At 71.1% G+C, this 113,385-nt stretch carries 103 protein-coding genes (1 of these 103 cut by a window edge); 43 read left to right on the forward strand and 60 right to left on the reverse strand.

Translation table 11 applies throughout. The annotated features are described in order from the left end of the window. Positions 1 to 118, reverse strand: partial view of an argininosuccinate synthase gene (locus ACWGDX_RS05850; RefSeq protein ID WP_363083661.1) — the 5' end (the start) only. It extends 1,079 nt beyond the left edge of the window; the window shows 118 of its 1,197 coding nt (coding positions 1-118); it begins with the start codon at positions 116 to 118; its stop codon lies beyond the left edge, outside the window. 140 nt (positions 119 to 258) lie between these two features. Further along, positions 259 to 669, reverse strand: a complete 411-nt coding sequence (locus ACWGDX_RS05855) for a DUF488 domain-containing protein (protein WP_453622621.1) — start codon at positions 667 to 669, stop codon at positions 259 to 261. Positions 670 to 751: 82 nt separating this feature from the next. On the opposite strand from ACWGDX_RS05855, the gene ACWGDX_RS05860 reads away from it, so the two are divergent. The 5 genes from ACWGDX_RS05860 (at position 752) to ACWGDX_RS05880 (ending at position 5,155) form a co-directional block, all read left to right on the forward strand. Further along, the gene (locus ACWGDX_RS05860) at positions 752 to 1,333 is read left to right on the forward strand and encodes a pyridoxamine 5'-phosphate oxidase family protein (RefSeq protein WP_453622623.1); all 582 of its coding nucleotides are present in this window, start codon (positions 752 to 754) and stop codon (positions 1,331 to 1,333) included. A 119-nt stretch (positions 1,334 to 1,452) separates the two neighbouring features. After that, positions 1,453 to 2,205, forward strand: a complete 753-nt coding sequence (locus ACWGDX_RS05865; protein WP_453622625.1) for a L,D-transpeptidase family protein — start codon at positions 1,453 to 1,455, stop codon at positions 2,203 to 2,205. Between the two features lie 220 nt (positions 2,206 to 2,425). Then, positions 2,426 to 3,793: a ferredoxin reductase family protein gene (locus ACWGDX_RS05870; protein ID WP_453622804.1), complete on the forward strand. Its 1,368-nt coding sequence runs from the start codon at positions 2,426 to 2,428 to the stop codon at positions 3,791 to 3,793. A gap of 13 nt (positions 3,794 to 3,806) precedes the next feature. Beyond that, a complete protein-coding gene (locus ACWGDX_RS05875; protein ID WP_453622627.1) occupies positions 3,807 to 4,367 on the forward strand; it encodes an FMN-binding protein in 561 nt (186 codons plus the stop codon). After that, complete coding sequence (locus ACWGDX_RS05880) at positions 4,367 to 5,155, forward strand: FAD:protein FMN transferase (RefSeq protein ID WP_453622629.1); 789 nt, start codon at positions 4,367 to 4,369, stop codon at positions 5,153 to 5,155. Before ACWGDX_RS05875 ends, ACWGDX_RS05880 begins: the two co-directional genes overlap by 1 nt. 60 nt (positions 5,156 to 5,215) lie before the next feature. On the opposite strand, the gene ACWGDX_RS05885 is transcribed toward ACWGDX_RS05880, so the two are convergent. From ACWGDX_RS05885 to argC, 5 genes are read right to left on the reverse strand one after another with little or no spacing between them, the layout of a single operon-like run. Further along, positions 5,216 to 5,752, reverse strand: coding sequence for an arginine repressor (locus tag ACWGDX_RS05885; protein WP_363085169.1), 537 nt, complete (start codon positions 5,750 to 5,752; stop codon positions 5,216 to 5,218). Positions 5,753 to 5,759: 7 nt separating this feature from the next. Next, on the reverse strand, positions 5,760 to 6,959 hold the full coding sequence (locus ACWGDX_RS05890) for an acetylornithine transaminase (protein ID WP_453622631.1): 1,200 nt from the start codon (positions 6,957 to 6,959) through the stop codon (positions 5,760 to 5,762). Beyond that, complete coding sequence (gene argB / locus ACWGDX_RS05895) at positions 6,956 to 7,939, reverse strand: acetylglutamate kinase (protein ID WP_453622633.1); 984 nt, start codon at positions 7,937 to 7,939, stop codon at positions 6,956 to 6,958. The genes ACWGDX_RS05890 and argB overlap by 4 nt, the downstream gene beginning before the upstream one ends. Beyond that, entirely contained in the window at positions 7,936 to 9,186 is a 1,251-nt protein-coding gene (locus tag ACWGDX_RS05900) for a bifunctional glutamate N-acetyltransferase/amino-acid acetyltransferase (RefSeq protein ID WP_453622635.1), read from the reverse strand. Before ACWGDX_RS05900 ends, argB begins: the two co-directional genes overlap by 4 nt. After that, positions 9,183 to 10,211: an N-acetyl-gamma-glutamyl-phosphate reductase gene (gene argC, locus ACWGDX_RS05905; RefSeq protein WP_453622637.1), complete on the reverse strand. Its 1,029-nt coding sequence runs from the start codon at positions 10,209 to 10,211 to the stop codon at positions 9,183 to 9,185. Before argC ends, ACWGDX_RS05900 begins: the two co-directional genes overlap by 4 nt. A 245-nt stretch (positions 10,212 to 10,456) precedes the next feature. Between argC and ACWGDX_RS05910 the strand changes: the two genes are divergently transcribed. Further along, complete coding sequence (locus ACWGDX_RS05910) at positions 10,457 to 11,215, forward strand: hypothetical protein (protein WP_453622638.1); 759 nt, start codon at positions 10,457 to 10,459, stop codon at positions 11,213 to 11,215. 85 nt (positions 11,216 to 11,300) lie between these two features. Here the strand turns inward: ACWGDX_RS05910 and ACWGDX_RS05915 are convergent, their stop codons facing one another. From ACWGDX_RS05915 to ACWGDX_RS05940, 6 genes are all read right to left on the reverse strand, one after another. Beyond that, positions 11,301 to 13,214 carry a TniQ family protein gene (locus ACWGDX_RS05915; RefSeq protein WP_453622640.1) on the reverse strand — a complete coding sequence of 638 codons (1,914 nt, stop codon included), beginning with the start codon at positions 13,212 to 13,214 and terminating at the stop codon, positions 11,301 to 11,303. A gap of 2 nt (positions 13,215 to 13,216) precedes the next feature. Beyond that, positions 13,217 to 14,296, reverse strand: a complete 1,080-nt coding sequence (locus tag ACWGDX_RS05920; RefSeq protein WP_453622642.1) for a TniB family NTP-binding protein — start codon at positions 14,294 to 14,296, stop codon at positions 13,217 to 13,219. 167 nt (positions 14,297 to 14,463) lie between these two features. Beyond that, positions 14,464 to 14,784, reverse strand: a complete 321-nt coding sequence (locus ACWGDX_RS05925) for a hypothetical protein (RefSeq protein ID WP_453622644.1) — start codon at positions 14,782 to 14,784, stop codon at positions 14,464 to 14,466. Between the two features lie 62 nt (positions 14,785 to 14,846). Beyond that, positions 14,847 to 15,350 carry a hypothetical protein gene (locus ACWGDX_RS05930; RefSeq protein WP_453622645.1) on the reverse strand — a complete coding sequence of 168 codons (504 nt, stop codon included), beginning with the start codon at positions 15,348 to 15,350 and terminating at the stop codon, positions 14,847 to 14,849. Positions 15,351 to 15,362: 12 nt separating this feature from the next. Beyond that, the gene (locus ACWGDX_RS05935) at positions 15,363 to 16,529 is read right to left on the reverse strand and encodes a hypothetical protein (protein ID WP_453622647.1); all 1,167 of its coding nucleotides are present in this window, start codon (positions 16,527 to 16,529) and stop codon (positions 15,363 to 15,365) included. Further along, complete coding sequence (locus ACWGDX_RS05940; RefSeq protein ID WP_453622649.1) at positions 16,522 to 17,697, reverse strand: TnsA-like heteromeric transposase endonuclease subunit; 1,176 nt, start codon at positions 17,695 to 17,697, stop codon at positions 16,522 to 16,524. Before ACWGDX_RS05940 ends, ACWGDX_RS05935 begins: the two co-directional genes overlap by 8 nt. A gap of 72 nt (positions 17,698 to 17,769) precedes the next feature. Here ACWGDX_RS05940 and ACWGDX_RS05945 point away from each other — a divergent pair, with 72 nt between their 5' ends. From ACWGDX_RS05945 to ACWGDX_RS05955, 3 genes are all read left to right on the forward strand, one after another. After that, positions 17,770 to 19,029 carry an AAA family ATPase gene (locus tag ACWGDX_RS05945; protein ID WP_453622651.1) on the forward strand — a complete coding sequence of 420 codons (1,260 nt, stop codon included), beginning with the start codon at positions 17,770 to 17,772 and terminating at the stop codon, positions 19,027 to 19,029. Between the two features lie 18 nt (positions 19,030 to 19,047). Next, positions 19,048 to 19,776 (forward strand): HNH endonuclease signature motif containing protein, encoded by a 729-nt coding sequence (locus ACWGDX_RS05950; protein ID WP_453622653.1) that lies wholly within the window; start codon positions 19,048 to 19,050, stop codon positions 19,774 to 19,776. A gap of 297 nt (positions 19,777 to 20,073) precedes the next feature. Next, entirely contained in the window at positions 20,074 to 20,688 is a 615-nt protein-coding gene (locus tag ACWGDX_RS05955; RefSeq protein ID WP_453622655.1) for a hypothetical protein, read from the forward strand. A 150-nt stretch (positions 20,689 to 20,838) separates the two neighbouring features. Here the strand turns inward: ACWGDX_RS05955 and ACWGDX_RS05960 are convergent, their stop codons facing one another. The 4 genes from ACWGDX_RS05960 to ACWGDX_RS05975 all read right to left on the reverse strand — a co-directional run bounded on the left by ACWGDX_RS05960 (position 20,839) and on the right by ACWGDX_RS05975 (position 24,016). Then, a complete protein-coding gene (locus ACWGDX_RS05960) occupies positions 20,839 to 21,162 on the reverse strand; it encodes a hypothetical protein (protein ID WP_453622657.1) in 324 nt (107 codons plus the stop codon). A gap of 578 nt (positions 21,163 to 21,740) precedes the next feature. Continuing rightward, positions 21,741 to 21,869, reverse strand: coding sequence for a hypothetical protein (locus ACWGDX_RS05965; RefSeq protein ID WP_453622821.1), 129 nt, complete (start codon positions 21,867 to 21,869; stop codon positions 21,741 to 21,743). Positions 21,870 to 22,187: 318 nt separating this feature from the next. Next, entirely contained in the window at positions 22,188 to 22,583 is a 396-nt protein-coding gene (locus ACWGDX_RS05970) for a peptidase inhibitor family I36 protein (RefSeq protein ID WP_453622658.1), read from the reverse strand. Positions 22,584 to 22,840: 257 nt separating this feature from the next. Continuing rightward, the gene (locus ACWGDX_RS05975) at positions 22,841 to 24,016 is read right to left on the reverse strand and encodes a Cmx/CmrA family chloramphenicol efflux MFS transporter (protein ID WP_453622660.1); all 1,176 of its coding nucleotides are present in this window, start codon (positions 24,014 to 24,016) and stop codon (positions 22,841 to 22,843) included. A gap of 413 nt (positions 24,017 to 24,429) precedes the next feature. On the opposite strand from ACWGDX_RS05975, the gene ACWGDX_RS05980 reads away from it, so the two are divergent. Further along, positions 24,430 to 24,786, forward strand: a complete 357-nt coding sequence (locus ACWGDX_RS05980; RefSeq protein WP_453622662.1) for a YciI family protein — start codon at positions 24,430 to 24,432, stop codon at positions 24,784 to 24,786. A 48-nt stretch (positions 24,787 to 24,834) separates the two neighbouring features. Beyond that, entirely contained in the window at positions 24,835 to 26,094 is a 1,260-nt protein-coding gene (locus ACWGDX_RS05985; RefSeq protein ID WP_453622664.1) for an RNA polymerase sigma factor, read from the forward strand. Positions 26,095 to 26,144: 50 nt separating this feature from the next. Here the strand turns inward: ACWGDX_RS05985 and ACWGDX_RS05990 are convergent, their stop codons facing one another. From ACWGDX_RS05990 to ACWGDX_RS06005, 4 genes are all read right to left on the reverse strand, one after another. Continuing rightward, entirely contained in the window at positions 26,145 to 26,822 is a 678-nt protein-coding gene (locus tag ACWGDX_RS05990) for a response regulator (protein ID WP_453622666.1), read from the reverse strand. 2 nt (positions 26,823 to 26,824) lie between these two features. Continuing rightward, positions 26,825 to 28,273 (reverse strand): sensor histidine kinase, encoded by a 1,449-nt coding sequence (locus ACWGDX_RS05995; protein ID WP_453622806.1) that lies wholly within the window; start codon positions 28,271 to 28,273, stop codon positions 26,825 to 26,827. A 97-nt stretch (positions 28,274 to 28,370) separates the two neighbouring features. Beyond that, positions 28,371 to 29,645 carry an acyltransferase family protein gene (locus tag ACWGDX_RS06000; RefSeq protein ID WP_453622668.1) on the reverse strand — a complete coding sequence of 425 codons (1,275 nt, stop codon included), beginning with the start codon at positions 29,643 to 29,645 and terminating at the stop codon, positions 28,371 to 28,373. Then, positions 29,638 to 30,669: an alpha/beta hydrolase gene (locus ACWGDX_RS06005; RefSeq protein WP_453622670.1), complete on the reverse strand. Its 1,032-nt coding sequence runs from the start codon at positions 30,667 to 30,669 to the stop codon at positions 29,638 to 29,640. Before ACWGDX_RS06005 ends, ACWGDX_RS06000 begins: the two co-directional genes overlap by 8 nt. Before the next feature lie 442 nt (positions 30,670 to 31,111). Between ACWGDX_RS06005 and ACWGDX_RS06010 the strand changes: the two genes are divergently transcribed. Beyond that, a complete protein-coding gene (locus tag ACWGDX_RS06010) occupies positions 31,112 to 32,071 on the forward strand; it encodes an SDR family NAD(P)-dependent oxidoreductase (protein WP_453622672.1) in 960 nt (319 codons plus the stop codon). A 61-nt stretch (positions 32,072 to 32,132) separates the two neighbouring features. Here ACWGDX_RS06010 and ACWGDX_RS06015 read toward each other — a convergent pair whose 3' ends face one another. Beyond that, positions 32,133 to 32,723, reverse strand: coding sequence for a helix-turn-helix domain-containing protein (locus tag ACWGDX_RS06015; RefSeq protein ID WP_453622674.1), 591 nt, complete (start codon positions 32,721 to 32,723; stop codon positions 32,133 to 32,135). Positions 32,724 to 32,838: 115 nt separating this feature from the next. On the opposite strand from ACWGDX_RS06015, the gene ACWGDX_RS06020 reads away from it, so the two are divergent. Next, positions 32,839 to 33,543 (forward strand): class I SAM-dependent methyltransferase, encoded by a 705-nt coding sequence (locus ACWGDX_RS06020; RefSeq protein ID WP_453622676.1) that lies wholly within the window; start codon positions 32,839 to 32,841, stop codon positions 33,541 to 33,543. A 136-nt stretch (positions 33,544 to 33,679) separates the two neighbouring features. Here ACWGDX_RS06020 and ACWGDX_RS06025 read toward each other — a convergent pair whose 3' ends face one another. Next, entirely contained in the window at positions 33,680 to 34,453 is a 774-nt protein-coding gene (locus ACWGDX_RS06025) for a VOC family protein (RefSeq protein WP_453622678.1), read from the reverse strand. Between the two features lie 201 nt (positions 34,454 to 34,654). Here ACWGDX_RS06025 and recQ point away from each other — a divergent pair, with 201 nt between their 5' ends. Further along, positions 34,655 to 36,583: a DNA helicase RecQ gene (gene recQ / locus ACWGDX_RS06030; protein ID WP_453622680.1), complete on the forward strand. Its 1,929-nt coding sequence runs from the start codon at positions 34,655 to 34,657 to the stop codon at positions 36,581 to 36,583. Between the two features lie 144 nt (positions 36,584 to 36,727). Continuing rightward, entirely contained in the window at positions 36,728 to 37,552 is an 825-nt protein-coding gene (locus tag ACWGDX_RS06035; RefSeq protein ID WP_453622682.1) for a hypothetical protein, read from the forward strand. An 80-nt stretch (positions 37,553 to 37,632) separates the two neighbouring features. Here the strand turns inward: ACWGDX_RS06035 and ACWGDX_RS06040 are convergent, their stop codons facing one another. Beyond that, entirely contained in the window at positions 37,633 to 38,208 is a 576-nt protein-coding gene (locus ACWGDX_RS06040; protein ID WP_363083499.1) for a histidine phosphatase family protein, read from the reverse strand. Positions 38,209 to 38,363: 155 nt separating this feature from the next. Continuing rightward, positions 38,364 to 39,827 (reverse strand): aminotransferase-like domain-containing protein, encoded by a 1,464-nt coding sequence (locus tag ACWGDX_RS06045; RefSeq protein WP_453622684.1) that lies wholly within the window; start codon positions 39,825 to 39,827, stop codon positions 38,364 to 38,366. Here ACWGDX_RS06045 and ACWGDX_RS06050 point away from each other — a divergent pair. Beyond that, positions 39,826 to 40,722: a DMT family transporter gene (locus ACWGDX_RS06050; RefSeq protein WP_453622686.1), complete on the forward strand. Its 897-nt coding sequence runs from the start codon at positions 39,826 to 39,828 to the stop codon at positions 40,720 to 40,722. The genes ACWGDX_RS06045 and ACWGDX_RS06050 overlap by 2 nt on opposite strands. A gap of 132 nt (positions 40,723 to 40,854) precedes the next feature. On the opposite strand, the gene ACWGDX_RS06055 is transcribed toward ACWGDX_RS06050, so the two are convergent. Next, on the reverse strand, positions 40,855 to 42,216 hold the full coding sequence (locus ACWGDX_RS06055) for a glycoside hydrolase family 10 protein (RefSeq protein WP_453622688.1): 1,362 nt from the start codon (positions 42,214 to 42,216) through the stop codon (positions 40,855 to 40,857). Positions 42,217 to 42,492: 276 nt separating this feature from the next. Between ACWGDX_RS06055 and ACWGDX_RS06060 the strand changes: the two genes are divergently transcribed. Then, positions 42,493 to 43,353 carry a 3-hydroxybutyryl-CoA dehydrogenase gene (locus tag ACWGDX_RS06060; protein WP_453622808.1) on the forward strand — a complete coding sequence of 287 codons (861 nt, stop codon included), beginning with the start codon at positions 42,493 to 42,495 and terminating at the stop codon, positions 43,351 to 43,353. Positions 43,354 to 43,557: 204 nt separating this feature from the next. Here the strand turns inward: ACWGDX_RS06060 and ACWGDX_RS06065 are convergent, their stop codons facing one another. The 10 genes from ACWGDX_RS06065 to infC form a co-directional block, all read right to left on the reverse strand. Beyond that, entirely contained in the window at positions 43,558 to 44,088 is a 531-nt protein-coding gene (locus ACWGDX_RS06065; protein ID WP_453622690.1) for an NUDIX hydrolase, read from the reverse strand. Between the two features lie 86 nt (positions 44,089 to 44,174). After that, complete coding sequence (locus tag ACWGDX_RS06070; RefSeq protein WP_453622692.1) at positions 44,175 to 45,515, reverse strand: transcriptional regulator; 1,341 nt, start codon at positions 45,513 to 45,515, stop codon at positions 44,175 to 44,177. 317 nt (positions 45,516 to 45,832) lie between these two features. Continuing rightward, positions 45,833 to 47,680 (reverse strand): SpoIIE family protein phosphatase, encoded by a 1,848-nt coding sequence (locus ACWGDX_RS06075; RefSeq protein ID WP_453622694.1) that lies wholly within the window; start codon positions 47,678 to 47,680, stop codon positions 45,833 to 45,835. A 216-nt stretch (positions 47,681 to 47,896) separates the two neighbouring features. Next, entirely contained in the window at positions 47,897 to 50,425 is a 2,529-nt protein-coding gene (gene pheT / locus ACWGDX_RS06080) for a phenylalanine--tRNA ligase subunit beta (protein WP_453622696.1), read from the reverse strand. Further along, positions 50,425 to 51,603 carry a phenylalanine--tRNA ligase subunit alpha gene (gene pheS / locus ACWGDX_RS06085; RefSeq protein WP_453622698.1) on the reverse strand — a complete coding sequence of 393 codons (1,179 nt, stop codon included), beginning with the start codon at positions 51,601 to 51,603 and terminating at the stop codon, positions 50,425 to 50,427. The genes pheT and pheS overlap by 1 nt, the downstream gene beginning before the upstream one ends. A 168-nt stretch (positions 51,604 to 51,771) precedes the next feature. Continuing rightward, entirely contained in the window at positions 51,772 to 53,109 is a 1,338-nt protein-coding gene (locus ACWGDX_RS06090) for an ATP-binding protein (protein ID WP_453622700.1), read from the reverse strand. 82 nt (positions 53,110 to 53,191) lie between these two features. Further along, positions 53,192 to 54,031: a TrmH family RNA methyltransferase gene (locus ACWGDX_RS06095; RefSeq protein ID WP_453622702.1), complete on the reverse strand. Its 840-nt coding sequence runs from the start codon at positions 54,029 to 54,031 to the stop codon at positions 53,192 to 53,194. A 208-nt stretch (positions 54,032 to 54,239) separates the two neighbouring features. After that, the gene (gene rplT / locus ACWGDX_RS06100; RefSeq protein WP_066950970.1) at positions 54,240 to 54,626 is read right to left on the reverse strand and encodes a 50S ribosomal protein L20; all 387 of its coding nucleotides are present in this window, start codon (positions 54,624 to 54,626) and stop codon (positions 54,240 to 54,242) included. 102 nt (positions 54,627 to 54,728) lie between these two features. Next, the gene (gene rpmI, locus ACWGDX_RS06105; RefSeq protein ID WP_046504486.1) at positions 54,729 to 54,923 is read right to left on the reverse strand and encodes a 50S ribosomal protein L35; all 195 of its coding nucleotides are present in this window, start codon (positions 54,921 to 54,923) and stop codon (positions 54,729 to 54,731) included. A 126-nt stretch (positions 54,924 to 55,049) separates the two neighbouring features. Beyond that, positions 55,050 to 55,712, reverse strand: coding sequence for a translation initiation factor IF-3 (gene infC / locus ACWGDX_RS06110; RefSeq protein WP_453622705.1), 663 nt, complete (start codon positions 55,710 to 55,712; stop codon positions 55,050 to 55,052). Between the two features lie 484 nt (positions 55,713 to 56,196). On the opposite strand from infC, the gene ACWGDX_RS06115 reads away from it, so the two are divergent. Further along, the gene (locus ACWGDX_RS06115; RefSeq protein ID WP_388552265.1) at positions 56,197 to 56,559 is read left to right on the forward strand and encodes a DUF1844 domain-containing protein; all 363 of its coding nucleotides are present in this window, start codon (positions 56,197 to 56,199) and stop codon (positions 56,557 to 56,559) included. Between the two features lie 43 nt (positions 56,560 to 56,602). Here the strand turns inward: ACWGDX_RS06115 and ACWGDX_RS06120 are convergent, their stop codons facing one another. Further along, positions 56,603 to 57,334 carry an SseB family protein gene (locus tag ACWGDX_RS06120; protein ID WP_453622707.1) on the reverse strand — a complete coding sequence of 244 codons (732 nt, stop codon included), beginning with the start codon at positions 57,332 to 57,334 and terminating at the stop codon, positions 56,603 to 56,605. Between the two features lie 134 nt (positions 57,335 to 57,468). On the opposite strand from ACWGDX_RS06120, the gene ACWGDX_RS06125 reads away from it, so the two are divergent. Then, the gene (locus tag ACWGDX_RS06125) at positions 57,469 to 58,113 is read left to right on the forward strand and encodes a serine hydrolase (protein WP_453622709.1); all 645 of its coding nucleotides are present in this window, start codon (positions 57,469 to 57,471) and stop codon (positions 58,111 to 58,113) included. Here ACWGDX_RS06125 and mycP read toward each other — a convergent pair. Together mycP and ACWGDX_RS06135 are read right to left on the reverse strand one after the other, a co-directional pair. After that, on the reverse strand, positions 58,079 to 59,320 hold the full coding sequence (mycP, locus tag ACWGDX_RS06130) for a type VII secretion-associated serine protease mycosin (protein WP_453622711.1): 1,242 nt from the start codon (positions 59,318 to 59,320) through the stop codon (positions 58,079 to 58,081). The two genes, ACWGDX_RS06125 and mycP, sit on opposite strands and share 35 nt — an antisense overlap. Continuing rightward, on the reverse strand, positions 59,320 to 60,108 hold the full coding sequence (locus tag ACWGDX_RS06135; protein WP_453622713.1) for a hypothetical protein: 789 nt from the start codon (positions 60,106 to 60,108) through the stop codon (positions 59,320 to 59,322). Before ACWGDX_RS06135 ends, mycP begins: the two co-directional genes overlap by 1 nt. A gap of 862 nt (positions 60,109 to 60,970) precedes the next feature. On the opposite strand from ACWGDX_RS06135, the gene ACWGDX_RS06140 reads away from it, so the two are divergent. Continuing rightward, positions 60,971 to 62,173 carry an amino acid deaminase/aldolase gene (locus ACWGDX_RS06140; protein WP_453622714.1) on the forward strand — a complete coding sequence of 401 codons (1,203 nt, stop codon included), beginning with the start codon at positions 60,971 to 60,973 and terminating at the stop codon, positions 62,171 to 62,173. 131 nt (positions 62,174 to 62,304) lie between these two features. Here the strand turns inward: ACWGDX_RS06140 and ACWGDX_RS06145 are convergent, their stop codons facing one another. The 3 genes from ACWGDX_RS06145 to ACWGDX_RS06155 are packed head-to-tail and all read right to left on the reverse strand — an operon-like array spanning position 62,305 to position 65,852. Next, the gene (locus tag ACWGDX_RS06145; protein ID WP_363080695.1) at positions 62,305 to 63,096 is read right to left on the reverse strand and encodes a 3-oxoacyl-ACP reductase; all 792 of its coding nucleotides are present in this window, start codon (positions 63,094 to 63,096) and stop codon (positions 62,305 to 62,307) included. A 6-nt stretch (positions 63,097 to 63,102) separates the two neighbouring features. Beyond that, positions 63,103 to 64,479, reverse strand: a complete 1,377-nt coding sequence (locus ACWGDX_RS06150; RefSeq protein ID WP_453622716.1) for an aldehyde dehydrogenase family protein — start codon at positions 64,477 to 64,479, stop codon at positions 63,103 to 63,105. A gap of 8 nt (positions 64,480 to 64,487) precedes the next feature. Next, on the reverse strand, positions 64,488 to 65,852 hold the full coding sequence (locus tag ACWGDX_RS06155) for a glutamine synthetase family protein (RefSeq protein ID WP_363080693.1): 1,365 nt from the start codon (positions 65,850 to 65,852) through the stop codon (positions 64,488 to 64,490). A gap of 99 nt (positions 65,853 to 65,951) precedes the next feature. On the opposite strand from ACWGDX_RS06155, the gene ACWGDX_RS06160 reads away from it, so the two are divergent. The 3 genes from ACWGDX_RS06160 to ACWGDX_RS06170 all read left to right on the forward strand — a co-directional run bounded on the left by ACWGDX_RS06160 (position 65,952) and on the right by ACWGDX_RS06170 (position 69,120). Next, on the forward strand, positions 65,952 to 66,668 hold the full coding sequence (locus ACWGDX_RS06160) for a FadR/GntR family transcriptional regulator (protein ID WP_453622810.1): 717 nt from the start codon (positions 65,952 to 65,954) through the stop codon (positions 66,666 to 66,668). Between the two features lie 171 nt (positions 66,669 to 66,839). After that, entirely contained in the window at positions 66,840 to 68,315 is a 1,476-nt protein-coding gene (gene eat, locus ACWGDX_RS06165; RefSeq protein WP_453622718.1) for an ethanolamine permease, read from the forward strand. A gap of 112 nt (positions 68,316 to 68,427) precedes the next feature. Continuing rightward, entirely contained in the window at positions 68,428 to 69,120 is a 693-nt protein-coding gene (locus ACWGDX_RS06170; protein ID WP_453622720.1) for a gamma-glutamyl-gamma-aminobutyrate hydrolase family protein, read from the forward strand. Positions 69,121 to 69,236: 116 nt separating this feature from the next. Here ACWGDX_RS06170 and ACWGDX_RS06175 read toward each other — a convergent pair whose 3' ends face one another. Then, complete coding sequence (locus ACWGDX_RS06175; RefSeq protein WP_453622722.1) at positions 69,237 to 70,208, reverse strand: LysR family transcriptional regulator; 972 nt, start codon at positions 70,206 to 70,208, stop codon at positions 69,237 to 69,239. Positions 70,209 to 70,278: 70 nt separating this feature from the next. Here ACWGDX_RS06175 and ACWGDX_RS06180 point away from each other — a divergent pair, with 70 nt between their 5' ends. Then, positions 70,279 to 71,487: a TDT family transporter gene (locus ACWGDX_RS06180; protein ID WP_453622724.1), complete on the forward strand. Its 1,209-nt coding sequence runs from the start codon at positions 70,279 to 70,281 to the stop codon at positions 71,485 to 71,487. On the opposite strand, the gene ACWGDX_RS06185 is transcribed toward ACWGDX_RS06180, so the two are convergent. Together ACWGDX_RS06185 and ACWGDX_RS06190 are read right to left on the reverse strand one after the other, a co-directional pair. After that, the gene (locus ACWGDX_RS06185) at positions 71,426 to 72,145 is read right to left on the reverse strand and encodes a helical backbone metal receptor (RefSeq protein WP_453622726.1); all 720 of its coding nucleotides are present in this window, start codon (positions 72,143 to 72,145) and stop codon (positions 71,426 to 71,428) included. The genes ACWGDX_RS06180 and ACWGDX_RS06185 overlap by 62 nt on opposite strands. Positions 72,146 to 72,158: 13 nt before the next feature. Continuing rightward, entirely contained in the window at positions 72,159 to 72,707 is a 549-nt protein-coding gene (locus tag ACWGDX_RS06190) for a helix-turn-helix domain-containing protein (RefSeq protein WP_453622728.1), read from the reverse strand. A 380-nt stretch (positions 72,708 to 73,087) separates the two neighbouring features. Here ACWGDX_RS06190 and ACWGDX_RS06195 point away from each other — a divergent pair, with 380 nt between their 5' ends. The 9 genes from ACWGDX_RS06195 (at position 73,088) to ACWGDX_RS06235 (ending at position 83,620) form a co-directional block, all read left to right on the forward strand. After that, entirely contained in the window at positions 73,088 to 73,993 is a 906-nt protein-coding gene (locus ACWGDX_RS06195) for a 5'-3' exonuclease (protein WP_453622812.1), read from the forward strand. A gap of 79 nt (positions 73,994 to 74,072) precedes the next feature. Further along, positions 74,073 to 74,912 (forward strand): siderophore-interacting protein, encoded by an 840-nt coding sequence (locus ACWGDX_RS06200; protein ID WP_453622730.1) that lies wholly within the window; start codon positions 74,073 to 74,075, stop codon positions 74,910 to 74,912. A gap of 232 nt (positions 74,913 to 75,144) precedes the next feature. Then, the gene (locus ACWGDX_RS06205) at positions 75,145 to 75,729 is read left to right on the forward strand and encodes a sigma-70 family RNA polymerase sigma factor (RefSeq protein WP_453622732.1); all 585 of its coding nucleotides are present in this window, start codon (positions 75,145 to 75,147) and stop codon (positions 75,727 to 75,729) included. Continuing rightward, a complete protein-coding gene (locus ACWGDX_RS06210; RefSeq protein ID WP_453622734.1) occupies positions 75,726 to 76,499 on the forward strand; it encodes an anti-sigma factor in 774 nt (257 codons plus the stop codon). Before ACWGDX_RS06205 ends, ACWGDX_RS06210 begins: the two co-directional genes overlap by 4 nt. 122 nt (positions 76,500 to 76,621) lie before the next feature. Then, positions 76,622 to 77,995 carry a cryptochrome/photolyase family protein gene (locus tag ACWGDX_RS06215; RefSeq protein ID WP_453622736.1) on the forward strand — a complete coding sequence of 458 codons (1,374 nt, stop codon included), beginning with the start codon at positions 76,622 to 76,624 and terminating at the stop codon, positions 77,993 to 77,995. 123 nt (positions 77,996 to 78,118) lie between these two features. Beyond that, positions 78,119 to 79,705: a molybdopterin-dependent oxidoreductase gene (locus ACWGDX_RS06220; RefSeq protein WP_453622813.1), complete on the forward strand. Its 1,587-nt coding sequence runs from the start codon at positions 78,119 to 78,121 to the stop codon at positions 79,703 to 79,705. A gap of 115 nt (positions 79,706 to 79,820) precedes the next feature. Continuing rightward, positions 79,821 to 80,468: a fasciclin domain-containing protein gene (locus tag ACWGDX_RS06225; protein WP_453622815.1), complete on the forward strand. Its 648-nt coding sequence runs from the start codon at positions 79,821 to 79,823 to the stop codon at positions 80,466 to 80,468. A gap of 170 nt (positions 80,469 to 80,638) precedes the next feature. Further along, positions 80,639 to 82,267, forward strand: a complete 1,629-nt coding sequence (locus tag ACWGDX_RS06230; protein WP_453622738.1) for an amino acid permease — start codon at positions 80,639 to 80,641, stop codon at positions 82,265 to 82,267. Positions 82,268 to 82,423: 156 nt separating this feature from the next. Beyond that, positions 82,424 to 83,620 carry an MFS transporter gene (locus ACWGDX_RS06235; protein WP_453622740.1) on the forward strand — a complete coding sequence of 399 codons (1,197 nt, stop codon included), beginning with the start codon at positions 82,424 to 82,426 and terminating at the stop codon, positions 83,618 to 83,620. Positions 83,621 to 83,771: 151 nt separating this feature from the next. Here ACWGDX_RS06235 and ACWGDX_RS06240 read toward each other — a convergent pair whose 3' ends face one another. Next, positions 83,772 to 84,221: a MarR family winged helix-turn-helix transcriptional regulator gene (locus ACWGDX_RS06240; RefSeq protein ID WP_453622742.1), complete on the reverse strand. Its 450-nt coding sequence runs from the start codon at positions 84,219 to 84,221 to the stop codon at positions 83,772 to 83,774. Positions 84,222 to 84,277: 56 nt separating this feature from the next. Here ACWGDX_RS06240 and ACWGDX_RS06245 point away from each other — a divergent pair, with 56 nt between their 5' ends. The 5 genes from ACWGDX_RS06245 to ACWGDX_RS06265 all read left to right on the forward strand — a co-directional run bounded on the left by ACWGDX_RS06245 (position 84,278) and on the right by ACWGDX_RS06265 (position 90,976). After that, positions 84,278 to 85,147, forward strand: coding sequence for an SDR family NAD(P)-dependent oxidoreductase (locus tag ACWGDX_RS06245; RefSeq protein WP_453622744.1), 870 nt, complete (start codon positions 84,278 to 84,280; stop codon positions 85,145 to 85,147). A gap of 241 nt (positions 85,148 to 85,388) precedes the next feature. Beyond that, complete coding sequence (locus tag ACWGDX_RS06250; protein WP_453622817.1) at positions 85,389 to 87,620, forward strand: MMPL family transporter; 2,232 nt, start codon at positions 85,389 to 85,391, stop codon at positions 87,618 to 87,620. A gap of 184 nt (positions 87,621 to 87,804) precedes the next feature. Beyond that, positions 87,805 to 89,127, forward strand: a complete 1,323-nt coding sequence (locus tag ACWGDX_RS06255) for a sensor histidine kinase (protein ID WP_453622746.1) — start codon at positions 87,805 to 87,807, stop codon at positions 89,125 to 89,127. Continuing rightward, the gene (locus tag ACWGDX_RS06260) at positions 89,124 to 89,813 is read left to right on the forward strand and encodes a response regulator (RefSeq protein ID WP_453622747.1); all 690 of its coding nucleotides are present in this window, start codon (positions 89,124 to 89,126) and stop codon (positions 89,811 to 89,813) included. The genes ACWGDX_RS06255 and ACWGDX_RS06260 overlap by 4 nt, the downstream gene beginning before the upstream one ends. Positions 89,814 to 90,031: 218 nt before the next feature. Then, positions 90,032 to 90,976 carry an ADP-ribosylglycohydrolase family protein gene (locus ACWGDX_RS06265; protein WP_453622819.1) on the forward strand — a complete coding sequence of 315 codons (945 nt, stop codon included), beginning with the start codon at positions 90,032 to 90,034 and terminating at the stop codon, positions 90,974 to 90,976. A 19-nt stretch (positions 90,977 to 90,995) separates the two neighbouring features. On the opposite strand, the gene ACWGDX_RS06270 is transcribed toward ACWGDX_RS06265, so the two are convergent. After that, on the reverse strand, positions 90,996 to 91,673 hold the full coding sequence (locus tag ACWGDX_RS06270; protein ID WP_453622749.1) for a TetR/AcrR family transcriptional regulator: 678 nt from the start codon (positions 91,671 to 91,673) through the stop codon (positions 90,996 to 90,998). A 261-nt stretch (positions 91,674 to 91,934) separates the two neighbouring features. Between ACWGDX_RS06270 and ACWGDX_RS06275 the strand changes: the two genes are divergently transcribed. Genes ACWGDX_RS06275 through ACWGDX_RS06290 form a run of 4 tightly spaced genes read left to right on the forward strand, consistent with a single transcriptional unit; the run spans position 91,935 to position 99,048 of the window. Then, entirely contained in the window at positions 91,935 to 92,762 is an 828-nt protein-coding gene (locus ACWGDX_RS06275) for an urea amidolyase associated protein UAAP1 (protein ID WP_453622751.1), read from the forward strand. Then, complete coding sequence (locus ACWGDX_RS06280; RefSeq protein WP_453622753.1) at positions 92,759 to 93,508, forward strand: urea amidolyase associated protein UAAP2; 750 nt, start codon at positions 92,759 to 92,761, stop codon at positions 93,506 to 93,508. Before ACWGDX_RS06275 ends, ACWGDX_RS06280 begins: the two co-directional genes overlap by 4 nt. After that, the gene (gene uca / locus ACWGDX_RS06285; protein ID WP_453622755.1) at positions 93,505 to 97,230 is read left to right on the forward strand and encodes an urea carboxylase; all 3,726 of its coding nucleotides are present in this window, start codon (positions 93,505 to 93,507) and stop codon (positions 97,228 to 97,230) included. The genes ACWGDX_RS06280 and uca overlap by 4 nt, the downstream gene beginning before the upstream one ends. Before the next feature lie 15 nt (positions 97,231 to 97,245). After that, positions 97,246 to 99,048, forward strand: coding sequence for an allophanate hydrolase (locus tag ACWGDX_RS06290; RefSeq protein WP_453622756.1), 1,803 nt, complete (start codon positions 97,246 to 97,248; stop codon positions 99,046 to 99,048). A 122-nt stretch (positions 99,049 to 99,170) separates the two neighbouring features. Here the strand turns inward: ACWGDX_RS06290 and ACWGDX_RS06295 are convergent, their stop codons facing one another. The 11 genes from ACWGDX_RS06295 to ACWGDX_RS06345 form a co-directional block, all read right to left on the reverse strand. Continuing rightward, a complete protein-coding gene (locus ACWGDX_RS06295) occupies positions 99,171 to 101,999 on the reverse strand; it encodes a DEAD/DEAH box helicase (RefSeq protein ID WP_453622757.1) in 2,829 nt (942 codons plus the stop codon). 101 nt (positions 102,000 to 102,100) lie between these two features. Beyond that, positions 102,101 to 103,042: a twin-arginine translocase subunit TatC gene (tatC, locus tag ACWGDX_RS06300; protein WP_453622759.1), complete on the reverse strand. Its 942-nt coding sequence runs from the start codon at positions 103,040 to 103,042 to the stop codon at positions 102,101 to 102,103. Between the two features lie 45 nt (positions 103,043 to 103,087). Beyond that, the gene (gene tatA / locus ACWGDX_RS06305; protein WP_453622760.1) at positions 103,088 to 103,387 is read right to left on the reverse strand and encodes a Sec-independent protein translocase subunit TatA; all 300 of its coding nucleotides are present in this window, start codon (positions 103,385 to 103,387) and stop codon (positions 103,088 to 103,090) included. 256 nt (positions 103,388 to 103,643) lie between these two features. Continuing rightward, a complete protein-coding gene (locus ACWGDX_RS06310; protein ID WP_453622762.1) occupies positions 103,644 to 103,841 on the reverse strand; it encodes a hypothetical protein in 198 nt (65 codons plus the stop codon). Positions 103,842 to 103,900: 59 nt separating this feature from the next. Then, positions 103,901 to 104,152, reverse strand: a complete 252-nt coding sequence (locus ACWGDX_RS06315) for a hypothetical protein (protein ID WP_237540103.1) — start codon at positions 104,150 to 104,152, stop codon at positions 103,901 to 103,903. A gap of 45 nt (positions 104,153 to 104,197) precedes the next feature. Continuing rightward, positions 104,198 to 105,154, reverse strand: a complete 957-nt coding sequence (locus tag ACWGDX_RS06320) for a helix-turn-helix transcriptional regulator (protein ID WP_453622764.1) — start codon at positions 105,152 to 105,154, stop codon at positions 104,198 to 104,200. Positions 105,155 to 105,171: 17 nt separating this feature from the next. Continuing rightward, positions 105,172 to 106,128, reverse strand: a complete 957-nt coding sequence (locus ACWGDX_RS06325; RefSeq protein WP_453622766.1) for a helix-turn-helix transcriptional regulator — start codon at positions 106,126 to 106,128, stop codon at positions 105,172 to 105,174. A gap of 126 nt (positions 106,129 to 106,254) precedes the next feature. Then, positions 106,255 to 106,629 carry an FKBP-type peptidyl-prolyl cis-trans isomerase gene (locus tag ACWGDX_RS06330; RefSeq protein WP_046498814.1) on the reverse strand — a complete coding sequence of 125 codons (375 nt, stop codon included), beginning with the start codon at positions 106,627 to 106,629 and terminating at the stop codon, positions 106,255 to 106,257. A gap of 43 nt (positions 106,630 to 106,672) precedes the next feature. Then, positions 106,673 to 107,608 (reverse strand): FKBP-type peptidyl-prolyl cis-trans isomerase, encoded by a 936-nt coding sequence (locus ACWGDX_RS06335; RefSeq protein WP_453622768.1) that lies wholly within the window; start codon positions 107,606 to 107,608, stop codon positions 106,673 to 106,675. Between the two features lie 152 nt (positions 107,609 to 107,760). Then, positions 107,761 to 109,122: a Pup--protein ligase gene (gene pafA / locus ACWGDX_RS06340; protein WP_363084303.1), complete on the reverse strand. Its 1,362-nt coding sequence runs from the start codon at positions 109,120 to 109,122 to the stop codon at positions 107,761 to 107,763. A 9-nt stretch (positions 109,123 to 109,131) separates the two neighbouring features. Next, a complete protein-coding gene (locus ACWGDX_RS06345) occupies positions 109,132 to 110,391 on the reverse strand; it encodes an MFS transporter (RefSeq protein WP_453622770.1) in 1,260 nt (419 codons plus the stop codon). Between the two features lie 143 nt (positions 110,392 to 110,534). On the opposite strand from ACWGDX_RS06345, the gene ACWGDX_RS06350 reads away from it, so the two are divergent. Then, positions 110,535 to 111,554, forward strand: a complete 1,020-nt coding sequence (locus ACWGDX_RS06350) for a LacI family DNA-binding transcriptional regulator (RefSeq protein ID WP_453622772.1) — start codon at positions 110,535 to 110,537, stop codon at positions 111,552 to 111,554. Between the two features lie 77 nt (positions 111,555 to 111,631). On the opposite strand, the gene prcA is transcribed toward ACWGDX_RS06350, so the two are convergent. Beyond that, positions 111,632 to 112,465, reverse strand: coding sequence for a proteasome subunit alpha (prcA, locus tag ACWGDX_RS06355; protein WP_453622774.1), 834 nt, complete (start codon positions 112,463 to 112,465; stop codon positions 111,632 to 111,634). A gap of 52 nt (positions 112,466 to 112,517) precedes the next feature. Further along, positions 112,518 to 113,363 (reverse strand): proteasome subunit beta, encoded by an 846-nt coding sequence (prcB, locus tag ACWGDX_RS06360; RefSeq protein WP_363084299.1) that lies wholly within the window; start codon positions 113,361 to 113,363, stop codon positions 112,518 to 112,520. Positions 113,364 to 113,385 lie beyond the last annotated feature (22 nt).

The raw sequence follows: 113,385 nt of genomic DNA on the forward strand, positions 1-113,385 counted from the left end.
CCTGGCCGACATCCACGGCGACGGCGATGACCTCGGCGCCCGTCTCCTCGGCGATCCATCCGATGGCGACGGAGGTGTCCAGGCCGCCCGAGTAGGCGAGTACGACGCGCTCGGTCACGGGTATCTCCTTACGGTGCATTCACTGATGGGTATAACTATGCGCTGCACCGTATTGTTTTGTCAACGCGCTCCCCGGCCGCCTCAGCGGTGTCCTCCTCGTTCCCGGGGTGTCGGGTGTCCGTTCCCGGGGTGGCTCCTTCAGTGGCCCTCGGCGGTGGGCTCCTCCCGGCGTACCTCCGCCGCCAGCAGCGGCGCGTGGCTGTACCGCAGGTCCTTGGTGGCGGTGAGCAGGGTGAGGGTGTCCTCGGCGGCCAGCTCGCGGAGCCGGTCGAGCGCCTCCGCGTGGTCCGGTGCGGCCAGCTCCGCGCCGTACCGCCCGGCGAACTCCTCGAACCGCCCGGGATCGTGCCCGTACCAGGTGCGCAGTTCCGCCGAGGGCGCGGCGGCCTTCAGCCACTCGTCCAGCGCGGCGGCCTCCTTCGCCAGGCCGCGCGGCCAGAGCCGGTCGACCAGGACGCGGGTCCCGTCCGCCGGTTCCGGTGCCTCGTAGACCCTGCGCACCCGGACCTCGTGGTCCCGCCTCACGTCGTGTTCCCGCTTCTTCGTCATCGCTCCATGGTCGGTCCGGCGCGGCCGTCCCACGAGCCGAAACCCCCTCCCCGTCCGAGCGCGGAGGCGGATAATCGACGGCATGGGAAAGCGCTACGAACGGATCGACGGCCGGATACGCACTTTCATCGAGGAACAGCCAGTCTTCTTCACCGCCACCGCGCCCCTGGCGGACGACGGCCATATCAATCTCTCGCCCAAGGGGCGGGCCGGCACCCTCGTCGTGATCGACGAGCTGACGCTGGCGTATCTCGACTTCGGCGGCAGCGGCGCCGAGACCATCGCGCATCTCCGGGAGAACGGGCGTATCACGCTGATGTGGTGCGCGTTCACCGGACCGCCCAAGGTGCTGCGGGTGCACGGCCGGGGCGAGCCGGTCTTCCGTGACGACCCGCGCTGGGCCGAGTACATCACGTACTTCAAGGAAGCCGACGGGCCCGCCGCCCGCGCGATCATCGTGATCCACGCCGTACGCATCGGTGACGCGTGCGGTTTCGCGGTGCCTTTCATGGACTACCGGGAGGAGCGGACGCAGCACGCCGAGCACTTCGGCCGGAAGTCCGACGAGGAGTTCGCCGCGTACTGCGCCAAGAAGGACCATGTCGCGGTGAGCCTGGACGGACTGCCCGCGCTGCCGCTGCCCCTGCCCGCGCGGACGGACTGAGACCGCGTCGCGGCACCGCCGTACGGAGTGACACCGCCGTACGGGGGACACGGCCGTACGGAGTAACACGGCGGCGGCCCGGGAGGCCGCGCCACGACGGGCGGCATACGGTCCGAACCATGCGTACCGCTCTTGTGCCCGCCGCCGCACTGCTCGCCGCCGTCGTCTCCGCCCCCGCCGCCGCTCCGGCCTCCGCGTCCGTCCCGGGCTCCGTCCCGGCCTCGTACGCCTCCGCCGGGCTGACGCTCCCCGAACGGATGACGGACACCGGCGGCGGCAGCCAGCTCATCACCGCGCAGGCTCCCCGTACCGGAGCGACCGAGGGCCGGGTGACCTGGTGGGACCGGCGTCATGGGCGCTGGGTGAAGGCCGGGTCCGCCGCCGCGCGCTTCGGGGCCGGCGGTCTGGTGGACGGCGGCAAGCGGAAACAGGGCACGTCGACCACCCCGACCGGGCTCTACGACCTGCCGTACGCGTTCGGGACCTCCCCGGCGCCCAGGGGGACGAGGACGGGGTACCGCCGGGTGACCAGCGCCTCCTGGTGGTGCCAGGACAATGACTCGCGTGCCTACAACCGCTGGGTGGAGGGGCTGCCCTCGGACTGCCGGGCGGACGAGTCCGAGCGGATGGCCTCCTATCGGAAGCAGTACGGCCACGGCCTGGTGATCGGTTACAACTACGACCGGCCGGTGCGCGGCCGGGGCGCCGGGATCTTCCTCCACGTCAACGGCAAGGGCCCGACGGCGGGCTGTGTGTCCGTACCGTCCGGGGCGATGAGGCGCATCCTGGTCTGGGCGGATCCGCGCCGCGCGCCGCATATCGCGATCGGCACCCGGTCCGGCCCGACCGCCATCACCGCCGTGACCCCGTAGCCGGTAGCCGGTAGGCCCTTGTAGCCCGGAGTCCGGAGCCCGTGGGGCCTCGTAACCCGTAGGTTCTCCGTACGTCCGTGGGCCTTTTGGGCCCTTGGGTCCGGTCCGGCCGAAGGCCCACGACCGAACTCGCCACCGTCTCACGCCACTTCGTTGAACCCTCCGTCGCTCAAATCCGTATCGGCGGGCACAACGGTAGGTGAGGAGCAGTCCCGTGGCGATGATGCACAACGGCCGGGCCGCCAGACGGCAGACCATGCGGGCGATCCGCCCGCGGCGGTCGGGCGCGCTGCCGCTGCTCGTGCTGTGCTGGGCGGGCGCGGCGGCGGTCATGGCGCTGTGGTGGCAGAACACCCCGGTCGTCCATGTGGACCTGGCCGAGTGGCTGCTCGGGGCGGGCCGGCTGACCGGGCTGCTCGGCGGTTACGCGATCGCGCTCGTGGTGGTGCTGATGGCGCGGGTTCCCGCGCTGGAGCGGCGGGTGGGATCCGACCGGGTGACACGCTGGCACTCGATGGGCGGACGGTACGCGGTCGGTCTGGTGATCGCCCATGTCCCGCTGACCGTCGGGGGCTACGCGGTCCAGGCGGACTCCGGAGCGGTGGCCCAGGCGGTCACGATCGTCACCGAGTTCCCCCGGATGATCGAGGCGGCGGCGGGCACCGTGCTCCTGCTGGTGATCGGCTTCGTCTCGGCCGGGGCGGTGCGGCGCAGAACGCGCTACGAGACCTGGTACTACCTGCATCTGCTCACCTACCTCGCGGTCTATCTCTCCTTCTGGCATCAACTCGCCACCGGCGCCGAGTTCGTCGGCGACCCGGCGGCCCGCACCGCCTGGTACACGCTGTACGGCGCGGCCGGCGCCCTGCTCGTCCGGTACCGCGTACTGGATCCGATCCTGCTCAACAGGCGCCATCGGATGCGGGTCGAGAGGACCGTGTACGAGGCGCCCGGTGTCGTCTCCGTACTGATCACCGGGCGGCGGCTGCACCGGCTGGGCGCCCAGCCCGGCCAGTTCTTCCGCTGGCGGTTCCTCACCGACGGGCTGCGCTGGAGCTCCAATCCGTACTCGCTGTCCGCCCCGCCGCGACCGGATCTGCTGCGGATCACCGTGAAGGCGAACGGCGAGCACAGCGAGGCCCTCGCCCGGCTGGAACCGGGCACCCGGGTCTGGGCGGAGGGTCCGTACGGCGCGCTGACGGCGGCCCGGCGCAGCCAGGAGAAGGTGCTGATGATCGCCGGTGGCGCCGGGATCACACCGATGCGGGCCCTGTTCGAGACGCTGCCCGGCGGGCCGGGCGATCTGACCCTGCTCTACCGGGCGAGCAAGACCGAGGATCTGGCGCTCTGGGCGGAGTTGCGGGCGATCGCGTCCGCGCGCGGCGCCCGCCTGCTGTACGCGGTCAACGGGCCGGACGGCGTCCGGCCCGAGATCACCCCGCGGCGGCTGCGGGAGCTGCTTCCCGACATCGACGACCACGATGTCTTTGTCTGCGGACCGGCCGGACTGGCCCGTCAGTCGTACGAGGCACTGCGCGAGGCGGGCGTCCCCACCCGTCGTATCCATCACGAGTCCTTCGAAATGTGAGGCGAGGCAGCCGGTGAAGAGGAAACATCCGCTCCGGCGGATCATGATCGGTGTCGCGGCGACCGCGTCGGGTGTTGTTCTGCTGCTCGCGCTGAAGCAGCCGGGCGGCTCGTCGGTGGCGGGTACGACGGCCCCGGTCAGGGCCGGGGGTGGCGTGTCCGCCTCGGCGGGCGCGACCGGGACGCCGGGCGCGGACGCGGCGCCGGGAGCGGACGCGGATGCGCAGGCGCCAGCGGGGACGGGGACGGGCGCGGATTCCGGTACGGGCGCCGGTACGGGAGGTGCCGGCTCGGGATCGGGCGCGGGCGCGGCGGCGCGGACCGTGCTCGGGGACGCTGTGGACACCCAGTACGGCCCGGTCCAGGTACAGATCACCCTCAGCGGCGACAGGATCACCAAGGCCGAGGCGGTCCAGAGCCCCGGCGGATCCATTTCCGCGAACGCCGTGCCCCGCCTCAACGAAGCCGCCGTCGCCGCGCGCGACGGACGGATCGACGCCGTGTCCGGGGCCAGTTACACCAGCCAGGGGTACCAGGACTCGCTTCAGAGCGCCCTCGACAAGGCGGGTGTCTGATGCGGTCGGAGGGCGGACGGCTGCGCCATGTCGAGGAGTCGATGGGCACGGTCTTCTCGTTCGACATCCGCGGGGTGCGGGACGGGGACGAGGAAGCCGTCCAGGCCGGGCTGCGGGCGGCCGTGGCCTCGCTCCACCGCGTCGACGAGATCTTCTCGACATTCCGCGCGGACAGTCAGATCAGCCGGCTGGGCCGTGGGGAGCTGGCGCTGTCCGAGTGCGCGGGCGAGGTCCGCGAGGTGCTGGAGCTGTGCGCGCAGGCGGAGCGGGAGAGCGGGGGGTGGTTCACGGCGCGGTACGCCGGCGGTCTCGATCCCACGGGGCTGGTGAAGGGCTGGGCGGTGGAGCGGGCGGCCCGGATGCTCGTCTCGGCCGGCGCCTCCGCCGTATGCCTCAACGGCGGCGGCGACATCCAGCTGGTCGGCGGCCCCTGGCGGCTGGGGATCACCGACCCGCTGCGGCCCGGCGGACTGGCCACGGTGATCGAGTGCCGGGGCACCCTGGGTGTGGCCACCTCGGGACCGGCGGAGCGCGGCTGCCATGTGCTCGATCCCCGTACGGGCCGGCCGCCGGTGCACGGACCCGCCTCGGTCACCGTGGTCTGCCCCGGAGGACTGACCGTGGCCGACAGCCGGGCGACGGCCGCGTACGCCATGGGCAGACGGGCGCGGGACTGGCTGGAGGAACTGGCGAACACCGAGGGCTTTGGTGTCACGGCCGACGGTGGCCGGTGGATGACCAGCGGCTTCCACCGTTACATCGACTCGGCCGCCGAGGTGAATGCCTGACCCGGCGCGGGCCGGGGCCGAGGCCGGGGCCCCGCTTCCCGGCGCCGAACCGCCCCGCCCTCAGCGGTCGTTCTGGGCCAGCTTCAGCAGATGGTCCGCCAGTGCCTGGCCCCCCGCCGGATCGCGGCTGATCAGCATCAGGGTGTCGTCGCCCGCGATGGTGCCGAGGATGTCGCTCAACTCGGCCTGGTCGATGGCCGAGGCCAGGAACTGGGCCGCGCCCGGAGGTGTGCGCAGGACGACGAGATTGGCCGAGGCCTCGGCGGAGATGAGGAGTTCACCGGCGAGCCGGCGCATCCGTTCCTCCTTCGCCGACTCGCCGAGCGGGGCGTGCGGGGTGCGGAAGCCGCCCTCGCTGGGGACCGCGTAGATCAGTTCGCCACCGGTGTTGCGGATCTTCACGGCGCCCAGTTCGTCCAGGTCGCGGGAGAGCGTCGCCTGTGTGACGCTCAGCCCGTCGTCCCCGAGCAGTTTCGCCAACTGGCTCTGGGAGCGCACCGGCTGCCGGTTCAGGATGTCAATGATCCGGCGGTGGCGGGCGGTTCTGGTCTGCGGCACGGACTGCCCGCCGTGCTCGGTCCCCTGGGCCTCGGTCATCGTCGTCTCATTCTCCGGATCGTCCGTCCCCGTAAGCGCTGTCGAGGATGCCGGGCAGCGCCCGCAGGAACATGTCCACCTCGGCGTCGCCGATGATCAGCGGGGGCATCAGCCGTACGACATCGGGGGCGGGCACGTTCACCAGGAATCCGGCATCCTGAGCCGCCTGCCGCGCCCGGGGCGCGTGCGGCTCGGTGAGCACGATACCCAGGAGCAGTCCGGAGCCACGGACGTGGGAGACCAGCGGATGGCCGAGCGACTCGATTCCGTTGCGCAGCTTCTCGCCCAGCCGCTTCACCTCGTCGAGGAGACCGTCGGCCGCGAGTGTGTCCAGCACGGCGAGTCCGGCGGCGCAGGCGACCGGATTGCCACCGAACGTCGTGCCGTGGTGGCCCGGCTTGAGCAGGTCGGCCGCGGCGCCGAAGGCGATCGTCGCGCCGAGCGGCAGACCTCCGCCGAGTCCCTTGGCGAGGGTGACGACATCGGGTTCGACGCCCTGGTGGGCCTGGTACTCGAACCAGTGGCCCGTCCGGCCCACACCCGTCTGCACCTCGTCCAGGACGAGCAGTGTGCCGGTGGCGCGGGTGATCTCGCGGGCCGCCTCCAGATAGCCCTTCGGCGGGACGACCACACCGTTCTCGCCCTGGATCGGCTCGATGATCACGAACGCCGTCTCCTCGGTGACCGCGGCGCGGAGCGCGTCGACGTCTCCGTAGGGAACGTGTGTCACCTCACCGGGCAGCGGCAGGAAGGGCCGCTGCTTGGGGGGCTGACCGGTGAGGGCCAGCGCACCCATGGTGCGGCCGTGGAAGCCGCCGTCGGTGGCGACCATGTGCTGACGGCCCGTCAGCCGACCGATCTTGAAGGCCGCTTCGTTCGCCTCGGCGCCGGAGTTGCAGAAGAACACCCGGCCGGGGCGGCCGAAGAGCTGGACCAGCCGCTCGGCGAGGGCCACGGGCTGCTCGGCGACGAAGAGGTTGGAGACATGGCCGAGGGAGGCGATCTGACGGGAGACGGCCTCGACGACGGCGGGATGCGCGTGGCCCAGCGCGTTGACGGCGATACCGCCGACGAAGTCGGTGTACCCGGTGCCGTCGGCGTCCCAGACGCGGGCCCCCTCACCTCGTACGAGAGACAGCTTCGGCGTGCCGTAGTTGTCCGTCATGACGCTCTGCCAGCGCTGTGAAAGCTCCTGGTTGCCGGTCACTTCGCTCCCTCTTCCCTTCCGTTGACTGCGCTTTCGCCGACCGCGCTTCCGTCGACCGCGCTCGCGTTGCCCGCGCTTCCGTCGGGTGCGTCGGGTGCGTCGGGCACGACCATCGTGCCGATGCCCGAGTCGGTGAAGATCTCCAGCAGGATCGAGTGCGGGACCCGGCCGTCGAGCACCCGCGCGGTCCTGACACCGTTGCGTACGGCGTACAGACAGCCCTCCATCTTCGGCACCATGCCGCTGGACAGCTCGGGCAGCAGCTTCTCCAGCTCGGTGGCGGTGAGCCGGCTGATCACGTCGTCGCTGTTGGGCCAGTCCTCGTACAGTCCCTCGACATCGGTGAGGACCATCAGCGTCTCGGCGCCCAGCGCGGCCGCGAGCGCGGCGGCGGCGGTGTCGGCGTTGACGTTGTAGACATGTCCGTCGTCGACGCTGCGCGCGATGGAGGAGATGACCGGGATCCGGCCGTCGCCGAGCAGAGCCTCGATGGCTCCGGTGTCGATCGCGGTGATCTCGCCGACGCGGCCGATGTCGACCAGTTCGCCGTCGATCCGCGGCCGGTGGCGGGTCGCGGAGATGGTGTGCGCGTCCTCGCCGGTCATACCGACGGCGAGCGGGCCGTGCTGGTTGAGCAGTCCGACCAGTTCGCGCTGGACCTGTCCGGCCAGCACCATCCGTACGACGTCCATCGCCTCCGGTGTGGTGACCCGCAGACCCGCCTTGAACTCGCTGACCAGGCCGTGCCGGTCGAGCTGGGCGCTGATCTGGGGGCCGCCGCCGTGCACGACGACGGGCTTGAGGCCCGCCTGCCGCAGGAAGACGACGTCCTGGGCGAAGGCGGCCTTGAGATCCTCGTCGACCATGGCGTTGCCGCCGAACTTGATGACGACGGTCCTGCCGTTGTGGCGGGTGAGCCAGGGCAGCGCCTCGATCAGGATCTGCGCCTTGGGCAGCACGGTGTGCTTACGGGCGGTCACGAGCTGTACGCGCTGTTCTCGTGGACGTACTCGGCGGTGAGGTCGTTGGCCCAGATGACCGCGGAGTCCGCGCCGGCGGCGAGATCGGCGGTGATCCGTACCTCGCGGTAGCGCATGTCGACCAGATCGCGGTCCTGGCCGACGGCGCCGTTGCGGCAGACCCACACACCGTTGATGGCGACATTGAGCTCGTCGGGCTCGAAGGCGGCGCCGGTGGTGCCGATGGCGGAGAGGACCCGGCCCCAGTTGGGGTCCTCGCCGTGGATGGCGCACTTGAGGAGGTTGTTACGGGCGATGGAGCGGCCCACCTCGACGGCGTCGTCCTCGGTCGCGGCGTTGATGACCTCGATCCGGATGTCCTTGGAGGCGCCCTCGGCATCCCCGATGAGCTGGCGGGCCAGATCGGCGCAGACCGTACGGACGGCCTCGGCGAACTCCTCGTACGCGGGGGCCACGGCGGACGCGCCCGACGCGAGCAGCAGCACGGTGTCGTTGGTGGACATGCAGCCGTCGGAGTCGACGCGGTCGAAGGTGGTGCGGGTGGCCGCGCGCAGGGCGGTGTCCAGGGCGGGTGCCTCGACATCGGCGTCGGTGGTGAGGACGACGAGCATGGTGGCGAGACCGGGTGCGAGCATGCCCGCGCCCTTGGCCATGCCGCCCACGGTCCAGCCGTCGCCGCCCACGACGGCGGTCTTGTGGATGGTGTCGGTGGTCTTGATGGCGATGGCGGCCTTCTCGCCGCCGTGCTCGGACAGCTCGGCGGCGGCCTTCTCGATCCCGGGCAGCAGCTTGTCCATGGGGAGCGGCAGACCGATGAGACCGGTGGAGGCGACGGCGATCTCTCCGGCGCTGTGGTCGCTGTGGTCCCCGTGGCCGTCGCGGTCCCCGTGGTCGGTACGGTCGCTTCCGCCGGGCGTGCCGGGCGTGCCGGGCGCCCCGATCCGGCTCAGCCCGTTGAGGACCTCGGCGGCCTTCTCCGCGGTGGCGTGGGTGTCCTGGAACCCCTTCGGTCCCGTACAGGCGTTGGCGCCGCCGGAGTTGAGGACGACGGCGCCGACCTCGCCGCCCTTGAGGACCTGCTCCGACCAGAGGACGGGGGCGGCCTTGACGCGGTTGGAGGTGAAGACACCCGCGGCGGCGCGGCGCGGACCGTTGTTGACCACGAGGGCCAGGTCCGGATTGCCGTTCTCCTTGATCCCGGCGGCGATGCCCGCCGCCGTGAATCCCTTCGCTGCGGTGACGCTCAAGGTGCCACTCCGATCGTGGAAAGTCCGGTGTCCTCGGGGAGTCCGAGGGCGATGTTCATGCTCTGCACCGCGCCACCGGCGGTGCCCTTGGTGAGGTTGTCGATGGCGCTGATCGCGATGATGCGGCCCGCGGATTCGTCGTGGGCGACCTGGATCTGTACGGCGTTGGAACCGTAGACGGACGCCGTGGCCGGCCACTGCCCCTCGGGGAGCAGATGGACGAAGGGCTCGTCGGCGAAGGCCTTCTCGTAGGCGTCCCGTACGTCCTGGGGCGTCGTGCCCGGCTTCGCCTTGACGGAGCAGGTGGCGAGGATGCCGCGGGGCATCGGGGCGAGGGTGGGGGTGAAGGAGACGGTGACCCGCTCCCCTGCGGCCTCGCTGAGGTTCTGGATCATCTCGGGGGTGTGCCGGTGCCCGCCGCCGACACCGTACGGGCTCATGGAGCCCATCACCTCGGAGCCGATCAGATGGGGCTTGGCCGTACGGCCGGCGCCGGAGGTGCCGGAGGCGGCGGTGATCACGGCCTCGGGCTCGGCCAGACCCGCCGTATACGCGGGGAAGAGCGCGAGCGAGACGGCGGTGGGATAGCAGCCGGGCACCGCGACACGCCTGGACCCCTCCAGCGCGGCGCGGGCGCCCGGCAGTTCGGGAAGCCCGTAGGGCCAGGTCCCGGCGTGGGCGGAACCGTAGAACCGCTCCCAGTCGGCGGCGTCCTTCAACCGGAAGTCGGCGCCCATGTCGATGACGAGGACCTCGTCACCGAGCTGCTCGGCGACAGCGGCCGACTGCCCGTGCGGCAGCGCGAGAAACACGACGTCGTGCCCGGCGAGCACCTCGGCGGAGGTCGCCTCCAGCACCCGGTCCCCGAGCGGCACCAGATGCGGCTGAAGCCCCCCGAGCCGCTGTCCCGCATTGGAGTTCCCGGTGAGGGCCCCGATCTCCACCCCGGGGTGACCGAGCAGCAGCCGCAGCAGTTCCCCGCCCGCGTATCCACTCGCTCCCGCCACTGCCGCGCGTACAGCCATCGAAAATCCTCCTCAGCGATGGCATGACTATACGTTCCTCCGCAGCCTTATGCAATGACGTGTACTCCGCGACCGCTCAGTCGGTATGACTGAGCGCTTCAGGTGGCGGGTGAGCGCTTGAGTTGGCGGGGTTGTGCATCGGAGCTGGCGGACAGGATAGCGATGGTCGCCCCGAGCTGGGCCTTTCGCCTGTCCGAGGCTCTCGGTACAGATGTCGCCGATTACCTCGGTTACGGTGTCCGGCCATGACCATCACGCAGCCCGACCCCGCGCCGTACGGGATCGAGTCCATACGGATCGTCGCCGCGCACGAGGGTGGCTTCGCACAGGTCGCCCACCTCTCCTGGGCGCAACCACCGAAGAGTCGTGAGGACGACGCCAGCCTCTACATCCGGCCCTTCGTCGGCGACGGCTGGACCGCGTACGGATCAGTCGACTACGGCGTGGCCCCAAACAGCACCACAGAGGTGCAGGCCGACCGGCACCGGAACGCGAAGTTCGACGAGTTGAAGATGTCCCTGCACGGCAGCGGGCAGACCCACGTTTACGTCGGCCCACACCACCGCAAGTACCGGCTGCCTCCCGTGACGGGCCGTGAACTCCATGACCCGGCGGGCGGGCACATTGCCACGATCACCTCCTTTGACCTGACCGGACTGCCGCTTCTCGCTCGCCCGCTGAGCGCGACCCCGCCGGACATCGATTTTGTCGTCCCTGGCCCGGGAGAAGGCACTGCCCACCTCAAGGTGGTCTTGTACGTCGGCACTGACGAGAGCGCTATGCGCAAGCGATTCCCGTTCCTGGTAAACGCTCCTCTGATCAGGTTCGATCGGCCCGGCCTGCCCGCCCCTGTGTTTTTCGGTATGCATTGCCCCCACGTTCCTGGGCCGAGAAAGAACACCCCTGGCGTCAACGTTGTGGGCGGCTGGGGCCCAGGCGCCGAGCAGGATCAGCCGATCTCTGTCGTTTCGATCTGGACGACCCCCGATGAGGGCACAACCTGACTGATCCCTGGTGGGTGCTCTACAGCCCTCTGGCCGGGATCTGTTCCCCGTCGACGACCGATGGCTTCGGATTCCGCCACAGAGATCACAGGTCGCGCGGATGGGCGATGAAACTGAGCGCTTCAGGGGGCGGGTGAGCGGGTAAGCGGCCGAGTTGGCGGGGCCGAGTGTGCCAATTGGCGGGAAGCGCGTCGGCGTCGATTTTCTCTGCCAGGCTGTCGGCGTACTCGCCGAGGAGTCGCCGGAGGGTCGCGTAGTGCGGGCCGGGGTCTGATCGGCCGGCGAGCTGGTGCCAGGTGGTGGGGCGGCGTGCGGCCCAGGCCCGCCGGATGTGCTGAGGCTGGTCATGTTCGAGGGGGCGGGGAGCAAAGAGGTGTTCGCCGCCGGTGACACGGGTCCAGATGAAGATGGATGCGACCTGGCGCTTACGGTCGTCGAGGACGGGCTGTTTGCCGATGGTCCGGGGGAGCTGGGCGGTCACTTCCCGCCAGTCATTTTGAGGAAGGACCCAGTTGCGCAGGGAGTCCCGCCGCCGTTGGTAGTCGGGCAGCCGGTAGCGATGCTCGCCTACGTGCAGGCCGAGTTCGGTCATGGCGATGCGGAAGTCGGTGGGGGCGTCCCTGGCGCCGATCCAGAAGCGCTCGTCGTCGATGCCAGCGGGGATTTTGTCAATGGGGATGCCCAGGAGGAGGGCTGCCTCGTGGGTGTCGCAGTGGGCGGCCCGGCGAACGAGTTGGATGGCCGCGTAACGGCGGACGAGCCGTTGATCAAGGGGGATGCCAGCGGGCCGGATGAAGCGGTCGTGCCAGTCCTGTTCCAGGAACGCCGGAATGTGGTGGGGTGCGAACCCTGGGCCGCGAGGGACGAACCGGTCAACAGTGGCCGGAGTGGCGTTAACCAGCGGCTTCAGGATCTCGCGCAGCTGCTGCGAGCAGGTGCCTTGGTGTCGGGCGAAGAAGCGGAACCAGGACATGCGGCTGTCGTGGGTGTCGAAGGAGACCTCGAACAGACTCATGATCCGCTGCTCGGAGTTCGTGGCGAACAGCAGAGAGTCGGCAACGCCGATCAGTGCCCCGCAGACCGCGGCGTCTGCTGGTGCCGTGTTCATCAGGCTCACCCGGTTGTGCCTGTCGGCGGGAGAGTTCTTGCCCGCCCGGAAGTACGCGTTCACGGAGTCCAGAAGGTCGGACTCCAGCAAGTAGCGGGACCGGGGCCATGAGGCGGCGATGAAGCCCATGACCATCCGCAGGTCGGTCAGGCTCTCGGTGGTGGATGCTCCGGGCAGAGCGGGGTCGAGTGTGCCCAGGAGGTCGCGCTGGAGGGCAAGGAGTTTCCGGCTGGGCCGCATCGGTGCCCCGGTGAGGTCGAGCCGGGTTCCGCAGGCTTTTCCCTGCGGTCCGCGTCCCGAGTCAGGGGCGGGGAAGCGGCATTGGGTGGGGTGCAGACGGCGAGCGCCGGGCCGGATCAGCAGCGGCCCGCCTGCGGGCCGTCTGTCGGGGCGGCGGCAGGTGGGGCACTGGTGTTCCAGGAAGCACTCGTGCTCAAGGCAGGCGAAGACGACCGCGAGGTGCCATTCCTTCTTCCAGGGGCCGCCGTGGGCCTGCTGGATAACCGATCCGTCTCCGGCCAGGCATTGCGGGCAGTAACGGGGAGCGCCGGTGAAGAGCCAGTGGTCGGGGCGCCGGTATCCGGCGCCGCGGGGTGGTCCGAGACTGAGAGCCAGGGGTGGGTAGTGCTCGCGCAGGCCGGAAAGCGTGGGTGCGGCGGCTTCTTCGTGGCTGAGCCGGGTCGCGGCGGCGAATCCGGCGAGGGTGTCCGGGGCTGGGTTGATCAAGAGCCGGTGGCTGAGGCTGACCAGACCCTGGCCGTCCGTCGGCAGCAGGCCGGTGCGCCGGGCCACGTCAGAGGGTGCAAGGTCGAGCCTGTGGGCGAGCCGTAGCACGTAGCCGGGCAGGGACTCCCCCGGCAGCGGGGCAAGGCTCCGGGGCAGGGGACGCATCCTCAGCTCCCGGTCCCTGCGGCCGGGCCCTGGTCGTCAAGGACGGTGTTCCTCGGGCGGGTCCGGCTGCTGCTCTTGGTCGACGCCTTCAGTCCGGGGATGTCGGGGATCTCCCCGGCGCCCAGGTCGCGGCCGTCGGCGGAACCTAGGTGGACGGGGATGCCGTCCAGGAGAGACTCGGCCAGGTATTCGGCGCCGGAGCCGATGGCTTCCTGGCAGCCGTCCTCGACCAGCCTCTCAAGGAGGCCGACCACCCCGGCAGTGCGCTCGTAGAGGTACTCGGGCATGGTGCCAGAAGTGAGCATGCCCGGCTCGCCTTTGAGCAGGCTAAGGTGGCCCTCGACGCTGGCGAGGTGATCGGTCCAGGCCATGATCTGGGCGTCGGTGTCGTAGCGGAAGCGGTCGAGTTCGACCACGTCGAAGCGTCGCTCGGTCTGCGTGGCCTCCTCCCCGTGTACCAGCTTGTGCCGGGAGGGCTGGAAGGCGACCTGGCCGGTGCGCGGATCGGAGCGGCCTTCGCGCAGCAGGCCAGCGCCGTGGATGTTGACTCCGACCAGGACCAGGGTGACGTTCATGCTCATGAACGCCCGGATCAGATCGAGGGTGTCCTGGTAATCTGCGCGGTGCATGCGGAGCCTGGTGATGTCGTCCAGCAGCAGGGCTTTCGTTCCGTGTTCGCGCAAGGACAGTGCGACCTGACGGATCAGATCGGGCAGGTCCATGCGCTGATTCACTTCGGCGCCGTAGAAGTGAAGGATGGCCTTGCAGAGGCTCTTGGGCTTCGCAGTCACCGGTGTCTGCACGTAGGCGACGGGAACGTGGAGGTCCCGGGCGCCTGGGACCGCCTGGGGGTTGAGGTAGCGGTGCAGGGCCAGCCAGTCCTCCTCGAACGTGGCCAGGCACTCGCAGGCCGTCTCGGTCTTCCCCTGATAGCCGCCGCCGGTGATGATCAGGCCGGACAAGGTGGTTGGCTTCTGCCTGACCGCGTTGCTCTGGACGCGGCCCCGCAGCCGTTTGGTGACGGCCAGGCTCATCGGGGTCTGTAACAGCGGCAGGTTGGCGTGGGTGACCGCGCGGTGCAAATCGTGCAGCGCCTTGTCTCTAGGGCTCAGGTGCCTCCACCCAGCGAGCGTCAGCTACGGCGCGGGCACGAAGGTGGTCCGGGTGGCCACCCAGTTCTGCCAGCGCGCGACGGTGTCCCGCACCGGAGGCGGCCCGAAACGAAGAAGCTCCGGCGGCCCCGTCGTATTCATGCCGGCTTCGGGCCCGGCTCGTCCGGCTGGTCGTCCTGGTCGCCGGGCAACAGGAAGAAGCTGCGTTCCCGCAGCGCCTCGCCCAGCAAGGGCGGGGGGGTCGGCGGCCTGGAGGCCAGCGCCGCCTGACGGCGCCGCTGCCGGTCGGCGGTGACGGCCCCGCGGATGGAGACGGCCAGCTCGGACGGCCGGGCCGGGTCGGGAAGAACGGTGACCTTGGCGGGTGGCCGGTCGGCTGCGGCTGACCGTGCCCTGGCCAGTTCACGGGCCCGCTCGGCCTTCTGCGCTGCCGTCATCTGGGTCGGCCACTGGTTCACCGGAGTCCGCGTGGCTAGTAGCTTCAGCAGCACCGGCAGCAGTTCCCGGTCATCGAGCGGCCTCAGACCGGCGCAGGCGGCCTGGCGAGAAGTTCACCCACCCGTGCATTTGAGAAGGCCATAACATCGCCTCCAGGCGGCAGGCCGTTCCAGTCCAGGGCGTGCCAGCAGCCCCGCCGAGCGGGATCTTCGAAGAAGACCTGACGGCAGTCGCGCGGATCGCGGTGGACCGCCCACTTGCCCGCGTGCCGTCCACTGCGTCCGGAGCGCCTGTCGCGACAGGGATCAAGCACCGGGTCGGTGCCGCCGTACCAAAGTCCATCGATCTTCACCCCGCGCCGGGCGTCGATCTTCACGAAGTGGGCGGGCAGCAGCTCGTAGTACAACTCCGGTTCCGGGATCTCCAGACTGATCCCGTCGCGGGCCGCGGCAGCGGCAGCGGCAGCGGCAGCGGCGAACAACGTGTTCGGGCTGTGCCGCCCACCCGGGTCCCACGCCGGCGCACACTGGTCCAGCCTGCGGTTTTGCCACACGGAGACAATCCAGGTTGCCAGCAGGTGCTTCATTTGCGACAGCGTTCAGACCGCATCGCCCTCCGGGTCGGCGCCGCGGTCGGCGACGTCGACACCGCGGTAGCCGAGCAGCGGCTCCAGCAGCAGCGACTGGATTCCTGCGAACGCACGCTCGCAGGCAGCCTTGTCCGTGGGACGCATCGCGCGGGCCGGCAGCAGATCGGTCCCCAGCCGGCGGGCGACAGAAACGACGTGATGGTTCTTGTAGACACTCCCGTGATCGGCCGTCACCGTCTCCGGCGCGAAGAACGGCAGCCCCGCCACCGAGTGCCCGGCGAACTCCGCAACCAAGGCAGCCGGAACCCCGAGGTAGGACCATTCCGTCTCCTCGCCCCAGTCCGGGCGCATCGGCAGCGGCAGCAGCACATCCCGCAGCAGCATCGCCACCTCCACCGACGACTCCGACACCGGCGTGAGCCGGAAAGCGACCAGCGAATGCGAGTAGGCATCGAGAGCCAGCGTGAGATGGACAGTGATGGGGGCGCCGAACACGTCGTCGAGAACCTTCACCGGCAGCGGCGTGGTGTCCAGCGCGACTACCTGCCCCGGCCGGGTGACCACGACCTTCGCCTTGCCCGTCTCCACCGCCGCGGCCGAGCGGACATAGCGCTGGCGAGCTCCCTGCGGACCGAACCACTCCTTCCAGATCTTCGCGAGCGTCGTGTAATGCGGGATCTTCTCCTCCGCCGCCAGGCCGAACTTCTCGCGCACATACTGGTGGATCAGCCGCTCCTTGGTCTTCATGCTCACCCTGGAGCGGTGCTCGCACTCAGCGTGGACGACCCGGATCGCTTCGGCGACCTGATCGGTGACCGTCCGCCGGCCCCGCAGCGGCGGTGTCCACCGTCCGTCCGCCAACCCCATCAGGCCGCGCTCGGCGTACTGTGCGGCCATCCGCTCCAGTGTGCGCTGGCCGATCCACTCCAGCCCCAACTGCTTGGCCTCCCGCCGGTCCAACGCCTTCAGCTCGGCCGCCTTCGCCTGGCGCCGCTCGGTCAGCATGGTGCGCTCCGGGTCGTACTCGGGCCTCGGCTCTCCCGGAAGCGCCCAATACCGGCTGCCACTGCGGTAACCGGTCTGCGCCTCCAGCAGATGCGCCGCCCGGATCTGTGCCCGCGTCAGGTCATGGCCATGCAGGTCCTCGGCCCGCTGCGGCCGGCGCTCCTCACCCATCACGGCCTCCCACCGGATAGACCCACGCAGCATCACTCAGTGGCTGGGCAAGATCCACTGCCAGCCGCCGGTGCCAGAGCAGATGAAGAGCGTGCGCGCGGGCGACCGCCAGCAGCGACGTCTCCTCCATCAGTTCACCGAACCGTCGAGGACGTTCGGCGACCAGACCCAGCAGTTCACCGTGCAGCCCGAGACGGTCGGCCATCGGCCGCCACCGAGCCGACAGCGCGTCCAGGCCGGTGGCCACGTGACGGCGCCAGCCGGTCACCACCAAGTACCGCCACCCCGCCGCTGCCGCCGCCCGCTCGGTCGCGGCGAACTTCACCAAGTCCTTCTCCTTGATCAGATGGCCGGGCCGGACGTCGACCAGCACCGCTGTCCCGGGCAGCAGGGCCAGGAAATCCGGAGTGTGGTCCTCAGCGCCGTCGACGGTGGTGAACTTCAGCCTGAACGGCTGAGACAGCACCTCCTCGGCGCTGCCCAGAAAATCCAGGGCCAGCAGCAGGCGACGCTCAGCCAGGCTCTCAAAACCGTGCATCCGGCCCGTGGTCACCATGTAGGCCAGTCCCGGCCGATGCCGCTGACGAGCCCGCCACGTGAATCCGCGTACCGACACCGAGGCCAACGCCGGGAAAACGGCCAGGTCCTGGACCGGGCAGATCACCTCCGCCCGGGACGCTCGCCACACCGCCTTCCACCGGCGCGTCCACCCCGGCCCCGACTCCAGACACGCACCTGCCGACGGCTCAAGGACATACGACCCGACGAGATCATCCATGGTGCAGCTGTGCGACCACACCGACCCCGCCTCGACGGCCGGCGTACAAACCGAAGACTCCATGTGCCCAGCACACCCCGCCCAAGCCGCTTCTCGTACAGCTTCCCGGGAAAGCCCCGCAGGTGCGAGGCGAGTCAAGTACCCTGCCCGCCAACTGGAGGGCTCCGGGCTGGGTCTGTGCATTTCAGACGATCGCAATTGGCAGGGAGTGGTGATACACACCCACAGAGTGGAGACGAAAGGGAGGCAGGGTGGCACAGGAACCAACGGGCGGGCAGGCCGATACTCACACGCGCGCCTTGAACGTGCCGCCTTCGGGGCCATGTGCCACGCGTCGCCCACCTTGCAGAGAGACACGCAGTTTGGGCAGTGCGTACACGCAGATCGCATCTATGCTATCGACACGGGTACGTACCGATCCTATCTAGCCATTCTCCAGGGGGCGGCATGTATGTAGAACGAGTGGCTCTGAGGAATATCAAGGGGTTCACGGAGGCGGAACTAGACTTTTCAGGAAACGATGGGAAGCATGCAGGTTGGGCCGTAATAACCGGCGATAACGGCTCAGGAAAAACTGCCTTTCTAAAATCCCTCTGCATGGCCCTTCTCGGGCCTGACGATTCTCGCGTTCTAATTCCCGACCTGCGCGGATGGGTTACGGAAGGGCAAGATAACGGCTCAATTTCGGTCGAAGTAAAACCGCACCACGACTTCGACCGGACGGCCAAGGGAGGGTTTCGCGTCCAGAACACATTCTGGGCAGAGATCGAATTCAAGCGGGAGAGTGGCTCTTGGGCCATTTCCTCTGCCGACGTCTACCGAAACAAGAAGAAAGGGGCTTTCAATGGACCATGGTCGGTCGGAACTCCCGGATGGTTTTCGCTAGGGTACGGCCCGTTTCGACGCCTATACGGAAGTTCCCCCGACGCCCAGCGCCTTATGGTAATCCCTGGCCGCGTTCCAAGGTTTGCGACTCTATTCAAGGAAGACGCGACGCTCGGCGAGTGCGAGCAGTGGGTGAAGCAGCTCAACTACAAGAAACTTGAACAGCAAGAGTCAGAAAAGATTGCCCTCGATAGCCTACTTGAGATCCTAAACGATGACTTCTTGCGCCAAGGGGTTTCCGTCCGAGGCGTCAACTCCGAGGGGATTTGGTTGACCGACTCAGCTGGACGGGACATGCCCCTAGCCGACATGAGTGAAGGCTACAGGTCAGCTCTGGCGATGCTCATCGACATCTTCCGGCACATGGTAGATGTGTATGGAGCCGTGGACCTAACAGCGAAGAGTGAAGACGGTTCTTCTTATGTAAACCGTCCCGGTGTTGTAGTTATCGACGAAGTCGACTCACATCTTCATCCAGCCTGGCAGAGGGAAATCGGGTTCTGGCTGAAAAAGCATTTCCCGCTGGTTCAGTTCATCGTCACTACCCACAGCCCACTGGTCTGCCAGGCCGCGGATCGCGGCCGCATTTACCACATGGCTCAGCCTGGATCGGGCGAGATCCCTTTCCGACTCGACGAAAACGACTTCAACCGAGTCATCGCGGGAAAGCCCGACCAGATCCTTATTTCACCAGCGTTCGGCATGCCTCATACCAGGTCACCAAGGGCAGTGATGGCAAACCGACAACACTCTCGCCTTCGCGCGAAGCAGCTCTCTGGAAGGCTCAGTAAAAACGAAGAGCAAGAGCTGGATCAGCTCTCACTCTTCGCCGATTAACCAGAGAGGGGGGTTAAATTGCGGAGGATCGAGAGAGGGGAAATCCCTCTCCAAGCGCGCCAAGAACTCTACAAGCGTCAGATACTAGCGACCTCTCAAGAAAAGGCTAGGGAGGAGTGGAATAAGTACCGAAGGTCGGTGAAGAGTAAGGTTGTAGTCGACGCACTCAAAAGTGCCGTAGGTATCCGTCAAAGATGCCTCTACTGTTGCGACTCACGTTCAGCCGATGTTGATCATTTCGTCCCAATTGGCATCGACTTCACAAAGGCATTCAAGTGGGTCAACTTCATCTGGGTGTGCCCAGAGTGCAACAGGCGGAAGGGTAAGCGATTCCCGCTTGATTCAACGGGTGCGCCACTTATCATCGACCCGACCCGAGTTGACCCATGGGATCATCTAATCCTGGACACGGCTACAGGATACTTGGCTCCACGGTTTCTAGATGATGACTTCGACCCTAAGGGTGAGGCAACGTTAGACGTGCTCTCCTGTATAAACTTCGAGGCTGTCACTGAAGGACGGAAACGCGTTATTCGCCGCTACTACGAAGCTATCGACCGGATACTTGAAGCCAGCGACTCCTCCACACAATTTGCAGGTCTGGCACGTGAAGTCAGAGAAGATGAGTACGGCGTATCAGGATGGTTCGCGCTGCGAGAAGGCGCGACAGAGGAAAAATTTCTGCAACTGAGGAAGAATTCTCCGCACTGTTGGCGCAAGTTCGTGAGACTTGCCCTACGAAACTAGATCCTGTCCATATACACTGCGGCATCCTTCCACTCACGCATTGTCCGGCGCAGGCGGCGGGGCAGCGAGATTCGTCCAGGTCGCCCGGGATTACCTCAACGACACCCGCTCAAAGATCACTTGAGCCCTCCAGTGCGGCGGAGCCCCCGGCGGTCGCAGAGACGAGGACCAGAGCCTCGACCAGGCCAGGAACATCCGAACGGAAACAGGCGCCAAGCCGCCCGCCCACCGGGACAAGACCCATCTCAGTGCCAACAGTTGTATCGAGCGCCAAGGACAAGCAGGCAAGACACGGACATGACTCTTACTGAGATCGCGGCGCTGTCCACAGTCGCCATCAGCGCGGTGGGCATTCCGGCTATCTATTGGCAGGTGCGCATCGCCACGCAGGCCGCTCGCAGCCCCGTCGACGCTGCAAGCGTGACCGCTCGCGCACAGCACGCTCAGGATCGCCGGACCGTCCAGCGTGCTGCCTTCCTTGAACTGCTCACTGCGGTACGGACCCTTCGAGACGCTGACGACCGGGCTCGCGACGCTGCACTGTTCTGTCACCTTGTCAGGAACCGGGACGACGAAAGCGCCGCCCGCCGAGAGGAGGCCGAAGAGGAACGGTCCCAGGCCATCGACGCGGTCGCAGAGGCGTACGACGTGCTGCGCAAGGCCGCGGCTCTGGTCACCCTCGAAGGCCCCGACGAGCTACTCGACTTCCTCAACTCGTTGACCAGGATCGGACGGGCCTTCGTCTACGTCTGCCAGATCGTCCCGCTGGACAGCGAGACCGAGCGGGTCTTGGTGGCGGGAAATCAGGCGGTGTTCCCGACCCGGGTCCGGGAGACGTACGCCGAGGCCGAGCGCGAGTTCGTCGCCGCCGCACACCGCTACCTGAACGGCGACCTACCTGGCTTGTCCTGATATTGGCGAGGCTACCCCGCTATGGCGGAGGATTCTCATGATGCCAAGGCCCTCTACGGTTCAAGATCAAGTACTTAGCGTTAGTGGCTGTACCGATGGCCCCCACGGCGCATCTCTGCCTCACGGTGCAAGCGGTCAGCTGTCCTCTGGCTAACGATCCTGGGAGTTCGCGGTCTCTCTGCCCCTGAGCCGCTCGCCGCCAGGGCCCTTGACGTGAGCGGACACCGGTCGGCGCTCGCGTTCGCAGTCGCCAGCGGCATGGCCGCGGGGGTTGAGGCAGGTGTTGCGCTCGTACTCGTCTACGAGCCACGCTGCGAGGGCTAGGCCGATGGCGGCCGGGCTGGGGTGGTCGTCAGTATGGACTTCGCAGGAGTCGTTGGTGTCGTCGTAGCTGTCGCGCCCGGGGCCGGGGCCGGTCGCGGCCGCGCGGGTGTTGGAAAGGGCGAAGAAGCCTCCGACCACCGCAGCGGCCACACCGCCGATCACACCCACTTTGCCAGCGACCCCGAGACCGTTCCACCTGTCAGCGATGCGCCGACGCGAGGGCCTTCCCCCATCGCTGCCTTCTGGCGGCGGGTCGGAAGGGTGAGGATCACCACTCGGAGGGCGGGATGTCGTATCGTCCGGCGCTGCCATCTGACAAGGCGTCCTCTCTGTTCTGGGAACCGGAAGTCTAGATGCCTGCCGGGCCTCGGCCCACAGGCAATGGTGTTCCGGCGGAACAGAGGGCCGACGCAACTTTGCACCGTGGGCCAGAGATAGGAGACCGGGGTATCGCACACACAGCCCGCCACCGGGCTTCCGCACAAGGCCCCACGATCGTGCGTCTCGACCTGTCACACAACCAAAATCAATCTCACCGATACTGGCTGTTCCGTTGGTGCCCAAGGCCGAAGTCCTCGCCGTCTGGCCGGCTTAGCGTGTGCACGCGAATGAGACTCCTCAGTACTCACGCACTTCAGTTGGCGAAGTCCGCCATCTACGGCGCTCAGTCACAGTCGGTGTGACCGCTCAGGTGAGGTGACCAAGTGTTTCAGTCGGCGGCGGGGCGATCAGCGCTGGGGCACCAGGTCCTTCATCACGGCAAGCGGCAGCGAGGGGTTGGCGGCCGGGGCTTCCGCCACCTGCCCGTCGGCGTCGCTGAGCAGCGCCACGATGACCGGCGGCGGGAGCGCGGACATCCCGCCGGTTCACAGGGGGCATCCTGCCGCGCGCCGTGACCGGATGGCTCGTGGATTTCGACGATGGGGTCGATCGGCACGAACGTCACCGGGTTCGCGGTCGGGGACGGGGCCGCGGCCGCCGTGCGTCAGCTCGTAGAGGCATCTCCGCCTCAGCCCCACGTCCCGTATCCGCCGAACGCTGTGCTCGCCCCGCCTCGGCGCCTGGATCCGGAGCCATCTGGGCATCTGGGCATCTGGGCTTCCGGCCGGGGCGGCGAGCACGTACGCCGGATGCCGGAGGCCGGATGCCGCGACGGGGCGAGCACAGCCGGGAGGTCAGTGCTTGAAGGAACGGATCTGGTAGTTGCCCTGAAGGCTGCCGCCCTGTCCGGCAGGGGTGGAGCCGACCCGCGCGTTGTAGTTGGTCTGCGTGTAGTACGTGACCTTGCCGCCGGTTCCGTTCCACACCGAGCGGACATTCTGCCCATCCCGGATGAAGGGGCAGCCGTCGGCGGTGTTCGAGATCTTGTCGGCCGTCCAGGAACAGCTCCTTCCGCTGCCGTTCCAGCCGCTGTAGATACAGAATCTCCCGGTGCAGTTGTAGGCGGCGCTCGGGCTGGTGGCGGCTGGGACGTGGACGCCCGCGGCTGCGGTCGCGGTCGCGGTGGAGCCGACGCCGAGGGCACCCGTCAGGAGAATCGAGGCGGCGGCGAACGCGGTGAAGCGGTTCATTGGAAAGCTCCCTTTGCCGGTGATGTGTGGGGGCGGGCCACGATCCGAATCCCGAGGCCCGACGCACTGGTCATCAGCAGCCTGGCAGGACCGCGGCACGCGTGGGCAGAGGCGGAAAGAGGGGCGTCCGAAGCTCGCTCCAGCTCCCACGACGCGCCTCTGCCCCTGGCACGGCCCGCGCGCCGCTTCCATATGGGTGACCATGGGTCACCATGGGTGACCGCGAGTGGGACCAGTTCGTCCCACGCTCGCGTACGTCACTGGACCACCTCGCCGGCCCGGCCGGCCGTGATGACACCACGCCAGGAGAACGCGACGAGCAGTGCGATCGCGACAAGGAGTCCGCTTGCCCAGAGCGGCCCGAGGTCCCCGGCCGCGGTACCGAGGGTGGCCGCGGCGACGAGCGGTCCGACGGCCGCGCCGGCATTGAGCGCGGCGGTCGCGTAGGAGCCGGCCATGGTGGGGGCTCCCGCCGCCTCGTACAGGACCCGCGTGATCAGCGTGCCGCCGAGCGCGAACGACAACGCGCCCTGCACGAACACGAGGGTGAGCAGAGGAACCGGCCGGTCGGCCAGCGCTGCCAGGGCCGGCCAGCCGACGAGGAGCAGCGGACCACCGGCTGCGACGACCAGCCCGGGGCGCTGGTCGGCAAGCCGTCCCGCGACGGTGACGCCGACGAGGGAACCGGCGCCGAAGAGCACGAGAGCTACGGGGATCCACAGTTCGCCCAGCCCGGCGGTGCCGGTCACGACGGGGGCGAGGAAGGTGAAGCTCGCGAAGGTCGCCGCGTTCACCAGCGCGCCAAGCAGCATGACCAGGAGCAGCCGCGGATTTCTCAGCTGTGCGAGCTCTGATCGCATGGCCGGTGTATGGGTGGCTTCGATCGCGGGCCGCGCCGGGATTCCCTTGAGGATGCCGATGGCCGCGGGCAGACAGAGCACGGCGACGGCCCAGAAGGTGGCCCGCCAGCCGAGCAGTGTGCCGAGTAGCGATCCCCCTGGGACACCGGCGACCGTGGCCACCGTGGTGCCCGACAGCAGCACGGCGAGCGCGCGTCCCTTCTTGCCGGGAGGGACCAGCGCGACGGCGGTCGTCAGGGCTACGGCGAGGAACCCCGCGTTCGCGAGCGCCGCGACCACCCGGGTCGCGAACAGGACCGGGAAGGCCGAGGTGGCGGCGCCCACGGCGTGGGCGGCCGAGAACACGAGGACGAACCCGAGCAGGCTGGACCGTCCGGGCCGGTCGCGGGCGAGTCCGGCCATGAGCGGCGCGCCGACCGTCATTCCGATCGCGAAGGCCGAGGTGAGCATGCCCGCTGTCCCGACTGTCACGTCGAGGTCGGAGGCGATGTCCGGCAGGAGGCCGGCGAGCATGAATTCCGAGGTGCCCATGGCGAAGACCGCCATGGCGAGCAGGTACAGCGGAAGAGGCATCGAGTGGCTCCGAGGTGAGGAGAAGCACGAGAAGGTCATCTCGTCACCGCGGTCAGCACCCCGGGGCACACTCGTCCGGCCGCGGAACGCGGCGGGACGGCAGGGCTACGAACTCAGTGGTTCAGGGGGCTGACGGCGTGACCGAAAGCCCCCACCGTGTCCGACTCGGGGCTCGACATGGCCCGCACGCTACCCGACCGGCACCCCCGAGGCACCTCACTTCCCCCGAGGCACGTCGATACCCCCGAAGCGCGTCGATACCCCCGAAGCACCTCACTTCCTCAGGCACCGGCCCATGGATGGTGGAAAAAAACTTGGAGGAATTTCCGGGGAGCTGTCGATCCGGCCGGTGCCCGTTCGACGCAGGGTTGAGAGGCGGGGAGAGTCCCCGCCCTCGCGACCGAGGAGTCACCATGCCGCGTTTTCTGACGTTGGTCCGCATCGACGAGCGGAACGCCCCCACCGATACGCCGGGCCCCGAGTTCGACGAGCGGATGGGCGCGCTGTTCGAGGAGATCAGCAAGGCCGGGGTCATGCTGGACACGGCCGGGCTCGCGCCGACCGCCGAGGGCACCCGGATCACCTGGTCCGGGGGCAAGCTCAGCTACACCGACGGGCCCTTCACCGAGAGCAAGGAAGTCATCGGGGGGTACTCCATCTCCCGGTGCGAGGACAAGGCCGAGGCGCTGGAGTGGGCCAAGCGGTTCCTGGAGATCCACCCGGAGCACTGGGACGTCACCGTCGAGGTCCGCGAGATCGCCGAAGGCTGATGGGGCCGCGTTTGCTCCGCCACCGCACGGCTGTTCTGATGGGTGGTTGTGACGGCAGCAAGCGCGACCGAGACGGTCGAAGCGGTATTCAGGATCGAGTCCGCGCGAATCATCGCTGGTGTCGCCCGCATCGTGCGGGACGTGGGCATCGCCGAGGAACTCGCGCAGGACGCTCTGGTCGCCGCGCTGGAGCGGTGGCCGGAGTCGGGCGTCCCGGACAGACCGGGCGCCTGGCTCATGGCCACCGCCAAGCACCGCGCCATCGATCTCGTACGCCGCAAGGAGACCTACGCGCGCAAGCTCGCCGAGGTCGGACGGACCCTGGAGGACGTGCCCCCGCCCGAACCGGACGACTCCGACGGCATCGACGGCATCGACGACGACCTGCTGCGGCTGATCTTCACCGCGTGCCACCCCGTGCTGTCGACGGAGGCCCGGATCGCGCTCACGCTGCGGTTGCTGGGCGGGCTGACCACCGAGGAGATCGCCCGCGCGTTCCTGGCCTCGGAGCCGACCGTCGCACAGCGCATCGTCCGCGCGAAACGGACGCTCGCCAAGGCCGGGGTGCCCTTCGAGGTCCCGTACGGCTCCGACCGCGCCGCCCGGCTCTCGTCGGTCCTCGAAGTCATCTACCTCGTCTTCAACGAGGGCTACTCCGCGACGGCCGGTGACGATCTCGTACGCCCCGCCCTGTGCGAGGACGCGCTGCGCCTGGCCCGTGTCCTGGCGGCTCTGATGCCCATGGAACCCGAGGTCCACGGCCTGGCGGCGCTGCTGGAGTTCCAGGCATCCCGTATCGGGGCCCGCACGGGCCCCGACGGCCGGCCGGTGCTGCTCGCCGACCAGAACCGCTCCAAGTGGAACCGGCTGTTCATCCGCCGTGGCATCGAGGCCCTGCACCGGGCGGGCGACGGTCCGTACTCCGTCCAGGCCGCGATCGCCGCGTGCCACGCGCGGACGATCCGTTACGAGGACACCGACTGGACGGCGATCGCCGTGCTGTACGGGCGGCTGATGGCCCTGATCCCCTCCCCCGTGGTGGCGCTGAACCGCGCGGTCGCCGTCTCGATGGCGCAGGGCCCGGCCGCCGGCCTGAAGCTGGTGGACGCCCTCACCGGGGAACCGGCTCTGAAGGGCTACCACCTGCTGCCGAGCGTCCGGGGAGATCTGCTGGAGCGCCTCGGCCGCACGGAGGAGGCGCGCGCCGAATTCGAACGGGCCGCGTCACTGACCCGCAACGCGCGCGAGCGTGAACTCCTCCTGGAGCGGGCCTCGCGCCGCCCCACCACCCCCACGGCCGGTCACTAGATCACGCCCGGCCGGTCACCAGATCCCGCCGGGACCGCGCGGCCATCCGCTCAGTAACCGGCCGGCCGCACCAGCCCCGACTCGTACGCGAAGACCGCGACCTGCGTACGGTCACGCAGGCCCAGCTTGACCAGGATCCGGCCCACATGGGTCTTGACGGTCTGCTCCGCCACCACCAGGGACACGGCGATCTCCGCGTTCGACAGGCCCTGTGCGATCAGGGACAGCACCTCCGTCTCACGTTCCGTCAGATCGCCTACGCGCTCCTTGAGCGGGGCGCGGGGCGCCGCGGTCATACGTGAGAACTCGGCGATCAGCCGCTTGGTGATGTTCGGGGCGAGCAGGGCGTCGCCGGCCGCCACCACCCGTACCGCCTGGGCCAGTTCGGCGGCCGACGCGTCCTTCAGCAGAAAGCCGGACGCGCCCGCGCGCAGCGCCTCGTACACATACTCGTCGAGATCGAAGGTGGTCAGTACGAGCACCTTGACGGTGGCGCCGTCCGGGCCGGTGATACGGCGCGTCGCCTCGATACCGCCGACTCCCGGCATCCGTATGTCCATCAGCACCACGTCGGGGGTGAGGTCGGCGACCTTGGCGATCGCGTCGAGGCCGTCCACGGCCTGGCCGACGACCTCGATACCGGGCTCGGCGTTGAGCAGCACGGTGAGGCCCTGACGGACCATCATCTGATCGTCGGCGATCAGCACGCGGATGGGCGTGCTCGTCATGGTCATACGGTGTCCTCGATTTCGTCGATGTCCTCAAGACGCCGGGCGGAAGCGGCGGGTCCGGCGGATCCGGCGGATCCAGTGCGTCCGGCAGGGTCGGCGGGTCCGGAGGAGTGGTTCGTGGGCAGCAGCGCGGTCACTTCCCAGCCGCCGTCGGGTGTGGCCCCGGTCGCCAGTTCGCCGCCCAGCATCGCGGTGCGTTCGCGCATACCGAGCAGGCCATGGCCGGCTCCCGGCGAGGAGGACGGGGACGGGGAGGGGGACGGGGACGGGGAGGCGGAAGCGGAGGAGGACGGTGAGGCGGAGGAGGCGGAAGCAGAGGGTGCGGAGGGTGAAGGCGGAGCGGTCGGGTCCGGGGCGGTGTTCGTGACCCGGACCGTGACCCCTGTCGGGTGATAGCCGGTCTCCACCCGTACCTCCGCCCCCGGCGCGTGCCGCATCACATTGCTGAGCGCCTCCTGCACGATACGGAACGCCGACAGCCCGACGCCCGGCGGCAGCGGACGCGGTTCCCCGACCGTACGCGTGGTGATAGCGACCCCGGCGGCGCGCACATTGCCGACGAGTTCGTCCAGCCGGTCGAGACTGGGCTGCGGAGCGTGCCGCGCGCCCTCGGCGAGGGCGTCCTCGGAGCGCAGTACGCCGAGCACCCGGCGCAGTTCGGTGAGTGCCTCGACCGCGTTCTCCCGGATGCCCGCGAGATTCTCCCGCAGCTCCTCGGACGGGTTCTCGGCCAGATGCGGGGCGGCCTGGGCCTGGATGGAGATCACCGACATATGGTGGGCGACCACATCGTGCAGCTCGCGCGCGATCCGGTTGCGCTCCTCCAGGAGGGTGCGCCTGGCCCGTTCCTCGGCGGTGATCTCCTCCTGTACGACCAGTTCCGTACGGGCCACCTGACGGCCGCGCAGCGCGGCCCCGAGCACGACCGCGATCACCAGGATCGCGCCCACGGAGCCGACACCGCTCTGGAGCCCCGACGCGAGCGCGCCGCCGAGCATGACCGCCAGAACACTGATCACCAGCACCTCGGCGGCGATCCGGGGGCGGACCCGCAGCGCGACCAGGAACACCGCCAGGACCTGGACGGCGAATCCGCTGTCGATCCAGGACATCGAGTGGCCGAGAGCGGGCCGCGCGAGCGCCGTGACCACGACCATGGCGAGCGTCGAGGCCCACCACGCCAGTACCGGCAGGAACGGCGCGGTGACCAGCGACGCCGACTGGATCGTGGCGAGCAGGACGGCGACGGGCACACCGATCCGGTAGTCGAAGGCGTACTGATTCGTGTTGAGCAGGAGCAGGAGCGGCGCGAGCACCGCGAGCGGCGACACCAGCGCGGGCCGCCACTCCAGCCAGCGGGACCGGCCCACGCGCGGTGGCGGAACGGTGGCTGTCGTCCAGAGGTCCGCGCGCAGCGTGCCGGCCGTGGCCTGTGCGGTCCGCGCCAGCCGCTCCCGGCCGTACCACTTCTTCCCGCTCTTCGTGTTCTTCGCGTTCTTCGCGTTCTTCGCGGAATTCCCCGCAGGGTTCACCACGGGATTCACCCTAGGCACGCCGCACCTCCGCCTCCGCTTCCGGGGCGGGACGCCCCTCGCTCACGACCCGGCAGGACTGCCTCGGCCGTCCTTGTTCGTACGGCCGCGGCCGTCCCTGCTCGTACGTACGGAACGCCGCCCAGCACACGAGCAGCGCCATCGCGAACAGCGGCAGCCAGCAGATCCGGGCGAGCACCCAGCCGGTCCCGTCCGGCACGGTGTGCAGTCCGGGCAGGACGCCGGCCGCCCACAGTCCGAGGGCGGTGACCGCGATCATCGCGGTCTGGTGCCAGACGAAGACCGTCATCGCGGACAGATTCAGCAGCGCCACCGCCGCCCAGGCTCCCGGCCGTACCAGCCGGCGGCGCAGCGGGCCGAGCAGCAGAAGCGCGGCGCCGCACTGGGCCAGACCGAAGGCTACGGCCGCCAGGGTCGGGGGGTCGAGGTTGGAGATCCCGGCGCCGGGCACACCGACCATCGACGCCGGGTAGCCGGCGAACAGGATCAGCACGGCCGTCGCGGCGCCGCCGCCGACCAGCAGCGCCCATCCCGTGGTCCGCCCCGGTATACCGCGCCGTGCCCAGAGCGCGCCGAGGCAGTACGGCACGAGCCAGCCTGCGCCGACATTGAGCCAGCCCAGCAGGCCCAGCCAGTCCGGGCGGTCGATGCCGCCGATGCCACCGGAGCCGCCAGAGCCGCCCAAGCCACCGGAGCCGCCGGAGCCGCCGGAGCCGGTCAGACCGAACCGGAACAGGTCGACGTACAGCACGACGGCAAGCGGCCACAGCGGGTGCAACCGCGTGACCAGCGGGGTCGCCGCGGTCAGGGCCGCGAAGACCAGCAGAAACCAGAGGGGCGAGAGAATCAGCCGGTAAAGGGTCTGTACGGTCTCGAAGCCGACCCCGGAGGCCAGCATCGCGCCCGCCGCCACCGCCCACACCGCCATCACGGCGGCGACCGGTCTGAACAGCCGCGCCATCCGGGCGCCGAGCCACTCCCCGTATGCCGTACCCCGGGCGCGGGCCGAGGCGTAACTCCTGGCACCCATCTGCCCGCCGACCAGGAAGAAGACGGCAAGGGTCTGGAACACCCAGGATATCGGCGCCAGTTGGGGCATGTAACGGAGCGGGCTGCTGCCGCGTACGGTGCCGCTGTCGGCGACCAGGGCGGTCACCAGCCAGTGTCCGAGCACCACGCCGAGGATGGCGAAGGCACGCAGCGCGTCGACGGCACGGTCACGGTCGGGCGGGGTGGCGGACTCGATCCGCCGGACGACTTCACGCATGACGGCCCGAGACGATCAGGGCGAGGTTCCGCAGTGATACGGACCCGGGCTTGAGGTAGTCGCTGTGCCCTCCCGCCCCCGCGTCGAAGATATGGGCGCCGAACGCCTTCGACACCGGATCGGGCCCGAACCCAAGGGTGGCGAAGGGCAGTTGGAGCCGGGCATGCGGTATGCCGGCGATCCAGTCATGGGCGCCACGGCCCGCCCAGACGGTGGCGGTGGTGTGCAGGTCCCCGACGCTGTCGGCACCGGTGCCGGGGCTGCCGTACAGGACGATGCCGGCCGTCCGCGCCGCCGGGGCGGCCAGCGCGCAGACCACCGAGCCGTAGGAGTGACAGAGCAGCGTGGTCCGGGCCGCGGGCTTGGCCACGCTCAACTCACCCAGAAAATCGCGGAGTCGAGGAGCGGCGTCATGGGCACGTCCTGGGGTCAGGGCCTCGGGGCTCACCGTGCCGGGCGTCTTGTAGCCGAGCCAGGCGATGACCGCGGCCCCGCCGCCCAGCTTCCGTCGCAGCGCGAGGGCTCCGGCGCGGAAGCGCTCGTACCGGTCGAGACCGGTGTCCGAACCGGGCACCAGTACGGCGATCCGCTCGGCGTCCGCCAGATCGCCGAAGACCTCGGCGGTGCGTCCGCCGTCGCGGCCGTCGAAGGAGAGGAAGTGGCGTCCCGCGTCGGCCATGGTGTGCAACGCGGCGGCCCTTCTTCGGTCGCCGTGGCCCGCGGCCATCCGTTCGGCCGCGCGGATGCCGACGCGGTTGGCGGCGTACCGCGCGTCGAGAGCGGCGGCGAGGACGGCGGGTGCCGAGGCCCCCGCCGGCAGCGGGGCGAGCTGGGCCGCGGCCGGAACCGGCGCCGGTACGGCCGCGGGACGGGCGGCGCCGGACACCGGCACCGCCAGTGACGCGGTGACGAGCGCGGCGAGCAGGGCGCGGCGTGAGCGACCGGCGCGAGGGCGACTGCCGAGGGAGCCGCTGCCACGCGGACGACTGCTGCGCGCACGGCTGCTACGCGGACGGGGCGCCATAGGGGGGTCCTTCCGTACCGGATGTTCTTCGTGCTTCCGGTACGGACGGTATGGATCGCGCCCTGTGGTCGGCGTCCCGCCGGGGAGCTCATCTCGCGCCTGGCTCTGAGGTACTACGGGTAGGGGGTGGCACCCGGCGGGCCCGGCAGCGCCCGTGGACCAGGCCCGTCCCGAAGCCGAAGGGGGTCCGGAAGGGGGGTCTGGCAGACCCCCGGCAGAGTCGGACCCCTCTGGCACCCCGTCGGGGGCACTCGGCCGGTGTTGGCTGGAGGGGTACCGCCCGAGGCATCGGATCCGGCCGGCAGGGCTTTGCCGCCGGCCGTCCGAAATACGGCGGAAGCCACCGGTACACCGGAAGCGACCCGATACGACGGGAAGCCCCGGAAGCCACCGGAAGCCACCGCGAGTACTACCCCGGAACACCGCGCAGAGAGGCAGTCCCATGACGGAACCGGCGCTCATCACCACCCCCTTCGACGCCCGGTCCACCGCCGCCGAAGTGGTGGCCGGTATCGATCTCACCGGCCGCCGCGCCGTCGTGACCGGCGCGGCCTCCGGTATCGGTGTCGAGACCGCACGGGCGCTCGTCGGCGCGGGCGCGGAAGTGACCCTGGCCGTACGGAACACCGAGGCCGGTGACAAGGTCGCCGAGGACATCAGGGCGACCACCGGCGGCAAGGAGGTCCATGTCGCGCCGCTCGATCTCGCCGACCAGGGCTCCGTCGAGGCCTTCACCGCCGCGTGGGACGGGCCGCTCCACATCCTCGTCAACAACGCGGGGGTGATGATGTCGCCCGAGACGCGGACGCCGGAGGGCTGGGAGCTCCAGTTCGCCACCAACCATCTGGGCCACTTCGCGCTCGCCACGGGGCTGCACCCCGCGCTGGCGGCGGCCGGCCGGGCCCGTGTCGTGGCGCTCAGCTCGGTGGGGCATCTCGGGAGCGCGGTGGACTTCGACGACATCGACTTCGTCACGCGCCCGTACGACCCGGAGATCGCCTACGACCAGTCCAAGACGGCCAACGCCCTCTTCGCGGTCGAGGCCCACCGCCGCTGGGCCGGCGACGGCATCGCCGTCAACGCGGTGCACCCCGGGGCGATCCTGTCGAACCTGACGCGGCACATGGACCAGGAACAGCTCGCCGGTGCGATCGCCAACGGCGGGTATGTCTTCAAGACGCCCGAGCAGGGTGCGGCGATGTCCGTTCTGGTAGCGACCTCACCGCGGCTCGAAGGCGTGGGGGGCCGGTATTTCGAGGACTGCAACGAGGCCCGCCGCCATGTCCCGGGCGGCCCGCGCGAAGGCGTCGCGGACCACGCGCTCGACCCCGACGCGGCCACCCGTCTGTGGCAGGTGTCCCTCGACAGGGTCGCCGAGTCGAAGCGCCGCCGGTCCGCGTGACGGTGACCGCCACCGCGACGCGACCGTGCCACGACCGCGGATGACCGTGACGTAACAGCCGTTACTGGCCCTTGGGGCGGGCCCGTACATGCATCCGCTCGCCCTGCTGTCCGAACAGGCTGAGGAGTTCGACCGGTTCCGGGCCCGCGGAGGTGAAGGCGTGCGGAGTGCGGGTGTCGAACTCCGCCGCTTCTCCCGCGGCGAGTACGAGATCGTGCTCCCCCAGCAGCAGCCGCAGCCGGCCGGCCAGGACATAGAGCCACTCGTACCCCTCGTGCACCCGCTGCTCCAGGTCCTCGCAGTCTTCCTTGCGACGGGGCAGGACCATCTTGTACGCCTGGAGCCCGCCGAGATGGCGGGTCAGCGGTACGAAGGTCCTGCCGTCCCGGGTGAAGGGACGGTGGTGGATACGCGGGTCACCCGTCGGCGGTGCGTCCACCAGTTCGTCCAGGGGCACGCCGTATGCCTTCGCCAGCGGCAGCAGCAGTTCCAGGGTGGGCTTGCGCCGCCCGGACTCCAGGCGCGACAGGGTGCTGAGGGAGATCCCGGTGGACTCGCTGAGCTGGGCCAGTGTGGTGCCCCGGTCCCGCCGCAGGGCCCGCAGACGCGGGCCCACGGCGGTCAGGACGGTGGAGAGGTCGTCGGTTGCCATTCCTCCATTTGCCGTCTCGGCAACAAGGTTTGTCAAACGCGTCCCCCGGGCGGAGTATCTCCAGCGGACGGAGGCACGTCACTCACGTGCGTCGACGAACACGGCAAAGTGAGGCATGGCAGCGATGACCGACCAGGACCACGACCACGACCACGCGTCCCACGAGAAGGTCGCGTCCCCCGAGGACTTCGCCTCGGACGAGGAGTACTGGGACGATCGTTACGAGCAGAGCCACCGGATCTGGAGCGGGCGGCCCAACACCGTCCTGGTCCGCGAGATCACGGGGCTGAACCCGGGCCGGGCCCTGGACCTGGGGTCCGGCGAGGGGGCCGACGCGGTCTGGCTCGCACGGCAGGGGTGGCGGGTCACCGGCACCGACATCTCCGGCGTCGCCCTCGGCCGCGCGGCCGAACACGCGGAGGCGGAGGGGGTCGCGGACCGGATCGACTGGCAGCGGCACGATCTCGGGGTGTCCTTCCCCGAGGGCCGTTTCGATCTTGTCTCGGCCCATTTCCTGCACTCCTACGGCGACCTGCCCCGCGAGAGGATCCTGCGGACCGCCGCGTCGGCCGTCGCACCCGGCGGGGTGCTTCTGATCGTCGGGCACGGCGGGTTCGCCCCCTGGGAGGAGAACCCGCACCCCGAGGTGCACTTCCCCACGCCCGAGGAGGTCCTCGAATCCCTCGACCTGGCGGACGGGGAATGGGAGGTGCAGATCTGTGAAGAACACGAGCGACAGCAGAACGGGCCCGACGGCCGGCCGGGCATGCGTACGGACAACACCCTCAAGGTCCGACGCCTGAGCGAGGCCGGGGCCTGACCGAGGCAAACGCCTGACCGAGGCCGACACCTGACCGAGGCCCCGGGTGCGCGGGGCGGCCCCGGTACGGTGCCGCCCCCCGGTCGGCGCCCCCCGGTCGGCCCCCGGTGCCGCTCCCCGGTCGGCCCGGCGCGCGCTACTGCGGCCTCGCGCCCACCTGGAAGCTGTTGCCGAACGGATCGGTGATCTCCGCCATCCGCGCGTAGATCGTGTCCGAGGGGGCGCCCGCGGTGCCACCCGCCGCGACGGCCCGCGCTGTCGCGGCATCGGTGTCGGCGACCTCGAAGAGCGTCTTCCAGACCGACGGCTCTCCCCGCTCGACGCCCATGATCCCGCCGATCTCATGTCCGTCCGGCCGGCGCAGGAAGCTGAAGTCGGCGTCCGGGAGATCGTCGTTGCCGTCCAGGGTGTAGTCGAAGACCGCCGGATAGAACGCGCGCGCCGGGCCGGGGTCCGGGGTGGTCAGATCGTTCCGTACGAGGCTGCCCGGCTCGTTCACTATCTCGCAGCCGAGGCGCGCACCTCCCTGCCACAGCGCGAACTCGGCGCCGACCGGGTCCACCACCAGGGCCGTGCGGCCCTGGTCCCCGACATCCTGCGGGCTCTCCACGAGAGTGCCGCCGGCCGCGACGACACGCTTGGCGGTGTCATCGCAGTCGTCGGTGGCGATATACACGCGCCAGTGGCCGGAGCCGCCCTCCCCCGCCGTCGGCTCCGCCAGCGGCCTCAGTCCCGCCACCGGGCGTCCGCGCAGCAGGCACAGCGTGTACCGCCCCGCCTCCGCCACCCCCGCCTCGAACTCCCAGCCGAACAGAGCCCCGTAGAACTCGGCCGCACGCCGCGTGTCGTGAACACCGAGGTCGATCCAGGTCGGGGTGCCTGTCGGCTGGTTGCTGGTCACATAGCTCATGAGGTTCTCCTGCCTCGCCGGGGTCGTCGGGCCCGTCGGCTGTCGGGCCTGTCGGCCCTCTCCGCTCGGCCCGTTCGTCCGGTCCGTTCGTTCGACCCGTCCGACGCTAGGTCGCATACAGGTCAGTGCGTGTCCTATATGCGAGCCCCCTGGATCATGGAACGTCCGAACGGTGTCGTAGGAGGCTCGTAGAATCGGCGGATGAGCGCTCCCGATTCCGACCCCCGTCCCGAGGCGAGTCCGAAGGAGAGTCCTGAGACAAGTTCCGCGACGAGCCCCGAGACGGCTCCGGTGACGGACCCAGCAGCGGACAGCGAGGCGCTGCGCGTGCTCCACCGCGTCTTCGGATACGACTCCTTCCGCGGGAGCCAGCAGGAGATCATCGACCATGTGGTGGCCGGCGGCGACGCCCTCGTCCTCATGCCGACCGGCGGCGGCAAGTCGCTCTGCTACCAGATCCCCGCTCTGGTGCGGAAGGGCGTCGGGGTCGTCGTATCACCGCTCATCGCGCTCATGCAGGACCAGGTCGACGCGCTGAGAGCGCTCGGTGTCAGGGCCGGGTTCCTCAACTCCACCCAGGATCTGGACGAACGGCGCCTGGTGGAGGCGGAGTTCCTCTCCGGTGAGCTGGATCTGCTCTATCTCGCGCCGGAGCGGCTGCGGGTGGAGTCGACCGTACGGCTGCTGGAGCGCGGCACGATCTCCCTGTTCGCCATCGACGAGGCGCACTGTGTCGCCCAGTGGGGCCATGACTTCCGCCCCGATTATCTGGCCTTGTCGGCGCTGCACGAACGCTGGCCCGACGTACCCCGTATCGCGCTCACCGCGACGGCCACCGAGGCCACCCACGGGGAGATCGCCTCCCGCCTCAAGCTCCAGGACGCGCGTCACTTCGTCGCGAGCTTCGACCGGCCCAACATCCAGTACCGCATCGCGCCCAAGAACGACCCGAAGCGGCAGCTCCTCCAGCTCCTGCGCGCCGAGCACGCCGGTGACGCGGGGATCATCTACTGCCTCTCGCGGGCGTCGGTGGAGAAGACCGCCGAGTTCCTGGTGAAGAACGGGATCGAGGCGCTGCCGTACCACGCGGGGCTCGACGCCCGTACGAGGGCCGCGAACCAGGCACGCTTCCTGCGGGAGGACGGGATGGTCATGGTCGCGACCATCGCGTTCGGGATGGGTATCGACAAGCCGGACGTACGCTTCGTCGCCCATCTCGATCTGCCGAAGTCCGTCGAGGGGTACTACCAGGAGACCGGACGTGCCGGCCGTGACGGGCTGCCGTCGACGGCCTGGCTGGCGTACGGACTCCAGGATGTCGTACAGCAGCGGAAGATGATCGACACCTCCGAGGGCGACGACGCGCACCGGCGGCGGCTGGGCGCCCATGTCGACGCGATGCTCGCGCTCTGCGAGACGGTGGAGTGCCGTCGCGTCCAACTGCTCGCGTACTTCAGCGAGAAGAGCGGCGCGTGCGGCAACTGCGACACATGTCTGACACCCGCCGAGTCCTGGGACGGCACGGTCCCGGCGCAGAAGCTGCTCTCGACGGTGGTCAGGCTGAAGCGCGAGCGGAACCAGAAGTTCGGCGCGGGACAGATCACCGACATCCTGCTGGGCAGGAAAACGGCCAAGGTCATCCAGTTCGATCATGACGCGCTGAGCGTGTTCGGTATCGGTACGGAGCTGCGCGAGGCGGAATGGCGCAGCGTGGCACGGCAGTTGCTGGCGCAGGGGCTCATCGCGGTCGAGGGCGACTACGGGACGCTGGTCCTCACGGAGGAGAGCGGCGAGGTGCTGGGCGGGCGGCGTCCCGTCGTACTGCGGCGCGAACCCGAGAAGGCGGCGGCCCGGCCCGCGCGCGCGGAGAAGACGGCCAAGAACCGTGCCGCGCCGGTGGATCTGCCGGAGGAGGCGGTGCCGGTGTTCGAGTCGCTGCGTGCCTGGCGGGCCGCGACGGCGAAGGAGCAGGGCGTGCCCGCGTATGTCGTCTTCCATGACGCGACGCTGCGCGAGATCGCGACGCTGGCTCCGTCGACCCTGGCGGAACTGGGCACGGTGAACGGGGTGGGCGAGAACAAGCTGGCGAAGTACGGGGAACAGATCCTGGAGACGCTCGGTACGGAGTGACGGGAACGCGGTGACAGGGTCGGCGTGAGGGGGTCGGCGTGACGGGGTGATGCGCGCGCGAGGACGGTAATGCGCGCGGGACGGACTCCGGAGGCATCGGCCCACGGTCTCCGAAGGCGTCCGCGCACGGCGAGAATGGACGGCATGCCCCATCGCGACGTTCTCTGGATCGGCGGTCCGCCCGGCGCGGGCAAGACGACCGTCGCCCGGCTGATCGCCCGGCGGCACGGGCTGCGCTGGTACAACGCCGACGCCCACACCTGGGAGCACCGCGACCGCGCCATCGCCGCGGGCCATCCGGAGGCGATCCGGTGGGAGTCGCTGTCGCGCGAGGAACGCTGGTCCGCGCCCGAGGCGGAACTGCTCGCCATGTCCCTGCACCATGAGCGCGGGCGGATGATCCTGGACGATCTCCGCGCGCTGCCCGCCGCCCCGCTGATCATCGCCGAGGGGACCCCCATCACCCCGCCGGTCGTGGGCACGGGCGGCCACGCCGTATGGCTGCTGCCGTCGGCCGAGGTCCAGCGGACCCGGCTGGCCGCACGCGATCTGCCACCGGGCCCGCTCACGCTCTACCGATCGCTGGTGGGGGAGATCGGAGCGCGGGTGAGGGAGTACGGAGCCCCGAAACTCGTCGTCGACGGACACGACAGTGTGGCGGAGACGGTCGCGGCGGTGGAGAAACTCTTCGCCGAGGCCCTCGCCAGGGGCCCGGTGGCGACGACGGCGGCCGAGCGCGGACGGCTGTCGCGGTACGCCAACCGCGCCACGGTCCGGCAGTACGAGGCGTTCTTCGCGCGTCCGTGGTCGCACGGGGACACCAGGACGACCGTCCTCGCCTTCGCGTGTGAATGCGGACAGCCGGGGTGCGAGGCGGACATCGATCTCACCGTCGCCGACTTCCCCCCGCCGCCCGACGACATACGCTCCCCACCACTCCTCGCCCCGGGCCACCACTCCTCCGGCTAGGTCCTGTCCCGGCAACTGGATTCTGTCCGGCGGGCGACGGGCCACGGGCCACGGACGACGGGCGCCGACGTCACGGCCGGCTAGCCGCCCGAGCCGATCTGGAGGTGCCAGCGCCCCGGCGTACCGGTCAGGGTGACCGTCGACAGCGGTCGGACATCCACGTACCAGTACGTACGGGGCGGGGCCTTCAGCGCGTACACCAGCGCCGCCCGCACCACCGCCGGTTCCGCCACCGCGACGATGGCGGCGATGTCCTCGGCGGGGCGGGTGTCCAGCCAGCCCCCTATCCGCGAGATGAAGGCCAGCAGGGGTTCGCCCCCGTGCGGGGCGGCCCGCGGGTCGGCGAGCCACGCGTCGACGGCGGCCGGCTCGCGGGCCGCCACCTCGGACAGGGTGAAGCCGCGCCAGCGGCCCATGTCGCAGTCGCGCAGCGCGGGCTGGGCGAGCGGCGCGAAGCCCAGCGCGTCACCGGTGGCGCGGCTGCGCGGCGTCGGTGAGCAGTAGCGGAGATCGGCGGCGGCCAGCGGGATCAGGGTGTGGGCGGCGAGCTGCATCTCGTACCATCCGACCTGGTCGAGCGGCCGGTCGTCGTCGAAGCGCTCGTCGAACACGTCCGAGCTGCGCGCGGCGGCGACCAACGTGACCCGAACACTCATGGCCGTGATCGTGGAGCCGAATCCTCCGCAGGTCAAGAGTCACCCTCGCGGCGGGCCGGACACCAACCGTCACCAGGCAGGCCCCGGGCGGCCGTGAGGACGGTCCTGAGCGGTCGCCGGGACGGGCCCCGGGCAGTCACGGGGGGAACAGGTCCCTACCCGGCGGGCGGGCGGGGGCCCGGCGCGCCGAGTGCCTCGTCGCAGGCCGTACGCAGTCTCCGTACCCCTTCGGTGATCTCGGCGGGGCCCGCCACCGCGGCGAAGCTCAACCGGAGCTGGGCGGCGGGAGGTTCGGCGCTGAAGTACGGACGGCCCGGCGCGACCGCGACCCCCGCGCGCAGCGCGGCGGAGACGACGGCCTGCTCGTCGGTGCCGTCGGGAAGCCGGAGCCAGAGGTGATAACCGCCGGACGGGATGTGCGGCAGGGCCAGCTCGGGCAGCTCGCCCCGGAGCGCGGCCGTGAGGGTGTCCCTGCGAATCCGCAGCGCCGAGGAGACGGAGCGCAGATGGCGGTTCCAGGCGGCCGAGCCCACCAGTTCCAGCGCGGCTTCCTGGAGCGGGCGCGGTACGAAGAAGGTGTCGACGACATGGATGGCACGCAGCCGCTCCAGGACCGGACCGCGTGCCACGAGCGCGCCGACCCGCAGGCTCGGCGAGGTCGCCTTGGTGAGCGAGCAGACATGGACGACCACACCGTCGGGGTCGTCGGCGGTGAGCGGCCTGGGCAGCGGGCCCGCGTCCTCGTGGACCAGCCGGCGTACGAAGTCGTCCTCGACGACAAAAGCCCCGGCCTCCCGGGCGATCCGCAACACCTCGGGACGGCGGGCCGGGGAGAGCACGGCGCCGGTGGGGTTCTGGAAGAGCGGCTGGCAGACGAAGAGCCGGGAGCCGGTGGCCCGGAAGGCGGCGGCGAGCAGCTCGGGCCGTACGCCGTCCGGGTCCACCGGCACCGGCACCGGCCGCAGCCCGGCGGCGCGTGCGACCGCCAGCATCCCCGGGTAGGTGGGCGACTCCACGAGCACCGGCGCGCCGGGCGGGGCGAGCGCCCGCAGCGCGGTGGTCAGCGCGCTCTGGCCACCCGCCGTGACCAGGACCTCCGCCGCCGTGACCGGGTCCCCGATCCCCCGGGCGAACCACTCGCGCAGTTCGGGCAGCCCGTCGGTGGGCGGCCGGCCCCAGGCACCGGGCCGCCGGCCCGCCCGTGCCAGCGCGGCGGCCATCGCCTGCTCCGGCTGGAGGGAGGGATGCAGATAGCCGCCGTTGAACTCGATGACCCCGGGCGGCGGCGCGGCGAGCGTGACCAGGACTCCGGAGGCGTCGACCGCGCGCGGTACGAGTTCGGTGGCGGCGTCGGCGCTGAGGGCGACCTCCTGCCAGGAGGTGTCACCACGGGGCGGGGCAACGGTCCGCGCGGGCGCGCGGAAGGCCCCGGCGCCGGGACGGGTGACGACGAGTCCTTCGGCGGCGAGCCGGGCGAGGGCGCGGGAGACGGTCACCGGGGAGACACGGTAACGATCGACCAGTGCTCTGCTGGACGGCAGCTTTCCACCAGGTGAGTAGCGGTTCAGCTCCTGCCGCAGGGAATCCGCCAGACCTGTGACACTGCTACGCTCGTGCATGACAGCACAGGATAGCGCTACTCCAGACACTTCGATAGCGGTCGGCGGTGGCACCCTGCTCGCCGCTCTGGGCGTCGTCGCCTTCTCGCTCACCTTTCCGTCCACCGTGTGGGGGCTGGAGAGTTTCGGCCCCTGGTCGCTCGTCGCCCTTCGCGGCGCTCTCGCCGCGCTGATCGCGGGCGGCTTTCTGCTGACACTGCGCGTCCCGGTTCCCGAGCGCCGGCACTGGGGCGGGCTCGCGGTGGTGGGCGGCGGGGTCGTGGTGGGCTTTCCCCTGCTGACGACGCTGGCGCTGGAGACCTCCACCACCTCGCACGCGGCCGTGGTGGTCGGGCTGCTGCCGCTGACCACGGCCGCGCTCGCGGCGGTACGTACGGGCCGGCGCCCGTCCCGTACGTTCTGGCTGGCCGCGCTGGCCGGCGCGGTCGTAGTGATCGCCTTCGCGGTCCAGCAGAGCGGCGGAGCCCTCTCGGCCGGCGATCTGTATCTCTTCGGCGCGCTGCTGGTCTGCGCGGCGGGCTATACGGAGGGCGGCAGGCTGGCCCGGGTGATGCCCGGCTGGCAGGTGATCGGCTGGGCGCTGATCGGATGTCTGCCGCTGTCGGTGGCGGGCGCGGCGGCGGCCCTCGCCGTGGAGCCGGCGCGCTGGACGGCCCATGGGGCGATCGGGCTCGTCTGGGTGGCGGCGGGCTCGACCTTCTTCGGTCTGTATGTCTGGTACCGGGGCATGGCGTCGATCGGTATCGCGAAGGCCAGTCAGCTCCAGCTCGCCCAGCCCGTGCTGACCCTGGTCTGGTCGGTGCTACTGCTCGGTGAGCACCTCACCCCCGCCGCGCCGGTGGCGGCCGTCGCGGTGCTGGTCTGTATCGCGGTCACCCAGCGATCGGACACCTGACCGCGGGCAGGCGGCCGGGCAACGGGATCGGGCACCCTGACCGCGGACAAGCGGTCGCGCGTCTTACCGCGGAACATCCGCCGCCCCCGCCTGACGCGTACCCCCGCCATCCGGTACGGGACCGGCGCCCCGTCACTTCCACTTCCCGGCGCGCCTGCCGTAGTGGTCCGCCACCACGCGCGTCATCGCCCCGATGGGATCGGCGCGGACCTCCTTCGCCGAGAAGTAGCAGTGCCCGCTGACCCCCGCGAACTCCCTGGCCAGCGTGAGATGACGGGACAGTTCGGCCGGATCCTGCCAGGCCGCGGGCTGGGCGCGGTCCCCCGCCTTGTAGAGGGCCTCGCCGATATGGAGATCGACGCCCGTCCCCCGTACGACGCCGTCCCACCAGCGCAGCAGCTTCGCGTAGTCGGCCGGAGCGTGACCGATGTGCCAGTAGAGCTGCGGAACGATGTAGTCGATCCAGCCCCGCTCGACCCACGCCCGGGTGTCGGCGTGCAGATCGTCATAGGTCTGTACGCCGGCCCTGGTGTCGGAGCCGAGCGGATCGGTGGCGGCGTTGCGCCACACCCCGAACGGGCTGATCCCGAAGCGCGCGTTCTCTCTGATCCGCTTGATCCGCTCGGCGGTCTCCTTCACCAGCCGGTCGGTGTTGTCCCGCCGCCAGGCCGCCCGGTCCTGGAATCCGGCTCCGTGGCACGCGTAGGCCCTGTCGTCCTTGAAGGCCTGTCCGGCGACCGGATACGGATAGAAGTAGTCGTCCCAGTGGACGGCGTCCACGGCGTACCGCGCGACGGCGTCCAGCATGGCGTCCTGCACGAAGCGTCTGACCTCGGGCAGCCCCGGGTTGTAGTAGAGCTTGCCGCCGTAGGGCAGGACCCACTCCGGGTGGACACGGGCCGGATGGCGCGCGGTCAGCCGCTCGGGATCGGTGTGGTTCGCGACGCGGTACGGATTGAACCAGGCGTGCAGTTCCAGACCGCGCGCGTGCGCCTCGCGCACCGCCGTGCCCAGCGGATCCCAGCCGGGGTCCTTGCCCTGGGTGCCGGTGAGGCACTGCGCCCAGGGTTCGTACGGCGACGGCCACAGGGCGTCCGCCGTTGGCCGGACCTGGAGGACGACGGCGTTCAGCCCGCGTGCCACGGCCGTGTCGAGATGCGCGAGCAGTTCGTTCCGCTGGCGGGCGGCCGTCAGCCCCGGCTTCGAGGGCCAGTCGCGGTTGACGACCGTCGCGAGCCACATGCCACGGAACTCCCGGTGTGGAGCAGGGCGCCGCGGAACCCCGCCCGCCGGGTCCCCGCCCGCCAGGTGCCCGCCCGCCGGGTTCCCGGCCATGGTGTCCCTCGTCGCGGAGTCCGTCGCGAAGTCCGCCGGAGAGTCCGCCGCCGAGGTCCCCGCGGTCGAGGTCCCCGCCGCCGCGTCCCCCGCCGTCAGCAGTGCGGTCACCGCCCCCGTCGCGGCTGCCACCAGCCCTCTTCTGCCGATGTGTGCCATGCGCTGTCCTCCCGTCCATTGCCGTACGGCCTGTCCCACCGCACAAGCACCTCGTCCACCGCCGTGCCACCGCCGGGCCACCGCCACGGCCACGCCACCGCCACGCCGGCCCGCCGCCGGTCATCGGCGGGCCCGGCTGTCCGCCGTGGATGCCCGCCCCGGCCGGTCGTCCGCATCCCCCCGCCGGGTAACGTCCTGTCCTGAGGCGGGCGCCGGAATCGCATGAGGGACCCTGCCGGGACACGGACCAGTGAAAGGCACGATGTGACCGACATCCTGACCGATATCGCCCGCGTCGGAGTGGTGGGCTGCGGCCAGATGGGCGCGGGAATCGCCGAGGTCGTCGCCCGTAGCGGCCTGGAGGTGAAGGTCGCCGAGACCACCGGTGAGGCACTGGAGATCGGCCGTACCCGTCTGCACAACTCGCTGTCGAAGGCCGCCGAGCGCGGCAAGATCAGCGAGCGGGAGCGTGACGCGGCGCTCGGCAGGCTCAGCTTCACCACCGATCTCGGTGAGTTCGCCGACCGCGATCTCGTCATCGAGGCCGTGGTGGAGAACGAGAAGGTCAAGACCGAGATCTTCCAGGTACTCGATCAGGTGGTGACCCGCCCCGACGCGATCCTCGCCTCCAACACGTCGTCGATCCCACTGGTCAGGCTGGCGGTCGCGACCTCACGTCCCGACCAGGTCATCGGTATCCACTTCTTCAACCCGGCGCCGGTGCAGCGGCTCGTCGAGCTGATTCCCGCGCTGACGACCTCCGAGGAGACGATCAAGCGGGCCGAGGCCGTGGTCGAGAGCGTGCTGGACAAACACGCGATCCGCGCCCAGGACCGCTCGGGCTTTGTCGTGAACGCGCTGCTGATCCCGTATCTGCTCTCCGCGATCCGGATGTTCGAGTCGGGTATCGCGAGCCGCGAGGACATCGACAACGGGATGGAACTGGGCTGCGCCCATCCGATGGGCCCGCTCAAGCTCTCCGATCTCATCGGCCTGGACACCGTGGCCTCCGTCGCCGATTCGATGTACGCCGAGTTCAAGGAACCCCTGTACGCGGCGCCGCCGCTGCTCCAGCGGATGGTGGACGCGGGCCGGCTCGGCCGTAAGACCGGCGCGGGCTTCTATCCGTACTCCTGATCGCCGTACTCCTGGTCGCCGTACTCCTGGTCGCCGTACTCCTGGTCGCCGTATTCCTGACCGCCGTGCTCAGACCGCCGTATTCCTGACCTTCGTACTCCTGACCGCCCGAAGCGAACCGACCGGCCGGATCAGGAGTACGTGAGGTCAGGGCGACCGCGCTCGGCCCAGCCCAACCGGCCCGGCCGACCCAGCCCAACCGGCTCAGCCCAGCCGTATGTGATGGAGCATCAACAGCCCGGCCGTCATATTGGCGGCCGGGATCTCACCGCGCGCGATCATGTCCGGCACCAGCTTGAGCGGGATCCACTCGCGGCGCGAGGACTCGAAGTCGTCCTCGGGATGACCGATGTAGGTCGCCTCCTCCGCCCAGTAGAGATGGTGCCTGGCGTCGGTCAGCCCGTTGGACGGCTCGACCGTGAGGAGATGGCGCAAGGGGCCGGGACGCCACCCCGTCTCCTCCTCCATCTCCCTGGCCGCGGCGGCCTCGATGGACTCACCGTCCTCCACGACACCCGCGGCCAGCTCCCAGCCCCAGCTGTCCGTGATGAAACGGTGCCGCCAGAGCATCAGCACCTCATTGGCGGAGTTCACCGCGGTCGCCACGGCGACCGGGCGCAGCCGGATCAGGAAGTGGTCGAGACGTCGGCCGTCAGGGAGCTTGACGTCGGCCAGATTGACCTGGAACCAACGGTTCTCATAGACAGTTTGTTCACTAAGTTTCGTCCACTGCATTTTTCTGCCACCTTCCGACAAGTTGATGGCAATATCGCAGCAGCGGCTCTCGCACACGGTGGCTCAGAGGGGGCTCACAGAGGGGCTCACAGGGGAACGCGCAGCGCTCCCTCGATCAGTTCGGCCGTCGCTTCCGCGTCGGTGGATCCGCTGGCCACCAACTGCGCACGTACGGCGCGCAGCCGGTCCCGCAGTCGCTGGGACTCCATCCCCCGCGCCCGCTCGGCCATTTCCCGGGCTGTTCCGGCGGCCCGGTCCGCCTCGCCCTGCCGCAGCTCGATATGGCTGAGCATGGCGAGCCGGTGCACCCGGCCGCGATCGTGCGCCGGGGTGTCCACGGCCGCCGTGGCATGCACCCGTGCGGCGACCAGGTCTCCGAGGCTCAGCAGCGCCTCCGCCACTTGCACATTCACCAGACCCGGCTGAACGTATCCGGTCTCCTCCGGCTCGTGACCGGGTCTGATGCGCTCCGCCTCCCTCTCCGCGCGTCCGATGCACCCCAGCGCACCGCTGCCGTCGCCGAGATGGGCATACGACTTGGCCTGCATCGCGTAGAGATCGGCGGCGAGCGCCGGGGTGATCTGACGGCCCGCCGCCCGCAGCGCGGCCTCGGCGAAGGCGACGGCCTGGCGGTACTCCCCCATGTGCAGCGACTGGTTGACGAGCAGTGCGATGACATAGGCGCCGAGCCCCCGGTCACCGCTGGCCTTGGCCAGCCGCAGCGCCTGGTGGAAGTAGCGCTGGGCGAGTCCATGGGCGTCGGAGTCGTACGCGCAGATACCGGCCACCGCGACCAGTCCGCCGGTCGCGCGGTGGAGTTGCCGGCCCAGGGAGTCGCTGTATCCGCCGCGCAGCAGCGGGGCGGCCTCGGAGTTGAGGAAGCCGACGATCCGGGCACGGGTGGCGATCCCGCCCGCCCTCCGGTACATCAGCTCGTAGTGCTCCCTGGCGGAGCGCAGCAGCTCGATATCGGCGGGGCCGACCTTCGTACGGCCGCTGCGCGAGACATCGGTGTCCTCCGGCGGGTTCTCCCACTCCCAGACGGGGATCACGGCGGGGGTGCCGGTGACGGCGGGGGCGTCCACCATGTGCGGCCTGCGCTGTTCGTCGCAGCGCCAGAGCGCGGTGGCCCGCTCCACGAAACCGGAGAGCGGGGTGGCGCCGGGCGCCGGTGACCCGCCCACCACACCGAGCCCGATGTCGTCCAGGGTGAGCGAACGGCGCAGCCGGTCGCCGAGCACCCCGCAGATCAGATCGGGCACCTGGCCGCGTGGCCGCTGGCCCTTCAGCCACCGCGCCACCGCAGTGTGTTCGTACCGCAGGGCCAGACCTCTCAGCCGGCCCGCCTCATTGACCCGGGCAGCGAGTCCGGCGTGGGAGATACCCGCTTCGTCGAGCAGGGAATCGAGCAGGGTATTGGGCTGCATATGCCCCTCCGGTGACTCTGCCGCGGTGGATCTTCCGAACCTCTGGGTCCTCCCGGGGCCTCCGGGCTCTCCCGGCGAGGGGCCCAGCGTAGTGGGAATCGCACGGGGTGTGAACGTAATGCCCATATCCGTACCTTGTGCGCTCTGCCGCCGGACGCCCGGGGCCGATTGACTGAATCGCCTCGCAAAGAGGCGGCCGGGCCGCCGACTCCCCCTCGTCCCGTGCGGTGGCCCGCAACCGCGCCGTCTGTCCTGCCGACCTGCCCGACACTCCGCGGCGGGGCAGGCGGCGCCGGCCGCGTCAGTCATGCCGCCCACTACCCGCGGAAGGATGTGGTGCGTACCCCGGTCGCGGTCATTCCCGGCCGGAGGCGTGGGCGTTGCTCGGGGGCGTGCGGATCCGGAAGTCGCTGCTCAGGCGCGTGCGCGTCCGGTGGATACGTGCCTGGCGGATACGTACCCGGCGGATACATGTCCTTCGGATACATGTCCGAGGGATACGTGTCGGGCGGGCGCTGCTCCGGCGCGTACGTCTCGGGCGGACGCTGCTCCGGTGGATGCGTCTTCGGCACATATGTGTCCGGCGGGCGCTGCCCAAGGGAATAGGTGTCCAGTCCGCACCCGTCCGGTGCCTGCCCGTCCGGTGCCCGCGAACCCGGCGGCCGCTCAGTCGCTGCCCGTGGACCGTCCGGCCTGTCCATGCCCGGGAGTTGACCCTCCGAGGGCTCGTCCGTCGACGGACCCGATACGGGAGGGACCCCCGGTGACCGGTGATCCGGCGTACGGCCCTCCGGCGGCGATGGTTCCTCGCGGGCACCCGGTTCCGGGTCCAAGGCCAGGTCCGGGTCCAGGTCCGGGTCCGGTGCCCGTTCCTGGTCCTGATCCTGATCCTGCGTCGACACCGGCACGGGCACAGGGCCGGGCGTCGGCACCGGCACCGGACCAGGCACCGGCACCGGCGCGCGGTCGTTCCGTACGACAAGCAGCGCCATGTCATCGGTGATCCGTCCGCCGGTGTGCCGCAGCAGCGCGCCATGCACCCGCCGCACCACCTCGGTGGGCGAGAGCGGTACACCGGAGATTCCCTCGGCGGCCCCGGCCAGCTCCTCCGCCAGGCCGAAGAACCGCCCGGCCGAGTCCCGCGCGTCCTCGGCGCCGTCCGTGTGCAGGAAGAGAGACTCCCCGGGCAGCAGCGGCCCGCACCGCTGGAGCGGAAGATCGACGGGCAGCGGAAACGCCCCGAGCGGCGGCAGGGGCTCGGCGCTCGCGAGAGGCACGGCACCCCGGCCGAGCCGATAGGGCCAGGGATGGCCGCAGTTGAGAGCCCGTACCTCCGCGTCGTGCCCGATCTCCAGCAGCAGTACGGTGACGAACTCCTCCGCCGACAGCCCCTCCGGGTCCCGGTCGTCGTACCCCCAGCCACCGGATTCCCGGCCACCCGATTCCCGGCCGCCTGATCCCCCGCCACCCGGCCAGGAAGCGCCGGATCCGAAGCCGCCGGCCGCCGGGCCGCCACTCCCCGGACCACTCCCCGGACCACCGTCCGGACCAGTGGTCCCGGAACCGTCGCGTCCCCGTGCCCGTTCCTCCGCACCCGCGGTCTCCTGCCCCGACCTCGCGCGCAGATGGCGCTGATGTGCCCGGTCGAGTCTTCGCAGTACACCGTCGAGCCCCGGCTCGTCATGGGCGGCCTCCCGGAAGCTGCCCAGCACGGCGGCCACCGCCCCGATGGAAGGCAGTCCATGACCGCGCACATCCCCGATGATCACGCGGACGCCGTACGCGGTGGCCACCGCCTCGTACAGATCACCGCCGACCTCGGCGGCCCGGGAGACGGAGAGCTGTCGCGCGTAGAACGCCAGCCCGTCGAGGCGCGCGGGGAGCGGCCGGAGCAGCACCGCCTGCGTGGCGCGCGCCACGGCGCGGACCTCGCTCAGCTCCTTGAGCCCGCGCCGCCGCAGCCGGTTGAGCAGATAGGCCACGACGAGCAGAAAGGCCACACAGGTCACGATGCGCGGGATCAGATTGTCGTGCGTGTTGGGCGGGCAGGTCAGCTCCCAGGTGATCACCAGGGCGAGCACACCGCCCGGAATCGCGCACTCGACGACGCCCCAGGGGGCCGGTGCGTCCTCGGACGCGTCCTCTTCTGCCCTGGTCCGATTCATCCGTCGGCCCCCTTCGGCCGCCGGCCGCTAGGCCGATGGGCGTACGTCGACCGTAGTGGCCGGATCGATTGTGTCGATCACGCATGTGCGTTGGCGAACCCGCCCCGGACTTCTCACCCGAATGAGTGAGGGGCGCTTCCGGAGATCCGGAGGCGCCCCTCAGGGGACGGCCGTCTGTCCAACGACGGCGTATGACCAGGTGTTACGCGTTGGCGATTACGCGCCGCGCAGAACCGCTCCGGTCCGCTCGGCGGCGAGCGCGACGGCGGCCTCACGGGCCGCGGTGGCTTCCTCGACGGTCAGCGTGCGGTCGGGCGCGCGGAACCGCAGGGCGTACGCGAGCGATTTCCGGCCGGTCCCGATCTGCTCGCCGGTGAAGACGTCGAACAGCCGCAGGGACTCCAGGAGTTCACCCGCGCCCTCGCGCAGCGCGCGCTCCACCTCGGAGGCGGGTACGTCCCGCGCCACGACGAGCGCCACGTCCTGGGTGGCGACCGGGTAGGCGGAGATCCGGGGCGCGCGGAGCGCACCGGTGCCCGCCCGCTCCAGCAGATCGAGATCGATCTCCATGGCGCAGGTGCGCTCCGGGACTCCGAGCGCCTTGACCGCTCTCGGGTGCAGCTCTCCCGCGTGGCCGACGAGTGTCTCCTCGCCGTCCACGGTGGCGAGGAGCGCGGCGCAGCGGCCGGGATGCCACGGCTCGTGCTGGTCGGCGCGGACGGTCAGCTCGACCCCGGCCTCCCGGGCGACGGTACGGGCCGCCTCGACGGCGTCCGCCCAGTCGGCCGGACGGCCCGCGCCCCACCAGCCGGCCTGTTCGCGCGCCCCGGCCAGGACGACCGCGGCGCGGCGCGGCTGGCCGGGCAGTGCGGCGTCGAGCGTGGCCAGTTCCTCCTCGGTCGGCCGCCGGTCGACGGGCAGCCGCACCGGTACGGTCTCCTCGCCGGTGGGCCGGAAGACCAGACCCGTCTCGAAGAGCGCCAGATCGTGCGAGCCCCGGCCGTCGTTGCGGCGCAGCGCCGTGAGGAGCCCCGGCAGCAGCGTGGTGCGCAGCGCCGGCTCCTCGTCGGAGAGGGGGTTGACGAGCGTGACCGTACGACGCCGGGCGTCGTCGGCGGGCAGTCCGAAGGCGTCGAGGACCGCGTCACCGATGAACGGGTAGTTCAGCGCCTCGACGTATCCGGCGCCCGCGAGGGCGCGCCCGACCCGGCGGTGCAGCCGCTGGCGCTCGGTGAGCCCGCGTCCCGACGGCGGGGTGGGCAGCGTCGAGGGGAGGTTCTCGTACCCCTCCAGCCGGATGACCTCCTCGGCGAGGTCGTTGGGCTCGCCCAGGTCGGGGCGCCAGGACGGGACGGTGACGACGAGTTCGTCCTGCCCGTAGACGTCGCAGCCGATCTCCTGGAGCCGCCGTACGACGGTCTCCCGGCCGTAGGCGACCCCGGCGACGCGGTCGGGGTGGTCGGCGGGCATGGCGATGCTGTGCGGCGCGGAGGGCGCGATGATCTCGGTGACACCGGCCTCCGCGGAGCCGCCGGCGAGCAGCACCAGCAGATCGACGGTGCGCTGCGCGGCGGCGGACGCGGCCTCCGGGTCGACACCGCGCTCGAAGCGCTTGGAGGCCTCGGAGGCCAGCCGGTGGCGGCGCGCGGTACGGGCGATGGAGATCGCGTCGAAGTGCGCGGCCTCGATGACCACCTCGGTGGTGCCCTGGGCCTCGCCCGTCGTGGGGTGGGCCGTGAGATCGGCGATCTCGGTGTTCGCGCCGCCCATCACCCCCGCGAGACCGATGGGTCCGCGGTCGTCGGTGATGACCAGGTCCCCGGGGTCGAGGACCCGCTGGACGCCGTCGAGGGTGGTGATCTTCTCGCCGGGCCGGGCCCGGCGGACCCCGATCGGCCCCTCCAGCCGGGCACGGTCGTAGGCGTGCAGCGGCTGGCCCAGCTCCAGCATCACGTAGTTGGTGATGTCGACCGCGAGCGAGATCGGCCGCATACCGGCCTTCTGGAGCCGGCGGCTCAGCCAGAGCGGGCTGCGGGCCTCGGGGTCCAGACCGGTGACCGTACGGGCGGTGAAGCGGTCGCATCCGCGCGGGTCGGAGACCGTCACCGTGTGACCGAAGGAGTTCGGCGCCGGTACGTCGAGCAGCGCGGGGTCGCGCAGCGTCAGGCCGTACGCGATGGCGGTCTCGCGGGCGACCCCGCGCATCGAGAGGCAGTAGCCGCGGTCGGGCGTGACGGCGATGTCGAGGACCTCGTCCACCAGCTCCAGCAGCGCGATGGCGTCGGTGCCGGGCTCGTGCTCGTCGGGCAGCACGATGATGCCGCCCGAGCCGTCGTCGCCCATGCCCAGCTCGTCGCCGGAGCAGATCATGCCGTGCGAGGTCTTGCCGTACGTCTTGCGCGCGGCGATCGCGAAGTCTCCCGGCAGGACGGCGCCGGGCAGGACGACGACGACCTTGTCGCCGACGGAGAAGTTCCGCGCGCCGCAGACGATCTCCTGCGGCTCGCCGGTTCCGTTGGCGGTGCCGACGTCGACGGTGCAGAAGCGGATGGGCTTCTTGAAGCCCTCCAGCTCCTCGATGGTGAGGACCTTGCCGACGACCAGGGGGCCCTTGAGACCGGCGCCGAGCTGCTCGACGGTCTCGACCTCCAGCCCCGCGGAGACCAGCTCGGCCTGGACGTCGCGGCCGGTCTCCGTCGCCGGCAGGTCGACGTACTCCCGCAGCCAGGAAAGCGGGACGCGCATCAGATCTCCATCCCGAACGGCCGGGTGAACCGGACGTCACCCTCGACCATGTCTCGCATGTCTTCGACGTTGTGGCGGAACATCAGCATCCGTTCGATACCGAACCCGAAGGCGAATCCGCTGTACTTGCGGGGGTCGACGCCGCAGGCGACCAGCACCTTGGGGTTGACCATGCCGCAGCCGCCCAGCTCGATCCAGCCCTCGCTGCCGCAGGTGCGGCAGGGCCGGTCCGGGTTGCCGACCGAGGCGCCGCGGCACACGTAGCAGACCATGTCCATCTCGGCGGACGGCTCGGTGAAGGGGAAGTAGTTCGGGCGGAGCCGGGTCTTCATGTCCGGGCCGAAGAGCGCCTGGACCATATGGTCCAGAGTGCCCTTGAGATCGGCCATGGTCAGGCCCTCGTCGACGGCGAGCAGCTCGATCTGGTGGAAGACCGGGGTGTGGGTGGCGTCCAGTTCGTCGGTGCGGTAGACCCGCCCCGGACAGACGACGTACACGGGGGGCTCCCGGTCGAGCAGGGTGCGGGCCTGGACCGGTGAGGTGTGGGTACGGAGCACCACGCCGGACTCGTCGCCCGAGCCCGCGGAGGAGGAATCCCCGCCGGACCCGCCGGCGGACCCACCGGCGGCGCCGGCCTTCGGGCTCCGGACGAAGAAGGTGTCCTGCATCTGGCGCGCGGGGTGGTCGGGGACGAAGTTGAGCGCGTCGAAGTTGAACCACTCCGCCTCGGCCTCGGGTCCCTCGGCGACCTCGTACCCCATCGCCACGAAGACGTCCGCGACCCGCTCCATGAACGTGGTCAGCGGGTGGCGGGCACCGGCAGGGACCCGGTCGTAGGGCAGCGTGACATCCACCGCCTCCTCGACCAGTACCCGGGTGTCACGCTCCGCCTCCAGCTCGGTCTGCCGGGTGGCGAGGGCCCTGCCCACGGCCGCGCGGGCCTGGCCCACGCGCTTGCCCGCCTCGGCCTTGGCCTGCGGCGGCAGCGCGCCGATCTCCCGGTTGGCGAGCGCGAGCGGTGAGGTGCCCGAGGTGTGCGCGGTCTTGGCGTGGGCGAGCGCGTCGAGATCGCCGGCGGCGGCGAAGGCGGCCAGCGCCTCGTCCCGGACGCGCTCGATCTGTTCCGGTTTCAGTGCCTCGACCTCGACCGGGTCGTACGACTTGTTGGGTGCCGACATCTCTTCCCGTACTTCCGATTGGCTGGCGAAACGACCCTGCTCGATCACTGAGGGCACGAAGGTTGCCAAAGGTCGAGTCTAAGGGCCGTACGAAGGTGAAGTGGCCCATGGGCCGCTCGGGCCCGCCCGCGGCCCGCCACCGCCCTGCCTGACGCTTCGCGACAGATCCTATTTCAGGTAGGCGGGGGCGCCGACGGGCAGGATGAATCGGAACTGGGCACCGCCGCCGGGTCCACGGCCGACGGTGATCGTCCCGCCGTGCGCCTCGACGATGCCCTTGACGATATACAGGCCCAGGCCCGTCCCGCCGCGTTTGCTCCCGCGCCAGAAGCGGGTGAAGACCCGCCCCATCGACTCCTCGGGGATTCCGGGACCCTCGTCGCACACGGTCACGGACGTTCCCTTCTCTGTCTTCGCCTCGCGCTGGAGCGACGCGGCGGCCACCTCGATGGTGACGGTTCCCTCGCCGTGGCGCACCGCGTTTTCCAGGAGATTGCCGAGGATCTGGTCGATCTTGTCGGGATCCGCCCACAGATCGGGCAGCGGCTGCTGGATCCGTACGAGGAACCGGTCCGGCGACTGTCCGGCCGCGGTGTGCGCCTGGACATGGCGTCCGACGGCCGCGGCGATGTCGACCGGCTGACGGCGCACCTCCAGCCGGCCGGAGTCGATCCGGGAGATGTCGAGCAGTTCCGCGATCAGCCGGGTGACCCGGTTGGCGTCGGCGTCGACGGTCTCCAGCATCAGCCGCTTCTGGTCGTCGGTGAACCGTTCCCACTTGGCGAGCAGGGTCGCCGTGAACCCCTTCACCGAGGTGAGCGGGGAGCGCAGCTCATGGGCGACGGTGGCGATCAGCTCGGCGTGGCTGCGCTCGGTGCGCCGGCGTGCCTCCGTACCGCGGATGGAGATGACGAGCCGGCGGACGGGTCCGGTCGGATACGCACGTACATAACGGGCAGAGACCAGCACCTCACGGCCGCCGGGCAGCAGCAGATTGCGCTCGGGCTGGCCGACCCGGGTGGCGAGCCCGCCGTACGGATCGGTCAGCGCCCACCAGCGGCGGCCCTTGAGGTCCTCCAGCGGCAGCGCGAGCTCCAGCGGCCGGCCGAGGGCCTCGGAGAGCGGTACGGCGGTGATACGCGCGGCGGCGGCGTTGAAGCAGACGACGCGCCCGCTCTCGTCGGCGACGACCAGACCGTCGGGAAGCTCGTCGGGGTCGACCACCGCCGCGTCATCACCGCCCGCAGGACCGATCACACACCCGAGCGTCCCGGCGGCAGCGGAAGGGGACACGGCGTCCGGCACGGCGTCCGGCGCGGCGTCCGGCGCGGGGCTCGGGGAGCTGTCAGAGGCGGGCACCGGGGAGCCGTCGGGCGCGGGCACCGGGATGTCAGGGGCGGGCACCGCGTCGCCGTCGTGGTCCGCCACCCGCTCGGGGGCGGCACCGCGGACCGCGCGCGGTAAAGGTCCCTGGACCACGGCGGGTCCACTCGCCCCGACAGTCATGCCCGCATCCCACCTCTTCCGCGTAGCTCAGTGGGCCCCGAAGCCGCAACATTACTAGCTCAATGTGACGGAGCGGACCCCCTCAGCGCATGCGGAGAACTCTCTGCGCGCGTGCCGAGGCATACAGACATACGGCCGCGGCGGTCGCCAGGTTCAGACTCTCCGCCTTTCCATGGATCGGTACCCGCACCACCGCGTCCGCGAGGGCACGGGTCTGCGCCGGCAGCCCCCAGGCCTCGTTGCCGAAGATCCAGGCCGTGGGCCCCCCCATGGTGTCCGCGTCCAGCTCGTCGTCCAGGTCGTTCTCGCCCGCGCCGTCGGCCGCGAGGATACGGACGCCGCCCTCCTGGAGCCCGCGGACCGCCTGCTCCACCGGGATTCCGACGACGACGGGCAGATGGAAGAGCGAGCCGGCCGAGGCGCGGACCGACTTCGGGTTGTAGAGGTCGACGGAGGCGTCGGTGAGGACGACGGCGTCGGCGCCCGCCGCGTCCGCGCAGCGCAGCACCGTACCGGCGTTCCCGGGATCGCGGACATGGGCGAGTACGGCGACGAGCCGGGGCCGGGCACGCAGGATGTCCTCGAACGGCGAGTCGAGGAAATTGCAGACGCCCAGCAGCCCCTGCGGGGTCACGGTCTGGGAGACATCCGCGAGCACCGTGTCGGGCGCGTGGTGGACCCGGGCCCCGGTGGCCCGTGCCGCGTCGACGATGTCGGCGTACCGCTCGGCGGCCTCCACCGTGGTGAACAGCTCGGTCAGCGTGGGCTCGCCGCCGGCCCCCCGGTGGGCGACCGCTTCCCGTACGGCCTGCGGCCCCTCGGCGATGAACCGGCGTTCCTTGCCGCGGAAGGCGCGCTTGGCGAGCCTCTTGGCGGCCGTGACGCGCGGGGAGCGCGGGGAGATCAGCTCGGGGGTGCCCATGGGCGGCGGCTCGCTTTTCGTCTGATGGCTGGTACGGATGGCTCGTACGGGTGCAGGCGTACGGGTGGGTCGTGGTCGTACGCGCAGGGGTCGTACGGGTACGGGTCGTACAGGTGGGTCACCGGGGCACGTACGCGGCCGGAAACGCATCGGACCCGCAGGCGCGGTGCCTGCGGGTCCGGGTGAAGGAGAGACGGCCTGACGGAGATCAGGCAGCGGCCTTCGGGGCGTTGACATCGCTCGGAAGGGCCTTCTGGGCGACCTCGACCAGCGCGGCGAACGCACCGGCGTCGTTGACGGCCAGCTCGGCGAGGATCTTGCGGTCCACCTCGACGTTGGCGGCCTTCAGCCCCTGGATGAAGCGGTTGTACGTGATGCCGTTGGCGCGGGCAGCGGCGTTGATGCGCTGGATCCAGAGCTGACGGAAGTCGCCCTTGCGCTTCTTGCGGTCGTTGTAGTTGTAGACGAGGGAGTGGGTGACCTGCTCCTTCGCCTTGCGGTACAGGCGCGAGCGCTGGCCGCGGTAACCGCTGGCCTGCTCCAGAATTGCCCGGCGCTTCTTGTGGGCATTGACTGCCCGCTTGACGCGTGCCACGTGTTAACTCCTTGTAGCGGGGCCGTGGTTGGACTCACACGGCCCGGAAACGAATGGGTCCCGGTCCTGTTGTCGCGCCCCCGGTCACCGGGGGCTGCGACATCACTTGCCGAGAAGCTTCTTGATCTTCTTGGCGTCGCCCGGGGCCATCTCGGCGTTGCCGGTGAGGCGACGCGTCAGCTTGGACGACTTGTGCTCGAGCAGGTGGCGCTTGCCGGCCCGCTCGCGCAGCACCTTGCCGGAGCCGGTGATCTTGAAGCGCTTGCTGGCACCGCTGTGCGTCTTGTTCTTCGGCATAGCGCCGTTCTCTCCTCGTCAGTGGCGCTCCCAGCCGACTGTGGCCAGCCGGCGCGCGGGAGCGTCATATCTCTGGTGTGTGGTTCCGGACCGGAGCCGTGGGCCGCCTGGATGGCACCCCTTGGATCACGCTTCGGACGATGCCTCGGCCGGGGTCTCCGTGATGGTGTCCGCGGACTCCTCGTGCGTGCCGCCCTGACGCTCGGCCTTACGGGCGGCCTGCGCCTCGCGGGCCTCGGCCATGGCCTCGGTCTTCTTCTTGTGCGGGCCAAGAACCATGATCATGTTCCGGCCGTCCTGCTTCGGGTTCGACTCGATGAAGCCGAGTTCCTCGACGTCGGACGCGAGCCGCTGGAGCAGCCGGAAGCCCAGCTCCGGGCGGGACTGCTCACGACCACGGAACATGATCGTGATCTTGACCTTGTCGCCCTGCTTGAGGAACCGGACGACATGACCCTTCTTGGTGTCATAGTCGTGCGGGTCGATCTTGGGCCGGAGCTTCATCTCCTTGATGACCGTGTGCGCCTGGTTCTTGCGCGCCTCACGGGCCTTCATGGCCGACTCGTACTTGAACTTCCCGTAGTCCATGAGCTTGCACACGGGCGGACGGGCGTTCGCCGCGACCTCGACCAGGTCCAGGTCGTACTCCTGCGCAAGCTCCAGGGCCTTGGCAAGCGGCACGATGCCCACCTGCTCGCCACTGGGACCGACAAGTCGCACTTCGGGAACGCGAATCCGGTCGTTGATGCGGGGCTCGGCGCTGATGGATCCTCCTCGGTAGCACCACACGACTGTCTGGCAGACAGCCGCGTAACGTCTGTTTCATAGGACCAACCGCGGCGGAACACGAAAAATGCCCCGGACGGCACACAGGCAGGGCTCCTTCTAACTACCGGAGCACCGCCGTGCACGTACCACGGGGCGCGTCGGGTGGCTCCATCGTCCGTACGGAACGATGGGCACCACCTGACCGGTGACCCGCCGCCCCTCAGGGGCAGCCAGGTGGGAGAGCGGAGCCTCCACTTGTGGGCCGGGCATAAGGATGTCCGGCCGGTCGTAACACAAGGTTAGCAGTTCCCCGGGGATGGTGCGAACCCTGTGACCGCCACGGGCCGGCTCACCGCTCGATTCCCCGGACCAGGTCCGGCGGACCTCGGGCCCCGTCGGCTCAGGCCGGCGGGTGTCGGCCCGTACGGGCTCGTACGGGCTCGTACCGCCTCGCAACCGGCTCCCACGGGCGGAGCCCGCGTCATGTACGCCTATCGTATGGGGCATGAGTGACGCCACCTCCCCCGAAGAGTCCCCCGGCTTCGACGCCATGACCCGCGACATCGCGGAGGTTCCCGCCGTCGAGGTGATCGTCACGGTCGCGGTGAATCTGATGAGCGCGGCGGCCGTGAAGCTCGGTCTGACCGAGGACGGTGACGAGCACAAGGACCTGGACGAGGCGCGGAAGCTGGTCCACGCGCTGGCCGGGCTGATGGACGCGAGCGCGACGGAGATCAGCTCGTTCCACGCGGCGCCGCTGCGGGACGGGCTGAAGTCGCTCCAGCTCGCGTTCCGTGAGGCGTCGGTCGTACCGGACGAGCCGGGCCAGGGCCCCGGCGAGAAGTACACGGGCCCGGTCTACGGCTGATCCCGCTCCCTCGTCTCCGTGGGGGACTCACCCCCGAGGGGACTCATCCACGTACGAAAAGGGGCTCGCCGGGCGGGGTGGCCCCGGCCGGCAGCAGAGCCAGGTCGAGTCCGCGTACCAGGCGGGCCCTGAGCACGGTGTCGGCGGCGAGGGCCCCGGCGATCCTGCGGGCCGCCTCGGCCGGGGGCGCGGCCGGGTCCAGAACCAGCGCGAGGGTGCCGTCCGCGCTGCCGGGACCGAGATACGCCCGGAGCACCGCCGGCTCGGCGGCGGCCACGGAGCGCACCGCCCCGGTCACGGCGGGGTCGTCGAGCGGATCGGTGCTGGTACGGCCCTCGGCGAGGGCGAGCAGCGCGGGTCCGGTGAGCTGGTACGGCACCGGCCCGGCGAGATCGAGCACCACCGTGTCGGCCTTCTCGTGCGCGGCGGCCTGGAGCGCCTGGTGCAGCGGTACGGCGACGGGGCGGGCCCCGGGGTCCCAGCGGGCCAGTGTCGCGGTGGAGGTGAAGGCGGGCAGCGCGCGCCGGTCGCCCGCCGTCAGTGTCGGCACGGCCATGTCGCTGGTCTTCTCATGACGCAGCCCCCGCTCGTCCTCCTCCGTCTCACCGAGCACCGCGACGACGGGGACCAGCAGCCGGGCGTCCCTGAGCGCGCTCAGGACCCGTGGCTCCGCCGACCGGTCCGCGGCCCAGGCGGCGAGTGCCGCCGTCAGCGCGGGATCGGCGGTGCCGTCGTCGTCGGAGAAACCGGAGTCGGGAATGTTCTTGAGCGTCACGCGTCGAGCCTAGTCGAGCCCGGACGAGTGGATCCGGTCTCCTCCCGCCGGCTGCCCGGAGGGCCCGCGCGCTCGCGTCGCGTCCCGCGCGCTCGCGGTGCGTCCTGGTCCGGGCGGGGGCGTACGGTCGTCCGGTGGATCTCTCCGTCGCGGTGTACGACATGGCCGACGGGCGTGAGGCGGCGTACGGCGAGGACCGTACCTATGTCTGCGCCAGCGTGGCGAAGCCGGCGATCCTGGCGGCGCTGCTGCTGCGGGCCCAGGATGCCGGACGGTGGCTGACGGCCGGGGAGCGGCGGCTCGCGGCGGCCATGATGGAGCGCAGTGACAATGACGCGGCGACGGCGCTGCGCGCGGCGGCCGGCGGGGTGGCGGCGCTGGACTCGGCGTACGCGCGGCTCGGGATGACACGGACCTCGGCGGCGCCCGCCTGGGGACTGACCCGGACCACCGCGCGCGATCAGCTCACGCTTCTGCGGGCCGTGTTCCGTACCGGTCCGGTGCTGGACGCGCGTTCGCGCCGGTTCGTCACGGGGCTGATGGAGCGGGTGGTACCGGGACAGGACTGGGGCGTGTCGGCCGCGGGCGACGGCTGGGCGCTGAAGAACGGCTGGCTGCCGAGGACGGCGAGCGGTCTGTGGGTGGTCCACTCGGTCGGGCGCGCGGACGGCTGTCTGATCGCCGTGCTCTCCGACGGGCACACGTCCCTGGACGCGGGGATCGCCCGGGTCGAGACGGCCGCCGTCAGTGCCGTACGCCGTATGCGCCGGAGCGTCTGACCCCGCCGCGCCAGAGCACCACCGCGCAGGCCAGCAGCACCGCGCCGATCCCGCCGGCCGTCGGGGCGAGCCAGGCGGCCGGTTCCGGCTCCGCGCGCGGTACGGCGGGCCCGCCGCCGAAGTACCGCTTGCCGTATCCGGTGGCCTGGCCCTTCAGATCCGTACGCGGCAGGTCGGCGCCGGCCTCGATGGCGGCGGCCGGATCGACGAGCCCGTACCCCCTGGCGTCGTCACGGCCGTTCTGGGGGGCGTCGCGCGCGGTGTCCGCGAGGAGCTTCTTGATCTGGGCGGGGGTGAGATCGGGGTGCGCGGAGCGTACGAGCGCGACGGCGCCGGAGACGAACGCGGCGGCGGCGCTGGTGCCCCAGCCCTCGTAGTAGCGGCGGTCCGGGTCCGCTATCACGACATCGACGCCCGGCGCGCTGACGGTGGCGTACCAGCGGCTGGTGGAGAACGCGGCGTGGGTGCCGTAGCGGTCGACGGCCGCCACCGCGATCACACCGGGATAGGCGGCGGGGTACGAGATGTGGTCGCCCTTCTCGCCGCCGTTGCCGGCCGAGGCGACGACGACCGCGCCCTTGGCGAGCGCGTACTGGACAGCCGCGTCCTCGCCCGGTTCCGGATGGGCCGACTCGCTGTCGTCGCCGAGGGAGAGATTGATGACGTCGGCGCCGTTGTCGGCGGCCCAGCGGATGCCTTCGGCGAGCGCGCCGCCCTTGGAGTTACGGGCCTTGGCGCGGGCGGGGTCGGTGCCTTCGAGGATCACGCGTACGGGGAGGATCTTCGCCTGGGGCGCGATCCCGAGGACGCCCTCCGAGCGTTCGTACCCATGGCCGCGTCCCGCGATGATGCCGGCCATGGCGGTGCCGTGCCGGGCGAAGGAGCGGTCGCCGTCGGTGGCGCCGAAACCGATCAGATCCTTGCCGCGCAGCACCTGTCCTTCGAGATCGGGATGGCTGCCGTCGACGCCGGTGTCGAGTACCGCGACGGTGACACCGCTGCCCTGGGAGGTGCGCCAGGCCTGCTCGGTGTGCAGGGCTTCGAGGGCCCACTGCTGAGCGCGTATGGCATCGGCGTGTGCGGGGGTGGCGGGGATGAGCAGGAAGGACGCGGCGGCGGCCACGGCGGCGAGACGGTGACGTCGGCGTGGGCCACGGGGGGTGGGCGTCGGTGTCGGTGTCGGCGTCGGTGTGGGTTCCGGGGTCATCAGGGGACCACCCTGTCCGCGCTCAAGGTCGTGCGCAGTCCTCGCTCGATCCGGTCCGCGATGCCCTTGGCCTCATGGCCCAGCCCGGCCTGCGCGGGCGCGGAGGTGGCGCCCTTGGCCATGGCCTTGTCGACGGGCTGGGGCGTGGTGACGGTACGTCCGTCCGCGAAGCCGGAGACGGCGTACACGACGACGGGTGCCTCGGTGAGGACGCTCACCGTCCAGCTCGCGCGCTGCGCGGGACCGAACCCGGCCGCGACGGTGCCCTCGACGGGAAAGGTCAGGGGCATCAGATCGGTGCGTCCGGTGAGCCCCTCGGTGCGGAACCGGGTGCTCAGGGCGTCCATCCCGACGGGCTCGGCATCGGTGAAGACGAGCCCCACGGTGGTCACGCTGGTGGACGTGGCGTCGGCGTAGGTGGCACGCAGCACGCGCGCGCAGCCGACCGGGCGCAGGATGCCCAGAAGGAGGGGGTCGAGGGTGCCGGCGCACCCGCTGTCGGGCGCGACACCGAGCCGGGTCCACTCGCGGTCCGCGCCGCCGGGGCCCGCGCCGTCGCCCTTGAGCGCGGGGGGAAAGAGTGTGTCGACGGGGACGCTGTGCCAGAGGGCGCGCGCGGTGGTGTAGGTGTCGCGGGCGGCGGGTTCGGCGGCCGAATTCCCGGTCAGCCAACTGCCGGTGACGGCGCCTCCGATGAGCCCGAGGCCGAGTACGACACAGGTGACGGCGGCGGCCGTTCTGACGGGGCGCCTGGCGGGCACGAGCCGCAGCCGGGTGGTGGTCTCCATCGGGGACTCCGGCCCCGGCGCGAGGCCGGCACCGGCTCCCGCTCCGGTCCCGCTTCCGATTCCGGTCCCGAATCCGCCGAAGCTTCCGGTTCCGGTACCGCTGCCGCCGAGGGGCGGGACCCATGACGGGGGCGGCGGGGGCGGCGGGGTCGGACCCGGGGATACGACCCGCAGTCTGGTGGTGATCTCGTCCTGGGGAGGTTCGGCGACGGGGCGGCCCGCGCCACGGGGCCGTGGGACGCCGGCCGCCGGGGCCGGGCCGGCCGACGGCGGTGCGGTACGGGGGGCGGTACGGGCGGTGGCCGTCGGCGGGCTCGACGGCGGCGGCGGTATCCGTGGCGGGCCGGGCGGCCGCGTCGGCGGCAGCGGGGCGTCGGGGATACGTGGGGCCGTGGGCACCGCCGGCGTGCGCGGAATACCGGTACGCGAGGCACCGGCACGCGGGAGCTCCGTGCGCGCGGGCTCCGGAGGTGTCGCGGGCGTGCCAGGCGGAGCGGTCTCGGGGGCGGCCTGGCCGGGCCGGGCCGGAGGTGCCGTGGGACGTGGTGGTACGGGAGGGCGTCGTGCTTCGGTGCTCATCCGCCCCCCTGTGACGCCGTACAGACTCATCCGCCTCGGACCGCCCCACGGAGAACCGGTCCACCACCGGTCCACCGCGCACCGGTGGTTCGCGCGCGCCGGTCCGCACGCGTATCGGTCCCGCGCACACCGGTCCCGCCGTACGGGACAAGCCCGTTCGCCGCCGCGTGTGCGTCACTCTACGGGCTCGGACAGGCCCGGCGGGAACGAGCGCCGAGGCCCGGGGCGTTCTGCCCAGATCATCCCCCTACCGTGCGGTAATCGGGTCTGGCAAGCTCTGCCCATGACTCCGCGCTCCACCGACCGGGCCCGGTACGACCGGGCCACCGCTCATCTCGACGCCCCTCTGGCTCTCGTCGATCTCGACGCGTTCGACGCCAACGCCGACGATCTCGTACGCAGGGCCGGGGGCAAGCCGATCCGGGTGGCCAGCAAGTCGGTGCGCTGCCGGACACTGCTCGAACGGGTACTGGACCGCGAGGGCTTCGCGGGGATCATGTCGTTCACGCTCGCCGAGTCGCTGTGGCTGGCGCGTGCCGGGTTCGAGGACGTGCTCCTCGCCTATCCCTCGGCCGACCGCGCCGCCTACGCGGAACTGGCCGCCGATCCCAAGCTCGCCGCCGCCGTCACCGTGATGATCGACGACCCGGCGCAGCTGGATCTGATCGACGCGGCACGCGGTGGTGGGAAGGAAGAATTCCGGATCTGTCTGGAACTGGACACGGCCTTGCGGCTGTTCGGCGGCCGGGTCAGGATTGGTGCACGACGTTCCCCTCTGCGCGAGCCGGCCCAACTGGCCGAGCTGGCCAGATTGATAGCCCGGCGCCCCGGATTCCGGCTGGTCGGGCTCATGGCCTACGAAGGCCACATCGCCGGGGTAGGGGACGCCCTGGCAGGCCGGCCGCTGCGCTCGCGGGCGATCCGGCTGATGCAGGCCGCGGCCCGCAAAGAGCTGACGGAGCGGCGCGCCGCGGTGGTGCGTGCCGTACGGACCGTCGCCCCGGAGCTGGAGTTCGTCAATGGCGGCGGCACGGGCAGTGTGCAGCACACCGCCGCCGAGGATGCCGTGACGGAGATCGCCGCGGGCTCTGGGCTCTATGTGCCACGGCTCTTTGACAACTACACATCGTTCACGGGCCGTCCGGCGGCGCTCTTCGCCCAGCCCGTCGTGCGCAGGCCCGGCGTCGGTGTGGTGACCGTGCTCGGCGGCGGCTATCCGGCGTCCGGGGCGGCGGGCCCGGACCGGCTGCCGGTGCCGTATCTGCCCGAAGGGCTCCGTTACGACGGGCAGGAGGGCGCCGGTGAGGTGCAGACGCCGCTGCTCGGATCGGCGGCCGACGATCTGCTGATCGGCGACAAGGTCTGGTTCCGGCACGCCAAGGCCGGTGAGCTGTGCGAGCGGTTCGACACTCTGCACCTGGTGGAGGGCGACCGTGTGGTGGCGACCGCCCCGACATACCGGGGCGAGGGCCGTACGTTCCTCTGAGGTCGCGTGACGGGCGCGGTTCCGTCCCCCTCTGTGGGGAGGGAGACGGAACCGGCTCGGCTCGGCTCCGCTCAATTCGTGGTCGTGGTCGTGTCCCTGGTCCTGGTCATTGTCCTGGTCGTGGGCATGATCTAGAGCGGGGTGACGTATGCCCCGGAGATACCGCCGTCGACCAGGAAATCCGTGGCGTTCACGAAGGACGCGTCGTCACTGGCGAGGAAGGCGACCGCCGCCGCGATCTCGTCCGCCTCGGCGAACCGGCCGACCGGGATATGCACCAGCCTGCGCGCGGCCCGCTCCGGGTCCTTGGCGAACAGTTCCTGGAGCAGCGGGGTGTTGACGGGCCCCGGGCACAGCGCGTTCACCCGGATCCCCTCGCGGGCGAACTGCACTCCCAGCTCACGGGACATCGCGAGGACCCCGCCCTTGGAGGCGGTGTAGGAGATCTGCGAGGTCGCCGCGCCCATCCGTGCCACGAAGGACGCCGTGTTGATGATGGACCCCTTCTTCTGGCGCCGCATATAAGGGATGGCGGCCTTGCAGCAGAGATAGACGGAGGTGAGGTTGACGTCCTGGACGCGCTTCCACGCGTCGAGGTCCGTGGTGAGGATCGAGTCGTCCTCGGGCGGTGAGATACCGGCGTTGTTGAAGGCGATGTCGACGCTGCCATAGGTGTCGTACGCCGTCTTGAAGAGCGTGTCGACCTCGTCGGCACGGGTGACATCGACCCGTACGAAGGTCCCGCCGACCGCGTCGGCCGCGGCCTTGCCCGCGCTCTCGTCGATGTCTCCGCAGACAATGTGCGCGCCTTCGGAGGCGAGCCGGCGCGCGGTGGCCAGCCCGATGCCGCTGCCGGCTCCGGTGATCACGGCGGTACGGCCGACCAGGCGGCGGCAGACGGTGTCGTTGGTGGGGGCGGTCATGATGGCTCAGGCCTCCGTGCTGATGAAGACGTTCTTGGTTTCGGTGAAGGCCGCGAGGGCGTCGGGGCCCAGTTCACGGCCGAGGCCGGACTGTTTGTAGCCGCCGAACGGAGTCCCGTAGCGGACGCTGCTGTGGGAGTTGACGGACAGATTGCCCGCGGCGACCCCGCGCGAGACCCGCAGGGCACGGCCGAGATCGCGGGTCCAGACAGAGCCGGCGAGACCGTAGTCGGTGGCATTGGCCAGCCGGACGGCGTCCTCCTCGTCCTCGAAGGGCAGGACGACGGCGACCGGTCCGAAGACCTCCTCGGTGGCGACCGGGGAGTCCGGGTCCACATCGGTGAGGACGGTCGGCGGGAACCAGAAGCCGGGGCCGCCGGGGGCGCTCCCGCGGATGCCCTTGACGCCCTCGGGGACATACGACCGCACGCGCTCCAACTGGACGGCCGAGATCAGCGGGCCCATCTGGGTCCTCTCGTCGGACGGGTCGCCGACGACGACCGACTCGACGGCCGGGGCGAGCAGTTCCAGGAACCGGTCGTGGACATCACGCTGGACGAGGATTCGGGTGCGGGCGCAGCAGTCCTGGCCGGCGTTGTCGAGGAACGCCATCGGGGCGGTGGCGGCGGCCTGTTCGAGATCGGAGTCGGCGAAGACGATATTGGGGCTCTTGCCGCCGAGTTCGAGGGTCACACGCTTCACCAGGGCGGCGCACTTGGCCATGATCTGCTTGCCGACCCGGGTGGAGCCGGTGAAGACGATCTTGGCGACCCCGGGGTGCTCGACCAGCGCGTTGCCCGCCACCTCGCCGGCGCCGGGCAGGACCTGGAAGAGGTGCTCGGGAAGCCCTGCCTCCAGGGCGAGTTCGGCCAGCCGCAGCGCGGTGAGCGGAGTGGTCTCGGCGGGCTTGAGAAGTACGGCGTTGCCCGCGGCCAGGGCGGGGGCCGTGCCCCAGGCGGCGATCGGCATGGGGAAGTTCCAGGGGGCGATCACTCCGACGACACCGAGCGGCTCCAGCAGGGTGATGTCGAGTCCTCCGGCCACGGGGATCTGCCGGCCGCTCAGCCGCTCCACTCCCCCGGCGCAGTAGTCGAGCAGATCACGGACGTTGCCGGCCTCCCAGCGGGCGTTGCCGAGGGTGTGGCCCGCCTCGCCGACCTCCAGCCGGGCCAGTTCCTCGTTGTGCTCGTCGACGACGGCGGCGAACCGGCGCAGCAGCCGCGCGCGCTCGGCGGGGGCCAGGGCCGCCCATCGGAGCTGGGCCGCCGCGGCCCGTCGTACGGCCGTGTCGACCTGGGCCGGGGTGGTCGCCGGGACCGTGGCGACGGTCTCCCCGGTGGCCGGGTTGAGGACAAGATGTCCGGCGGCCTGATGTGTGTGCACGTCGTTCCTCACAGACGTTCGAAGGAGCGGCGAAGCTCCCAGTCGGTCACCGCGGCGTCGAAGGCCTTCACCTCGACACGGGCCATATTGCTGTAGTGCGCCACGACGTCGTCGCCGAAGGCCGCGCGCGTGAGGGTGCTGTTCTCCCAGAGTTCGGCGGCCTCCCGCAGGGTGGTCGGGACCTGCTCGTAGGCGGCGGTGTAGGCGTTGCCCACGCACGCCTCGGGGAGTTCCAGCGCGTTCTCGATGCCGTGCAGTCCGGCGGCGACCATACCGGCGACGGCGAGATACGGGTTGACGTCCCCGCCGGGCAGCCGGTTCTCGAAGCGCAGGGACCGGCCGTGGCCGACCACCCGCAGCGAACAGGTGCGGTTGTCATGGCCCCAGGCGACGGCGGTGGGCGCGAAGGAGCCCGGCTGGAAGCGCTTGTACGCGTTGATGGTGGGCGCGTACAGCAGGGAGAAGTCCCGGAGCGCGGCGAGCTGTCCCGCCAGGAAGTGGCGCATCACGGGCGACATCCCGTCCGGCCCGTCCCCGGCCATGACGCTGGTGCCGTGCTTGTCCTGGAGCGAGAGATGGATATGGCAGGAGTTGCCCTCGCGCTCGTTGAACTTGGCCATGAAGGTGAGCGAGACACCTTCCTGCGAGGCGATCTCCTTGGCGCCGGTCTTGTAGACGGCGTGCTGGTCACAGGTGACCAGGGCCTCGTCGTACTTGAAGGCGATCTCGTGCTGGCCGGGGTTGCACTCGCCCTTCGCGGATTCCACCGTGAGTCCGGCGCCCGCCATCTCGTTGCGGATCCGGCGCAGCAGCGGTTCGATCCGGCCGGTGCCGAGGACGGAGTAGTCGATGTTGTACTGGTTGGCGGGGGTCAGTCCGCGGTAGCCGCTGTCCCAGGCCTGTTCATAGGTGTCCTTGAAGACGATGAACTCCAGCTCCGTACCGGCGTGTGCGGTGTAGCCGTACTCGGCGAGCCGCTCCAGCTGTCGGCGGAGGATCTGGCGGGGTGCGGCGACGACGGGCGAACCGTCGCTCCAGGCGAGATCGGCCATGACCATCGCGGTGCCCTCGTTCCAGGGCAGCCGGCGCAGTGTGGAGAGGTCGGGGCGCATGGCGAAGTCGCCGTAGCCGGTGTCCCAGGAGGACATCGCGTATCCGTCGACGGTGTTCATATCGGTGTCGACGGCGAGGAGGTAGTTGCAGCCCTCGGCGCCCTGTTCCAGGACCTCGTCGACGAAGAAGCGCGCGGCGAACCGCTTGCCCTGGAGCCGGCCCTGCATATCGGGGAACGCCAGGACCACCGTGTCGATCTCGCCGCTCTCCACGAGGATGCGCAGCCTGTCGACGGCGAGCGGGGATGTGCGGTCTGCCACGGGGATACTCCTCCTTCGGTCAGCCGGAAGCCATAAGGTATTCCTGGAGACCTTTGGTTGGGAAGGGGAATCGGCGACGTGGCGAAGAAGAACGAGCCGATGGACCCGCTGACTCCGGTGCTGCGGCCCGTGCGGGCGGGAAACGGCTTCGAGGAGGCGCTGGAGCAGATCCTCCAGGTCGTCAGGCTCGGACTGGTGGCGGGCGGCGAACGGCTGCCCGCGGAGCGGGAACTGGCGGACCGGCTGCGGATCAGCCGGGTGACGCTGCGCGAGGTGCTCAAGGTGCTCCAGGACCAGGGTCTGCTGGAGAGCCGGCGGGGCAGATACGGCGGCACGTTCGTACGGCCCAGACCCGGCACCCCGGCCGGGGGCGCCGAGGAGGAGCTGCGCCGACGGGTGGCCGGGGTGGACATCGAGGATGTCCTGCGCTTCCGCGAGGTGCTGGAGACGGGCGCGGCGGAGCTGTGCGCGACGGACGGGCTGACCGGAGAGCGGGCCCGGCGGCTGCGCTCGGCGCTGGCCGCGACGCATGACGCGGCGCTCATGGAGTACCGCAGGCTGGACACCCTCTTCCATCTCACGCTCGCCGAGCTGTCCGGCTCCGCGACCCTGACCGCCCAGTACGCCGCCGTGCGGGCGACGGTCAACGATCTGCTGGACTGCATCCCGCTGCTCGTGCGGAATCTGGAGCACTCGCAGCGCCAGCACACGGCGCTGGTCGAGGCGGTGCTCGACCAGGACGCGGACGCGGCGCGCGAGATCGCGCGCGAGCACTGCGGCGGTACGGCCGCGCTGCTGCGCGGCTTTCTGACCTGAGCGCGGGCCGCCCCGCCGCCACGGGTCACGCGGGAGCGGGACCGGGCCGCCCCGGCGCGGAAGGGGTAAGGGCCGGAGCCGTAACAGCCGTTTAACGCACGAGTCTTGCGCGGGGCCAGCCGGAGCGCAAAGGTATGGCCTCACACCTTTACCCCGAGGTAGGAGCTGCTCATGTCCGACGGCACCGACTCGCCCATCGCCACGGCCGACACGGCGGGCCCGGCCGGCCCGGCCCAGCGGGACGCCGACTATCTGCGACGGCGCACACTGCGCCGGGGCAGCGCAGGCTGGCTGCTGCTCACCGGTCTCGGTGTCGCCTATGTCGTCTCCGGTGATTTCTCGGGCTGGAACATCGGTCTCTCCGAGGGAGGCTTCGGCGGTCTCGCCATCGCCACGCTGCTGATGGGTGTCATGTACGCCTGTCTGGTCTTCTCCCTCGCCGAACTCTCCGCCATCCTGCCCACCGCGGGCGGTGGTTATGGCTTCGCCCGGCGCGCGCTCGGCACCTGGGGCGGCTTTCTGACCGGTACGGCCATCCTGATCGAGTACATCCTCGCGCCGGCCGCCATCTCGATCTTCATCGGCGACTATGTCGAGTCGCTCGATCTCTTCGGGCTGACGGCCGGCTGGCCGGTCTATCTGGCCTGCTTCGCGATCTTCATAGGCATCCATCTCTGGGGCGTCGGCGAGGCGCTGCGCTTCAGTCTCGTGGTGACGGCCATCGCGGTGGCGGCCCTGCTCATCTTCGCGGCCGGGGCGTTCACGGAGTTCGACGCGAGCGGTCTCGACGACATCCCGGTCGACCAGGACGCGTTCGGTTCGGGATCCTGGCTGCCGTACGGCGTGCTGGGCATCTGGGCGGCCTTCCCCTTCGGTATGTGGTTCTTCCTGGGGGTGGAGGGGGTGCCGCTGGCCGCCGAGGAGGCCAAGGACCCGGTGCGTTCGATGCCGAGGGCTCTGTCGATCTCCATGGGTGTGCTGGTCCTGCTCGCGCTGATCACCTTCTTCGCGGCGACGGGCGCGCGCGGCTCGGCCGCCGTCCAGGACGCGGGCAATCCGCTGGTGGTCGCGCTCCAGGGGGACGGTGATCCGACCGCGCTGAGCCGGTTCGTCAACTACGCGGGTCTCGCCGGTCTCGTCGCCTCCTTCTTCTCGCTCATCTACGCCGGATCACGGCAGCTCTTCGCCCTCTCCCGGGCGGGCTATCTGCCCCGCTTCCTCTCCCTGACCAGTAGCCGCAAGGCGCCCTATCTCGGACTGCTGATCCCGGGCGCGATCGGTTTCGCGCTGGCGGCGGGCACCGGCGACGGCGGGCGGATGCTGAATGTGGCGGTGTTCGGCGCCACCATCTCGTACGCGCTGATGGCCCTGTCCCATCTCGTGCTGCGCCGCCGTGAACCGGGACTGGCCAGGCCGTACCGCACACCGGGCGGCATGCTCACCTCCGGCGCCGCGTTCGTACTGGCCCTGTCGGCGCTGGTGGCGACCTTCCTGGTGGACAAGGACGCCGCGTTCATCGCGCTGGGGGTCTACGCCGTCGCTCTCGCGTACTTCATCTTCTACAGCCGGCACCGGCTGGTCGCGGCCGCTCCCGAGGAGGAGTTCGCGGCCCTGGCCGCCGCCGAGGCGGAACTCGAACGCGGCTGAGGACACCGCGGCCGCTGAGGACACCACGGCTGAGGACAGTACGGAGAACCGGCCCCGGGGCCAGACTGGAACAGACCCAAGATCCGCGGAACCGAAGGGAGAACAGCGCCGTATGAAGCCGCTCATCGGTATCAGCACCTATCTGGAGGAGTCCACCGCGTGGGGCGTCTGGGAGCTGCCGGCGGCGCTGCTGCCCGCCGGTTATCCCCGGATCGTCCAGCGGGCCGGCGGGCTCGCCGCGATGCTTCCGCCGGACGCCCCGGCCGCCGCCGCCTCGGTGGTGGCCCGGCTGGACGGGGTGGTGATCGCGGGCGGCCCCGATGTGGAGCCCGTACGGTACGGAGCCGAGCCGCACCCCCGTACCGGACCGCCGGCCCGGGAGCGGGACGCCTGGGAACTGGCCCTGATCGACGCCGCGCTGGCGTCCGGCACCCCGCTGCTGGGGATCTGCCGGGGCATGCAGTTGCTCAATGTGGCGCTGGGCGGGACGCTCGTCCAGCATGTGGAGGGGCACACCTCACCGGTCAGGGGCACCTTCGGCGAGCATCCGGTGAAGCCGGTGCCCGGCACCCGTTACGGCGATCTGGTGCCCGAGGAGTTCGGCGTACCGACACACCATCATCAGACCGTGGACCGGCTCGGCGAGGGGCTCACCGTCTCGGCGTTCGCGGCGGACGGCACGGTCGAGGCCGTCGAACTGCCGGAGCCGCACTGGGCGCTGGGCGTGCAGTGGCACCCCGAGATGGCCGACGACACCCGGGTCGTCGGCGCGCTGGTACGGGCGGCGGGGTCGCGCACCGCCTGATCGCCCGCCGTCCGACCGCGGACGGACCGAGCGCCGGGCCGCCGGCCGCCGGACTCCCTGCTCCAGGGCTCCAGGGCTCCAGGGCTCCAGGGTCGTCGTACACCAGGGCGGGCCGGTCAGCCGAGGGCGCCGCGGGTCAGGGTGAGCAGATCGCGGGCCGGGCCCGCGGGCCGGGTGCCGGCCGGCCAGACCGCGCGCAGATCGCGGCGGAGCCGTATGCCCTCCACCGGCACCCTGACGAGCCGGTGGGCGGCCAGTTCCTCGCCGACCGCGAGTTCGCTCAGTACGCACGGTCCCGCGCCGCTCACCGCGGCGGCCTTCAGCGCGGTGGTGGAGGCGAGTTCGAGCAGCGGCTCGGACACTCCGCCGTACGGGGCGAGTCCGGCGTCCAGCACCTGACGGGTGCCGGAGCCGGGTTCCCGGAGGATCAGCGGTGTCCCGGCCAGTTCCCCCGGATCGATCGGGCCACGACGGCGGGCCCAGGGATGACCGGGTGCGGCGACCACCAGCAGCCGGTCATGGCCGATGACCGCCGCGTCGAGGCCCTCGGGCACGGCCGTGCCCTCCACGAAGCCGAGATCGGCCTCATGGGCGAGCAGCAGCCCGGCGACCGCCGCGGAATTGCCCGCGCGCAGGGAGACCGCGGTGTCCGGTCTGGCCCTGCGGAGCGCCACCAGCCAGCCGGGCAGCAGATATTCGGCGATCGTCATACTGGCGGCCACGCGCAGCCGTGAGTCCCTGCGGTCGCGCAGCGCCTGCGCTCCCGCGTCGAACGCCTCGGCCGCCTCCACCACCCGTCCGGCCCAGTCGGTGACCAGGGCCCCGGCGTCGGTGAGCCGGGAGCCGCGCGGTGAGCGGTCCACCAGAGCCACTCCGAGCAGCCGTTCCATCGCCCGGATCCGGCCGCTGGCGGCGGGCTGGCTGATGCCCAGCTCACGGGCGGCCCGGCCGAGGCTGCCGAGCCGGGCGACGGCGAGCAGCAGTTCCAGGGCCCCGAGATCGGGCACCCGGTGGGCGAGAGGCGCGGCGGAGGGGGCGGCGAGGTGAGCGGCGGCGCGGTCGGCGGCGGCGGACGGAGCATCGGTCATAAGTCCAGCTTATGACCTCATAGCGACAAGGGGCCTGGTGGCGGCCGTGGGCGGGCGCGAGGGTGGAGCCATGGCCGCACTCACACACCCCACCAGCGCGCACCCCGCGGCCTCCGGCGGTGCGCGCGCCGTACCCCGGGTGCACGCCGTACCCCGGGTGCGACCCCGGCTCTCCGTGCCCCGGCTGCCATGGCTCCGCCATCTCGGCCCGAACTGGTACGCGACGGTGATGGGGACCGCGATCGTCGCCACCGCGGGTGCCGGGCTCCCCCTGGATGTCCCGGGACTGCGGGCCGGCTGTGTGGCGGTCTGGGCGCTCTCCGTGCTGGCGCTCGCGGTACTGCTGACCGCCCGCGCGGGACACTGGCTGTGCCATCGCGACCGGGCACGTGCCCAGCTTCGCGATCCGGCCGTGGCGCCGTTCTACGGCTGTGTGGCGATGGCGCCCCTGGCCGTCGGGGCCGCCACCCTGGCCGTGGGCCGTGATGTGCTCGGGGAGCGCGCGGCTGTTGTCATGGACGCCGCGCTGTTCGGCGTGGGCACGGTCCTCGGTCTCGTCTTCGCGGTGGCGATTCCGTATCTGCTGGTCGTACGCCGCCGGCCGGCCCCCGGCGAGGTGTCGCCGGTCTGGCTGCTGCCGGTGGTGCCGCCCATGGTCTCCGCCGCGGTCGGCTCTTCGCTGGTGCCGTATCTGCCCGTGGGCCAGGGGCGCGAGGCGCTGCTGCTGGGCTGTTACGCGCTGTTCGGGCTCAGTCTGCTCGCGACACTGACCTTGCTCCCGCTGCTCTTCGGCCGGCTGCTGCTCCACGGCCCGCCGCCGCTCGCGCTGACCCCGGCGCTCTTCCTGGTGCTCGGTCCGCTGGGGCAGTCCGTCACGGCGGTCGGCCGGCTCGGCGAGGTGGCGCCCGGGGCGGTCGGCGCTCCGTACGCGCGTGCGCTGGGCGCCTTCGCCGTGGTGTACGGCGTACCGGTGCTGGGGTTCGCGCTGCTGTGGCTGGCGCTGGCGGCGGCCCTGGTGGTGCGGGCCGCCCGGCGCGGAATGCGCTTCACGATGACCTGGTGGGCCTTCACCTTCCCGGTCGGCACGTGTGTGACGGGCGCCGAGGTGCTGGCGGGACACACAGGTCTGGTGGCGCTGGAGTGGCTGTCGACGGGCCTCTATCTGTTGCTGGTGGCGGCCTGGGCGGTGGCCGGGTGGCACACGCTGCGCGGACTGCTCAGCGGAGCGCTGCTCGCAGCGCCGCCGGCGCCTGGGCCAGTGACGGCCCGTACCACGTGAGGAACCGCCCGTCGACCAGGGCGGCGGGCAGCCCGGGGAAGGCCTCGGGACCGTCGTCGGCGGTGAAGCGGTACGGCTCGTCGGGCAGGACGACCAGATCCGCGCCGGAGGCCCGCAGCTCGTCGAGCGGGATACGCGGATAGCGCTCGGGATGGCTCCCGTACACATTGACCACCCCCAGCCGGGCGAGCAGATCCCCGGCGAAGGTGTCCCGGCCGAGGACCATCCAGGGCCTGCGCCAGACCGGTACGACGGCGGCGCGCGGTCCGTGCGCGGGCGGCGGCAGCGCTTCCCAGGCGTCCTGGGCCTCGGCCAGCCAGCGCGGCGCCGCCACACCGCATCCGGTCACCAGCACGCGTGTCAGCTCGGTGAAGGCCTGGCCGAGCGTTCTGACCTCGGTGACCAGCACCGTCAGCCCGGCCGCCCGGAGCGCCGCGAGATCCTGGGCGCGGTTCTCCTCCTCGTTGGCGACGACCAGATCCGGGCGGAGCGCGGCGATCGCGGTCACATCGGGGTTCTTCGTGCCGCCGATCCGTACGACATCCAGACCGACGGGCCGGGCGCACCAGTCGGTGGCGCCCACCAGCAGGCCCGGGGCGCTGACCGCGACGGCTTCGGTGAGTGACGGTACGAGCGAGACGACGCGCGGTCCTGGCACGGCGGCCGGCCGCTCAGCGCCTGGGGTCGACGGTCGCGTCGATGTGCTCGGCGACGGCGACGACGAGGATACGGGTGCCGGGCTCGGTGGCCCGCCAGCGGTGGCGTACCCCGCCGGAGAGATACAGCGTGTCACCGCGCTCCAGCCGGTAGGCGCGGCCCTCGGCCTCGACCTCGGCCGCGCCGTCGGCGATGTACATGATCTCGTCGTTGCGGTGCTGGTACTCCCGGCCGGTGTCCTGCTCGCCGGTGAATTCCTTGGCGTTGAGCTGGTGGCCGCCCCGGACCACCCGGCGGACGCCCGGTCCGACGTCGGCGGCGCGTACGACATCGACCGTGCGCGCGGAGTCGGCGGCGGCGTGCAGCCGTGCGGGGGTCGTCTCCAGGGCGTCCGCCACCCGTTCCAGTGACCGGGTGCTCGGCCTGGCGCGCTCGTTCTCGATCTGGCTGAGGAAGGGCACCGACAGTCCGCTACGGGCGGCCACCGCCGCCAGGGTCAGGCCCAGGGACCTGCGCCGCCTGCGGACGGCCGCGCCCACCCTGAGCGCTTCCTTGTCGTCCATGACTGGCTCCCTCCCGACCGGATCGTCATCTTCTCAGAGTTGACGCCAGTGCAAGAGCTGTCCTGCCTCACCCGCCGCCGAACCCCGGCCGATGCGAACACGCGGGCGAGGGAAGCGGGCGGCCCCCCGGGATCAATGATGCGCGTCGGCGGGTGATTAGCAAAGGCCCCCGGCATCTGCCCGACAGCACGGCGGCGGGCAGTGGGTTGCGGGCTGCGGGCGGTGGGCCCAGAACCCCGCCCCGCCCGTCAGCTCCCTCGCCTCGGCCGGCGCGGCCGGCGCGCGGCGGCCGACGGCGGTTGACGGCGGCGGCCGGTGGCGGCGGCCGACGGCGGCTGTCAGTGGGCTGGGGCATCATCGGGGTTGTGACGCGACGCCTGATGCTCCTCGACACCGCTTCCCTCTACTTCCGGGCCTATTTCGGGGTCCCCGACTCCGTGCGGGCCCCGGACGGCACCCCGGTCAACGCGGTGCGCGGACTGCTCGACTTCATCGCACGCCTGGTCCAGGACCACCGCCCCGACGAGCTGGTGGCCTGTATGGACGCGGACTGGCGGCCCCAGTGGCGGGTGGACCTGATTCCGTCGTACAAGGCCCACCGGGTCGCCGAGGAGCGGGCGGAGGGGCCCGACGAGGAGGAGACCCCGGACACGCTCGCGCCCCAGGTCCCGGTCATCGAGGCGGTGCTCGACGCGCTCGGAATCGCCCGGGTCGGCGTCGCGGGGTACGAGGCGGACGATGTGATCGGCACACTGGCCGGCCGGGCGAAGGGCCCGGTGGACATCGTCACCGGCGACCGGGATCTCTATCAGCTCGTCGACGACGCCCGTGGTGTCCGGGTGCTCTATCCCCTGAAGGGGGTGGGCACGCTCCAGCTCACCGACGAGGCGGTGCTGCGCGAGAGGTACGGGGTCGACGGACCCGGGTATGTCGATCTGGCGTTGCTGCGCGGCGACCCGAGCGACGGTCTGCCCGGGGTGCCGGGGATCGGCGAGAAGACCGCGGCCAAGCTGCTGGACGCCTTCGGTGATCTGGCCGGGATCATGGCGGCGGTGGACGATCCGCGCTCGAAGCTCACCCCGTCGCAGCGCAAGCGGCTCGACGAGGCCCGGGAGTATGTGGCGGTCGCGCCCACGGTGGTCCGGGTCGCGGGGGACGTTCCGCTGCCGGAGTTCGACCCCGCCCTGCCCTCGGAGCCGCGCGATCCGGCACTGGTCGAGGCGCTCGGGGTCCGGTGGGGGCTCGGCGGCGCCCTCCAGCGACTTCTGGTCACGCTCAAGAGCTGAGGTCCACGGCCGGGCTCCCGCACGGGCGAGGTGTTAGCTTAGGTAACCCTAAGCATCACCAGAGTCTGGGGAGACCACCGTGGCAGAACAGCCGGCCCGCAGGGCACCGAAGGCGCGTGAGGCACAGGTCGTGCGTACCGAGTGGCTCACTCCGCACATGGTGCGTGTCGTTCTGGGCGGTGAGGGGGCGGCCGGAGTGGAGGCCGGTGAGTTCACCGACCACTACATCAAGGTGCTGTTCGCCGCGGACGGGGTGACCTATCCCGAACCGTTCGACATGGATCGGATCCGCGCGGAGTTCCCGCGCGACCAGTGGCCCACGACCCGTACGTACACCGTGCGCGCCTGGGATCAGGACGCCGGTGAGCTGACCGTCGACTTCGTGGTGCACGGCGACGAGGGTCTGGCCGGACCGTGGGCGGCGCGGGTGCGGCCGGGAGAGACCGTACGGTTCCTCGGGCCCGGCGGCTCGTACGCGCCGGACCCGGCGGCGGACTGGCATCTGCTGGCCGGGGACGAGAGCGCCCTGCCCGCGATCGCCGCCTCGCTGGAGCGAATTCCGGCGGGCACACCCGTGCATGCCTTCGTCGAGATCGCGGGCCCCGAGGAGGAGCAGAAGATCACGGCACCGGACGGCACGGGGATCACCTGGCTGCACCGGGGCGACCGCCCGGTCGGCGAGGCCCTGGTCGCCGCCGTACGCGAGCTGGAGTTCCCCGCGGGTGATGTCCACGCCTTTGTGCACGGCGAGGCCGGCTTTGTGAAGGACCTCCGCCGTCATCTGCGGCTGGAGCGGAACGTCCCGCGCGAGCGGCTGTCGGCCTCGGGGTACTGGCGGCTCGGCGCGACCGACGAGGCCTGGCGCGCCGTCAAGCGCCAGTGGAACGAGCAGGTGGAGCAGGAGCAGGAGACGCGCTGAGCCCCGTCCGGTGTCCGGTATCTCCCGTACCGGTCATGGCCGCGCGGCAGGACGGCCGCCGCGAGGCCGGCGGCGTGGACCCGTCGTGGCCGGGGTCATCGTGGCGACGGCGGCTGTCTCCATCCGCTCTGCCGCCCTCTCCGTCCTCTCCGCGGGAACCGGCACCAGTCCGACGCGGCAGCGGCTCCGAATACGTGCTGAGGTAGTCCAGGACGTCTTGGAGGAAAGCCGCGTGAAAGAAGCCGTGTACATCGGCGGACCCGCTCCGGTGGGGCCCGACCTGCCGGAACTGCTCGGCCGCGTGGCCAAGGGCGACCAGGACGCCTTCGCGCGCGTGTACGACCGGGTCTGCGGCCCCGTCCTGGGCCTGGTCCGCTCCGTGCTGCGCGATCCGGCCCAGTCGGAGGAGGTGGCCCAGGAAGTACTGCTGGAGGTCTGGCGCTCCGCCGCCCGCTACGAGCGTGCCCGCGGCAGCGTCATGACCTGGGTGCTCACCCTCGCCCACCGGCGCGCGGTGGACCGGGTGCGCTCGGCCCAGGCGTCCAGCGACCGGGAGCACAGGGCGGCGCTGCTGGAACGCGTCCCGGCCTTCGACGAGGTGACCGAGGAGGTGGAGGCCGGTCTCGAACGCGAGCAGGTACGCCGCTGTCTGCGGACCCTGACCGAGCTCCAGCACCAGTCCGTGACCCTCGCGTACTACCAGGGCCTGGCCTACCGGGAGGTGGCCGACCTGCTCTCGGTCCCCCTGGGCACGGTCAAGACACGCCTGCGTGACGGGCTCATCCGGCTGCGCGACTGTCTGGGGGTACGGCCGTGACCACAACCGATCCGCACACGCTGACCGGCGCGTACGCGCTGCACGCCCTGGAGCCCGGCGAGCGCGCCGAGTTCGAACGCCATCTCGCGGTGTGCGCGGACTGCACCCAGGAGGTGGGAGAACTGACCGCCACCGCCGCCCGGCTGGGACAGGCCGTGTCCGTGACCCCGCCGCCCGCCCTCAAAGAGCGGGTGCTCCGGCGTATCGCCACCGAACGGCAGGAACCGCCGAGGGTCATCCCGCTCCCCCGTTCGGGCGATGACGCGGGGCGCGGGCACGGACGCGGGCACGGACGCGCGCTGTCCCGGTTCGCGCCGGCGGCCTGTCTGGCCGCGGCCGTCGCGTTCGGCGGTATCGCGGTGTGGCAGCACCAGGAGGCACAGGACGCGCTCCGGCGGGCACAGGAGACACGCCAGCGCGCCGATGAGCTGGCGACGGTGCTCGCCGCACCGGACGCCCAGGTCGCCACCGGCAAGCTGGCGGACGGCGCGACCGGCACGGTGGTGGTCTCACGCGGCCGGGACAGGGCGGCGTTCATCGCGTCCGGTATGCCGAAACCGCCGTCCGGCAAGGTCTACCAGCTCTGGTACGACGACGACGGGACGATGCGCCCCGCCGGCCTCATGGACCCCACCGCCGGTTCGGACACCGTGCTGATGGCCGGCCGCGTGGGCCCGGCCTCAGGCATGGGCATCACGGTGGAACCGGCCGGCGGCTCACCACGGCCCACCTCCGAGCCCGTGGCGGTGATGAACTTCCCGGCCGCGTGAGGAGACGGACGGACGAGGGAACGGACGGACGAGGAGACGAGCGGACGAAAGTGCGGGCCGGCAGGGGGACGGGCAGACGAAAGTACGGACGGACGACGGAACGGACATGTGAGGAGACGGACATGAGCGTCGCGGTGGTGCTCTTCACCTCCGATCTGCGGGTCCACGACCAGCCGGTGCTGCGCGCCGCCGTGGACGGCGCCGACGAGGTGGTGCCCCTCTTCGTCCAGGACACGGGGATCGCGGCGGCGGGGTTCGGCGCCCCCAACCGCCGTGCCTTCCTGGCCGATTGCCTGGTCTCGCTGGACGCTTCGCTGCGTAAGCGCGGTGGCCGCCTGGTCGTCCGTTCGGGTGAGGTCGTGGAAGAGGTCTGCCGGGTGGTGCGCGAGACCGGCGCACGGGAGGTCCATGTCGCCGCCGGGGTGAGCCGGTACGCCGTACGCCGCGAGGACCGGCTGCGTACGGAGCTGGAGCGGGCGGGATGCGCGCTCGTCGCGTACGACGCGGTGGTCACCGCCGTGCCGCCGGGCCGGATCACCCCGGCGGGCAAGGACCACTTCGCGGTCTTCACGCCGTACTTCCGCCGCTGGGAGGAGACGGGGCGGCGCGCGACGACGGCCGCTCCCCGTTCGGTGAGAGTGCCGCGGATCGGCGGGGAGCCGCTGCCGGAGCGCGACGCGGTCGAAGGGGTCTCGCCCGGCCTCGCGCGGGGCGGCGAGGACAGGGCGCGCGAGCGGCTGGCGTCCTGGCTCGCCGACGGGATCGGGGACTACGGGAACCGGCACGACGACCTGGCGGGCGATGCCACCTCCCGCCTCTCCCCGTACCTTCACTTCGGCTGTCTCTCCCCGGTGGAACTGGTCCAGCGGGCCGAACGGCTGTCCGGACCGGGCGCGGAGGCCTTCGTACGGCAGCTCGCCTGGCGGGACTTCCACCACCAGGTGCTCGCGGCCCGCCCGGAGTCGTCGTGGTCGGACTACCGCACGCGCGGGGACCGCTGGCGTACGGACGACAAGGAGATCGCGGCCTGGCGGGAGGGGCGCACCGGCTGTCCGATCGTGGACGCCGCCATGCGCCAGCTTCTGCACGAGGGCTGGATGCACAACCGGGGCCGGCTCCTGGCGGCGAGCTTTCTCACCAAGACGCTGTACGTGGACTGGCGCGTCGGCGCCCGTCACTTCCTGGAGCTGCTGGTGGACGGCGACATCGCCGACAACCAGCTCAACTGGCAGTGGGTGGCGGGCACCGGCACGGACACCCGGCCCAACCGCGTGCTCAATCCGCTCGCCCAGGCCAGACGGTTCGATCCGCGCGGCGCGTATGTACGGCGCTGGGTCCCGGAGCTCGCCGGGCTCGCGGGACCGTCCGTCCATGAGCCCTGGAAGGTCACCGGCGCCGACCGTGCCCGGCTGGACTATCCGGACCCGGTGGTGGACCTGTCGGAGGGCCGGGACCGTTTCGCACGGGCCCGGGATCTCGGCTCCGGGCCCGGCTGAGGGCGCCCAGCGACCGAGATCCCGGACCGCCGAGAGCACGGTCTTCACTCCTTCGGGTGTACGAGCAATCCGCCTCGGTTCCCGCGCCGAATAGCCGGTGTGAGCAGCGATCAGAGAGTCCTCGTGCCGGAGGGTGACACCGTCCGCCCGGCGGCACGCCGGCCGCGCGCCGCCCTGGGTGCGCTGAGCGGGCTGATCACCGGACTCACGGCCCTGGCCGTGGCGGAGTTGGCCGCGGTGGCCGTACGCCCCGAGGCGGGTCCGGTCACGGCGGTGGGCGGGGCGTTCATCGACCGCACTCCGCCCTGGCTGAAGGACTTCGCCGTACGGAACTTCGGGACCAGCGACAAGCTGGTGCTCCAGCTCGGCATCCTGGCGGTCCTGGCGGTCTTCGCCATGGCCGTCGGAGTCTTCTCGCTGAGATACCGGCGGACGGGTTCCGCGGTGGTTCTGGTCTTCGGCGCCGTCGGAGCGGTGGCGGCGGTCGGGCGGCCGGACGGTGGTCCGCCCGACGCCCTGCCGTCCGCCGTGGGCGCCCTGACGGCCTGCGGAGTGCTGTATCTGCTGGCCGGCAGGCTCACACTCCGTCCGTCCCGCGCGGAGGGCGGGGCGGACGGGCTCCTCGACCGGCGCGGCTTTGTCATAGCCGCGTCGGGCGCGGTGGCGGCGTCGGCCGGAGCCGGTGTGCTCGGACGCCGGCTCAGTGCCTCGGAAGCGGCCGGCGCCGCCGCCTCACGCGAGAACATCGTGCTGCCCGCGCCGTCCTCACCGGCGCGTCCGGTGCCGGCGGGCGCGGGACCGCGGATCCCCGGACTGAGTCCTTTCACCACGCCCGCCAAGGACTTCTACCGGGTGGACACCGCACTGGTGGTCCCCCGGATCGACGCCACGCGCTGGCGGCTGCGGATCCATGGCAGGGGGGTCACCCGGCCGCTGACGGTCGGCTTCGACGATCTGCTGCGCCGCGAGCTGATCGAGCGGGACATCACCCTGACCTGTGTCTCCAACGAGGTCGGCGGACGCTATGTGGGCAACGCCCGCTGGATCGGGGTACGGCTGGCCGCTCTGCTGCGCGAGGCCGGGGTCAGGGCACCGTCCGAGGGCGGGCCCGCCGACCAGCTCGTGGCCCGCTCGGTGGACGGTATGACGATCGGCTCACCGGTCGAGACGGTCATGGACGGCCGGGACGCGCTGCTCGCGGTGGGGATGAACGGCGAGCCGCTCCCCTTCGACCACGGCTTCCCGGTCCGGATGCTGGTACCGGGGCTGTACGGCTATGTCTCGGCCTGCAAATGGCTCCAGGACCTGGAACTGACCACGTTCGCCGACTACGACGCGTACTGGGTGAAGCGGTCCTGGTCCCCCACGGCCGCCGTCAAGACCCAGTCGCGTATCGACACCCCCCGGCCGTTCGCGAGCCCGAGGGCCGGGACGGTCCCGGTCGCCGGAGTGGCCTGGGCCCAGCACCGGGGCATCGCCCGGGTGGAGGTACGGGTCGACGGCGGGAAGTGGCACACCGCCCGGCTGGCGGCGGAGGACAGCAAGGACACCTGGCGCCAGTGGGTGTGGGAGTGGCCCGCCACCAGCGGCAGCCACACGCTCGAGGTCCGGGCCACCGACCAGGACGGCCGTACGCAGACGGACCGGCGCGCCGGGACCGTGCCGGACGGCGCGACCGGATGGCACTCGGTGGTGGTCGCCGTGACCTGATCCCGTGGCCGCCGGCTTCCCCGGCGCCCTTCGCCGCCTCTCTGACAGACCGTCACCGGTCTTCTCCCCCGCGCACGGAGATGCCGTGCGCCACTTCTCAAGGAGTCATCTCGTGATCACCACTCGTCTCCGCGGGGTCGTCCTCGCCGTCACCACCGCCGTCGTACTGCCGCTGGCCCTGAGCGCCTGTTCCTCCGACGACGGGGGCAGGGACACCAAGGACTCCGCCTCCTCGGTCGCGCGGGAGGAGTCGAAGGGCACGGCGGACGACGGGGCCGGCTCGGACGGCCGGCCCTTCGGTACGGCCTGCGCGTCGGTGCCCGAGAACGGCGCGGGCAGCTTCGACGGGATGTCGGACGACCCCGTCGCGACGGCCGCGTCCAACAACCCCGCCCTCTCCACCCTGGTGACGGCGGTGAAGAAGGCCGGTCTGGTCGACACGCTCAACAACGCCCGGGACATCACGGTCTTCGCGCCGACCGACGACGCCTTCGCCAAGATCCCGAAGGAGGAGCTGGACAAGGTCCTCGCCGACAAGGCCACGCTGACCAAGATCCTCACCTACCACGTGGTGGGCCGGAAGCTGACGCCCGCTCAGCTCTCGGACGGCACCTATCCGACCCTGGAGAAGTCCACGCTGACCACCAAGGGCTCGGGCGAGTCGTACACGGTCAACGACACCGCCCGGGTGGTCTGCGGCAATGTGCGGACCGCGAACGCCACGGTCCACATCGTCGACAGCGTGCTGATGCCCGCGATGTAGCCAGGATCCCGGAGACCGGGGAACCCTGGTCCCATGGCGGCCACGGGAGTGAGCACTTGGGCGCCGCACGGACACTGCCGCGTCATGGCGGTGAAACAGCCTCTCCCTAATTTCTGTCACTCGACATTTCTGTCACTCGACAGGAATCCAGTGAGCAGACAGGGGCCGCCATGACCGGTACCGGTACCGCATCCACGGACGTACGGAACGACCCGGCCGCCACCGGCGCGGGAACGGGCACGGACACGGACACGGCCGCTGCCGCGGGCCGGGGCGACACGGCCGAACTCGCCGGTTTCGGCTACCGGCAGGAGCTGCACCGGACCCTGGGGCGGTACGCCTCGTTCGCCGCCGGGTTCTCCTTCATCTCCGTCCTCACCACCGTGTTCCAGTTCTTCGCCTTCGGCTTCTCGTTCGGCGGCGCGGCCTTCTTCTGGACCTGGCCCGCCGTGCTCCTCGGGCAGCTGCTGGTCGCCGCCTGTTTCGCCGAACTCGCCGCCCGCTACCCGCTGTCCGGCGCGATCTACCAGTGGTCCACCCGGCTGAGCACACCGGCCTTCGGCTGGTTCACCGGATGGATCATGGTGATCGGCCAGATGGTCGTGGTGGCCGCGGCGGCCCTCGCGCTCCAGGTCGTGCTGCCCGCCGTCTGGAGCGGATTCCAGCTCGTCGGCGACGATCCGGCGCCCACCTCCGCGAGCGGCGCGGCCAACGCCGCGCTGCTCGCCGTCGTCCTGCTCGTCCTCACCACGGTCGTGAATCTCCTCGACAACCGGGTGATGTCCGTCGTCAACCGCGTCGGGGTCACCGCCGAGATCATCGGAGCCGCACTGATCATCGTGCTGCTCCTCACCCACACCGAGCGCGGCCCGGGTGTCACCCTCCACACCGGGGGCCAGGGCGGAGCGATCACCGCGCTGCTGGTGGGCTCCTTCGCCGCCGCGTACGTCCTGATCGGCTTCGACAGCGCGGGCGAGCTGAGCGAGGAGACCCGCGCTCCACGCCGTACCGCGCCGCGCACGATCCTGCTCGCCCTGGCGTCCGCCGGCGTCCTCGGCGGACTGCTCGTGCTGGGCGGGGTGCTGGCCGCGCCGGACCTCACCGACGGCCGGCTGGCGACGGAGGGACTCCCGTACGTGCTGACCAGCACCCTCGGCGACGGTGTGGGCCGGCTGCTGCTGGCCGATGTGGCGCTGGCCGTCGCCGTGGCCACGCTCGCCATCCAGACCTCCGGCTCGCGCATGCTCTTCTCCATGGCCAGGGACGGTGTCCTGCCCGCCGCCCGCCGACTGGCGAAGGTCTCCCCGCGTACGGGTATGCCGACCGGCCCCGCCCTTGTCGTGGGGGCGGCGGCAGCGGCGCTCTGTCTGCTCAATCTGGCGTCCCCGGAAGCCTTTCTGGCGATCGGCACGACCTGTATCGCCATGCTCTATCTCGCGTATCTGATGGTCACGGGCCCCATGCTGGTCCGCAGGCTCCGTGGCACCTACACCGGCGGAAGCACCACCGGTACGGGGACCGGGCTCGACGAGACGGGCCGGCCGCTGTTCTCGCTGGGCCGCTGGGGTCTGCCGGTCAATGTGCTGGCCTGTCTGTACGGCGCGGCCATGACGGTCAATCTGGCCTGGCCCCGGGCGGCGGTGTACGACCCGGCGGGCGGGCACTGGTACTTCCAGTGGTTCACGGTCCTCTTTCTCCTCGCCACCATCGGGGCCGGGGCCCTGTGGCGGGCATGGCGGGCGCATCGGGGGCACACAGCCACCGTCCCGGCCCCGGCCCTCCCGGAATCGACGCGATAGCCGCCGTCCGCCCACCGGCGCCTGAGCCGGAAACCACATCGCGGAACATCCCCCGGCACGGGACCGCCATGACCCGCGCCCCGGCGAACGGGGCCACGGGCGCGGCGCCCCGTCCGTCGACTTGTACGGTGACCGCCGGCTTGTACGGTGGCTTGCGTGATCGTTCGCACGAACGAGGCCGGGCGGCGGCTCGGTGGTCCGGCCGCGGCGGCGGTGTTCGCCATCGGTATGGCGGGTACGACCCTGCCCACTCCGCTGTACGGGCTCTACCGGGAGCAGCTCGGTTTCTCCGAGCTGCTGGTCACGGTGGTGTTCGCCGTCTACGCCATCGGGGTGGTCTTCGCGCTGCTGGTGGCGGGCGACTACTCCGACGAGGCGGGGCGCCGGCCGGTGCTGCTGACCGCCCTCGGGCTCTCCGCCGCCAGTGCCCTCTGCTTCCTCCTCGAGGGCGGGCTGCCGCTGCTGTTCACCGGCCGGCTGCTGTCGGGCCTGGCCGCCGGGCTGCTCAGCGGCACCGCCACCGCCACCGTGCTGGAACTGGCCGCGCCGGGGCGCGAGGCACGGGCTGCCTTCGTCGCCACCGCGGCCGGCATGGGCGGTCTGGGCTGCGGCCCCCTGCTGTCCGGGCTGCTCGCCCAGTACGCGCCGTGGCCGCTGCGGCTGTCCTTCCTGGTGAATCTCGCGCTGGTGGCCGTGGCGTGCGTACTGACCTGGTTCCTGCGGGAGACCGTCCCGCACCCCGTGCGATGGCCACGGCTCAGACCGCAGGGGCTGACGGTGCCGCCCGAGGTGCGCGGAGTGTTCGTACCGTCGGCGCTCGCCGCCTTCGTCGGCTTCGCGCTGCTGGGAGTGTTCCTGGCGGTGGCACCAGCCTTTCTCGCCCAGACACTCGGCGAGCGCAATCTGGCCGTGTCGGGGGCGGTCGTCTTCTCGGTGTTCCTGGCGTCCACGGCCGGACAGGCACTGCTCGGGAAAATCGGCGTCGGCCGGGGGCTGCCGGGCGGCTGTCTCTTCCTGGTGGCCGGTCTGCTGCTGGTGGGCGCCTCCCTGGCGGCGGAGTCACTGCCCCTGCTCGTACTGGGCGCGCTCTGCGGCGGACTCGGCCAGGGCCTCGCCTTCCGCGCCGGTATGACCGCGATCAGCGCGGCGGCGCCGCCGGAACACCGGGGAGGCACCATCTCGGCCTACTTCGTCGTGGCCTATCTGGGAATCTCCGTGCCGGTGGTGGGCGTGGGGGCGCTGACCCTCTGGCTGGGGCTGAAGAACGCGGGGATGGTGTTCACGGCGTGCCTGGTGGTGCTGTCGGCAGGTATCGGACTCCACATCCAGCGCCGACCCCTGCCGAAGAGCTGACGGAGGACCGGCAGAGACGGAGGACCGACAGAAGCGGCGCTCCCCCGGCGGCGCCCCCGGTCGCCTCTCCCGTGGCCGCACAGACCGCCAATGACCGCACGGACCGCCGGTGACCACACGGACCGCCGGTGAGGGGCCCGAGCGCCGGGCCTCACACGTCGCTTGCCGTTTCGACGAGGGTGAGCAGTGTGGTGAGGTGGGCCCGCTGGTGTGTGTCGAGAGAGCCGAAGAGCTGCTGCAGTATCTGCCGGCCGGCCTGTTCCGCCGCTGACAGCGCGGTGTGTCCGGCGGCGGTCAGCGCAACGGTCTTACGGCGGCGGTCCCCGCTGTCGTTGACCCGGGTGACCAGGCCGGCCCGTTCAAGGGCTTCCACGGTCTGGGTGACGGAGCGCGGCGCCTGGCCGAGGGCCTCGGCGAGCTCGGCCTGATGCAGCGCGCCGCGCCGGGCGAGCAGTTGCAGGACCTTGGTGCGGGACAGGGAGAGACCCGCGGTGGACATGTGCCGGTCGACTTTCTCCCGTACCCGGTAGGCGACGGACAGGAAACGCAGTCCCACCTGCTCGGGGTCGTCCGTGCCGGGCATCACTTCGCGCTCACTCATGGTGTCGGGTATCGTCCCACACAGAGATGATGAGGTACCTCACGAATGGAGTGGTGATGGACCGTCCCGTCGCCGTGATCACCGGCGCCACCTCCGGGCTGGGCCGGATCACCGCCCTGGAACTCGCACGCCGCGGCTACCGCGTCGGCGCGGTGGCACGCTCCCGGCCCAAGGCCGAAGCACTCCTCACCGAACTGCGGGCGGTCTCCGCCGACGTCCAGGCCGACATCTTCCACGCGGACCTGGGACTCGTCTCCCAGGCCCGCCGGGCAGGCGAGGAGATCGCCGCGCGATATCCCCGGCTGGACGTGCTGGTCAACAACGCGGGCCTGCACGCGTTCTCCCAGCGCACCACCGCCGAAGGCCTCGCGGAGATGACCGCGGTCAACTACCTCGGCCCGTTCACACTGACCGAAACACTGACGAACACGCTCCTGGCATCCGGCCCGGCCCGTATCGTCAACGTCGCCTCCCAGGCCGCCCAGCAGGCCGGAACCATCTCACCGGGCCCGGACCTGCGCCGTACCGACCCCTACACACGCCGGGAGTCGATGGCCCTCTACGGCCGGACGAAACTGATGACCGTCATGTGGACCCAGGAACTCGCCCGGCGCCTGGACGCCACGAAGGTGACGGTCAACTGCTGCGATCCCGGCTTCAACGCCACCGGTCTCGGACGGGACCTGCCCGGGTCCGGAGCACTGCTGCGCGTGCTGAACGCCCTGAGGATCGGCGACCCCCGTAAAGGCGCCGGAATCATCGTGCGCCTGGCGACCGATCCGGCCCTCGCGCACACCAGTGGGGGCTACTTCTCCGTACGCGACGCCACGCCGTTGCGGTGCCCCGAACCCGGCCGCGACGAGGACGTCCAGCGGGAGCTGCGGGCGCGGACGCTGGAACTGCTCGCGGGCCTCGGCGCTCCGTAGACATATCCCTGATTCGGGCTCATCGGCCCAGGGGACGAGGACCAGATCCGGGCTCGTCGGCCCAGGGGACGAGAACCACGGCACCGCCGTACCCATGGCCGGCGGCACCGCGGTACCGGTCCCGCGCCGAAGTGCGTCCCCCGGTAGCTCCCGACGGCCGCACCCGCTTTCTACGTTGGATCCCAGGGCCTCTTCCGGCCCGTATCGCAAGACCTTCTTCTCCTGGTGGGAGTACTTTTTCGTGGCCACCTTCCTCTACCGGCTGGGCCGGATCGCCTTCCGGCGGCGCCGTTTCGTGGTGCTGATATGGATCGCGCTGCTCGCGGCCGTCACCGTGGGCGCGGGCAGCGTCTCCGGCACCACAACGGACAACTTCACCCTCCCCGGCACCCAGTCCCAGCGGGCCATCGACCTGCTGGAGAAGGAGTTCCCCCAGGCGTCCGCCTCCGGCGCCACCGCACGTGTCGTCTTCGAGGCGCCCGACGGACGGAAGCTCACCTCCGCGGCCCACAGGCCCGAGGTCGAGTCCCTGGTCGCCGGTCTGGCGAAGGCACCGCAGGTGGCGAGTGTCTCCGACCCCTTCACCAGCGGCCTGGTCAGCGCGTCGGGCACGATCGCCTACGCCCAGGTCACCTACGCCGTACCGCAGGCGGACATCACCCCGGACGCGTCCGACGCCCTGCGCGACATCGCGGAGCGGGGCAAGGAGGCCGGACTGGCGGTCAGCCTGGGCGGCAACGCCGTACTCGACGAGGGAGGCAGCCGCGCGGCGGAGCTGATCGGCCTGCTCGTCGCCGCGTTCGCGCTGGTGATCACGTTCGGGTCGGTGGTCGCGGCGGGGCTGCCCCTGCTGTCCGCGGTCTTCGGCGTCGGAGCCGCTCTGGGCGCCGTCACCATCGCGTCCTCCTTCGTCGACATGGCCTCCAACGCCCGGACCCTGGCACTGATGCTGGGTCTGGCCGTGGCCATCGACTACGCCCTGTTCATCGTCTCCCGCTACCGCGGTGAACTGCGGGACGGACACGAGCCGGAGGAAGCCGCCGGGCGTGCCCTGGGGACCGCCGGCTCGGCGGTGGTCTTCGCCGGTCTGACGGTGATCATCGCGCTGGCGGGTCTGAGCGTCATCGGTATCCAGATGCTGACCACCATGGGCCTGGCCGCGGCCTTCGCCGTCACCGTCGCCGTCCTGGTCGCGCTGACCCTGCTGCCGGCCACCTTGGGTTTCGCCGGCACCCGCCTGGCGGGCGGCCGGTTCATCACCCGCCGGATGCGTGCCGCGGAACACGGGCGGCGTACCACGACGGGGGTGCGCTGGGGCCGGTTCGTCACCCGCCACCCCTGGAAGACGCTCCTCGCCTCGGTGGTCGGCCTGGGCATCCTGTCGGTCCCCGCCCTGTCGCTGCGGCTGACGCTGCCCGACGACAGCATGGCTTCTCCCCGCAGCACCCAGCGCGTGGCCTACGACACGCTCAGCGAGGGATTCGGACCGGGTTTCAGCGGCCCGCTGACGGTCGTCGTCGACGCGCGCACCAGCGAGGACCCCAAAAGAGCGGCCCGGGACACGGCCGGCCTGCTGGGCCGGCTCGACGATGTCGCCGCCGTCCGCCCTCCCGTCTTCAACCAGGCCGGTGACGTCGCGCTGATCACGGCGATACCGGGCAGTTCCCCCACCAGCCAGGCCACGGTCGACCTGGTCGCGGACATCCGCGATCGCAGCGGCGCGCTGGCGGAGGACAGCGGGGCGCGGCTGATGGTGACCGGTACGACCGCCGTCAACATCGACGTGTCCGACAAGCTCGGCGACGCGATGGTGCCTTATCTGGGCATTGTCGTCGGTCTGGCCCTGGTTCTCCTGCTGCTGGTCTTCCGGTCGGTCCTGGTTCCGCTCAAGGCCGCTCTCGGGTTCCTGCTCAGCGTGACCGCCACCCTGGGCGTCCTGGTCGCCGTCTTCCAGTGGGGCTGGCTGAAGGACCTCTTCGGTGTTGACGAGACCGCCCCCGTCGTCAGCCTCCTGCCGATCCTGCTGATCGGTGTCGTCTTCGGTCTCGCCATGGACTACGAGGTCTTCCTCGTCTCCCGCATGCGGGAGGAGTACGTCCACGGCGCCACCCCCGACGAGGCGATCGTCAGCGGGTTCCGGCACGGCGCCCGTGTGGTCACCGCCGCCGCCGTCATCATGATCTCCGTCTTCGCCGGCTTCCTCCTCGACGATGTCGCCCTGGTCAAGTCGATCGGGATGGGCCTGGCTTCCGCTGTCCTCTTCGACGCGTTCGTGGTCCGCATGACCATCGTCCCCGCCGTGATGGCCCTGCTCGGCCACCGCGCCTGGGCACTGCCCGCCTGGCTCGACCGCGTCCTGCCCAACGTCGACGTCGAGGGGGAGAGACTGCGCCACGCCCTGGCGGCCCGCGGCGAGGCCGTACACGCCGCCCTCGGCAGTCATGAGCCGACGGCATCCGCACCGGCCCGGTAGGACCTGGGGCCTCTCGTTCGGATCCTGCTGGGCTCAGCCTGATCCAGCTGGCTCAGCCTGATCCAGCCGAAAGGCCCCGCCCGACCTCGCCCGCGCCGTCCACGCACGGCCCACCACCGCGCCCGCCGGCCCGCCCCCGAGGCCGGCGGGCGGTCCCGCGGCCCGTACGTCGAAGGGCACCACGATGACCGCTCAGGGAACAGCCGCCTCACCGCGGAACGCCGCCCCTCGTGCCTCCCGGCTTCCGCAAGCCCTGACCAGCGATCCGGAGCAGCGGGTCACCGTCTCGATCATCAGCGGGCTGGCCTCCTGGCGGATGACCGACCAGGCTCATCCCCAGCTCCGCCGGTGGGCCGTACCGGCCTTCTGCGCCGCCCTCGGTCTGCCTTCCCTCCTGAACCCCGCCAACCGCGACCACCTCCCGGCCGAGGCCGCGCTCGTCCTCACGTTGACGCTTCCCCTGCTGTGGCGCGAACGCGGGCCCGGACTCGTGTTCGCCGTCACCACCGCCGCCTCGATAGCGGCACTGCCGCTGAGCATCCTCAGCGGTGCCGACGCCGCGAGGATCGTCGCGCTGTACAACGTCGGCCGTTACGGCACCCCCCGCCAGCTGACCATTGCCTGCACGATCACCGCGGCCCAACTCAGCGCCTGGGTCTCGGTCTTCTGGGGCAGCGGCCATCTCCAGCACGCCAAACGGCCGGAGATGGTGACCCTGCTGGCGATGCTGGCCGTCACCGCGTGCGCCGGACTCGCCCTCACCGGCCGCCTGGCAAAGGCATACATCGTCGCTCTGGAAACCGAACGCGACCAGCAGACACGTCTGGCCGCCGCCCAGGAACGCGCCCGCGTCTCCCGCGAGATGCACGACATCCTCGGCCACACTCTCGCCGTCATCGTCGGCCTCGCCGACGGCGCCGCCGCCCTGGCCAGGACCCAGCCCGAGCGGTCGGCCGGCACATTGAGCCTCATCGCCGACAGCGGTCGCGACGCGCTCGCCGAACTGCGACGTCTGCTCAGCGTCATGGACAACCAGCACACGCCACAGGACGACGCCACCCCGCTCGCCCCGCAGCCGGGGCTCGCCGACCTCGACGGTCTGCTGGACCGTGTCAGGGCCGCGGGTCCCACCGCCACACTGCGCACCGAGGGAAACCTGGCCGAGCTGACTCCAGGACTGCAGCTCACCGTCTACCGCATCGTCCAGGAAGCACTGACCAACACCCTCAAGCATGCCGCGCCGGACACCACCGTCACCATCGGTCTGACCGCCGGCGCCGACACCGTACGGGTCACCGTCGAGGACTCCGGCCCCGCACGCCCCTCATCCCCGCAACCCCAGGCCGGAGGCGGCGGACAGGGCCTGCTCGGGATGCGCGAACGCGCCGCCCTCTACCAGGGGCGCCTCACCGCGGGCCCCACCAGGAGCGGCGGCTGGAGCGTCCACACCGTCCTCACCCCGTCCTGCGGCACCCCCGCCCCCGCCACGGAGAACCGCCCCGAATGACCACCGTCCTCATCGTCGACGACCAGGCACTGCAACGCCTGGGCTTTCGCATGCTCCTCGAAGCCCAGCCGGACATGACCGTCGTCGGCGAAGCCGCCCAAGGCCATGACGCCGTCCGTATGACCGCCGAACTCCGCCCCGATGTCGTCCTCATGGACGTCCGCATGCCCGGTATGAACGGCATCGAGGCCACCCGCCGCATCGCCGGCTCGGGAGGCCGCTCCCGCGTCCTGGTCCTGACCACCTTCGACCTCGACGAATACGCCTACGAAGCGCTGCGCGCCGGAGCGGCCGGCTTCTTCCTCAAGGACGCGCGCCCCGAAGAACTCGTCGTCGGCATCCGGGCGGTGGCCGCCGGGGACTCCATCATCTCCCCCGGCCTGACCCGCAGACTCATCGACGCGTTCACCGCGCGACACGCCGACCTGGACCCACCGCGGCACACCGATCCCCTCGGTCTCACGCGCGAACAGCGACGCCGGCTGGCCGGCCTCACCCACCGCGAACGCGAGGTCCTCTCCGCCGTCGCCACGGGCAGGACCAACTCCGAGATCGCCGCACATCTCCAACTGGCCGAATCCACCGTCAAGTCCCACGTCAGCCGTGTCCTCGCGAAGATCAACGCCCGCGACCGCGTCCAGGCCGTCATCTTCGCCTACGACGTCGGCCTCGCCCGCACCACCTGAAACGACGGCGGCGAAGCGGCCCGGCACGCGCCGCGGGACAGGCCCGCCACTCCCCCGTGCGCGCCTCGACGAGACCCTGCGGGTCGGACCGGGCGGGGCGCTACGCTGAGCGGATGAGCGGACCCTGGACGGGCGGCCCCCGAACGGACGGACCCCGGACGAGTACGCCGCCAGAGACCCACACGGCCCACACGGCCCGCGCCGCCGACACGGCCCGCATGGCGCGCGCGGTCGGAGCGATCGTCGGTTCGGCCGTCGGCGACGCGCTGGGCGCGCCCTTCGAGTTCGGACCCGCGGGTGTCTTCACCACACGGTTCCCCGACGGCGCGGGCGAGATGTGCGGAGGCGGCGGCTGGGATCCCGGCGAGGCGACCGACGACACCCAGATGGCGGTCCTCCTCGGTGAATCCCTGCTGGAGCGCGGCGGTCTCGATCTTCCGGACGTCTTCGAGCGGTTCCGCCGCTGGGCGGCCGCCGATCCCAAGGACATCGGGCTCCAGACCGAGGCCGTGCTGATGAGCGGTGACCCCTGGGATCTGGCGGCGCCGCTGCACTTCCAGCAGAGCGGACGGGCGGCGGGCAACGGCTCGTTGATGCGGGCCGCGACATCCGCCGTGTATTTCGCGCCGGCCGGGCCGCGGGCCACCATGGCCGCCGCCCGCCGGATCGCCGCGCTCACCCACGGCGACCGCGCCGCCTGGGAGGGCACGGCCGTCCTCCATGAGCTGGTACGGGTGGCCCTCGACGGCGGCGACCCGCTGACGGCCGTACCGGACGCCCTCGGCCGGGTCCATGAGGATCACCGCGCGCGCTGGGCCGCCGTACTCGCGCCCGACTGGCACCCTGATCTGGCCACGGAGTTCAACGGCGCGGTGTGGCCGTGTCTCGGCTCGGCGCTCTGGGCGCTGCGTACGACGGACTCGTACGAGGCGTCGATCGGCGCGGCGATCGACCTGGGCGGGGACACGGACACGGTGGCGGCCGTCACCGGCGCGCTCGCGGGCGCGGTCCATGGCATCGCGGCGATCCCGGAGCGGTGGACGGAGCCGCTGTGTGTACCGCTGCCGGGGTACGGCGACCGGGTGCTGCGTACGGCCGAACTGACCGCGCTGGCGCGCTCCCTGGCCACCGCGGACGCCGGCCCTGCCCCGTCCGACGGCTGATCACCGCCCCCGGACCGGGTCAGTCCCGTCCCGCGCCCGGCGTCTCCGCCGTCTCCGGCGTCCCCGTCGTGCCGGCCAACCCCGCTATCCGCAGCGCCGCGTCCGCCGTCGCCTCCGCGAACGCCGCCACCGGGCGCTCCGGATCCGACCGGTGGACCAGGATCACACCCTCGATCAGCCCGAAGACCAGGTCCGTGCGGAGGGCCAGTCCGGCCTCGTCCAGTTCGGCGCCCGGCCCGGTCTCGGCGAGCAGTCTCCCGTACGCGTCCTTCAGCTCCGCCCGTACATGGTGGAAGCCCGCGAAGCGCTCCGCCCTCACCTCGGGCAGCAGATACAGCCCGCCCAGATTGTGCGGTCCCCCGCAGAGCAGCTCGACGTCCGAGCGGCACAGTTCCCACAGCCTGGTCCCGGCCGGCCGCTCCTCGTCGGCGAGCAGTTCCCGCGCCAGGATCAGCGACGGTGTCACGGTCGATTCGAGCAGCTCGGCGAGGAGATCCTCCTTGCCGCCGAAGTAGTGGTACATCGTGGCCTGGCGCATCCCCGCCCGCTCGGCGACGACCCGTGTGGTGGTGGCCGCGTATCCGAGCGTGGTGAACAACTCGGCCGCCGCCCGCAGCAGTTCGTCCCGCGCGGACAGCCCGCTGTCCGGCCGGCGCTCCGCGCGCGGCCGTCCCACCCGTCGTCCCGTCGTGGCCATGCGACCGATCGTCGCACACGCCCGGCCGCCCCGATCTTGCCGCAGACGGAGTGAGTATCCGGTAACTCCCGTGCAATGGCCGGGCAATTGCGCGGACTCGCCACGCGCTTAATTTCTGTCGGTCGACAGAAACGACACGACACGACGGCAGGGGCGGCACGGAAAAGGCCGCCAGCAGTCGCAGACAGCCACAGAAAGCCGCAGCGACCACAGCACCACAGCGACCGCGCAGACCGCAGCAGAGGAGCCGGAGGCCGAGCCATGGCGACAGCGACGACATACGGGGCCAGGGACCACGCCCGCGCACAGGCGGGCGCCAGGGCCGAGACCATGCCCGTGGTGCCCGCCACCGACTGGCCCGATCCCCCGTGCCAGGCCGGGCATCTCGTCTGGGCGGAGACCGTGGCCGGCGGCGGCTACACCCACCGCGCCGTGGCCCGCGGCACCGAGATCCGGCTCACCGATCCACGCGGCGACGCCTGCGCCCATCTGCTGCTCCACGCGGACGGCCGCCCCTGGGAGCGGCTCAACACGGCCGACACGGTCAAGGTGCAGTGGAACGCCTACGCACGCGCGGGACAGCTGCTGCTCTCCGGCCAGGGGCGTGTCCTCGCCTCGCTCATCGAGGACACGGCCGACGGCCGGCACGACGCCCTGTGCGGCACCTCGACCCTCGCCAGGAACACCGCGCGCTACGGCGACGGCGCCCCGCACTCCGCCTCCCCCGCCGGCCGTGAACTGTTCAAGCTCGCCGCCCTCAAGAACGGTCTGGAGCCGCGCGATCTGCCGCCCTCCGTCTCGTTCTTCCAGGGCGTGGCGGTACGGGAGGACGGCGCCCTGGATTTCACGGGCTCGGCGGGCCCCGGCGGCTCGGTGACCCTGCGCGCCGAGCAGGATCTGACCGTACTGATCGCGAATGTGCCGCATCCGCTCGATCCGCGCCCCGGCTATGTCTGCTCCCCGCTGGAGGTACTGGCCTGGATCGCCGCCCCGACGGCGCCGGGTGATCCGCTCTGGGACGCCACTCCCGAGGGCCGCCGCGCCTTCCTCAACACCACCGAGTACCTCGCCACGAGGGGGATCCGATGACCTCCACCCCGGCGACCGCTCCGGCGACCGCTCCGGCCGGCTCCGTCGTGATCCCCGCCCGCGCCCCCTGGTCGGCCGTCGTCCCCCGGGGCGCGTATCTCACACTGACCGATCTGCACGGCAACCAGGCCGTGGACTTCCTGGTGTACGACGCCCATGACACCGCCGTCCGCTACAGCGCGCCCGACACGATCCAGGCCCAGGGCGGTGTCTTCCTCACCACCGGCAGTGTGCTGATGTCGAACGAGCACACCCCGCTGATGACGGTCACCGAGGACACCTGCGGCCGGCACGACACCCTGGGCGGTGCCTGCTCCAAGGAGTCCAACACCCTGCGCTACGGCCATCACACCTGGTCGCAGCACGCCTGTATGGACAACTTCCTGATCGAGGGGGCGCGGTACGGCCTCGGGCCGCGCGATCTCGTGTCCAACATCAACTGGTACATGAACGTGCCGGTGGAGCGGGACGGCACGCTCGGCATCGTCGACGGTCTCTCGGCGCCCGGTCTGCGGGTCACGCTCCGCGCCGAGACGGAGGTGCTGGTCCTGATCTCCAACTGCCCCCAGATCAACAACCCTTGCAACGGCTTCGCCCCCACCGCCGTCGAAGCGACGATCGCCGACGCTCCACCCGGCACAGACCCGACGCCCGGCACCGGCGAGGCACCCGGCGGCGGCGAGGCACCCGGCGGCGGCATGCTCCGCACCGACCCGGCACCCGGCGCCGACGGGAGCCGCGGATGACCTTCGACACCCTCCTCGTCGCCAACCGGGGCGAGATCGCCGTACGGATCATCCGTACCGCCCGCAGGCTCGGACTCCGTACGGTCGCGGTCTTCTCCGACCCCGACCGCCCGGCCCCCCATGTGCGCCTCGCCGACGAGGCCGTACGGCTCGGGCCCGCGCCCGCCAAGGAGTCGTATCTCGATCCCGGCCTGGTGCTCGCGGCGGCCGAGGACACCGGGGCGGGCGCCATCCACCCCGGTTACGGCTTTCTCTCCGAGGACGCCGGTTTCGCCCGGCGCTGCGAGGACGCGGGTATCGCCTTCGTCGGCCCGACCCCCGCGCAGCTCGCCCTCTTCGGCGCCAAGCACACCGCGCGCGCGGCGGCGGAGGCCGCGGGCGTCCCGCTCACCCCCGGCTCCGGGCTGCTGCCCGATCTCACCGCCGCGCTCGCCGCCGCGGACCGCGTCGGCTATCCCGTGATGCTCAAGGCGACCGGCGGCGGTGGCGGGATCGGTATGCGCGCGGTGTACGACGCCGCCGGGCTCATGGACGCCTGGGAAGGGGTACGGCGCGTCTCCGAAGCCTCGTTCTCCTCCGCGGGAGTCTTCCTGGAACGGCTCGTGGAACACGCGCGCCATGTCGAGGTACAGGTCTTCGGCGACGGCCGGGGCAGGGTCGTCACCTTCGGCACCCGCGACTGCTCCCTCCAGCGCCGTCACCAGAAGGTGCTCGAAGAGGCGCCCGCGCCCGGCCTCCCCGAGTCCGTACGACGGCGACTGACCGCCTCGGCGCGGGAGTTGTGCGCGTCGGTCGACTACCGCTCCGCGGGTACGGTCGAGTTCGTCTACGACCCCGTCCGCGAGGAGGCGTCCTTCTTGGAGGTCAACACCCGTCTCCAGGTGGAGCATCCGGTCACCGAGGCGGTCCATGGCGTCGATCTCGTGGAGTGGATGCTGCGGCTGGCCCAGGGTGAGAGCGCCGTCGTACGGGAGCCGGACGCGCCGCGCGGTCATGCCGTCGAGGCGCGGCTGTACGCGGAGGACCCCGGCCGGGACCACCGCCCCGGCGCCGGGCTCCTCACCCGTGTCGCCTTTCCGCCGGAGCGGGACGGCGTACGCGTCGACTCCTGGGTGGAGGCGGGGACGGAAGTGACCACCGCGTACGATCCGCTGCTGGCCAAGGTCGTCGCACACGGCGCCGACCGCGCGGCGGCGCTCGCCGCGCTGGACCGCGCTCTCGACGCCACCCGTCTCGACGGTATCGAGACCAATCTCGGGCTGGTGCGCGCCGCTCTGCGCGATCCGGCCGTCGTCGCCGCCACGCACTCCACGGCGACGCTCGCGACCGTCACCGATCCCACCCCGCGTATCGAGGTGACCTCGGGCGGCACCCTGACCACCGTGCAGGACTGGCCGGGACGCACCGGCTACTGGCAGGTGGGGGTCCCGCCGTCGGGTCCGATGGACAGCCTCTCGTTCCGGCTGGGAAACCGCGCGCTCGGCAACGACCCCGGCGCACCCGGTCTGGAGTGCACGCTTCAGGGCCCCACGCTCCGGTTCGGCTCCGCCACCACGGTCTGTGTCACCGGTGCGCCCGCGCCGGTGACCGTGGACGGTACACCGGTCCCCCGGTGGGAGCCCGTGACCGTCCCCGCCGGGGCGTCGCTCGCGATCGGTGCCCCCGCCGGACGGGGTCTGCGGACCTATGTCCTGTTCGCGGGCGGCGGTCTGGACGTCCCGGACTTCCTGGGCAGCGCGGCCACCTTCACCCTGGGCCGCTTCGGCGGCCACGGCGGCCGGGCCCTGCGCACGGGCGATGTGCTGCACAGCGCAACGGCCGCCGGCAGCGAGCACACCGGAACGGCCGACGCGAGAACAGCCGACGCTGGAACGGCCGACGCGGGAACGGCCTTCGGTACGGGAGCGCCCGTCCCCCACGCCGAGCGGCCCGGCTTCCCCGGCCGCTGGGAGATCGGTGTGGCCGAAGGGCCGCACGCGGCACCGGAGTTCTTCACCGAGGAGGACATCCGGGCGTTCTACGCCGCCGACTGGAAGGTGCACTTCAACTCGGCGCGCACGGGCGTACGGCTGATCGGTCCCAAACCGCGCTGGGCCCGTACGGACGGCGGCGAGGCGGGACTTCACCCCTCCAACATCCATGACACGCCGTACGCGGTCGGGGCCGTCGACTACACCGGGGACATGCCCGTGCTGCTCGGCCCCGACGGCCCCTCGCTCGGCGGTTTCGTCTGCCCGGCGACCGTGGTCGTCGGGCAGCGCTGGAAACTCGGGCAGTTGCGCCCCGGCGACACGGTCCGCTTCGTCCCCGTCACGACCCGCGCCGCCGCCGGGCTGCGCCGCTCCCCCGCCACCGCACCCGCCCCGGACCGGCCGCCCATCGGCGACGGCGGCATCCTCGGCCGCCGCCCCGGGGTCACCTACCGCAGAAGCGGGGACGACAACGTGCTGGTCGAGTACGGCGAGATGCGGCTCGATCTGGCCCTGCGGATGCGGGTCCACGCGCTCGCGGGGGCGGTGACGGCCGAGGGTCTGCCCGGCGTCACCGATCTGACCCCGGGCATCCGCTCCCTCCAGATCCAGCTGGACCCGGACGCGCTCTCCCAGGAGGCGCTGCTGGCCGTACTGACCCGGATCGAGGACGAACTCCCGCCCACGGACGAGCTGGTGGTGGCGTCCCGTACCGTCCATCTGCCGCTGTCATGGGACGATCCGGCGACCCGCGAGGCCATCGCCCGCTATATGGCGGGGGTACGGGACGACGCGCCCTGGTGCCCCTGGAACATCGAGTTCATCCGCCGTGTCAACGGCCTGGACTCACCCGAGGACGTCTACCGCACGGTCTTCGGCGCCGAGTATCTCGTGCTGGGCCTGGGCGATGTGTATCTGGGGGCGCCGGTCGCCACCCCGCTCGACCCCCGGCACCGGCTCGTCACCACGAAGTACAACCCGGCCCGCACCTGGACCGCCGAGAACTCCGTCGGGATCGGCGGCGCGTATCTGTGCGTCTACGGCATGGAGGGGCCCGGCGGCTATCAGTTCGTGGGCCGTACCACCCAGGTGTGGTCGGGCTGGCAGCAGCGCGGGGCGTTCCGTCCCGGTGAGCCGTGGCTGCTGCGCTTCTTCGACCGGATCACGTGGTATCCGGTCGGCGCGGACGAACTCCTCGCGCTGCGGGCCGACATGGCCGCGGGCCGCTTCGTCCCGCGGATCGAGGAGGGGACCTTCTCGATCCGCGACCATGAGCGGTTCCTCGCCGCGAACGCGGACTCGATCGAGGCCTTCCGGACCCGCCAGGCGGCGGCGTTCGCGGTGGAGCGCGCCGCGTGGGAGGCGTCGGGGGAGTTCGCCCGCGCGGAGGAGGTGACCGTCCCCGCGCCCCCGCGCACCGGGATCACCGTGCCGGCGGGTGCCCGGCTGCTGGAGGCCGAGTTCGCCGCCTCGGTGTGGCGGATCGATGTCGCCCCCGGTGACACCGTGCGCGCGGGGCAGCCGCTGCTCGCGCTGGAGGCGATGAAGATGGAGTCCCGGGTCCAGGCACCGGCGGACGGGGTGGTGACGGAGATTCTGACCTCCCCCGGCGCACAGGTGGAGGCGGGCACCCCGCTGCTGATCCTGTCCCCCGCGCCGTCTCCCGCCCCGTCACTGGCGCCGCCGCCCGTGCCCTCTCCGGTGCCCTCTCCCGTACCCTCCTCCGCTTCCCCGTCCGTGTCCCCGGCGTAAGGAGCCCTCACCGCCATGCCCGCCGTACCCGCCCTGCCCTCCGTGTCCTCCGCGTCCTCCGTGTCCGGCACACCTGGCGCGGCCACCACCACGTCCGGCGCTTGCGCCCCACCCGTCCCACCGTTCTCCGCGCTCGCCCGGGTCCGGGCCGCCTATGAACGGATCGCACGCGTCGACCGCCCGGAGATCTGGATCACTCTGCGCCCCCAGGCCGAGGTGGAGGCCGAGGCCCGCGCACTCGACGCCCGAGCCGACGCCAACGCCCGAGCCGACGGCGCATCCGGTGATCCGCTTCCCCTCGCCGGACGGCTGCTGGCCGTCAAGGGCAATATCGATGTGGCCGGGCTCCCCACCACCGCCGGGTGTCCTTCGTACGCGTATCTCCCCGAGCGTGACGCCCCGGCCGTGGCACGGCTCAGGGAGGCGGGCGCGCTGGTCCTCGGCACCACCAACATGGACCAGTTCGCCACCGGTCTGGTCGGTACCCGCTCGCCCTACGGCGCCGTTCGCGCCGCCCATGCCCCGGAGCGCGTCTCCGGCGGATCCAGCTCGGGATCCGCGGTCGCCGTGGCCCTCGGCATCGTGGATCTCGCCCTGGGGACCGACACCGCGGGCTCCGGCCGGGTGCCCGCCGCCTTCAACGGCGTCGTCGGGCTGAAGCCGTCCCGCGGTCTGGTGCCCACCGAGGGGGTGGTCCCGGCGTGCGCGAGCCTGGACTGTGTCACGGTCTTCGCCCGCACACTCCCCGAGGCCCGGTCGGCGCTCGCGCTGATGTCCGTACCGCCGGGCCGCGAGGCCCCGCACCGTACGCCGGGACCGTGGCGGGTCGCGGTGCCGCCGCCCGACTCGCTCGGTCCGCTGGACGACGGCTGGGCGGAGGCGTACGAGGCCGCGGCGGCCCGGCTCGCGGCGGCGGGGGCCCGGCTGGTGCCCCTCGACCCGGCGCCGTTCACCGAGGCGGGGGCGCTCCTGTACGAGGGGGCCTTCGTCGCGGAGCGCTATACCGCCGTCGGCGCCTTCGTCGACGCGCACACCGGCGACACGCACACGGGCGACACCCACACCGGCGCGGCGGATCTCGACCCGACCGTCGCCGGGATCATCCGCCGGGCCCGTGACATCCCCGCACACCGGCTCTACGCCGACCAGGCGCGGCTCGAATCGCTGCGTACAGCGGCGCTGGGCGCCCTGGGGGACGCCGACGCGCTGCTGCTGCCGACCGCTCCCGGCCATCCCACGCTCGCGGAGGTGGCCGCCGATCCGCTGGGCGCCAACGCCCGGCTGGGCCGGTTCACCAACTCCACCAATCTCTTCGATCTGGCCGCGGTCGCCGTCCCCGGCGGCGAGGTGCGCGGCCATCCCTTCGGCGTCATGCTCATCGGCCCGGCGGGTACGGACGAGCGTCTGGCCGGTCTGGCCGCACTGCTCACCCCGCCCGTCAGGCTCGCGGTGGTGGGGGCGCATCTGACGGGTCAGCCGCTCAATCCACAGCTTCTGGCCCTGGGTGCCCGGCTGGTCCGTACGACGACCACCGCACCGGTCTACCGGCTGTACGCCCTGCCCACCGAGCCGCCGAAGCCGGGACTCGTGCACACGGGCCCGGCGGGAGCCGCGATCGAGGCCGAGATCTGGGAGCTGTCCGCCGAGGGACTCGGCTCGCTCACCGCCGCGCTTCCCCGTCCCATGACACTGGGCCGGGTGGAACTGGCCGACGCGACGACCGTCCCGGGCTTCCTCTGCGAACCCGCCGCGCTCACCGGTGCCCAGGACATCACCGCGTACGGCGGCTGGCGGCCGTACGCCGACGCACACCACTGACCGGCGGGCCGGCCGGAAGACCGACCGACCGGGCCGCCGGGCCGCCCGGACAGGGCGTCCGGCCGGCCACCGGCGTACGGCCCGGCGGGCGGCGTACGGAGCCGACCGCCGGGCACACCGCCTCAGCCGACCGAGCTGTACGCCACCACTCCGCGCAGCACCTCGTCGACCGCCTTGCGCGCGTTCTTCGCGACCGTGCTGTTCTCGCGCGGCGCCGCCGCCGCGATCTGGCCGAGCACATCGATGACCTGCTTGCACCAGCGGACGAAGTCACCGGCCGGCATCTCCGCCTCGCGCAGCACCTCGTCGAGCCCCTTGCCCGAGGCCCACATATAGACCGCCCAGGCGAACCCGAGGTCGGGCTCGCGCTGGCCGACGCCCTCCGCCTGGTTGATCTTCAGATCCTCCTCCAGGGCGTCGAGCCTGCCCCAGATATGGATCATCTCGCCGAGCGCGGCCTTCGCCTTGCCCGAGGGCAGCTTCGGTGCCACCGCGTCGTCGGACTGCCGGGCCTCGTACACCAGCGCGGAGACACAGGCGGCCAGCTCGGCGGGGGTGAGCCCTTCCCAGACACGGTCACGGAGACACTCACTGGCGAGCAGGTCCAGCTCGCCGTAGAGCCGGGCCAGCCGCTGGCCGTGCTCGGTGACCTCGTCGCCCCGGAGATAGTCCAGCTCGGTGAGGAGCGCGACAATCCGGTCGAACGTACGGGCGATGGTGTTCGTCCGCCCCTCGATCCGGCGCTCCAACTGGCGGGTGTCCCGCTGGAGCCGGTGGTAGCGCTCGGCCCAGCGCGCGTGGTCCTCACGCTCGTCACAGCCGTGACAGGGGTGGGCGCGCAGCTCCGTGCGCAGCCGGGCGATCTCCCGGTCGTCGGCCGCCGCCGCACGCTGCTTGCGGTGCCGCTCGGGCACGATATGACCGGCCTTCGAACGCAGCGCGGACGCCAGATCGCGGCGCGACTGCGGCGAGCGCGCGTTGAACGACTTGGGGATCCGCATCCGCTCCAGCGGCTCCACCGGGACCGGGAAGTCCATCGAGGCCAGCCGCTTGACCTGCCGCTCAACGGTCAGCACCAGCGGCCGTGGCCCGTCCTGGTGCTCGAAGCCGCGGTGTCCGTTGGCGCGTCCGGCCGGCAGCCCGGGGTCGAGCACCAGCGCGAGACCGGCGAACTTCCCCGTCGGCACATGGATGACATCGCCGGGCTTGAGCTTCTCCAGCGACGAGGCCGCGGCGACCCTGCGCTGCGCCGCGCCCTGCTTGGCCAGATCGGTCTCACGGTCCTTGAGATCGCGGCGCAGCCGCGCGTACTCCTCGAAGTCCCCGAGATGGCAGGTCATCCCCCCGCGGTAGCCGTCGAGCCCCTCCTCGTTCTTCCGCACCTGGCGGGAGATCCCGACGACCGACTTGTCGGCCTGGAACTGGGCGAAGGAGGTCTCCAGCAGTTCGCGCGAGCGGTGCCGGCCGAACTGGTGCACGAGGTTGACGGCCATGTTGTACGAAGGCCGGAAGCTGGAGCGCAGGGGATATGTCCGGGTCCCGGCCAGCCCGGCGAGCGCGCCCGGGTCCATACCGCGCTGCCAGAGCACCACGGCATGGCCCTCGATATCGATGCCCCGGCGCCCGGCCCGCCCGGTGAGCTGGGTGTACTCGCCGGGGGTGATGTCGGCGTGCTGCTCGCCGTTCCACTTGACGAGCTTCTCCAGCACCACGGACCTGGCGGGCATGTTGATCCCGAGCGCCAGTGTCTCGGTGGCGAAGACCGCCTTGACCAGACCGCGGACGAACAGCTCCTCGACGACCTCCTTGAAGGTCGGCAGCATCCCCGCGTGATGCGCGGCGATACCCCGCTCCAGGCCCTCCAGCCATTCGTAGTACCCGAGGACATGGAGATCCTCGCCCGGGATGGAGGCGGTGCGCTCCTCGACGATCTCGCGGACCCGGCGCCGCGCCTCGTCGCTGTTGAGCCGCAGGCCCGCGTACATGCACTGCTGCACGGCGGCCTCGCAGCCGGCCCGGCTGAAGATGAAGGTGATCGCGGGCAGCAGACCCTCGGCGTCGAGACGCTCGATGACCTCGGGCCTGGCCGGTGTCCAGATCCGGCCGCGCTGTCTGCGCTCGCGCTCCCGGTCGGCCTCGCGGATCATCTTCCCGCGTCTGCGCTCGCGCGGGTTGTACGTGCGCTGGTTCTCCATCCGGGCCAGCCGGACGAGATCGGGATTGACCTCCCGCTTGGCCACCCCACGGCCGCCGTGGTCGGACTCCTCCTCGAAGAGGTCGTACATCCGTCGGCCAGCCAGCACATGCTGCCAGAGCGGCACGGGCCGGTGCTCCGAGACGATCACCTCGGTGTCACCACGGACGGTGTCCAGCCAGTCACCGAACTCCTCGGCGTTGGAGACCGTCGCCGAGAGCGAGACGAGTGTGACCGACTCCGGCAGATGGATGATCACCTCTTCCCAGACGGCGCCCCTGAACCGGTCGGAGAGGTAGTGGACCTCGTCCATCACCACATAGCCGAGGCCGAGGAGCGACTGGGAGCCCGCGTAGAGCATGTTGCGCAGCACCTCGGTGGTCATGATGACCACCGGAGCCTCGGGATTGACGCTGTTGTCCCCGGTCAGCAGGCCGACCTTGTCCGCGCCGTAGCGCTTGGCCAGATCGGCGTACTTCTGGTTGGAGAGCGCCTTGATGGGCGTGGTGTAGAAGCACTTACGGCCCTCGGCCAGGGCCAGGTGCACGGCGAACTCACCGACGATCGTCTTGCCCGAGCCGGTGGGCGCGGCGACCAGTACGCCCTTTCCGCCCTCCAGGGCCTGGCAGGCCTCGATCTGGAAGGGGTCGAGCGCGAAGTCGTACATCTCGCGGAAGGGTGCGAGCGCCGTGGCCTGCTCGGCGGCGCGAGTCCGCGCGGCGGCGTACCGCTCGGCTGGGGAGAGGTCCTCTGTCATCTTGCTGTCGAGCCTACCCGCCGCCTCGGACAGTCAGCCGATCTTTAATCGTCCTTGGAAAGCACCGTGCGGCGGCCGGTGGGGCCGCCGCACGGGGGACGTCAGGTGATGTCGTCGTAACCGTTCAGCCGGTTCGTACGGCCGGTGCCGTCGGACCGGTCGGGCGGGGAGACCGGTTCGATCGCCCCGACGGACTCGGGGGTCAGATCGAGATCGGAGGCCTCGTCGTCGTCGAGATCCGCGTCCGGGTTGTTGCGCCTGCGCCGCCGGTCGTTGAGGAAGCAGACACCCAGTGCCAGGAAGTAGAGCACCACGATGGGGAGGGCCAGCGACAGCATGGTGAGCGGGTCGCCGGTCGGTGTCGCGAACGCGGCGAAGAGCGTGATGCCCATCACCATCAGACGCCACCAGGAGGCGAGCCGCTTCGCCGTGAGCACTCCGGTGAAGTTCAGCAGGACGAGCAGCAGTGGCAGTTCGAAGGCCAGACCGAAGACGATCACCATACGGACCACGAGATCGAGATACTCGTCGAGCGGCAGCAGGTTGCGCGCGTTGTCCGGGGTGAAGTCGAGCAGGATCGTGGCGGTCTGGGGAAGGATCTTGTACGCGAGGACGGCGCCGCTGAGGAAGAGCGGGACGCCGACCCCCACGAACGACAGCGCGTACTTCTTCTCGTGGCTGTGCAGACCGGGCGCCAGGAAGCCCCAGAGCTGGTACAGCCAGACCGGCGTGGACAGCACCACGCCGGACACGAGGGAGACCTTCAGCGCGATGGAGAAGGGCGAGATCAGACCGTTGACGGTCATGTCCGCGCAGGCCTGACCGTTCTCCTGCTTCAAGGCACCGTCGACGCAGCCCACCGAGTCGAGGATCGGCTGCATCATGAACTCGATGAGTTCCTTGTAGTAGAACGCGGCGACGACTGTGATGACCAGGATCGCCAGGACCGACTTGAGCAGGCGGTTTCGCAGTTCACGCAGGTGCTCGGCGAGGGGCATGCGCCCCTCGACGTCTTTCTCCTGCTTCCGGGCAGACTTGAGCAACCCGCGTCCCTCGTCTCGTAGCGGCAGCCGTCAGTGGGATGCGTGTCAGCTCTGGGCGGTGCGGTTCGGCTCGGTGACCGGACGGGAACTGGTGACATCCCCGGGCGAAGCCTGGATCGTCCTCGGAGCGGCCTGCTGCTGGGCCGTGGCATCGGCGACGGTGGCCTGGTCGGCCGCGGGGGCCGCGCTCTCGTCGTCCTTCTTCATGGCCTTGGCCTCGCTCTTGAGGATGCGGGCCGACTTGCCGAGCGAACGGGCCATGTCGGGAAGCTTCTTGGCACCGAACAGCAACAGGATGACAACGATGATCAGAACGATCTCGAGGGGCTTCAGATTGCCGATCATGTACGACTTCCTTCTCGCTGAGGCGGCTGGGCGGGGGCTGCCCGTACCAACCGAACCGGTGTCCGGCCTTAGTACTCGCTGCGATCGTAACCCGCAGGGGTAAACGCGGGGCAATGCCTGTGCATACTCCCGAATGCTCCGCTTACCCCTGATCGCGACCCGCGCCGGACCGTCCGGCATCGTCCCGGCCCTGTCGGAGGGGTCGCGATCGCCAGCGTACCGTCCGCGCCCATGGCGACGGAGGGCGGTGGCATCACTACCGCAGGGTCTCTCCCGTCGAGGCCAGCCGGGTCGCGGCGCGCTCCAGATCCTCCGCGGCCCGGTTGATCCGCTCGGTGGTCGCGGCGACCTGCCGGGCGAGCCGCCGGGCCTCGGCGAAGACCCGGACCGCCAGGACACCGAGCACGGCGATCCCGCAGAAACCCAGGGCGATGGCGAGCATGGGCCAGAACATGAGCGGAGCCTAGACCGTTCTTGAAAGGTGAGGTGACTCTTGGAAGGGGATGCCGAGGTCTACGAGGTGGCGTGCAGACGCAGCGTCCGCACCCCGCCGCCGGTGAGGAGTTCGACGATGCGTTCCCCGGCGGGCTTGCGCACGAGGCTCTCGCACTCGGGACAGGTGAAGGAGTAGAAGGTGGTCTTCCGGGTGGCCCCGATCGCGAGCCGCAGCGCGCCCGCCGAAAGCTCGAAACGGGCGCGGCACTCCGGACAGGCCGCCTTGAAGAGAACGGGGAGCACCGTCGAGATTTCCGACACTTCAGACATTGCCGACATATTCCTCGGATCTCCTTCTTTCTACCCGTTTCCCGTTCACTCGCGGCCGTCGTAGGCCGCGAGCGCCTCGCCCGCCGCCAGCCGCGCGCTCTCCGCGAGGTCCCGCGGCGAGACGATCCGTCCGTCACCGCCGAGCCGCAGCGCGAGCCGTCTCAGCGAGGCGGGCGCCGGGGTCCGCAGTGTGATACGCAGGCCGCCGTCGGGAAGTTCGACCGCGCTGTCGTGCGGGTAGTACTCCGCGACCCACCGGCCGCCGGGCCCGACCTCGACCACCACCTCGGGATCCTCCGCGGACGGCTGCACCAGCCCCTCGGACAGATCCCTCAGCTCCAGCTCGGGAGGGGCGGCGGGGGCGTCCAGCAGCCTGATCTCGGCGACCCGGTCGAGCCGGAACGTACGCCGTGCCTCGGAGAGCCGGCACCAGGCCTCCATATAGGTGTGGCCCACGGCGAACAGCCGGATCGGGTCGACCTCGCGCTCCGTCAGCTCGTCACGCGCCGGGGAGTAGTAACGCAGCCAGAGCCTGCGGCGCTCGGAGATGGCGCGGTCGACCTCGGCGAACACCCCGCCCTCGGACTCGAAGGTCACCGAGAGCCGGGAGCTGGCCCCCGCGGCCTCCCCCGCCGCGGCCTCCAGCTTGGCGGTGGCGCGCAGCAGCGCCTGCCGGTCGCCCTCCCGCAGCCCCGGCAGGGTGGCGACGGCGCGGGCGGCGACGAGCAGCGCCGTGGCCTCGTCGGCGGCGAGCCGCAGCGGCTCCGCGACATCGTCCGGGTTGTGCCACCAGATCCGGTCGCCGTCGGTGTCGATGTCGAGCAGATCGCCGCCGCGGAAGCTGGTCCCGCACATGGGAAGGACATCGAGGTCGGAGATCAGCTCGTCCTCGGTGATCCCGAACGCGCGGGCCACATCGCTGACATGGGCGCCGGGGCGCTCCCGCAGATAGGTCACCAGCGAGAGCATCCGCCGGGTCTGGTCGATGGCGTTGGCTGCCATGGTTGTCCGAGTCCCCCTCAGCCCTTGGCCACGGCGCGCAGCCGCTCCACCACATCGGCCCGCAGATCGGCGGGTTCCAGTACGAGCACATCCGGGCCGAACTCCACCAGCCAGGCGTCCAGGCCGTGTCCGTACGGGATCTCCAGCTCGTCCCAGCCGTCCCCCAGCTCCCTGGACGAGACCGCCCGGGAGCGCAGCGGATAGCCGCAGCCGGAACGGAGCCTGATCAGCGCGGAGCGGGTCGCGGTCTCCCCCGCCCAGCTCTCCACGGTCTCCCGTACGGTCACCACATCGGGCACGGGCGCGGTGAAGGCCCCGCTGCGGGAGCGGACCCTGCCGGTGATCCGGGAGAGCCGGAAGACCCGCTCGGCGCCGCGGTCGCGGTCCCAGCCGGCCAGATACCAGTGCCCGCGCCAGCACTCCAGCGTCCAGGGTTCGACCTGACGCTGTTCGGGGCGGGCCGCGTTGGCCTTGCGGTAGTCGAAGAGGACGGGCCGCCGGTCGCGGCAGGCGAGCATCAGCGGTTCGAAGGCTGCCTCATGGACCGGGATCCGTGGTTCGAGCGCGCTGTGGTGCGCCTCGTACGCGTCCTCCGCCTCCGGCATCCCGGCGGCGCGCAGCTTCTGGAGGGCGCCGCTCGCCGCGCCCGCGAGCCGGGCCTGCTGCCAGACCTTGGCCGCCAGTCCGAGGGCCGCGGCCTCCTCGGCGTCGAGGGTGATCGCGGGCAGCCGGTTGCTGTCGCGCCGGGCGAGATAGCCGGTCTCGCCGTCGAGGTTCTCCACCGTCTCGATGACCAGGCCGAGTTCGCGCAGATCTTCCTTGTCCCGTTCGAACATCCGGTTGAAGGAATCGTCGGTGCCTGCCTCCAGATAGGCCTCGATGGAGCCCCGCAGCTCGCGCTTGCTGAGCGGACGCCGGGTCCCGAGCAGACACAGCGCCAGATTCATCAGTCGCTCGGCCTTGGCAATGGCCATCGACGCCTTGCACCCCTTTTGATCGTTGCGGCCTCCGCTCGTTGACCGTACCGCCCCGGGGTGTCGGGACAAAAGCCGAGGGCCCATGCGGTCGGCACGGGCCCTCGGGTCTTCGTCCTGACGGGATCAGACGGAGACCAGATCGCAGACGAAGATCAGCGTCTCGCCCGGGGCGATACGGCCACCACCGGCGCCACGCTCACCGTAGGCGAGGTGCGCGGGGATGGTGAGCTGCCGCCGGCCGCCGACCTTCATGCCCTGGACGCCCTGGTCCCAGCCGGCGATGACCTGGCCGGCGCCGAGCTGGAACTGGAGCGGCGTGCCGCGGTTCCAGGACGCGTCGAACTCCTCGCCGGTGGAGAAGGCCACACCCACGTAGTGGACGGAGACGGTGTCGCCCGCCTTGGCCACCGGGCCGTCGCCCTCCGTGATGTCCTTGATCTCCAGATCGGCCGGCGGCTCGCCACCCGGGAAGTCGATCTCGGGCTTCTCGATGCTCACTGAACTGCTCCTCTAAATGATGAACGGGGCAACCGGGACAGTCTTACACCTTCGCCAGGATGTCCACCGCGAACACCAGTGTGGAGTTCTTCGGGATGCCCTGCTGCTCCTGGTCACCGAAGGCCTGGTCCGGCGGGATCACGATCAGGACCCTGCTGCCCACCTTCTTGCCGACGATCCCCGACTTGAGCCCCTTCAGGGTCAGTTGGGGCAGCGGGAAGGTCGTGGTGCGGCCCGTCTTGTATGTGCTGTCGAACTGCTTGCGGTCCTTCCAGAGGTACGCCGCGTAGTTCAGCACGACCGTGTCCGAGTCCTTGACGACCGGGCCGTCGCTCTCCAGCACATAGGAGGAGACCAGTTCCTTCGGCGGGTCGCCCTTCGGGATCGTGACCGTCGGCTCCTTGCCGTCGTCGTTCGTCCCGACCTTCGGCAGATCGATGTTGTCCTGTGCCACCGCGGTGCCCTTGGCGGAGACCGGGACCTGGGTCGCCTTCAGGATGTCGACGACGAAGACCAGTGTGGCGTTGGGCTTGATGTCTCCCTGGCCCTGCGCCCCGTATCCGAGCTCCGGCGGAATGCCCAGCTCGACGCGGCTGCCGACCTTCTGGCCCTCCAGGCCCTGGTCCCAGCCCTTGATGACCATGCCGGCGCCCAGTGTCAGATCGAAGGGCTGCTTGCGGTCGAAGCTGTTGTCGAACGGCTTGTCGGAGTCCCAGCTCTGGCCCAGGTAGTTGACCTGGATCGCGTCACCCTTTTTGACCGTGGCGCCGTCACCCTGGCTGATGACGTCGACCTTGAGCTCCTTGGGCGGAGTACCCTCCCCCTTGGCGAGGGTCGGCTTCTGGCCGAACTTGGTACCCGCGGTGATCGCGGGAAGTCCGTTCTTGGACGGGGCGGAGTCGGAGCCTCCGTCATCGCCGCACGCCGCTGTCGACAGCAGCAGCAAGGGGACGACGATCAGGCCGGCTAGTCGGCGCACGTATTCCTCAGATCTCAGACGGCACAGTAGTTGCCCGACACTCTAAGGGCTGTCCCTTGATCCCCGGCGGGCGCGCGACGACAGCGTGGCACGGGCCCTGTACGTGTACGTACAGGGCCCGGACCGCGTCGCGGCGATGTGTCGCGCACCGGCTACATACCGGCGATCAGCTTCTCCACCCGGTCGTCCACGGAACGGAACGGGTCCTTGCAGAGCACCGTGCGCTGCGCCTGGTCGTTGAGCTTGAGATGCACCCAGTCGACGGTGAAGTCCCGGCGCTGCTCCTGGGCCCTGCGGATGAAGTCGCCGCGCAGCCGCGCCCTGGTGGTCTGCGGGGGCACGGACTTGCCCTCGAAGATCTTCAGATCGTTGCAGATCCGGGCGGCCTGGCCCCGCTTCTCCAGCAGGTAGTAGAGGCCCCGGCGGCGGTGGATGTCGTGGTAGGCGAGATCTATCTGGGCGACCCGCGGATGCGACATCGTCATATTGTGCTTGGCCCGGTACCGCTCGATGAGCTGGTACTTCATCACCCAGTCGATCTCGGTGGAGATACGGTCGAGGTCCTCCTCCTCGATCGCGTCGAGCGTGCGGCCCCACAGTTCCAGCACCTGGTCGACCGTGCCGGTGCGGATGCCCCGGCGCTCCACGAAGTCCACGGCCTTCTCGTAGTACTCCCGCTGGACCTCCAGCGCGGAGGCCTCCCGGCCGCTGGCCAGCCGCACCTTGCGCTGGCCGGTGAGGTCATGGCTGACCTCACGGATCGCCCGGATCGGGTTCTCCAGGGTGAGGTCCCGCATCACGGTGCCCGCCTCGATCATGCGCAGCACGAGATCGGTGGCGCCGACCTTGAGCAGCATGGTCGTCTCGGACATGTTGGAGTCGCCGACGATGACATGGAGCCTGCGGTAGCGCTCCGCGTCCGCGTGCGGCTCGTCACGGGTGTTGATGATCGGACGGGAGCGGGTGGTGGCGGAGCTGACGCCCTCCCAGATGTGCTCGGCGCGCTGGCTGACGCAGTAGACCGCGCCCCGAGGGGTCTGGAGCACCTTGCCGGCGCCGCAGAGGAGCTGCCTGGTGACGAGGAAGGGGATGAGGATGTCCGCGAGCCGGGAGAACTCTCCATGGCGGGCGACGAGATAGTTCTCGTGGCAGCCGTAGGAGTTTCCCGCCGAGTCGGTGTTGTTCTTGAAGAGATAGACGTCGCCCGCGATTCCCTCCTCGTGCAGGCGGCGTTCGGCGTCGACGAGCAGGCCTTCGAGAATGCGCTCGCCCGCTTTGTCGTGGGTGACCAGCTCGGTCACATTGTCACATTCCGGAGTTGCGTATTCCGGATGCGAACCCACGTCGAGGTAGAGACGGGCGCCGTTCCGCAGGAAGACATTGCTGCTGCGGCCCCATGAGACAACACGGCGGAAGAGGTAGCGCGCCACTTCGTCAGGTGACAGTCGGCGCTGTCCCCTGAACGTGCACGTGACGCCGTACTCGTTCTCCAGCCCGAAAATGCGGCGGTCCATGTCTGAACATTACGCCTGATGACCAGAGCTGAAACCGGGTTCGGCCGCTCCGCCTTGATCTGTTTCCGTCCGGATGGTGGCATCGGCGCTCCGGTCGGGAGCGGCGAGCACCCGCTGTGTGGCCAGCAGTACCAGCAGGGCGGCGACACCTCCGGCCCCCGCGACCGCGAAGCTCGCGGAGGTGCCGCCCAGTTCCACGGCGGGCCCCGCCGCCGCCGTGCCGAGCGCGGAACCGACCCCGATGGTGGTGACCAGCCAGGAGAACGCCTCGGTGACGGTGCCGCGCGGCGCGTGCCGGTCGACGACGATGAAGGCGCAGGCGATCGCGGGCGCGAGGAAGACCCCGGCGACGGCGGCCAGCCCCGTCATCGCGGGCACACCGGGTGTGAGTGTCAGCGGCAGATAGCAGAGAGCCAGCAGGACGACGATGGCACGCAGCCGCCGCTCCGGGGCGCCGGTCCACTGCCGGGCCCCGTACACCGAGCCGCCCACCAGCGCGCCGAGGCCGAGCGCGGCCATCAGCCAGCCGTAGACGGACTCCCGGCCCTGGTCGTCGGCGTAGGCGACGCCCGCGACGGTGATCGAGCCGAGAGCTATCCCGACGAAGAGGAACGCGCCCAGCAGGGCCAGCAGACCCGGTGAGCGCAGGGCGCCGAGCCAGTGCGCCTCACGGGGCGCCGAGCGCCAGGCGCGGGAGGGCGCGGAGAGGACGACGGAGAGCGCGCCGAGCACCCCGATCGCGTTGACGACCAGCAGCGCGGTGGCCGGGGACCAGAGCGCGACCAGCAGGGTGACCAGCAGCGGGCCGACGGTGAACATGATCTCCTGCGCCACCGCGTCCATGGCGTAGGCCCGGTGCACCCGCTCCTCACCGCCGAGGACGTTGGGCCACAGGGCCCGCAGCCCGCCCTCCAGCGGCGGGGTGAACAGTCCCGCGACCGCGACGGCGCCGTAGGCGAGCAGCGGGGAGCCGGTCCCGGCGATGACGAGCAGCACCGCGCCGAGGGCGGAGACCACGGCGGCGGGAAGCTGCACCCGGGGCTGGCCGTACAGGTCCACCGCCCGGCCGAGCAGCGGCTGTCCCACGGCGTTGGCGACCCCGTACACCGCCGCGAGCGCGCCGGCGAGGCTGTAGCTGCCGCCGCCGCCCCGGACGAGCAGTACGACGGCGATGGGACCCGTGGCGTTCGGCAGCCGGCCCACGAGCGTGCCGGCGAGCAGCCGGGCGGCGTGCGGCGCCTTGAGGATGTCCACGTAGCCGGTGGCCATGGGCCGCCCCTTCTCTCGCCCGGTCGCCCGGGGTTTTACGTATAACGTCGGCGTCATACGTACCATGTGGCCAGTCCGCGGGTCCACTGCCGGCGCCTTGGCGGACGGGACCCGCCTGACGAGCGCGACGGAGAACGGTAGCCATGACAGAGCAGCCCGCCAGGCCCACCAGCAGGGATGTGGCGCGGACCGCGGGTGTGTCCCAGGCCACGGTGTCCCTGGTCCTCGGGGACAAGTGGCGGGGCAGGGTCTCCGAGCGGACCGCCGGGCTCGTACGGGACGCGGCGCACGCGCTCGGCTACCGGCCCAATCTCGCCGCCCGCAATCTCCGCCTCGGTACGACCAGGACCGCGCTCCTGGTCGTCCCCGCACTCACCAACGAGTTCTTCGCCCGGGTCTACACCGGCGCGGCCCGGGTGGCCGCCGAGCACGGCTTCGGGGTCGTCCTCTACCCCTCACCCGCCGGGGTGGGGCCCGCCCGGGACCCCTTCGCCTCGGCGCGGGCCGCGCTGGACGGGGTGATCGCCTCCTCGATGGCGACGGAGGCACTGGACGCGATCCGGGGCGCGGATCTGCCGCTGGTGATGCTCGACAGCGATCCGGCGGCGCCCGGTGCCGCCGCCCGGGTGAATCTCGACATCGCCGACGGCTTCCGTCAGGTGGCCGCGCATCTGCTCGGCCTCGGCCACCGGCGTCTGCTCCATCTCGCCGCCTCGGTGCCCTCCTGGACCTTCGACATACGGGCCGAAGCGCTGGCCGGAGCGGTACGGGGAGTGCCGGACGCGGTCGTACGGGCGGTGTCGGCGCCCCTGGAGGTCGGCGCCGCGCGGGCCGCCGTCGAGCACGCCCTCGCCGCCCCCGGTCCCCGGCCCACGGCGCTGATCTGCGACGACGACATCCTGGCCGTGGGGGCCTGCAAGGCGCTGCGGCGCCTCGGTCTGCGGGTGCCGGAGGACATCTCGGTCACCGGCTTCGACGATCTGGCGCTCGCGACGGCGATCGAACCCGAGCTGACCACGGTGAGCCTGCCGGCCGAGCGGGTCGGTGAGCGGGGTATGGCGGCGCTGCTGACGGTCCTGGACGGCCGGCACCCGGAGCCCGGCGATCTGCCGGTCTCACTGGTGGTCCGGGCCTCCACCGCTCCCCCGCCCCCCGACGCCTGACATGCCCGTGCCCCGGGCCGCGTGGGCGGACCGGGGCACGGGCATACGCGATTGCGGGTCGGGTTGCTCCGGACGGGCTACTTCTCGGTGCCGTCGTCCGGCTTCCCGGCGTCCTTCCCACCGCTGTCCGTGGACGTGTCCGCCGCCGGGGACGCGGCGCCGTCCGGCTCCTCCGTGTCCGAAGGGGCGTCCGTCGGGGTGGAGGCCGCGCCGTCCGCGTCCAGCAGCCGGGAGAGCTGCCGGCCGACGATCCGCTTGAACTTGCGCTGCTGCGGTCGCGTCCGGTCCAGGACCGCCACTTCCAGCCGCTCCGCGGGGATCTCCCGCTCGCCGCCGTTGGTGTCCCTGGACAGTGCCTGGACGGCCAGCTTCAGCGCCTCCGCGAGCGACATGCCCTCGCGGTGCCGCTGGTCGAGATACGTACTGATCTGCTCCGAGCTGCCGCCCACCGCGACCGAGCCGTGCTCGTCCACGATCGACCCGTCGTGCGGCAGCCGGTAGATCTGGTCGCCGTCCGGTGTCGCGCCCACCTCGGCGACGACCAGCTCCACCTCGTAGGGCTTCTCGCCGGCGCTGGAGAAGATCGTGCCCAGTGTCTGCGCGTAGACATTGGCGAGACCACGGGCCGTGACATCGTCGCGGTCATAGGTGTATCCGCGCAGATCGGCGTAGCGCACACCGCCGATGCGCAGGTTCTCGTACTCGTTGTACTTGCCGGCCGCCGCGAACCCGATCCGGTCGTAGATCTCGCTGAACTTGTGCAGCGCGCGGGACGGGTTCTCGCCGACGAAGACGATGCCGTCGGCGTACTGGAGCACAACCAGGCTGCGACCACGGGCGATGCCCTTGCGCGCGTACTCCGCCCGGTCGGCCATGGCCTGCTGGGGTGAGACATAGAACGGCGTCGACACCGGCTATCCGTCCCTTTCTGTCAGTGGCGTGTTTGTTCAGAAGAGGGCGGCGTCAGAGCAGCGCGGCGCGCGGGCCGTCGGGCTGCTCCAGCCGGCGCTCAAGGATCGAGCGGGCGATCTCCGAGGATTCCTCGTCCGTCAGCCTCCGGAAGCCCTCGTCCGTGATGATCGTGACGATCGGATAGATCCGGCGCGCCACATCGGGGCCGCCCGTCGCCGAGTCGTCGTCCGCGGCGTCGTACAGCGCCTGGATGACCAGGGTGGTGGCCTGCTGCTCGGTCAGGTCCTCGCGGTAGAGCTTCTTCATCGCCCCACGGGCGAAGATCGAGCCGGAGCCGGTGGACGCGAAGCCCGACTCCTCGGACCGGCCGCCCGTCACGTCGTACGAGAAGATCCGGCCCTTGCCGCGGTCCACGTCCCAGCCGGCGAAGAGCGGGACGACGGCCAGGCCCTGCATGGCCATGGCGAGATTGCTGCGGATCATCGTGGAGAGCCGGTTGGCCTTGCCCTCCAGGGAGAGCTGGGCGCCTTCGACCTTCTCGAAGTGCTCCAGTTCCAGCTGGAAGAGCTTGACCATCTCCACGGCGAGACCGGCGGTGCCGGCGATACCCACGGCCGAGTACTCGTCGGCCGGGAAGACCTTCTCGATGTCGCGCTGCGCGATCATGTTCCCCATGGTCGCCCGCCGGTCACCGGCGAGCACCACCCCGCCGGGGAAGGTCGTCGCGACGATCGTCGTACCGTGCGGGGCCTCGATGGCACCCTGCAGGGGCGGCAGCGAACGCTTGCCGGGCAGCATGTCCGGCGAGTGGTGGGACAGGAAGTCCATGAACGAGGACGAGCCGGGCGTCAGGAAGGCTGCCGGCAGACGCCCGGTGCTACGAGGGTTGGCTTCCACACGTTTCCTTCCGGATGGGCGG

The organism is Streptomyces sp. NPDC055025 (genome assembly GCF_053608565.1).

Coding starts and splice junctions, on each gene's coding strand:
- pheS (WP_453622698.1), bottom strand. CDS start 51,603: ATGTCGGCACCCAACAAGTCGTACGACCCGGTCGAGGTCGAGGCACTG.
- pafA (WP_363084303.1), bottom strand. CDS start 109,122: ATGGACCGCCGCATTTTCGGGCTGGAGAACGAGTACGGCGTCACGTGC.
- ACWGDX_RS06145 (WP_363080695.1), bottom strand. CDS start 63,096: ATGACCGCCCCCACCAACGACACCGTCTGCCGCCGCCTGGTCGGCCGT.
- ACWGDX_RS06055 (WP_453622688.1), bottom strand. CDS start 42,216: ATGGCACACATCGGCAGAAGAGGGCTGGTGGCAGCCGCGACGGGGGCG.
- ACWGDX_RS06115 (WP_388552265.1), top strand. CDS start 56,197: ATGAGTGACGCCACCTCCCCCGAAGAGTCCCCCGGCTTCGACGCCATG.
- ACWGDX_RS06035 (WP_453622682.1), top strand. CDS start 36,728: ATGCCCCATCGCGACGTTCTCTGGATCGGCGGTCCGCCCGGCGCGGGC.
- ACWGDX_RS06240 (WP_453622742.1), bottom strand. CDS start 84,221: ATGAGTGAGCGCGAAGTGATGCCCGGCACGGACGACCCCGAGCAGGTG.
- ACWGDX_RS06025 (WP_453622678.1), bottom strand. CDS start 34,453: ATGAGCTATGTGACCAGCAACCAGCCGACAGGCACCCCGACCTGGATC.
- ACWGDX_RS06265 (WP_453622819.1), top strand. CDS start 90,032: ATGGCGCGCGCGGTCGGAGCGATCGTCGGTTCGGCCGTCGGCGACGCG.
- ACWGDX_RS05940 (WP_453622649.1), bottom strand. CDS start 17,697: ATGCGATCTGCGTGTACGCACTGCCCAAACTGCGTGTCTCTCTGCAAG.
- ACWGDX_RS06170 (WP_453622720.1), top strand. CDS start 68,428: ATGAAGCCGCTCATCGGTATCAGCACCTATCTGGAGGAGTCCACCGCG.
- ACWGDX_RS06020 (WP_453622676.1), top strand. CDS start 32,839: ATGGCAGCGATGACCGACCAGGACCACGACCACGACCACGCGTCCCAC.
- ACWGDX_RS06270 (WP_453622749.1), bottom strand. CDS start 91,673: ATGGCCACGACGGGACGACGGGTGGGACGGCCGCGCGCGGAGCGCCGG.
- ACWGDX_RS05860 (WP_453622623.1), top strand. CDS start 752: ATGGGAAAGCGCTACGAACGGATCGACGGCCGGATACGCACTTTCATC.
- ACWGDX_RS06290 (WP_453622756.1), top strand. CDS start 97,246: ATGCCCGCCGTACCCGCCCTGCCCTCCGTGTCCTCCGCGTCCTCCGTG.
- eat (WP_453622718.1), top strand. CDS start 66,840: ATGTCCGACGGCACCGACTCGCCCATCGCCACGGCCGACACGGCGGGC.
- ACWGDX_RS05885 (WP_363085169.1), bottom strand. CDS start 5,752: ATGACCGAGGCCCAGGGGACCGAGCACGGCGGGCAGTCCGTGCCGCAG.
- ACWGDX_RS06160 (WP_453622810.1), top strand. CDS start 65,952: ATGGACCCGCTGACTCCGGTGCTGCGGCCCGTGCGGGCGGGAAACGGC.
- ACWGDX_RS05910 (WP_453622638.1), top strand. CDS start 10,457: ATGACCATCACGCAGCCCGACCCCGCGCCGTACGGGATCGAGTCCATA.
- ACWGDX_RS06295 (WP_453622757.1), bottom strand. CDS start 101,999: ATGACAGAGGACCTCTCCCCAGCCGAGCGGTACGCCGCCGCGCGGACT.
- ACWGDX_RS06050 (WP_453622686.1), top strand. CDS start 39,826: ATGACAGCACAGGATAGCGCTACTCCAGACACTTCGATAGCGGTCGGC.
- ACWGDX_RS05965 (WP_453622821.1), bottom strand. CDS start 21,869: ATGTCCGCGCTCCCGCCGCCGGTCATCGTGGCGCTGCTCAGCGACGCC.
- ACWGDX_RS06175 (WP_453622722.1), bottom strand. CDS start 70,208: ATGACCGATGCTCCGTCCGCCGCCGCCGACCGCGCCGCCGCTCACCTC.
- ACWGDX_RS05915 (WP_453622640.1), bottom strand. CDS start 13,214: ATGCGTCCCCTGCCCCGGAGCCTTGCCCCGCTGCCGGGGGAGTCCCTG.
- ACWGDX_RS05990 (WP_453622666.1), bottom strand. CDS start 26,822: ATGACGAGCACGCCCATCCGCGTGCTGATCGCCGACGATCAGATGATG.
- ACWGDX_RS06095 (WP_453622702.1), bottom strand. CDS start 54,031: ATGGGCACCCCCGAGCTGATCTCCCCGCGCTCCCCGCGCGTCACGGCC.
- ACWGDX_RS06260 (WP_453622747.1), top strand. CDS start 89,124: ATGACCACCGTCCTCATCGTCGACGACCAGGCACTGCAACGCCTGGGC.
- ACWGDX_RS06045 (WP_453622684.1), bottom strand. CDS start 39,827: ATGCACGAGCGTAGCAGTGTCACAGGTCTGGCGGATTCCCTGCGGCAG.
- ACWGDX_RS05880 (WP_453622629.1), top strand. CDS start 4,367: ATGCGGTCGGAGGGCGGACGGCTGCGCCATGTCGAGGAGTCGATGGGC.
- pheT (WP_453622696.1), bottom strand. CDS start 50,425: ATGCGCGTCCCGCTTTCCTGGCTGCGGGAGTACGTCGACCTGCCGGCG.
- ACWGDX_RS05855 (WP_453622621.1), bottom strand. CDS start 669: ATGACGAAGAAGCGGGAACACGACGTGAGGCGGGACCACGAGGTCCGG.
- ACWGDX_RS06010 (WP_453622672.1), top strand. CDS start 31,112: ATGACGGAACCGGCGCTCATCACCACCCCCTTCGACGCCCGGTCCACC.
- ACWGDX_RS06255 (WP_453622746.1), top strand. CDS start 87,805: ATGACCGCTCAGGGAACAGCCGCCTCACCGCGGAACGCCGCCCCTCGT.
- ACWGDX_RS06135 (WP_453622713.1), bottom strand. CDS start 60,108: ATGGAGACCACCACCCGGCTGCGGCTCGTGCCCGCCAGGCGCCCCGTC.
- ACWGDX_RS06275 (WP_453622751.1), top strand. CDS start 91,935: ATGGCGACAGCGACGACATACGGGGCCAGGGACCACGCCCGCGCACAG.
- mycP (WP_453622711.1), bottom strand. CDS start 59,320: ATGACCCCGGAACCCACACCGACGCCGACACCGACACCGACGCCCACC.
- ACWGDX_RS06070 (WP_453622692.1), bottom strand. CDS start 45,515: ATGCAGCCCAATACCCTGCTCGATTCCCTGCTCGACGAAGCGGGTATC.
- rpmI (WP_046504486.1), bottom strand. CDS start 54,923: ATGCCGAAGAACAAGACGCACAGCGGTGCCAGCAAGCGCTTCAAGATC.
- ACWGDX_RS05930 (WP_453622645.1), bottom strand. CDS start 15,350: ATGAAGCACCTGCTGGCAACCTGGATTGTCTCCGTGTGGCAAAACCGC.
- ACWGDX_RS05975 (WP_453622660.1), bottom strand. CDS start 24,016: ATGCCTCTTCCGCTGTACCTGCTCGCCATGGCGGTCTTCGCCATGGGC.
- ACWGDX_RS06180 (WP_453622724.1), top strand. CDS start 70,279: ATGGCCGCACTCACACACCCCACCAGCGCGCACCCCGCGGCCTCCGGC.
- ACWGDX_RS05870 (WP_453622804.1), top strand. CDS start 2,426: ATGATGCACAACGGCCGGGCCGCCAGACGGCAGACCATGCGGGCGATC.
- ACWGDX_RS06040 (WP_363083499.1), bottom strand. CDS start 38,208: ATGAGTGTTCGGGTCACGTTGGTCGCCGCCGCGCGCAGCTCGGACGTG.
- tatA (WP_453622760.1), bottom strand. CDS start 103,387: ATGATCGGCAATCTGAAGCCCCTCGAGATCGTTCTGATCATCGTTGTC.
- ACWGDX_RS06015 (WP_453622674.1), bottom strand. CDS start 32,723: ATGGCAACCGACGACCTCTCCACCGTCCTGACCGCCGTGGGCCCGCGT.
- ACWGDX_RS06140 (WP_453622714.1), top strand. CDS start 60,971: ATGACTCCGCGCTCCACCGACCGGGCCCGGTACGACCGGGCCACCGCT.
- ACWGDX_RS06245 (WP_453622744.1), top strand. CDS start 84,278: ATGGACCGTCCCGTCGCCGTGATCACCGGCGCCACCTCCGGGCTGGGC.
- ACWGDX_RS06230 (WP_453622738.1), top strand. CDS start 80,639: ATGACCGGTACCGGTACCGCATCCACGGACGTACGGAACGACCCGGCC.
- argC (WP_453622637.1), bottom strand. CDS start 10,211: ATGGCTGTACGCGCGGCAGTGGCGGGAGCGAGTGGATACGCGGGCGGG.
- ACWGDX_RS06350 (WP_453622772.1), top strand. CDS start 110,535: ATGACAGAGCAGCCCGCCAGGCCCACCAGCAGGGATGTGGCGCGGACC.
- ACWGDX_RS06280 (WP_453622753.1), top strand. CDS start 92,759: ATGACCTCCACCCCGGCGACCGCTCCGGCGACCGCTCCGGCCGGCTCC.
- ACWGDX_RS06345 (WP_453622770.1), bottom strand. CDS start 110,391: ATGGCCACCGGCTACGTGGACATCCTCAAGGCGCCGCACGCCGCCCGG.
- ACWGDX_RS06090 (WP_453622700.1), bottom strand. CDS start 53,109: ATGACTGTCGGGGCGAGTGGACCCGCCGTGGTCCAGGGACCTTTACCG.
- recQ (WP_453622680.1), top strand. CDS start 34,655: ATGAGCGCTCCCGATTCCGACCCCCGTCCCGAGGCGAGTCCGAAGGAG.
- ACWGDX_RS06315 (WP_237540103.1), bottom strand. CDS start 104,152: ATGTCTGAAGTGTCGGAAATCTCGACGGTGCTCCCCGTTCTCTTCAAG.
- ACWGDX_RS06190 (WP_453622728.1), bottom strand. CDS start 72,707: ATGGACGACAAGGAAGCGCTCAGGGTGGGCGCGGCCGTCCGCAGGCGG.
- ACWGDX_RS05935 (WP_453622647.1), bottom strand. CDS start 16,529: ATGGGTGAGGAGCGCCGGCCGCAGCGGGCCGAGGACCTGCATGGCCAT.
- ACWGDX_RS06065 (WP_453622690.1), bottom strand. CDS start 44,088: ATGCAGTGGACGAAACTTAGTGAACAAACTGTCTATGAGAACCGTTGG.
- ACWGDX_RS06320 (WP_453622764.1), bottom strand. CDS start 105,154: ATGGCAGCCAACGCCATCGACCAGACCCGGCGGATGCTCTCGCTGGTG.
- ACWGDX_RS06195 (WP_453622812.1), top strand. CDS start 73,088: ATGCTCCTCGACACCGCTTCCCTCTACTTCCGGGCCTATTTCGGGGTC.
- ACWGDX_RS06325 (WP_453622766.1), bottom strand. CDS start 106,128: ATGGCCATTGCCAAGGCCGAGCGACTGATGAATCTGGCGCTGTGTCTG.
- uca (WP_453622755.1), top strand. CDS start 93,505: ATGACCTTCGACACCCTCCTCGTCGCCAACCGGGGCGAGATCGCCGTA.
- ACWGDX_RS06075 (WP_453622694.1), bottom strand. CDS start 47,680: ATGAATCGGACCAGGGCAGAAGAGGACGCGTCCGAGGACGCACCGGCC.
- ACWGDX_RS06215 (WP_453622736.1), top strand. CDS start 76,622: ATGAGCGTCGCGGTGGTGCTCTTCACCTCCGATCTGCGGGTCCACGAC.
- ACWGDX_RS05955 (WP_453622655.1), top strand. CDS start 20,074: ATGACTCTTACTGAGATCGCGGCGCTGTCCACAGTCGCCATCAGCGCG.
- ACWGDX_RS05980 (WP_453622662.1), top strand. CDS start 24,430: ATGCCGCGTTTTCTGACGTTGGTCCGCATCGACGAGCGGAACGCCCCC.
- ACWGDX_RS05865 (WP_453622625.1), top strand. CDS start 1,453: ATGCGTACCGCTCTTGTGCCCGCCGCCGCACTGCTCGCCGCCGTCGTC.
- ACWGDX_RS05970 (WP_453622658.1), bottom strand. CDS start 22,583: ATGAACCGCTTCACCGCGTTCGCCGCCGCCTCGATTCTCCTGACGGGT.
- ACWGDX_RS06005 (WP_453622670.1), bottom strand. CDS start 30,669: ATGGCGCCCCGTCCGCGTAGCAGCCGTGCGCGCAGCAGTCGTCCGCGT.
- ACWGDX_RS06310 (WP_453622762.1), bottom strand. CDS start 103,841: ATGTTCTGGCCCATGCTCGCCATCGCCCTGGGTTTCTGCGGGATCGCC.
- ACWGDX_RS06000 (WP_453622668.1), bottom strand. CDS start 29,645: ATGCGTGAAGTCGTCCGGCGGATCGAGTCCGCCACCCCGCCCGACCGT.